This window comes from Ectothiorhodospira shaposhnikovii, from assembly GCF_022227765.1.
GTDB lineage: Bacteria > Pseudomonadota > Gammaproteobacteria > Ectothiorhodospirales > Ectothiorhodospiraceae > Ectothiorhodospira.
In genome coordinates, this window is record NZ_JAJMLZ010000004.1 from 170525 (window position 1) to 285867 (window position 115343).

General features: G+C 63.4%; 101 protein-coding genes (2 of these 101 running past the window's edge). 58 read left to right on the plus strand and 43 right to left on the minus strand.

Going from position 1 to position 115343, the window contains the following annotated elements:
* The 3 genes in view from LQD11_RS07205 to LQD11_RS07215 are tightly spaced (at most 60 nt apart) and all read left to right on the plus strand, a layout consistent with a single transcriptional unit that may run on beyond the window.
* Window positions 1–646: the end of an ABC transporter permease gene (locus LQD11_RS07205; protein ID WP_238616942.1), read on the plus strand. 1871 nt of this gene lie to the left of the window's left edge; 646 of the gene's 2517 nt are visible here — the last part of the coding sequence; the start codon falls outside the window, past its left edge; its stop codon occupies window positions 644–646.
* Between the two features lie 33 nt (window positions 647–679).
* Complete coding sequence (locus LQD11_RS07210) at window positions 680–1780, plus strand: lipocalin-like domain-containing protein (protein ID WP_420828258.1); 1101 nt, start codon at window positions 680–682, stop codon at window positions 1778–1780.
* Window positions 1781–1840: 60 nt separating this feature from the next.
* Window positions 1841–2527, plus strand: a complete 687-nt coding sequence (locus tag LQD11_RS07215) for a cytochrome b/b6 domain-containing protein (RefSeq protein ID WP_008931322.1) — start codon at window positions 1841–1843, stop codon at window positions 2525–2527.
* A gap of 55 nt (window positions 2528–2582) precedes the next feature.
* On the opposite strand, the gene LQD11_RS07220 is transcribed toward LQD11_RS07215, so the two are convergent.
* Window positions 2583–3041, minus strand: coding sequence for a c-type cytochrome (locus tag LQD11_RS07220; protein ID WP_238616943.1), 459 nt, complete (start codon window positions 3039–3041; stop codon window positions 2583–2585).
* A 200-nt stretch (window positions 3042–3241) separates the two neighbouring features.
* Between LQD11_RS07220 and LQD11_RS07225 the strand changes: the two genes are divergently transcribed.
* Window positions 3242–4867: a methyl-accepting chemotaxis protein gene (locus LQD11_RS07225; RefSeq protein ID WP_238616944.1), complete on the plus strand. Its 1626-nt coding sequence runs from the start codon at window positions 3242–3244 to the stop codon at window positions 4865–4867.
* 42 nt (window positions 4868–4909) lie between these two features.
* Window positions 4910–5596: an HAD family hydrolase gene (locus tag LQD11_RS07230; RefSeq protein ID WP_238616945.1), complete on the plus strand. Its 687-nt coding sequence runs from the start codon at window positions 4910–4912 to the stop codon at window positions 5594–5596.
* A gap of 9 nt (window positions 5597–5605) precedes the next feature.
* Here the strand turns inward: LQD11_RS07230 and LQD11_RS07235 are convergent, their stop codons facing one another.
* Window positions 5606–6217 (minus strand): arylesterase, encoded by a 612-nt coding sequence (locus LQD11_RS07235; protein ID WP_238616946.1) that lies wholly within the window; start codon window positions 6215–6217, stop codon window positions 5606–5608.
* Between LQD11_RS07235 and LQD11_RS07240 the strand changes: the two genes are divergently transcribed.
* From LQD11_RS07240 to truD, 6 genes are all read left to right on the plus strand, one after another.
* Complete coding sequence (locus tag LQD11_RS07240) at window positions 6216–6905, plus strand: ABC transporter ATP-binding protein (protein ID WP_238616947.1); 690 nt, start codon at window positions 6216–6218, stop codon at window positions 6903–6905. The two genes, LQD11_RS07235 and LQD11_RS07240, sit on opposite strands and share 2 nt — an antisense overlap.
* On the plus strand, window positions 6902–9394 hold the full coding sequence (locus tag LQD11_RS07245; protein ID WP_238616948.1) for an ABC transporter permease: 2493 nt from the start codon (window positions 6902–6904) through the stop codon (window positions 9392–9394). The genes LQD11_RS07240 and LQD11_RS07245 overlap by 4 nt, the downstream gene beginning before the upstream one ends.
* 75 nt (window positions 9395–9469) lie before the next feature.
* A complete protein-coding gene (gene relA / locus LQD11_RS07250) occupies window positions 9470–11641 on the plus strand; it encodes a GTP diphosphokinase (protein ID WP_238616949.1) in 2172 nt (723 codons plus the stop codon).
* Between the two features lie 24 nt (window positions 11642–11665).
* Window positions 11666–12283: a tetratricopeptide repeat protein gene (locus tag LQD11_RS07255; protein WP_238616950.1), complete on the plus strand. Its 618-nt coding sequence runs from the start codon at window positions 11666–11668 to the stop codon at window positions 12281–12283.
* Window positions 12280–14220, plus strand: a complete 1941-nt coding sequence (locus LQD11_RS07260) for a DNA repair helicase YoaA (protein WP_238616951.1) — start codon at window positions 12280–12282, stop codon at window positions 14218–14220. Before LQD11_RS07255 ends, LQD11_RS07260 begins: the two co-directional genes overlap by 4 nt.
* Window positions 14221–14244: 24 nt before the next feature.
* On the plus strand, window positions 14245–15276 hold the full coding sequence (truD, locus tag LQD11_RS07265; protein ID WP_238616952.1) for a tRNA pseudouridine(13) synthase TruD: 1032 nt from the start codon (window positions 14245–14247) through the stop codon (window positions 15274–15276).
* Window positions 15277–15294: 18 nt separating this feature from the next.
* Here the strand turns inward: truD and tsaB are convergent, their stop codons facing one another.
* From tsaB to LQD11_RS07290, 5 genes are all read right to left on the minus strand, one after another.
* On the minus strand, window positions 15295–15987 hold the full coding sequence (gene tsaB / locus LQD11_RS07270) for a tRNA (adenosine(37)-N6)-threonylcarbamoyltransferase complex dimerization subunit type 1 TsaB (protein ID WP_238616953.1): 693 nt from the start codon (window positions 15985–15987) through the stop codon (window positions 15295–15297).
* On the minus strand, window positions 15984–16463 hold the full coding sequence (locus LQD11_RS07275) for a PAS domain-containing protein (RefSeq protein WP_238616954.1): 480 nt from the start codon (window positions 16461–16463) through the stop codon (window positions 15984–15986). The genes tsaB and LQD11_RS07275 overlap by 4 nt, the downstream gene beginning before the upstream one ends.
* 1 nt (window position 16464) lies before the next feature.
* Window positions 16465–17259 (minus strand): Crp/Fnr family transcriptional regulator, encoded by a 795-nt coding sequence (locus LQD11_RS07280; protein ID WP_238616955.1) that lies wholly within the window; start codon window positions 17257–17259, stop codon window positions 16465–16467.
* On the minus strand, window positions 17243–17827 hold the full coding sequence (locus tag LQD11_RS07285) for a Tll0287-like domain-containing protein (protein WP_238616956.1): 585 nt from the start codon (window positions 17825–17827) through the stop codon (window positions 17243–17245). The genes LQD11_RS07280 and LQD11_RS07285 overlap by 17 nt, the downstream gene beginning before the upstream one ends.
* 128 nt (window positions 17828–17955) lie before the next feature.
* Complete coding sequence (locus LQD11_RS07290) at window positions 17956–18498, minus strand: Smr/MutS family protein (protein ID WP_238616957.1); 543 nt, start codon at window positions 18496–18498, stop codon at window positions 17956–17958.
* A 137-nt stretch (window positions 18499–18635) separates the two neighbouring features.
* Here LQD11_RS07290 and surE point away from each other — a divergent pair, with 137 nt between their 5' ends.
* The 5 genes from surE to rpoS are packed head-to-tail and all read left to right on the plus strand — an operon-like array spanning window position 18636 to window position 22634.
* Window positions 18636–19388, plus strand: a complete 753-nt coding sequence (gene surE / locus LQD11_RS07295) for a 5'/3'-nucleotidase SurE (protein WP_238616958.1) — start codon at window positions 18636–18638, stop codon at window positions 19386–19388.
* A gap of 23 nt (window positions 19389–19411) precedes the next feature.
* Window positions 19412–20050, plus strand: a complete 639-nt coding sequence (locus tag LQD11_RS07300; protein WP_412852760.1) for a protein-L-isoaspartate(D-aspartate) O-methyltransferase — start codon at window positions 19412–19414, stop codon at window positions 20048–20050.
* Window positions 20047–20631, plus strand: a complete 585-nt coding sequence (locus LQD11_RS07305) for a YqaA family protein (protein ID WP_238616960.1) — start codon at window positions 20047–20049, stop codon at window positions 20629–20631. Before LQD11_RS07300 ends, LQD11_RS07305 begins: the two co-directional genes overlap by 4 nt.
* A gap of 10 nt (window positions 20632–20641) precedes the next feature.
* On the plus strand, window positions 20642–21571 hold the full coding sequence (locus tag LQD11_RS07310; RefSeq protein WP_238616961.1) for a peptidoglycan DD-metalloendopeptidase family protein: 930 nt from the start codon (window positions 20642–20644) through the stop codon (window positions 21569–21571).
* Window positions 21572–21605: 34 nt separating this feature from the next.
* The gene (gene rpoS / locus LQD11_RS07315; RefSeq protein ID WP_238616962.1) at window positions 21606–22634 is read left to right on the plus strand and encodes an RNA polymerase sigma factor RpoS; all 1029 of its coding nucleotides are present in this window, start codon (window positions 21606–21608) and stop codon (window positions 22632–22634) included.
* Between the two features lie 18 nt (window positions 22635–22652).
* Here rpoS and LQD11_RS07320 read toward each other — a convergent pair whose 3' ends face one another.
* Window positions 22653–23033 carry an Mth938-like domain-containing protein gene (locus LQD11_RS07320; RefSeq protein WP_238616963.1) on the minus strand — a complete coding sequence of 127 codons (381 nt, stop codon included), beginning with the start codon at window positions 23031–23033 and terminating at the stop codon, window positions 22653–22655.
* A gap of 138 nt (window positions 23034–23171) precedes the next feature.
* Between LQD11_RS07320 and alaC the strand changes: the two genes are divergently transcribed.
* The 14 genes from alaC to thrC all read left to right on the plus strand — a co-directional run bounded on the left by alaC (window position 23172) and on the right by thrC (window position 39851).
* Entirely contained in the window at window positions 23172–24377 is a 1206-nt protein-coding gene (gene alaC, locus LQD11_RS07325; RefSeq protein WP_238616964.1) for an alanine transaminase, read from the plus strand.
* Between the two features lie 194 nt (window positions 24378–24571).
* Entirely contained in the window at window positions 24572–24937 is a 366-nt protein-coding gene (locus LQD11_RS07330; protein ID WP_008931299.1) for a response regulator, read from the plus strand.
* 37 nt (window positions 24938–24974) lie between these two features.
* Window positions 24975–27200, plus strand: coding sequence for a chemotaxis protein CheW (locus tag LQD11_RS07335; protein ID WP_238616965.1), 2226 nt, complete (start codon window positions 24975–24977; stop codon window positions 27198–27200).
* On the plus strand, window positions 27193–27696 hold the full coding sequence (locus LQD11_RS07340) for a chemotaxis protein CheW (RefSeq protein ID WP_238616966.1): 504 nt from the start codon (window positions 27193–27195) through the stop codon (window positions 27694–27696). The genes LQD11_RS07335 and LQD11_RS07340 overlap by 8 nt, the downstream gene beginning before the upstream one ends.
* A gap of 34 nt (window positions 27697–27730) precedes the next feature.
* Window positions 27731–30169 carry a methyl-accepting chemotaxis protein gene (locus LQD11_RS15575; protein WP_276315673.1) on the plus strand — a complete coding sequence of 813 codons (2439 nt, stop codon included), beginning with the start codon at window positions 27731–27733 and terminating at the stop codon, window positions 30167–30169.
* Window positions 30154–30990 (plus strand): CheR family methyltransferase, encoded by an 837-nt coding sequence (locus LQD11_RS07355; RefSeq protein WP_238616967.1) that lies wholly within the window; start codon window positions 30154–30156, stop codon window positions 30988–30990. The genes LQD11_RS15575 and LQD11_RS07355 overlap by 16 nt, the downstream gene beginning before the upstream one ends.
* Before the next feature lie 11 nt (window positions 30991–31001).
* Window positions 31002–31613, plus strand: a complete 612-nt coding sequence (gene cheD / locus LQD11_RS07360; RefSeq protein ID WP_238616968.1) for a chemoreceptor glutamine deamidase CheD — start codon at window positions 31002–31004, stop codon at window positions 31611–31613.
* A 68-nt stretch (window positions 31614–31681) separates the two neighbouring features.
* Window positions 31682–32911, plus strand: coding sequence for a methyl-accepting chemotaxis protein (locus LQD11_RS07365; RefSeq protein WP_238616969.1), 1230 nt, complete (start codon window positions 31682–31684; stop codon window positions 32909–32911).
* 64 nt (window positions 32912–32975) lie between these two features.
* Window positions 32976–34040: a protein-glutamate methylesterase/protein-glutamine glutaminase gene (locus LQD11_RS07370; protein ID WP_238616970.1), complete on the plus strand. Its 1065-nt coding sequence runs from the start codon at window positions 32976–32978 to the stop codon at window positions 34038–34040.
* A gap of 55 nt (window positions 34041–34095) precedes the next feature.
* The gene (locus tag LQD11_RS07375; RefSeq protein ID WP_238616971.1) at window positions 34096–34401 is read left to right on the plus strand and encodes an STAS domain-containing protein; all 306 of its coding nucleotides are present in this window, start codon (window positions 34096–34098) and stop codon (window positions 34399–34401) included.
* 10 nt (window positions 34402–34411) lie between these two features.
* Window positions 34412–36109 carry a fused response regulator/phosphatase gene (locus tag LQD11_RS07380; RefSeq protein ID WP_238616972.1) on the plus strand — a complete coding sequence of 566 codons (1698 nt, stop codon included), beginning with the start codon at window positions 34412–34414 and terminating at the stop codon, window positions 36107–36109.
* A gap of 37 nt (window positions 36110–36146) precedes the next feature.
* The gene (locus tag LQD11_RS07385) at window positions 36147–37289 is read left to right on the plus strand and encodes an HD-GYP domain-containing protein (RefSeq protein ID WP_238616973.1); all 1143 of its coding nucleotides are present in this window, start codon (window positions 36147–36149) and stop codon (window positions 37287–37289) included.
* 87 nt (window positions 37290–37376) lie between these two features.
* Window positions 37377–38687, plus strand: a complete 1311-nt coding sequence (locus tag LQD11_RS07390) for a homoserine dehydrogenase (RefSeq protein ID WP_238616974.1) — start codon at window positions 37377–37379, stop codon at window positions 38685–38687.
* A gap of 24 nt (window positions 38688–38711) precedes the next feature.
* A complete protein-coding gene (thrC, locus tag LQD11_RS07395) occupies window positions 38712–39851 on the plus strand; it encodes a threonine synthase (protein WP_008931283.1) in 1140 nt (379 codons plus the stop codon).
* Window positions 39852–40092: 241 nt separating this feature from the next.
* Here thrC and LQD11_RS07400 read toward each other — a convergent pair whose 3' ends face one another.
* Entirely contained in the window at window positions 40093–40950 is an 858-nt protein-coding gene (locus LQD11_RS07400) for an ATP-binding protein (RefSeq protein ID WP_238616975.1), read from the minus strand.
* Window positions 40951–41080: 130 nt separating this feature from the next.
* The gene (locus tag LQD11_RS07405) at window positions 41081–41530 is read right to left on the minus strand and encodes a DUF2721 domain-containing protein (protein WP_008931281.1); all 450 of its coding nucleotides are present in this window, start codon (window positions 41528–41530) and stop codon (window positions 41081–41083) included.
* Between the two features lie 337 nt (window positions 41531–41867).
* Here LQD11_RS07405 and LQD11_RS07410 point away from each other — a divergent pair, with 337 nt between their 5' ends.
* A complete protein-coding gene (locus LQD11_RS07410; RefSeq protein ID WP_238616976.1) occupies window positions 41868–42308 on the plus strand; it encodes a bacteriohemerythrin in 441 nt (146 codons plus the stop codon).
* A 38-nt stretch (window positions 42309–42346) separates the two neighbouring features.
* Here LQD11_RS07410 and ettA read toward each other — a convergent pair whose 3' ends face one another.
* Complete coding sequence (gene ettA / locus LQD11_RS07415) at window positions 42347–44014, minus strand: energy-dependent translational throttle protein EttA (protein WP_008931279.1); 1668 nt, start codon at window positions 44012–44014, stop codon at window positions 42347–42349.
* Between the two features lie 228 nt (window positions 44015–44242).
* Between ettA and LQD11_RS07420 the strand changes: the two genes are divergently transcribed.
* A complete protein-coding gene (locus tag LQD11_RS07420; RefSeq protein ID WP_238616977.1) occupies window positions 44243–46042 on the plus strand; it encodes a sensor domain-containing diguanylate cyclase in 1800 nt (599 codons plus the stop codon).
* On the opposite strand, the gene LQD11_RS07425 is transcribed toward LQD11_RS07420, so the two are convergent.
* Both LQD11_RS07425 and LQD11_RS07430 read right to left on the minus strand, forming a co-directional pair.
* The gene (locus LQD11_RS07425) at window positions 46032–46808 is read right to left on the minus strand and encodes an ABC transporter permease (protein ID WP_238616978.1); all 777 of its coding nucleotides are present in this window, start codon (window positions 46806–46808) and stop codon (window positions 46032–46034) included. The two genes, LQD11_RS07420 and LQD11_RS07425, sit on opposite strands and share 11 nt — an antisense overlap.
* A complete protein-coding gene (locus LQD11_RS07430) occupies window positions 46805–47728 on the minus strand; it encodes an ABC transporter ATP-binding protein (protein ID WP_008931276.1) in 924 nt (307 codons plus the stop codon). Before LQD11_RS07430 ends, LQD11_RS07425 begins: the two co-directional genes overlap by 4 nt.
* Before the next feature lie 129 nt (window positions 47729–47857).
* On the opposite strand from LQD11_RS07430, the gene LQD11_RS07435 reads away from it, so the two are divergent.
* Complete coding sequence (locus LQD11_RS07435) at window positions 47858–49246, plus strand: leucyl aminopeptidase family protein (RefSeq protein ID WP_238616979.1); 1389 nt, start codon at window positions 47858–47860, stop codon at window positions 49244–49246.
* A 24-nt stretch (window positions 49247–49270) separates the two neighbouring features.
* Here LQD11_RS07435 and LQD11_RS07440 read toward each other — a convergent pair whose 3' ends face one another.
* The 6 genes from LQD11_RS07440 to LQD11_RS07465 form a co-directional block, all read right to left on the minus strand.
* The gene (locus LQD11_RS07440; protein ID WP_238616980.1) at window positions 49271–50701 is read right to left on the minus strand and encodes a Glu/Leu/Phe/Val family dehydrogenase; all 1431 of its coding nucleotides are present in this window, start codon (window positions 50699–50701) and stop codon (window positions 49271–49273) included.
* A 91-nt stretch (window positions 50702–50792) separates the two neighbouring features.
* On the minus strand, window positions 50793–50981 hold the full coding sequence (locus LQD11_RS07445; RefSeq protein ID WP_050814200.1) for a hypothetical protein: 189 nt from the start codon (window positions 50979–50981) through the stop codon (window positions 50793–50795).
* A 143-nt stretch (window positions 50982–51124) separates the two neighbouring features.
* Complete coding sequence (gene cydC, locus LQD11_RS07450; protein WP_238616981.1) at window positions 51125–52801, minus strand: thiol reductant ABC exporter subunit CydC; 1677 nt, start codon at window positions 52799–52801, stop codon at window positions 51125–51127.
* Window positions 52798–54588 (minus strand): thiol reductant ABC exporter subunit CydD, encoded by a 1791-nt coding sequence (gene cydD / locus LQD11_RS07455; RefSeq protein WP_420828259.1) that lies wholly within the window; start codon window positions 54586–54588, stop codon window positions 52798–52800. Before cydD ends, cydC begins: the two co-directional genes overlap by 4 nt.
* Complete coding sequence (gene cydB, locus LQD11_RS07460) at window positions 54534–55538, minus strand: cytochrome d ubiquinol oxidase subunit II (RefSeq protein WP_238616983.1); 1005 nt, start codon at window positions 55536–55538, stop codon at window positions 54534–54536. Before cydB ends, cydD begins: the two co-directional genes overlap by 55 nt.
* A 19-nt stretch (window positions 55539–55557) precedes the next feature.
* Window positions 55558–56946, minus strand: a complete 1389-nt coding sequence (locus tag LQD11_RS07465) for a cytochrome ubiquinol oxidase subunit I (protein WP_238617035.1) — start codon at window positions 56944–56946, stop codon at window positions 55558–55560.
* A 147-nt stretch (window positions 56947–57093) separates the two neighbouring features.
* Here LQD11_RS07465 and LQD11_RS07470 point away from each other — a divergent pair, with 147 nt between their 5' ends.
* The 4 genes from LQD11_RS07470 (at window position 57094) to LQD11_RS07485 (ending at window position 62350) form a co-directional block, all read left to right on the plus strand.
* Window positions 57094–57663: a TetR/AcrR family transcriptional regulator gene (locus LQD11_RS07470; protein WP_238616984.1), complete on the plus strand. Its 570-nt coding sequence runs from the start codon at window positions 57094–57096 to the stop codon at window positions 57661–57663.
* Between the two features lie 3 nt (window positions 57664–57666).
* Complete coding sequence (locus LQD11_RS07475) at window positions 57667–58011, plus strand: DMT family transporter (RefSeq protein WP_238616985.1); 345 nt, start codon at window positions 57667–57669, stop codon at window positions 58009–58011.
* Between the two features lie 127 nt (window positions 58012–58138).
* Window positions 58139–59272: an efflux RND transporter periplasmic adaptor subunit gene (locus LQD11_RS07480; protein ID WP_238616986.1), complete on the plus strand. Its 1134-nt coding sequence runs from the start codon at window positions 58139–58141 to the stop codon at window positions 59270–59272.
* Window positions 59273–59290: 18 nt separating this feature from the next.
* Complete coding sequence (locus LQD11_RS07485) at window positions 59291–62350, plus strand: efflux RND transporter permease subunit (RefSeq protein ID WP_238616987.1); 3060 nt, start codon at window positions 59291–59293, stop codon at window positions 62348–62350.
* On the opposite strand, the gene LQD11_RS07490 is transcribed toward LQD11_RS07485, so the two are convergent.
* From LQD11_RS07490 to LQD11_RS07500, 3 genes are all read right to left on the minus strand, one after another.
* Window positions 62334–64199 carry an ATP-binding protein gene (locus LQD11_RS07490; RefSeq protein ID WP_238616988.1) on the minus strand — a complete coding sequence of 622 codons (1866 nt, stop codon included), beginning with the start codon at window positions 64197–64199 and terminating at the stop codon, window positions 62334–62336. The two genes, LQD11_RS07485 and LQD11_RS07490, sit on opposite strands and share 17 nt — an antisense overlap.
* Window positions 64200–64477: 278 nt before the next feature.
* Window positions 64478–65650, minus strand: a complete 1173-nt coding sequence (locus tag LQD11_RS07495; protein ID WP_238616989.1) for an FIST signal transduction protein — start codon at window positions 65648–65650, stop codon at window positions 64478–64480.
* A 10-nt stretch (window positions 65651–65660) separates the two neighbouring features.
* A complete protein-coding gene (locus tag LQD11_RS07500) occupies window positions 65661–67709 on the minus strand; it encodes a putative bifunctional diguanylate cyclase/phosphodiesterase (RefSeq protein WP_238616990.1) in 2049 nt (682 codons plus the stop codon).
* Window positions 67710–67834: 125 nt separating this feature from the next.
* Between LQD11_RS07500 and LQD11_RS07505 the strand changes: the two genes are divergently transcribed.
* Window positions 67835–68812, plus strand: a complete 978-nt coding sequence (locus tag LQD11_RS07505) for a quinone oxidoreductase family protein (protein ID WP_238616991.1) — start codon at window positions 67835–67837, stop codon at window positions 68810–68812.
* Between the two features lie 3 nt (window positions 68813–68815).
* Here LQD11_RS07505 and LQD11_RS07510 read toward each other — a convergent pair whose 3' ends face one another.
* Complete coding sequence (locus LQD11_RS07510; RefSeq protein ID WP_238616992.1) at window positions 68816–69559, minus strand: hypothetical protein; 744 nt, start codon at window positions 69557–69559, stop codon at window positions 68816–68818.
* 263 nt (window positions 69560–69822) lie between these two features.
* Between LQD11_RS07510 and fabI the strand changes: the two genes are divergently transcribed.
* From fabI to LQD11_RS07530, 4 genes are all read left to right on the plus strand, one after another.
* Entirely contained in the window at window positions 69823–70599 is a 777-nt protein-coding gene (fabI, locus tag LQD11_RS07515; protein ID WP_238616993.1) for an enoyl-ACP reductase FabI, read from the plus strand.
* 3 nt (window positions 70600–70602) lie between these two features.
* Window positions 70603–72012: a bifunctional enoyl-CoA hydratase/phosphate acetyltransferase gene (locus LQD11_RS07520; protein ID WP_238616994.1), complete on the plus strand. Its 1410-nt coding sequence runs from the start codon at window positions 70603–70605 to the stop codon at window positions 72010–72012.
* Window positions 72013–72016: 4 nt separating this feature from the next.
* Window positions 72017–73210, plus strand: coding sequence for an acetate/propionate family kinase (locus tag LQD11_RS07525; RefSeq protein ID WP_238616995.1), 1194 nt, complete (start codon window positions 72017–72019; stop codon window positions 73208–73210).
* A 141-nt stretch (window positions 73211–73351) separates the two neighbouring features.
* On the plus strand, window positions 73352–73558 hold the full coding sequence (locus LQD11_RS07530) for a dodecin family protein (RefSeq protein WP_008931258.1): 207 nt from the start codon (window positions 73352–73354) through the stop codon (window positions 73556–73558).
* Between the two features lie 142 nt (window positions 73559–73700).
* On the opposite strand, the gene LQD11_RS07535 is transcribed toward LQD11_RS07530, so the two are convergent.
* On the minus strand, window positions 73701–74861 hold the full coding sequence (locus LQD11_RS07535; protein ID WP_238616996.1) for a transposase: 1161 nt from the start codon (window positions 74859–74861) through the stop codon (window positions 73701–73703).
* Between the two features lie 181 nt (window positions 74862–75042).
* Here LQD11_RS07535 and LQD11_RS07540 point away from each other — a divergent pair, with 181 nt between their 5' ends.
* The gene (locus tag LQD11_RS07540; protein WP_238616997.1) at window positions 75043–75624 is read left to right on the plus strand and encodes a YceI family protein; all 582 of its coding nucleotides are present in this window, start codon (window positions 75043–75045) and stop codon (window positions 75622–75624) included.
* Between the two features lie 219 nt (window positions 75625–75843).
* Complete coding sequence (locus LQD11_RS07545) at window positions 75844–76335, plus strand: hypothetical protein (protein WP_141565249.1); 492 nt, start codon at window positions 75844–75846, stop codon at window positions 76333–76335.
* A gap of 130 nt (window positions 76336–76465) precedes the next feature.
* Here the strand turns inward: LQD11_RS07545 and LQD11_RS07550 are convergent, their stop codons facing one another.
* Complete coding sequence (locus LQD11_RS07550; protein ID WP_008931254.1) at window positions 76466–76840, minus strand: phasin family protein; 375 nt, start codon at window positions 76838–76840, stop codon at window positions 76466–76468.
* A 245-nt stretch (window positions 76841–77085) separates the two neighbouring features.
* Here LQD11_RS07550 and LQD11_RS07555 point away from each other — a divergent pair, with 245 nt between their 5' ends.
* Window positions 77086–77781 (plus strand): DJ-1/PfpI family protein, encoded by a 696-nt coding sequence (locus tag LQD11_RS07555; protein ID WP_238616998.1) that lies wholly within the window; start codon window positions 77086–77088, stop codon window positions 77779–77781.
* A gap of 80 nt (window positions 77782–77861) precedes the next feature.
* On the opposite strand, the gene LQD11_RS07560 is transcribed toward LQD11_RS07555, so the two are convergent.
* The 3 genes from LQD11_RS07560 to LQD11_RS07570 all read right to left on the minus strand — a co-directional run bounded on the left by LQD11_RS07560 (window position 77862) and on the right by LQD11_RS07570 (window position 83230).
* A complete protein-coding gene (locus LQD11_RS07560; RefSeq protein WP_238616999.1) occupies window positions 77862–80174 on the minus strand; it encodes an NADP-dependent malic enzyme in 2313 nt (770 codons plus the stop codon).
* A 204-nt stretch (window positions 80175–80378) separates the two neighbouring features.
* On the minus strand, window positions 80379–81728 hold the full coding sequence (locus LQD11_RS07565; protein ID WP_238617036.1) for an adenosylmethionine--8-amino-7-oxononanoate transaminase: 1350 nt from the start codon (window positions 81726–81728) through the stop codon (window positions 80379–80381).
* Window positions 81729–81859: 131 nt separating this feature from the next.
* Entirely contained in the window at window positions 81860–83230 is a 1371-nt protein-coding gene (locus LQD11_RS07570) for a KamA family radical SAM protein (RefSeq protein ID WP_238617000.1), read from the minus strand.
* Window positions 83231–83457: 227 nt separating this feature from the next.
* On the opposite strand from LQD11_RS07570, the gene LQD11_RS07575 reads away from it, so the two are divergent.
* The gene (locus LQD11_RS07575; RefSeq protein WP_238617001.1) at window positions 83458–84585 is read left to right on the plus strand and encodes an aminotransferase class V-fold PLP-dependent enzyme; all 1128 of its coding nucleotides are present in this window, start codon (window positions 83458–83460) and stop codon (window positions 84583–84585) included.
* Between the two features lie 16 nt (window positions 84586–84601).
* On the opposite strand, the gene LQD11_RS07580 is transcribed toward LQD11_RS07575, so the two are convergent.
* The 10 genes from LQD11_RS07580 to fabD all read right to left on the minus strand — a co-directional run bounded on the left by LQD11_RS07580 (window position 84602) and on the right by fabD (window position 93003).
* Complete coding sequence (locus tag LQD11_RS07580; protein WP_238617002.1) at window positions 84602–85378, minus strand: TatD family hydrolase; 777 nt, start codon at window positions 85376–85378, stop codon at window positions 84602–84604.
* A gap of 51 nt (window positions 85379–85429) precedes the next feature.
* Window positions 85430–85771: a PilZ domain-containing protein gene (locus LQD11_RS07585; protein ID WP_008931247.1), complete on the minus strand. Its 342-nt coding sequence runs from the start codon at window positions 85769–85771 to the stop codon at window positions 85430–85432.
* Between the two features lie 11 nt (window positions 85772–85782).
* On the minus strand, window positions 85783–86778 hold the full coding sequence (gene holB, locus LQD11_RS07590; protein ID WP_238617003.1) for a DNA polymerase III subunit delta': 996 nt from the start codon (window positions 86776–86778) through the stop codon (window positions 85783–85785).
* Window positions 86775–87443 (minus strand): dTMP kinase, encoded by a 669-nt coding sequence (gene tmk, locus LQD11_RS07595; protein WP_238617004.1) that lies wholly within the window; start codon window positions 87441–87443, stop codon window positions 86775–86777. The genes holB and tmk overlap by 4 nt, the downstream gene beginning before the upstream one ends.
* A gap of 20 nt (window positions 87444–87463) precedes the next feature.
* On the minus strand, window positions 87464–88474 hold the full coding sequence (gene mltG, locus LQD11_RS07600) for an endolytic transglycosylase MltG (RefSeq protein WP_238617037.1): 1011 nt from the start codon (window positions 88472–88474) through the stop codon (window positions 87464–87466).
* A gap of 95 nt (window positions 88475–88569) precedes the next feature.
* Window positions 88570–89379, minus strand: coding sequence for an aminodeoxychorismate lyase (gene pabC, locus LQD11_RS07605; protein WP_238617005.1), 810 nt, complete (start codon window positions 89377–89379; stop codon window positions 88570–88572).
* Window positions 89380–89482: 103 nt separating this feature from the next.
* Entirely contained in the window at window positions 89483–90721 is a 1239-nt protein-coding gene (gene fabF, locus LQD11_RS07610; RefSeq protein WP_238617006.1) for a beta-ketoacyl-ACP synthase II, read from the minus strand.
* A 133-nt stretch (window positions 90722–90854) separates the two neighbouring features.
* Window positions 90855–91097: an acyl carrier protein gene (gene acpP / locus LQD11_RS07615; RefSeq protein WP_008931241.1), complete on the minus strand. Its 243-nt coding sequence runs from the start codon at window positions 91095–91097 to the stop codon at window positions 90855–90857.
* A gap of 189 nt (window positions 91098–91286) precedes the next feature.
* Window positions 91287–92030, minus strand: coding sequence for a 3-oxoacyl-ACP reductase FabG (gene fabG / locus LQD11_RS07620; RefSeq protein WP_008931240.1), 744 nt, complete (start codon window positions 92028–92030; stop codon window positions 91287–91289).
* Window positions 92031–92067: 37 nt separating this feature from the next.
* A complete protein-coding gene (fabD, locus tag LQD11_RS07625) occupies window positions 92068–93003 on the minus strand; it encodes an ACP S-malonyltransferase (RefSeq protein WP_238617007.1) in 936 nt (311 codons plus the stop codon).
* A 170-nt stretch (window positions 93004–93173) separates the two neighbouring features.
* Here fabD and infA point away from each other — a divergent pair, with 170 nt between their 5' ends.
* Window positions 93174–93392 carry a translation initiation factor IF-1 gene (infA, locus tag LQD11_RS07630; RefSeq protein WP_008931238.1) on the plus strand — a complete coding sequence of 73 codons (219 nt, stop codon included), beginning with the start codon at window positions 93174–93176 and terminating at the stop codon, window positions 93390–93392.
* A 112-nt stretch (window positions 93393–93504) separates the two neighbouring features.
* Here the strand turns inward: infA and clpA are convergent, their stop codons facing one another.
* The 3 genes from clpA to icd are packed head-to-tail and all read right to left on the minus strand — an operon-like array spanning window position 93505 to window position 97400.
* On the minus strand, window positions 93505–95769 hold the full coding sequence (clpA, locus tag LQD11_RS07635) for an ATP-dependent Clp protease ATP-binding subunit ClpA (RefSeq protein ID WP_238617008.1): 2265 nt from the start codon (window positions 95767–95769) through the stop codon (window positions 93505–93507).
* A 13-nt stretch (window positions 95770–95782) separates the two neighbouring features.
* On the minus strand, window positions 95783–96103 hold the full coding sequence (clpS, locus tag LQD11_RS07640; RefSeq protein ID WP_008931236.1) for an ATP-dependent Clp protease adapter ClpS: 321 nt from the start codon (window positions 96101–96103) through the stop codon (window positions 95783–95785).
* 40 nt (window positions 96104–96143) lie between these two features.
* Window positions 96144–97400: an NADP-dependent isocitrate dehydrogenase gene (gene icd, locus LQD11_RS07645; RefSeq protein ID WP_008931235.1), complete on the minus strand. Its 1257-nt coding sequence runs from the start codon at window positions 97398–97400 to the stop codon at window positions 96144–96146.
* Window positions 97401–97620: 220 nt separating this feature from the next.
* On the opposite strand from icd, the gene LQD11_RS07650 reads away from it, so the two are divergent.
* Genes LQD11_RS07650 through hflD form a run of 3 tightly spaced genes read left to right on the plus strand, consistent with a single transcriptional unit; the run spans window position 97621 to window position 99880 of the window.
* Entirely contained in the window at window positions 97621–98070 is a 450-nt protein-coding gene (locus LQD11_RS07650; RefSeq protein WP_008931234.1) for an NUDIX hydrolase, read from the plus strand.
* Window positions 98067–99197 (plus strand): tRNA 2-thiouridine(34) synthase MnmA, encoded by a 1131-nt coding sequence (gene mnmA / locus LQD11_RS07655; RefSeq protein ID WP_238617009.1) that lies wholly within the window; start codon window positions 98067–98069, stop codon window positions 99195–99197. Before LQD11_RS07650 ends, mnmA begins: the two co-directional genes overlap by 4 nt.
* A 47-nt stretch (window positions 99198–99244) precedes the next feature.
* Window positions 99245–99880, plus strand: coding sequence for a high frequency lysogenization protein HflD (gene hflD, locus LQD11_RS07660; protein WP_238617010.1), 636 nt, complete (start codon window positions 99245–99247; stop codon window positions 99878–99880).
* A gap of 64 nt (window positions 99881–99944) precedes the next feature.
* Here hflD and acnB read toward each other — a convergent pair whose 3' ends face one another.
* Complete coding sequence (acnB, locus tag LQD11_RS07665) at window positions 99945–102521, minus strand: bifunctional aconitate hydratase 2/2-methylisocitrate dehydratase (protein WP_238617011.1); 2577 nt, start codon at window positions 102519–102521, stop codon at window positions 99945–99947.
* Between the two features lie 364 nt (window positions 102522–102885).
* On the opposite strand from acnB, the gene acnA reads away from it, so the two are divergent.
* The 4 genes from acnA (at window position 102886) to LQD11_RS07685 (ending at window position 109049) form a co-directional block, all read left to right on the plus strand.
* A complete protein-coding gene (acnA, locus tag LQD11_RS07670) occupies window positions 102886–105624 on the plus strand; it encodes an aconitate hydratase AcnA (RefSeq protein WP_238617012.1) in 2739 nt (912 codons plus the stop codon).
* 238 nt (window positions 105625–105862) lie between these two features.
* A complete protein-coding gene (locus tag LQD11_RS07675; RefSeq protein WP_238617013.1) occupies window positions 105863–106249 on the plus strand; it encodes a hypothetical protein in 387 nt (128 codons plus the stop codon).
* Window positions 106246–107094, plus strand: a complete 849-nt coding sequence (locus tag LQD11_RS07680) for an HDOD domain-containing protein (protein ID WP_008931228.1) — start codon at window positions 106246–106248, stop codon at window positions 107092–107094. The genes LQD11_RS07675 and LQD11_RS07680 overlap by 4 nt, the downstream gene beginning before the upstream one ends.
* Window positions 107095–107096: 2 nt before the next feature.
* Complete coding sequence (locus tag LQD11_RS07685; RefSeq protein WP_238617014.1) at window positions 107097–109049, plus strand: putative bifunctional diguanylate cyclase/phosphodiesterase; 1953 nt, start codon at window positions 107097–107099, stop codon at window positions 109047–109049.
* Window position 109050: 1 nt separating this feature from the next.
* Here the strand turns inward: LQD11_RS07685 and LQD11_RS07690 are convergent, their stop codons facing one another.
* Window positions 109051–110460 (minus strand): class II fumarate hydratase, encoded by a 1410-nt coding sequence (locus LQD11_RS07690; protein WP_238617015.1) that lies wholly within the window; start codon window positions 110458–110460, stop codon window positions 109051–109053.
* A 106-nt stretch (window positions 110461–110566) separates the two neighbouring features.
* Here LQD11_RS07690 and purB point away from each other — a divergent pair, with 106 nt between their 5' ends.
* The 4 genes from purB to LQD11_RS07710 all read left to right on the plus strand — a co-directional run.
* Window positions 110567–111934, plus strand: coding sequence for an adenylosuccinate lyase (purB, locus tag LQD11_RS07695; RefSeq protein WP_238617016.1), 1368 nt, complete (start codon window positions 110567–110569; stop codon window positions 111932–111934).
* Between the two features lie 20 nt (window positions 111935–111954).
* On the plus strand, window positions 111955–112992 hold the full coding sequence (gene dusA / locus LQD11_RS07700) for a tRNA dihydrouridine(20/20a) synthase DusA (protein ID WP_276315674.1): 1038 nt from the start codon (window positions 111955–111957) through the stop codon (window positions 112990–112992).
* A gap of 97 nt (window positions 112993–113089) precedes the next feature.
* A complete protein-coding gene (locus tag LQD11_RS07705) occupies window positions 113090–114172 on the plus strand; it encodes a DUF2235 domain-containing protein (RefSeq protein WP_238617018.1) in 1083 nt (360 codons plus the stop codon).
* Between the two features lie 12 nt (window positions 114173–114184).
* Window positions 114185–115343: the 5' portion of an NAD(P)H-binding protein gene (locus LQD11_RS07710; RefSeq protein WP_238617019.1), read on the plus strand. 356 nt of this gene lie beyond the right edge of the window; only the first 1159 of its 1515 coding nucleotides appear in the window; it begins with the start codon at window positions 114185–114187; its stop codon lies off the right edge, out of view.

Genomic DNA, 115343 nt, shown 5'->3' on the forward strand with positions numbered 1-115343 from the left:
GGTGGTAGGGGTCGTGCGGGACTATAGCGCGGCCCAGGGTATGGTCACGCTGCATCGGACACTCTATGACCGATACTGGGATGATCCCGGCGTGGCATCGCTGGGGCTGAACCTGGCCTCGGGGGTGAGCCTGGAGCGCGGGTTGTCCGAACTCCGAACGCTGGCCGCCACGCTGGATGAGCCGGTGCTGATCACCGCCGCCGGCGAGATTCACGCCCAGTCCATGGCCATTTTCGACCGCACCTTCGCCGTCACCCATGTTCTGCGGCTGCTTACCGTGGGGGTGGCCTTCATCGGCATCCTCAGTGCCCTCATGGCCCTGCAACTGGAGCGGTCCCGTGAGCACGCGGTATTGCGGGCCACCGGCATGACCCCCTTGCAGTTGGCGGGCATGGTGACCTTGCAGAGCCTGCTGCTGGGCCTGGCCGCCGGTCTGGCGGCGATCCCCCTGGGAATGCTCATGTCCGATGTCCTGATCGAGGTGATCAATCAGCGTTCCTTCGGCTGGAGCATGACCCGGACCCTGCCGCCGGCGGTACTGGTCGAGGGGCTGCTGCTGGCCCTGACGGCATCCCTGCTGGCCGGTGCATATCCCGGCTATCGCATGGCCCGGGTGCGTCCAGCCGAACATCTGCGGGAGGCGTAGCCCATGTGGATCCGGAAACCATTCCCTGGCGTACTGACCCTGGTCTTGTCGGTCGTGTGGCTGACGGCCTGCAGTCCCGGACCCGGTGTGCCCGAGGCGCAGCCCCTGGATGCCATGACCCTGCTGGGCGGCGACCTGGATGAGGGCTTTGAACGCGCCATCAAGCCCCGGACCTTCCTCTTTCCCGAGGATCACGGCCCCCATCCCGGGTTTCGCAACGAGTGGTGGTATATCACCGGCAACCTGGACGACGAGGCGGGGCGTCGGTTCGGCTATCAGATCACCTTCTTCCGGGTAAGCCTGACACCGACGGTCCCGGAATCCGCCTCGGCCTGGGCCACCAACCAGGTCTGGATGGCCCATCTAGCGGTCACGGACGTGGCGGGTATCGGGCATCGCGCCTTCGAGCGGTTTTCCCGGGGCGCCATGGGGCTGGCCGGGGCACGGTTGGACCCATTCCGGGTCTGGCTGGATGATTGGGTGCTGGCATCCGATGGGGGCAATGACTTTCCCTGGCGGCTGACGGCCTCATCCGGCGACATCGAGCTTGAGCTTCGGCTGATGCCGCAAAAGCCCCATGTCCTGCAGGGGGACCGGGGCCTGAGCCGCAAGTCCGCGGCACCGGGCAATGCCTCTTACTACTATTCCTTCACCCGTCTGCGGACCGAGGGGGTGATTCGTATCCAGGGACGCGAACATGGGGTGTCCGGCCTGTCCTGGATGGACCGGGAGTGGAGCACCAGCGCGCTGGAGGAGGGGCAGGTGGGGTGGGACTGGTTTTCCCTGCAGCTGGCGGACGGGCATGACGTGATGTACTACCGGTTCCGGCGGGAAGACGGTAGCGAGGATCCCTTCAGCAAGGGATTGTGGGTGACGCCGGAGGGAGAATCCGCGGTGATCGGAGTCGATCAGGCCCGTCTGGAAGTGCTGGAACGCTGGACCGGACCGACGGGGCATCGCTACCCGGTGGCCTGGCGCCTGCATCTGCCGGTGCAGGGGCGGGTAATGGAGATCCGGGCGGTGCGTCCGGATCAGGAGATGGATCTTTCGGTGCGTTACTGGGAAGGGGCGGTGGATGTGCTGGAGGCAGGCGAGGTGACCGGACGGGGCTATGTGGAGATGACGGGGTATTGAGGTATTTTCAGCCGCTGTTTTTGGTATGGTCGGCTGTGTCGACTGCCATCGGGAGGTTTCATGGATAAGGGGTATGCAAGACATTACGGCAAGATCATCCGGATCTGGGATCTGCCCACTCGGCTCTTTCACTGGTCCCTGGTGATCCTGCTGTTCGGGCTGTGGTACACCAGCCGGGACGTGATGACCCTGCATTGGCACATGTGGCTAGGGTATGCGCTGATCGCCCTGCTGCTGTTCCGGATCCTCTGGGGGGTGATGGGGACCCGGTCGGCCCGCTTCTCGGATTTTCTCGCCGGTCCGGTGACGGTGTTCCAGTATTTCAAGGGCCTGTTCACCGGCGATGGCCATCGGCATCCCGGTCACAATCCCATGGGGGGCTGGGCGGTGATGATCATGCTGGGCCTTTTGATGTTCCAGTCCTTCACCGGTCTGTTTGCCAATGATCAGATCTTCAACCGGGGACCCTTCGCCCGCATGGTGTCTTCGTCCACCAGTGACTGGCTGACCGGTCTGCACAAGCTCAACTTCGACCTGATCCTGATCATGGTGGGCATCCATGTCACGGCCGTGCTGCTGTACTGGCTGCTGAAGCGGGATAACCTGATCCTGCCCATGATCACCGGGCGCAAGCGGGTGACCTGGTACGGGGCCGAGGATGTGAAGTTTGCCAACGTATGGTGGGCGGTGCTGCTGCTGGCGGTCTGTTCCGCTCTGGTGTGGGCGGGGATCACCTACATCCCCTGATGCCGGAGGGTTTCCCCTCAGGCATGGGCAGGGGGGCGGCCCCCCTGCCTCCCGATCAGCGGCGGGAAATCCGGAAATCGTCGTGACAGGTCCGGCAGGCCTGACCCAGGCGACCGATCTCCATGCGGATCTCGCGCTCGCCGGCATCACTGTTCACCACCTCCAGCAGACGGGCGGCCTGAGCCTCGAAATTGCGGGCCAGCTCATCGAAGCGGGCGCGGTTGGTCCAGACTTCCGGCTTGGAGGCGGTGTCACCCAGATCGGAACCGTCCACATAACCCTGCCAGGGCAGATCGGCGGTGCGGGCCATCTGTTCGGCATGCTTGGCCAGGACCTCGCGGTCAAAGGGTCTGTCGCCCTGGGCCATGGCGCCCATGGGACCCATGTTCCACTTGAAGACCTGGAACACGGCCTTGCGATACTCGATGGCATCATCCGCTTCCACGGCCCATGCGGTGCCCGCGGCCAAAGTCAGGACCAGTCCGGCAATCAGTGCCCTTGCTGTGGTCTTCATGGTGTCGTCTCTCCATTGTTACTGAATCAGCGAGCGGCAAGTCTATCAATTCCTTCTAAGTATGTAACGCCCGATTCAGATCCATGACCGAACCACGTTCAAGTAATGCCCGCGTTGGCCGACATTGTCTATGATCGTCTTTGTGTCGTGGAGGGGCGATCTCTTCCAGATCAAAGGCAGCCACACTCAAGGAGCATGTCATGGGAATCCATCTGACCGTCCGCCAGCGCCTCATCTTCATGATCCTGACAGGGATTCTCCTGATGGCGGGTGTCGCGTTCGTGGGGCTGATGGGCATGACTCAGGTGGAACGACAGCTCAAGACCGTTTACGACGACAGGCTGGTGCCCATGGGACAGTTGGGATCCATCAGCGAAATGCTGATGAGTTCCCGCATGAGCCTGCGGATGGCACTGAGTGACCCCAGGCAGGAAGTGATCGACGCGGCCATCACCCGGGTCCGGGAGAATCAGCGGGCCATGGACGGGATCTGGGCGGAGTACATGCAGACTTATCTCACTCCCCGTGAAGCCCAGCTGGCGAGCAGTTTCGACGCCCGGCGCAGCGAGCTTCAGCGCCGGGGATTCGATCCGCTGGTGAGTGCCTTGCAATCCTGGAACTGGCAGGAAGGTGAGCGAATCGTGATGGGTGATCTGGCCGGCACCTATCAGCAGACCACGGACATTCTGCGGGAAATGATGAATCTTCAGCTGGAGGTGGGTCGGCAGGTTTACGATGAATCCCTGGTGTTTCACCAGCGCATTCAGAACGGGATGATACTGATCCTGTTGCTTGGTGTGTCCGTCACGGGGGCAACCGGATGGTTCCTCATGAAGCGGATCACTGCCTCCATGGACCAGCTGGTCACTGCCAGCGGTCGCATGGCCCAGGGGGATCTCCAGGTCAGGGTGCCGGTCGAAGGAAATGACGAACTGGCTCGGGTCGCTCGTGCCTTCAACGACATGGGGGACAGTTTCCGTAACATTCTGGGACAGGTGAGTGGTGCCGCCGCCCAGCTGGCGGCGGCATCGGAACAGCTCTCCACGGTGACCGAGCAGACCTTGCGTCGCGTGGGTGAGCAGCAGTCCCAGACGGAACTGGTGGCCACGGCCATGAACGAGATGACGGCCACCGTGGTCGAGGTCGCCCGTAGTGCCTCGGAGGCATCGGCGGCCGCGGCGAAGGCCAACGACGAATCCCGCGAATCCCAGGCCATCTCGACCCAGGCCATCCGGGCCATCCAGGAACTGGCGGATGAGATCAGCCGGGCCGCCGACGTGATCCAGAAGCTGGAGGCGGACAGCGAGAAGATCGGGGCGGTGCTGGACGTCATCCAGGGCATTGCCGAGCAGACCAACCTGCTGGCCCTGAACGCGGCCATCGAGGCCGCCCGGGCCGGGGAGCAGGGACGCGGGTTTGCGGTGGTGGCGGACGAGGTGCGCACCCTGGCCAGCCGGACCCAGACCTCCACCCGGGAGATCGAATCCATGATCAAGACGCTGCAGGATGGCGCCAGGGCCGCCGTGCAGGTGATGCAGTCGGGCCGCAAGCGGGCGGAGGACACCTCGGCCGGAGCCGGCGAGGCGGACAAGTCCCTGCGCACCATCGTCGCCGCGGTGGGCACCATCACCGACATGAGCAGCCAGATCGCCAGCGCGGCGGAGGAGCAGAGCGCCGTGGCCGAGGACATCAACCAGAATGTGGTGCGCATCAGCGAGAGCGGTCATGACGTCTCCTCCGGGGCCCAGGAAACCGCCCAGGCTGCCCATGATCTGGCCCGTCTGGCGGCCGAACTCAGGAGTTCGGTGGAGCGATTCAGGATTTAGCCGTGGCTGTATTCCGACCGCGCAACTGGGTATGCTTGCGGGATGAACATACGCTGCATCACCTTCGACCTGGATGACACCCTGTGGGACTGTGCCCCGGTGATCCAGAACGCGGAACGGGTCTTTCATGACTGGCTCGGGGTCCACTATCCACGCATTGCCGAGCGTCATGGCCTGGAGGACATGATCCGTCACCGTCAGGCCTGGTTTGCCGAGCGCCGGCACTTGCACTACGACATGACCCGGCTGCGCAAGCACTGGTTGCGCATCCTGGCGGCCCAGTCGGGCTATGGGGACGAACTGGTGGAACCGGCGTTCCGGGTGTTCTGGGAGGCCCGCAACCAGGTTTCCCTCTACGATGACGTGCTGGAGACCCTGGATCGTCTGCGGGGGCATTTCCGCATCGGCGCCATCACCAACGGCAATGCCTGCGTGCATCACATCGGCATCGGTGATCGGTTCGATTTCGTGATCACCTCCGCCGCCGCCGGGGCCGCCAAGCCATCGGCACGGATTTTCACCGCCGCCCTGGACGAGGCCGGCGTGGCTGCATCCGAGACCCTGCACGTGGGGGATGACGCGGAGCGGGATGTGCGTGGCGCGGCCCGGGTGGGGATGCGCACCGCCTGGGTCAATCCCCATTCCCTGGCCTGGGAGAGCGGCGGCTCGCCACCGGATCTGACCCTGCGGTCGGTGTCGGAACTGCCGGCCCGGCTGTTGCCTCGCTGAGGCGTCCGGCTATTCCAGCACCGCCTCCAGCACCGTCCATACCGTGTCCAGCATGATCGGCTGGGCCTCGGCGGTGGGGTGGATGCCGTCCGCCTGCATCAGGTCCGGCTCCAGGGCCACCCCCTCCAGCAGGAACGGCACCAGCGGAACCTGATATTCCTCGGCCAGTTCATGGTAGATCCGGTGGAACCTCTCGGTAAAATGTCTGCCCAAGTTGGGCGGCACCTGCATCCCCACCAGCAGTACCTCCGCGCCGCTGTCCCGGCTCAGTCGGATCATGCGGGACAGGTTCTCCCGGATTTCGCCCAGGGCGATGCCCCGCAATCCGTCATTGCCGCCAAGGCTGATGATCACCAGCTCGGGCTGGTGCCGTTCCAGGGCGCGGGGCAGGCGGGTCAGGCCGCCGCGGCTGGTCTCCCCGCTGATGCTGGCGTTGACCACGGTCCAGGCCTGACCGCTTTCCTCCAGGCGCCGTTCCAGCAGGGCCACCCAGCCCTGTTCCACGGGGATGCCCCAGGCAGCACTCAGGCTGTCACCCATGATCAGCAGGGCAGGACGTTCGGCCGCCGCCGCGGCGGGCAGGCACAACAAGCACAGAAAAAAAAGGAGTCGTGATCCCATGGTGTCTCAATCCTCTGCCGCCGTGGTGTCGGCAAGCGGTCTGGTCAAATCCGTTCATGGCCCGGGTGGTGAACTTGGCATTCTAAAGGGTGTGGACCTGACGGTGGCAAATGCCGAGGTGGTGGCCATCGTCGGTGCTTCCGGTTCGGGCAAGTCCACCCTGCTGGGCCTGCTGGCGGGGTTGGACCTGCCCACGGACGGCGAGGTTCAGTTGCTGGGTCGTTCCCTGGGCGGTCTTACCGAGGATCAGCGGGCCATGCTGCGGGCCGGTCAGGTGGGATTCGTGTTTCAGTCCTTCCAGCTGCTGCCGGCCCTGACCGCGCTGGAGAACGTGATGCTGACCCTGGAACTGTCCGGGCGGGCCGGGGATGCCCGAGCCGGAGCCATGGAGGCCCTGGAGCAGGTGGGCCTGGCCCGGCGAATGGCCCATTATCCCGGCCAGCTTTCCGGCGGCGAGCAGCAGCGGGTGGCCATCGCCCGGGCCTTTGCCGCCCATCCCCGGGTACTGTTTGCCGATGAACCCACCGGCAATCTGGACCAGCAGACCGGAGAACAGATCATCCGCCTGCTGTTCAATCTCAAGGCGGTCTACGGCACGGCCCTGGTGCTGGTGACCCATGACATGGCGCTGGCGGCCCGCTGCGAGCGTCGCTACCGGCTCAATGACGGCGTGCTGGAGGCGGCATGAACCAGGTGTTGCGGTATTCCTGGCTGTCCCTGGGACGGGAATGGCGCGCCGGTGAGCTGCGCATCCTGGCCATGGCCCTGGTCATCGCGGTGGCGGCCGTCACCTCGGTCAGCTTCTTCACCGACCGGGTGCAGCGGGGCATGTCCCAGCAGGCCACCCAGTTGTTGGGAGGGGATCTGAGCATCACCTCGTCCGCCCCCCTGGCACCGGCCGTGCCCCGGGAGGCCTCGCGCCTGGGACTGGAGACGGCCCGTCATGTGAGCTTCCCCAGCGTGGTCATGGCCGGCGATGACTCCCAGCTTACCGAGGTCAAGGCCGTCAGCGACGGCTGGCCGCTGCGGGGTTCGGTGCGGGTCAGTGATGTCCTCTTCGGGGACGAGCGGGAAAGCCGCGAGGTGCCCGGGCGGGGCGAGGCCTGGGCCGAACCCCGCCTTTTCCAGTTGCTGGGCCTGGCGGTGGGTGATCGACTGCAGGTGGGGGACCTGGAGATGACCCTGACCCGGGTTCTGACCTATGAGCCGGACCGGGGCGGTGACCTGTTTCAGCTGGGACCCCGGGTGCTGATCCCCCTGGAAGACCTGGAAGCCACCGGGCTGGTGGTGCCGGGCAGCCGGGTGAGTCACCGCCTGCTGGTGGCCGGCACCGAATCCCAGGTGGCGGCGTTTCGTGACTGGGCCGGTGCGAACCTGACGGAGCGGGAGCGTCTGGAAGGGGTCGGTGATGCCCGACCCGAACTGCAGGGTGCCATCGCCCGGGGCGAGCAGTTTCTGGGGCTGGCGGCTCTGGTGGCGGTGCTGCTGGCGGGAGGCGCGGTGGCGGTGGCGGCCCGGCACTACAGCGATCGTCAGTCCGATGTGAGCGCCGTCATGCGCTGCCTGGGGGCGTCCCGGGCCTTCGTGCTACAGGTCTTCATCCTGCGCATCCTCTGGCTGGCCCTGCTGGCCAGTGCCGTGGGGCTGACGCTCGGCTTCCTGGCCCAGGGGTTCCTGGCGGCCCTGCTGGCCCAGTGGTTCCCGGGCACGTTGCCGTTGCCATCCCTGTGGCCGGCATTCACGGGTCTTGGGGTGGGGGTGGTCACCGCCCTGGGTTTTGGCCTGCCGGCTCTGCTGCGGATCGGCCAGGTGCCGCCGCTGCGGGTGCTGCGGCGTGATCTGGGGGCGCCGCCCCCCGCCATGTGGCTGGCCCTGGTGCTGGCCCTGACCGCCCTGGGCGGACTGTTGCTGTGGCAGGCGGGGGATGTACGGCTGGCGGCCTGGGTCCTGGGCGGTGCCGGTCTGACGGTGGTGATGCTGTGGGGCGCGGCCTGGGCGCTGGTGCTGGGACTCAAGCCCCTGCGCACCCGGGGCGGGGTGGCGCTGCGATTCGGTCTGGCCAACCTGTCCCGGCGCGGGGCCTTGAGCGCGGTCCAGCTGGCGGCCTTTGGTCTGGGGATCATGGCCCTGCTGTTGCTGGCGCTGGTGCGGGTGGATCTGCTTTCCAGCTGGGAGGGCAGCCTGCCGCCGGAGGCCCCCAATCACTTCATGATCAATGTCCAGCCGGACCAAGTGGAGCCCCTGCGGGCGCTGTTCGAGCGCGAGGGTCTGCCGGCGCCGACCTATTACCCCATGATCCGCGGGCGTCTGACGGCGGTGAACGACGAGCCGGTGCGTCCGGAGACGTTCGCCAACCCTCGGGCGGAGAGGCTGGCCTCCCGGGAGTTCAACCTCTCCTTTGCCCGTGATCCGCGGCCGGACAACCGGGTGGTGGCGGGGCAGTGGTGGTCCGACGACACCGACGGCCGGGAGTTTTCCATCGAGGAGGGTCTGGCACAAACCCTGGGCCTTACGCTGGGCGACGTGCTGGAATTCAATGTGTCCGGCGAGATCGTGACCGGCCGGGTCACCAGTCTGCGCAGCGTGGACTGGGATTCCTTCAACGTGAACTTTTTCGTGCTGTCGCCGCCGGTCCTGCTGGACGATCAGCCCATGACCTATGTGACCAGCTTCCACCTGGCGGAGGGGCGTGCGGACCTGCTGACGGCGATGGTGAGGCAGTTCCCCAGCATCACCATCCTGGACGTGCGGGCCTTGATGCAGCAGGTGCGCGACATCATCGACCGGGCCAGCCTGGCGGTGGAATACGTGTTCCTGTTCACCCTGGCGGCGGGAGTGACCGTGCTCTACGCGGCCATTCACGCCACCCGCGATCTGCGCCGGCGCGAAAGTGCCATCCTGCGCACCCTGGGCGCCGGTCGGCGTCAGGTGCTGGTGGGCCTGCTGGCGGAATTCACCGTGATGGGCGCCCTGGCAGGCCTTTTGGCCAGCGCGGGCGCCAGCGGCATCGGCTGGGTGCTGGCCCGCCAGGTGTTCGACCTCTCCTATGCCTTCAACCCCTGGCTTTGGGTGCTGGGCATCGGTGGCGGTGCCCTGGGAGTGGGACTGGCCGGCTGGCTGGGCGCCCGTTCCGTGCTGCGTCAGCCGCCGCTGCTCACCCTGCGTCAGCTCACCTGATACCGATACCCATGGAACCTGCTGCCGGTGGGCGGAGATCGCCCCGGCAGCCACAGATGGATATACTTTGCGCCCATGCGTCATACCCGATACGACAAGTCATCCCTGGTTCACGAGTCCCGCGAAGCCCTGGTGGCGCGTTTCACGCCTCCCGGCGGGGGGACCGACGTGCGTCTTTCCATGGCCCTGACCCATGCCCTGGCCGAGCATGAGCGTCAGCCCCGGCAGCCCCATTGCCTGGATGTGGCCGAGAACCTGCGGGTACTGGGGGTGGACAAGGACACCCTGATCGCGGCCCTGTTGCTGGATGCCCATTTCGATGGCAGCCTTTCCGACGAGGATCTGTCCCGCCACTTCGGCGAGCCGGTGGCCCGGCTGGTGAAGAACGTGCATCTGCTCACCACCTTCCGCAGTGCTCCGGGTCAACTGGACGGCGCCCCTGAGCAGGCCGAGCGATTGCGCCGCATGTTGCTGGCGATGGTGGATGATGTGCGGGCGGTGCTCATCAAGCTGGCCTATCGCCTGCAGCATCTGCGACTGATGTCCCAGGAGCCGGATGCCCTGGCCCGGGCCTACGCCCGGGAGACCCAGGAAATCTTCACTCCCCTGGCCAACCGCCTGGGCGTGGCCCAGGTCAAGTGGGAGATGGAGGACCTGGCCTTCCGCATCCAGGACCCGGATCACTACCGCATGGTGGCCAAGCTGCTGGAAGAAAGCCGGCTGGAGCGGGAACAGTACATTCAGGACTTCACCGAGCGTCTGCGTCGGGCGCTGGCGGAGGAGCAGGTGGAAGGGGAGGTGCGGGGGCGGCCCAAGCACATCTACAGCATCTGGAAGAAGATGGACCGCAAGCAGCTGGAGTTCCAGGATCTGTACGACCTGCGGGCGGTGCGGGTGATCGTCGACAAGGTCGCCACCTGCTACGCGGTGCTGGGGGTGGTGCATAGCCGCTGGCCCCATATACCCAAGGAGTTTGACGACTACATCGCCAATCCCAAGGACAACGGCTATCAATCCCTGCACACGGCGGTGATCGGTCCCAATGGCAAGGTGGTGGAGGTACAGATCCGCACCCGCGACATGGATGCCTTCGCCGAGTTGGGGGTGGCCGCCCATTGGCGCTACAAGGAAGGCGGACGGGAGGACCAGGCCCTGATGCGCGCCATCGCCTCCCTCCGACGCCTGCTGGAGCACCAGGAGGATGACCGGGAACTGCTGGAGGACTTCCGCTCCGAGCTGTTCCAGGACCGGGTCTTCGTGCTGACCCCCAGGGGGGATGTGGTGGATCTGCCCAAGGGCTCCACCCCGCTGGATTTTGCCTATGCCATCCACACCGAGGTGGGCCATCGCTGCCGGGGCGCCAAGGTCAACGGACGCATCGTGCCACTGACCCACGAGCTGCGCTCCGGCGAACGGGTCGAGGTTCTCACCACCCGTCAGGGCGGCCCCAGCCGGGACTGGATGAATCCCAACATGGGGTATCTGCGCACCTCCCGGGCGCGGTCGAAGGCACGCAGCTGGTTCAAGCTCCAGGATCATGACAAGAACCTCCAGGAAGGACGCCAGATCCTGGAACGGGAGGCCCATCGCCAGGGCGTTGCCGAACCCGACATGGAGGAACTGATCCGGCGCTTCCACCAGCCCAGCCGGGAAGAGCTGCTGGTGGCCATCGGCGCCGGCGAGATCACGCCGGCCCAGCTTTCCAGTGCCCTTCAGGTGCCCATCACCCTGACCGCCGAGGAAACCCTCATGGGGCGGCGCAGCCGCCGTCCCGCGGACAAGGGCGGCAGCGGCGAAAAAGGGATCCAGATCCGGGGCGTGGGCAATCTGCTCACCCAGGTGGCCCGCTGCTGCCGCCCGGTGCCGGGAGATCCCATTGTCGGTTTCATCACCCGGGGCAAGGGTGTCACCATTCATCGGCGGGACTGTGTCAATATCCTGCGCATGCCCACCGAAAAGCGCTATCGCCTGGTGGAGGTGAGCTGGGGCGAGGAACGCCAGGCCTACCCGGTGGTGGTGCATGTGGAGGCCTTTGATCGTCAGGGGCTGTTGCGGGACATCACCCAGGTGCTGGCCAATGATCGGGTCAATGTCCTGGCCGCCTCCACCCGTACCGACCCGGCGGAGCGCACCGTGACCATGGATCTGACCCTGGAGATCACCGATACGGGGCAACTCAGCACGGTGATGGACAAGATCGGCGCCCTGCCGAACATCTTTGCGGTGAGACGGGTGGCCACCGGCTAGCCGATGCATCTGGAGGAGCCGTTTGTGAGATCCCTTGACCGATCCTGCCGATATCCGGCCGCCCTGGCGTTGCTGGTGTTGCTGTCGGGCTGTGCCGCCGTCCCCGACATGCGGCCGCCGCCCCGCACGCCCGTCCCGGCGCCCGCGCCTGTACCGCAGGCCCCGGCTCCGATCCCGGCCCCGGCCCCCCAGCCGGAGGTGCGTGCTCCCCAGGCCCCGGTGATTGCCGGCGACACCCGGACCCAGCGTCCGTCCGCCGCCGAACCCGCGCGCCCGGTGCCGCCGGTCACCGCCCGGCCCCAGCAGCCTCCCGCCGTGGTGGCCCTGGCCGGGGATGCGGACCGTCACATGGCCGCCGGCCAGCCCGAACGTGCCGCCGCCGCCCTGGAGCGGGCTCTGCGCATTGCCCCGGACGATGCCCGGCTTTGGCACCAGCTGGCCATGGTGCGGCTGCACCAGGGGCAGGCGGATGAGGCGGAGAGCCTGGCCGCCAAGTCCAACGGTCTGGCCAGAAGTGATCGTGCCCTGCAGTCGGACAACTGGCGCATCATTGCCCAGGCCCGGCGTCTGCGGGGGGATGAACGGGGGGCCATGGAGGCCCTTGAGCGTGCCCGGGCGCTGCAACCGGGACGCACCGGATGACCGGTCCGGGCGAGGCGGCCGAATGGCTCGGGGATGACGGCCCCCTGGCGAATGCCATCGAGGGCTTTCGTGCCCGTCTGCCCCAGCAGCAGATGGCCGCCGCCGTGGCCCAGGCCCTGGAGGACCAGGATACCCTCGTGGTGGAAGCGGGGACCGGCGTGGGCAAGACCTTTGCCTATCTGGTGCCGGCCCTGCTCAGTGGTCGCAAGGTCATCGTCTCCACCGGCACCCGCAATCTGCAGGATCAGCTGTTTCACAAGGACCTGCCGCTGATCTGCCGGACGCTGGGGCTGTCGGTGCGCTGTGCCCTGCTCAAGGGGCGTTCGAACTATTTGTGCCCCCATCGCCTCCGCCTGACCGCGGCAGAAGGTCCGCAGCTGGAGGCCCGCCTGCACGCCCCCCTGCGCCTGGTGGAACGCTGGGCGGCGGGAACCCGGACCGGAGATACCGCCGAACTGTCCCAACTGGCGGAGGATGCGGAGATCTGGCCCCGGGTGACCTCCACGGCGGACAACTGCCTGGGGACGGAGTGTCCCGAGTATGCGGGGTGTTACGTGTTGCGAGCCCGGCGTCGCGCCCAGGAGGCGGATCTGGTGGTGATCAATCACCACCTGCTGTTCGCGGACCTGGCACTCAAGGACGAGGGGTTTGGCGAGCTGCTGCCGGCGGCCGAGGCCTTCATCCTGGACGAGGCCCATCAGTTGCCGGAAGTGGCCGGCAGTTTCTTCGGTGTCAGTCTCAGCGCCAGGCAGTTGCTGGAACTGGCCCGGGATACGGTTTCCGAGCAGGTGAACGAGGCCCCGGACATGCCCCAGTTACGGGAGCGTGCGAATGGGCTGGGCAAGGCGGTGAAGGATTTCCGGCTGGCCATGGGGGAGGGCATGCGCCGTGCTCCCTGGCCGGTGCTGGCGGCCACCCCCGGCATGGACGAGGCCCTGCAGGGCCTGCGCGCGGCCCTGGAGTCCCTGGCCGAGGCCCTGGCGGTGGCGGCGGAGCGGGGCAAGGGCCTGGAGGGGTGCGCCCGGCGAGCGCTGGATCAGATGCAGCGTCTGGCCCTGTTCGACGGCCCCCAGGAAGACGCGGTGCAGTGGTACGAAACCTGGACCCGGACCTTCAGCCTGCATCTGACCCCGCTGGATGTGGCGGGATTGTTCCGCCAGCATCGCGGGGCCTGTGACAGCGCCTGGGTGTTCACATCGGCCACCCTGTCGGTGGATGGCTGTTTTGATCACTTCAACCGGCGCCTGGGCCTCGGGGTGCCCCGTGGCCTGCAGTTGGACAGCCCGTTTGATTATGCCGCCAATGCCCGGCTCTACATTCCCTCGGGACTGCCCGAACCCAATGACCCCGGTTATACGACAGCAATGGCGCAGGCGGTTCTGCCGGTGATCGAGGCCAACCCGGGTGGCACCTTCATGCTGTTCACCAGCCACAAGGCTCTGCAGGCCGCCGCCGCCTGGCTGTCCCGACGCCTGGATCGACCGGTTCTGGTACAGGGTACCGCGCCCCGGCAGGAGCTGGTGGCGCGCTTTCGCGAGGCGGGCAACGGTGTCCTGCTGGGGGCGCAGAGTTTCTGGGAAGGGGTGGATGTGCGGGGGCGGGCGCTCAGTTGCGTGATCATCGACCGTCTGCCCTTTGCCTCGCCCGGTGATCCGGTGCTGGAAGCCCGCATGGAGGCCATCCGTCGCGAGGGCGGCAGCCCCTTCACGTCGTTGCAGATTCCCCAAGCGGTGATCGCCCTCAAGCAGGGGGTGGGCCGCCTGATCCGTGACCCGGATGACAAGGGGTTGCTGGTGCTGTGTGATCCCCGTCTGCAGACCAAATCCTATGGCCGCATCTTCATGAAAAGTCTGCCACCGGTGGGCCGGGTCCGGGATCTTGACCAGGCCCGGACCTTCTTGCAGGGTCTGGGCGAGCCGTCCTGCCCGCAAGCCTGAACCTTAAACCCGATCGAGTGCCTGATGACCCCCTTTCACGCCCCCCTTGCCCGTCCCCTGACGGCCATCCTGCGTCACCGGCCCGAAGACTTCCTGGTGGAGGAGATCCCCGCGACCCTGCCCGAGGGGGAGGGTGAGCATGTCTGGCTGAGCATCCGCAAGCGGGGCATGAATACCGATACCGTCGCCGCCCTGTTGGGACGCATCGCCGGTGTGCCGCGCCGTGCCGTCGGGTATGCGGGCCGCAAGGACCGCCATGCGGTGACCACCCAGTGGTTCAGCGTCCACCTGCCGGGTCGGGAGGCGCCGGTCTGGTCCGAACACCTGCCGCCGGAAGTGGAAGTCCTGGAGGCACGGCGACACCGCCGAAAGCTCCAGACCGGTCATCTGCAGGGCAACCGGTTCGTGCTGGTGCTACGTCGGTGCGAGGGGGATCGGGACGCGGCACAGGCCAGACTGGCGATGATGCGACAGCGTGGAGTGCCCAACTTTTTCGGTGCCCAACGCTTTGGTCGTGACGGCGGCAATATCGCCAGGGCCGAGGCCCTGTTCCAGGGTACCCTGCAGGTACGCGACCAGAAGCTGCGGGGGATCTACCTGTCCGCGGCCCGTTCGGAGATCTTCAACCGCGTCCTGGCGGCCCGGCTTGAGGATGGGACCTGGGATCAGGCCCTGCCCGGTGATGCCCTGCAGCTGGATGGACGGGGCAGCTTCTTTATTTATCAGGAGGACGATCCCACGGTACCCGAGCGGCTGGCGGCCCAGGCCCTGCATGTGACCGGTCCCTTGTGGGGCCGGGGCGATCCGGCGACGATGGGGGCGGTGGCGGCGCTGGAGGCCGGTGTCGCGGCGACCGTGCCGGTTCTGGCCCGAGGGCTGGAGGCGGCGGGTCTGACCCAGGAACGGCGTGCCCTGCGCATCCGCCCACAGGCGCTGACCTGGGAGTGGGAGGAGGAACAGACCCTGCGGCTGGGTTTCACGCTGCCCGCCGGCGCCTTTGCCACCACCCTGGTCGAGGTCTTCGCCGACACCGGGGCCGACGGCGGGGAGGGTTGACGTAAAAGAACCCTCCCGTCAGAGGGCTTGATGCCGGGGTTTTTCCGCCACCCGGTTGCGCAGGTACACCGGCAGGGCCGATTCCGCCGGGACCGCCCGGCCCCGGGTGAAATCCCGGGCGGCAAGCCGGGCCACCTCGGCGGCACTGGGCAGGGCGTCCGGCATCGGCCTTCCGCTCAGGCAGTCCCCGAAGCGGCTGGTCAGCACCGTCCCGTGGGCTGACCAGCCATGGCCCACCCCCAGCCAGCCCCGCCATTCCGGCAGGGGGGCATCCTCGGGGGGGCAGACCCGTTCCTCGCCTGCTGCGACGGCCAGGCCGTCCTCGTCTCCCCGGAAGGCGCCCCAGTAGACTTCTCCCATGCGCGCATCCAGGGCGGCCAGTACCTGGTCCGCCCCTTCATCCAGACCCTGCTGGGCCAGTGCCGCCAGGGTGGAGACGGGCACTACCGGCAGATCGGCGGCAAAGGCGGCACCCTGGATCACCCCGACGGCGATCCGGACCCCGGTAAAGGCCCCCGGCCCCCGGCCGAAGGCCAGGGCATCCAGCTGCCCCAGGGACAGGCCCGCCTCCGCCAGCAGCCCCTCCATCATGGGCAGGATCAGGCGGGCATGAGCGCGGGGTTCCACCTCGAAACGGACCCAGACATCCCGGTCCAGGAGCAGGGCGGCGGAACAGGCCTCGGTGGCGGTTTCAATGGCCAGCAGTTTCATTCGGGGTCTTCACCGGGGTGGTTGTGGGTCCGGGGCAGGGCACCGAGTCGGCTCAGTTCCCGGCGGGCGGCTTCCAGGGCCTGCTCGGCCTCCACCTGGTCGGTGATGTCCTTCTGGATGCCGATGTAGTAGGTCAGCCGGTCCTCGTCATTGAATACCGGCGTGATGCTCAGTTCGTTCCAGAACAGGCTGCCGTCCTTGCGGTAGTTGCGCAACCGCACCCGGCAGGGGATGCCGCGTTCCATGGCGTCGCGGATTTGCGCCAGGGCGGCCTGATCCCGATCATCGTTCTGCAGGAAACGACAGTCCTGGTACAGAATCTCATCGGCGCGATAACCGGTCAGCCGTTCAAAGCCTTCGTTCACGTAGATCAGGATGGTGTCCTCGCCCTCCCGCTCGGCAATGGTCACGCCGTCATTGCAGGCGTCCACCGCCAGGGCGAGCAGGGCGGGATCAATCAGACGTTCGCGTGCCATGTCAGATCCGGGAGAGGGATTCCGAGCCGCTCAGGGTCTCCAGGGCTTCCAGGTTGTGGAGATGGATGATGCCCGCCTTTTCGGACAGATAACCCCGTCGTTTCCAGTCGGCGAAGAACCGGCTGACAGTCTCCACCGTGAGGCCCAGCAGTTCACCGGTCTCGGTGCGGGACAGCGGCAGGGGCATGCTGGGGTAGTGGCCGTTCTTGGCCCGCCAGTAAAGCAGGAAGGTGGCGAGTCGTTCGCTGGCCTTTTTGGTGCCCAGTTCCAGGGCCAGGTTTTCCACCTGCTGCAGGGCCACTGCCCAGCGGGCCAGCAGGGCATGATTCAGGGTGGGATGTTCCGCCTGCAACTGCTTGAGCACCGGCAGCGGCAGGCGGCAGATCTGGACCGGGGTCAGGGTGGTGGCCGTGTGGTTGTAGGCAAGGCCCATCAAGCCTTCCGCCCCCATCACGTCTCCCCGGGTCAGCAGGCGCAGGATCTGGTCACGACCATTCACGGCGGTGCGGGTCAGCTTGATCACGCCGTCCTTGAGGGTGAACGCGGCGTTGGCCGCGGCACCTTCCCGGTAAAGAACATGACCCGCGGGCAGGTCCAGATGTTCCGCCGGGTTGTTGAGGCTGAACACCACCTCGTCCGGCAGGTCGCCGAACAGGCTGACACCCCTGACCGGACAGCGACGGCAGTCGTTGTCCATTTGGGGCGCCACGGGACGACCCGGCAGGGCATGCTTGCGCCGCCGATGGGGAATCGCCGGGTCTTCAGCGCCCAGCATCGGATCACATGGGTTGGACAACGGTGAACGCTCCCCTTATCTGACCTTCTTCATAGCCGCGGGCCTGGTCGTCGGGATACATGCGCAGCAGGGCATGTTCCACGTCATAGCGGATTTCCTGACCGTGGCAGGTCAGGCAGGCTTCGCCGACGGGGATGGCACGCATGTACCGGAACTCACGCACTTCCCCGCGCTGATAGATTTCGTAGAATTCCATGGTCTGAGGGGATTCCCCGGCCGCCAGCCTGGCCTCGAAGGATTCCAGGACCAGCCGCTCCCAGGCGTCCGGGGCATTCTCGGGATTGCGGATCCTGAGACTGGTACGGCCGATCTCCAGCCGCCGGTCGGTGGATACATCCCGCGAAATCTCTCCGGCCCGCTGACTGCAGACCTCGATTGCGTGCAGGGGGCCGCCGCTCTCGAGTGCCTGTTTGAGTTCCCCTTGCAGACTGCCGCCGAAATGCTGCACGGCGGCGCGGCTGGCATCGACCCGGGATTGGGTCTCCGGGGGCAGTTCCTGGGCAGACAGGCCCAGGCTGCCGGTAGCGAGCAGCAGGATCGCCAGCGTGGTCAATGGATATCGTTTCATGTCATGCCCTCCGGGCAACACGGCGGATACGGCCTAACCATGGGTCTTTCTCATGCTTTTCATACTAGCATGGTATGGAACTTACCTGGCTATCGAAAGATGCCTTTTCCGGGGGGCTTTTGCGTTCCTCAGTCACTGAGTCGGAGCAGCACCAGCACGGCACCGGTGCCACCGTCCGCGGGTCGGGCGGAGCAGAAGGCCAGAACCTCCGCGCGCTGTTGCAGCCAGTGGGCCACCCGGCTCTTGAGTACCGGACCCCGGTTGCTGGAGCGCAGGCCCTTGCCGTGGATGATGCGGACACAGCGCAGGCGTCGCTCCCTGGCGGCGGCCAGGAACAGCACCATCTCTTCATGGGCTTCGCGGGCCGTCATGCCGTGCAGGTCCAGTTCCGCTCCGATCCGGTAATGGCCCCGCCGCAGCTTCTTGAATACCTGGCGCTGCAGACCTTCGCGCATGTAGATGAGTTCGTCGCCGGGCTGGATGTCGGTGACCTGAAAGGGATCATCGATCATGTCCTCCAGGGCACGGCGATGTTCGGCCTCGGTCTGACGGGGGCGAGGCGGCGGCCGCCGTGGCTGCAGCATGGCCCGGTCGGTGTGCACGGGCGCCACCGGGCCGACGGCCTGGCGGAAGAGGTCAAAGTCATCATCCTGCGAATCGGAAGGCGGCATGTCAGGAATCCGTTGCCGGTGGCTTGAGTCTGGACGGGTGTCGGCTGCCTGGGTTTGTCGGTCGGAAAGATGCGCCGGACATGCGCCGGGGACAGGCTTTCCAGTATATTAACCGCTTGACTTCAAAGTGACTCGATATGCGCATACTGCTCAGTAACGATGATGGTGTCCACGCGCCGGGCCTGCAACTGCTGGCCAAGGCCCTCAGAACCTGTGCCGACGTCCATGTGGTGGCACCGGACCGTGATCGCAGTGGTGCCAGTAATTCCCTCACCCTGTCCCGTCCGTTGCGGCCTGAAATCCTCGACAACGGCGACGTGCGGGTGGACGGCACGCCGACGGATTGTGTCCATCTGGCCATCACCGGCCTGTTGGCGGAAGAGCCGGACATGGTGATCTCGGGCATCAACGCGGGCGCCAACCTGGGGGATGACGTGCTCTATTCAGGCACCGTGGCCGCCGCCATGGAAGGTCGTTTTCTCGGTTTGCCGGCCATCGCCGTCTCCCTGGCCGGGTATCCCTGTCAACACTTCGATTCCGCCGCCCGGGCCGTGCTGGAACTGCTGGAACGGTTGCGCAACATGCCCCTGCCGTCCGACACCATCCTCAATGTGAATGTTCCGAACCTGCCCTGGGATGAGATCCGCGGTTTTCAGGCCACTCGTCTGGGCCACCGTCACAAGGCGGAGCCGGTGACCCGTTCCACCGATCCCCGGGGCCGTCCCATTTACTGGGTGGGTCCCGCAGGGCCGGAACAGGATGCCGGACCCGGCACGGATTTTCATGCCATCCGTTCCGGGTATGTCTCCGTCACGCCGATCCAGGTGGACCTGACTCGTTACGATGCCATGGATGTGGTGAGTCGCTGGCTGACGGGAGAGCGGGCTTGAACCACGATCTTGCGGGAATCGGCATGACCTCCCAGCGTGCCCGGGATCGGCTGGCCCGCCGGCTGCAGGAGCTGGGCATCCGCGACCCACGGGTGCTGGAAGTGATGCGCTCCACCCCGCGACACCTGTTCGTGGATGAAGCACTGGCCCATCGTGCCTACGAGAACACGGCCTTGCCCATTGGTTTCGGCCAGACCATTTCCCAGCCCTATATCGTGGCCCGGATGACCGAGGCCCTGCTGGAAGACGGGGTGCCGGAGCTGGTGCTGGAGGTGGGCACCGGGTCCGGGTATCAGGCGGCCGTCCTGGCCCAGCTGGTGGGGCGCGTGGTCAGCCTGGAACGGGTCCGGCCCCTGCAGCGTCGTGCCCGGGAGGTGCTCAGCAGCATGCGTCTGCACAATGTCAGCCTGCGCCACACCGACGGCACCCAAGGCTGGCCGGAGCATGCGCCCTATGACGGCATCCTGCTCACCGCGGCGCCCCGGCAATTGCCCGAGGCTCTGTTGTTGCAGCTCAAGGTGGGCGGGAGACTGCTGGCCCCGGTGGGGGGAGAGAACGAGACCCAGTCTCTGGTGCGCATCACCCGTACCAGCAAGGCGTTCGTGAAGGATGAACTGGGGCCGGTGAGTTTCGTGCCCCTGCTGCCGGGAGAGGTGCCATGAGGCTGTTCGGTCCACTCTATGATCGGGTCATGGGCTGGTCTCGCCACCGCCATGCCCCCCGCTATCTGGCGGCCCTGTCCTTTGCCGAGTCATCCTTTTTCCCGGTGCCGCCGGATGTGATGCTGGCCCCGATGGCGGCGGCCAGACCCCATCAGGGCCTGTATCTGGCCTTCATCACCACCCTGTTCTCGGTATTGGGCGGGGTGCTGGGCTATGTGCTCGGCTATCTGGCCTTCGGCATGCTCGAGCCGGTGATCGTCAATGCCGGGTATGGGGAAGAGCTGTCGCTGGCCCAGGAATGGTTTACCGTCTGGGGGGTGTGGGTGGTGCTGGTGGCCGGGTTCTCGCCCATTCCCTACAAGCTGTTCACCATCACCGCCGGTGCCCTGTCCATGGCCCTGCTGCCCTTCATCATTGCTTCGTTCCTGGGGCGGGGGGCGCGGTTCTTTGCCGTGGCCTTGCTGATCAGCTGGCTGGGACCTCGGGTGGAACCAAAATTGCGGCCCTATATCGAATGGCTGGGATGGCTGACGGTGGTCTGCCTGCTGCTGGCGGTTGCCCTCTATCAATGGCTGGGATGAACAAGACACGGTGAAGGGACTGGCACTTATTCTGCTGCTGTTACTGCTGGTATCGGGCTGTGCCGCCATCAAGCCCGAAGAGCCGGCGTTCCGTTCCGGCACCTATACCGTGCGCCAGCATGAAACCCTCTATTCCATCGCCTGGCGCTATGGCCTGGAATGGCAGGAACTGGCCCGCTGGAACGGGATCAGGGAGCCCTACACCATCTATCCCGGTCAGCGCCTGCGGATGAATCCGCCGCCGGGGCAGTCCAGGACGGCATCGGCATCGGCACCGACACCGGCCACCACGCCGGCGCCGCGGACCACGGCGGCGACGCCCCGGGAAACCCGGACCGAGCCGCCGCCGCGGGCGGCCACGCCGACGCCGACGGCTTCCGCTTCCGCGCCTCCCGCCACGCGTCCCGCTCCCACCGCATCGGCCCCGCCCCCGACTTCATCCTCTCCGGCCCCGACGCCGCGGCCGTCTTCACCGGCCAGTTCCACGCCGCCCCGGCCGGCCCCCGTGGCCCAGCCGGTGCGTGAGCCGACCACCCCCACCGCCACCCCCGCCCAGGCGGCCACCGGTCCCCTGGTGTGGCAGTGGCCCACCGAAGGGCAGGTCATTCGTCGATTCGATGCCCAGGGAACCGGGAAGAAAGGTATTGCCATCGCCGGTCAGCGGGGCCAGCCGGTGCGTGCCGCGGCCCCGGGTCGGGTGGTCTACAGCGGCAGTGGACTTGTCGGATATGGAAAGCTTATCATCATCAAGCATAACGACAGTTACTTAAGTGCTTACGGCCATAATGAAAAAATCCTTGTAAATGAAGGTGCCATGGTATCCGCAGGGCAGCAGATCGCCTTGCTGGGGGATACCGGTACGGATCGTCCCATGCTGCATTTCGAAATCCGCGAGGACGGCAAGCCGGTGGATCCCCTGCGCTACATGCCGGGCCGATAATCAAGGGGCGTGGCAGCCCCGCACAGGAGGTCACATGCCCAAAAGGCGAGACGAGAACCCCGTGTACGAGGATGTGGAGGAGAGACTGGAGGACGATGTCAGGGATGGGCCGCTGGACCCGGAGGCACAGGAATCGGCGGCATCCCTGCCGGATGAGGCAGAGGCGGTCGATGAGTCGGAAGACGACGGGGAGCCCATGGTCTTCGCCGCGGGCGAAGTTCCCAAGAGCGACATGGATGCCACTCGGATCTATCTGAGCGAGATCGAGTTCTCGCCCCTCCTGACACCGGAGGAGGAGGTCCATTACTCGCGCCTGGCCCAGCAGGGGGACGAGTACGGCCGTCGCAAGATGATCGAGTGCAATCTGCGCCTGGTGGTCAAGATTGCCCGCCGTTACATGAATCGCGGCCTGGCCCTGCTGGATCTCATCGAAGAGGGCAACCTGGGTCTGATCCGCGCCGTGGAAAAGTTTGACCCGGAACGGGGGTTCCGCTTTTCCACCTATGCCACCTGGTGGATCCGCCAGACCATCGAGCGTGCGATCATGAATCAGACTCGCACCATTCGCCTGCCCATCCACGTCATCAAGGAACTGAACGTCTACCTGCGGGCCTCCCGCCAACTGGCTCAGGAACTGGATCACGAGCCGACGGCGGAAGAGGTGGCCAGACACCTGGACAAACCGGTGCAGGATGTGAAGAAGATGCTGGCACTGTCGGAGCGGGTGACGTCAGTGGACCTGCCCATCGGCAAGGAGAGCGACCGTCCCCTGCTGGATGTGATTCCCGACGAGCAGACCCCGGAGCCCTCGGAACTGATCCAGGACGAGGACGTGATCCACTATGTGGACGAGTGGCTGATGGAGCTGGATGAAAAACAGCGGGAAGTGATCGTGCGCCGCTTCGGGCTGCATGGCTTCGAGCGCAGCACCCTGGAGCAGGTGGGGCTTGAACTGGGCGTCACCCGGGAACGGGTCCGGCAGATCCAGATGGATGCCTTGAAGCGTCTGCGCAAGATCCTGGAAAGCCGGGGGTTTTCCGAAGAGACGCTGCTGCAGAACTGAAGCGCCCCGCGGCGGGCGTCATCCATGCCCCGGCAGCATCAGGGCGGCGGCCACCCGCCGCCCTTCGTTCATGATGACGTTGTAGGTACGGCAGGCGGCGGGGGTGTCCATGACTTCCAGGCCGATGCCCCGATCCCGGAACAGACGCAGGATATCCCGGGGCGGGAACTTCAGCACCGGACCGGTTCCCAGCAGGATGATCTCCGGTGTGTGTGTCAGAATGGGTTCCAGGGCGGCCGCCGTCAGTGTATCCGGTTGTTCGATCCCCCAGTCCGGGATGAGGGCATGGGGCAGGACCACCAGGCTGCCCTCATAGCGGGTCTGGTTGACCTGCACCCAGGTGGCGTCATGGGCCGTGATCACGTGCCGGCCGTCACCGTATTCGCGTGTCATCTTCATGGGGTCGAAGCTAACGCCGCGATGCCGTCAAGGCAAGTGCGGCCCGCCCCTGATTGACAGCCTTTCGGGTGCCCAGTATCGTTTCCGGTTCATCTGCAGTCTTCTCTTTCATTCCCTTCTGCAACGCGGATTACCCCTGTGATCGAAGAGTTTCCGAGAATCAAGCGCCTTCCCCCCTACGTCTTCAGCATCGTCAACGACCTGAAGGCCAAGGCCCGTGCCAGAGGCGAGGATGTGATTGATTTCGGCATGGGGAATCCGGATCAGCCCACCCCGGATCACATCGTCGACAAGCTGGTCGAGGCATCCCGGCGCGGTGATACCCATCGCTACTCCATGTCCAAGGGCATCCCACGCCTGCGTCGGGCCATCTGCCGCTGGTACAAGGAGACTTATGATGTGGATCTGGACCCGGAAACCGAGTCCATCGTCACCATCGGTTCCAAGGAAGGTCTGGCCCACCTGGCGCTGGCGACCCTGGGACCGGGTGACGCGGTGCTGGTGCCCAATCCGGCCTATCCCATTCACCCCTACGGCTGCGTCATTGCCGGCGCCGATATCCGCCATGTCCCGCTGACTCCGGATGTGGACTTCTTTGCGGAACTGGAGCGGGCCATCCAGGATTCCTGGCCGCGTCCGAAGATGCTGATCCTGAATTTTCCCGCCAACCCGACCACCCAGTGTGTGGAACTGGAGTTCTTCGAGAAGGTGGTGGCCATTGCCCGGGAACACAAGATCTGGGTGGTTCACGACCTGGCCTACGCCGAGATCGTGTTCGACGGCTACAAGGCGCCCTCCATCCTGCAGGTGCCCGGCGCCAAGGACCTGGCGGTGGAGTTCTACACCCTGTCCAAGACCTACAACATGCCCGGCTGGCGGGTGGGTTTCATGTGCGGCAATCCCACCCTGGTGTCCGCCCTGGGACGGATCAAGTCCTACCTGGACTACGGTACCTTCACCCCGATCCAGGTGGCGGCCATCACCGCCCTGGAAGGTCCCCAGGAGTGCGTCGAGGAAATCCGGCAGCTCTATCGGGTGCGCCGGGATGTGCTTTGCGACGGCCTCAATGCCCTGGGTTGGCCGGTGGAAAAGCCCAAGGCCACCATGTTCGTGTGGGCGCCCATCCCCGAACAGTATCGGCACATGGGATCTCTGGAGTTCTGCAAGAAGCTGTTGCGGGATGCCAAGGTGGCGGTCTCCCCGGGGATCGGTTTCGGCACCTACGGCGATACCCATGTTCGCTTCGGCCTGATCGAAAACGAGCACCGGACTCGCCAGGCCTTGCGTGGGATCAAGGCCATGTTCCGGGCCGATGCCAGGGCCGAGGCCCGGCGCGACGACTGAAAGACGGCCCGTCAGCCTGTACTTCGACACGGGGTGACCTTCGGGTCGCCCTTTTTTTTTGCGCAGTTCGTCACGTTCCGACTACCGATCCTTTTGGATTGAATTTAGGATGTGTCCGGAATGGGGCCTTCAAGGCTCAAGAATGTTCAATCCGGGCCGATGATGACGGGTAAGAGATAAGGAGAAGTATGCCAATGCCCAAAACGATCCTCACGGTGGATGATTCCGCCTCGATTCGTCAGATGGTGACCTTCACGCTCAAGGGGGCGGGTTATGCCGTCACCGAGGCCGTGGATGGTCAGGACGGACTCGACAAGGCCCGTGCGGGTCGGTTCGATCTGGTCTTCACCGATCAGAACATGCCGCGCATGGACGGCATCAGCCTGATCAAGGCCCTGCGAGGACTGCCTCAGTACAAGACGACTCCCATCCTCATGCTGACCACCGAGTCAGGGGACGCCATGAAGGCCCAGGGACGTGCCGCCGGCGCGACGGGGTGGCTGGTCAAGCCTTTTGATCCCCAGAAGTTGCTGGAGGTCGTTCGCAAGGTCATCGGCTGAATCAGGAGGCTCCACAACCCGTGCGGGGACAAGCGGCATGACCATCGACATGAGCCAGTTTTATCAGGTGTTTTTCGACGAGGCCGCCGAGCACCTGAGCGAAATGGAAAGCCTGCTCCTGGAGCTGGACGTGACGTCGGCCGACAAGGAGATGCTCAACGCCATCTTTCGTGCCGCCCACTCCATCAAGGGCGGGGCCGGTACTTTTGGTTTTACCGACATGGCTCAGGTGACCCATGTGCTGGAGACGCTGCTGGACCGCCTGCGCAAGCAGGAGCTGCAGCCGACCACCGCCATGGTGGATGCCTTTCTGGATGCCGGTGACGTGCTCAAGGCTCAGCTGGTAGCCCATCAGGAAGGGGGGATTTATGAAGATCCCCGCATCGCCGAGGTCTGTGGCAGACTGGAAAGACTCTCCGTGGTCGGGGCGGATCAGGCAATCCCCGCGACAGCCGCCGCCCCGTCCCGGCAGGTCACCCGTGACGGGACGCCTCGGGACGGGGCCGACCTCGCTCCGGCCGACGCTGAACCGTCCTGTCCGGTCTGGTTGATCCGGATTCATCGAGCGCAGGCGGGACTCACGCCGGACACGTCACTGGATGGACTGGTGTCGGCTCTGGGCGAGTTGGGACGCCTTGAATCCCAGGCGGCGGATGCGAATACCCTGTGCTGGCAACTGACCGCCCCGGTCTCCCATGACCAGATCGTGGAATTGCTGGACTTTGTGTGTGATGCCGCCGGCGTACAGGTGGAAGTCCTGGATCATTCCCCGGCGGCGGATGAAGATCCCGGTTACGGTTTTTTTGAACCATTGCCCGACATTTCCGCCGACGCGGCGTCGGTCGCGGATGAGGAGCCGGGATTCGGCCTGTTCGAAGATGCGCCGGGAGCGGTGCAGGCGCTGGATCAGGAGCATCCCGGGTATGGTCTGTTCGGCGGTAGTCCGGGGATGGTCCAGATTGCGGAACTGGCGGCCTCCACCCCGCCTCCCAGCGGCACCGGTTCTCCACCGGAAGAGGGACGTCAGCCTCCAGCGCGGCGGATGCCCGCCGGTGATGCCTCCATCCGGGTCAGCGTGGAAAAGGTGGACCAGCTCATTAATCTGGTGGGAGAGCTGGTGATCTCCCATGCCATGCTGGCGGAGTCGGTGTCGGGCCTGGACCCGGTCAGCCATCAGTCCATCTTCAACGGCCTGTCCAACCTTGAGCGCAATTCGCGGGATCTGCAGCAGGCTGTCATGTCCATCCGCATGATGCCCATCAGCTTCGTGTTCAATCGGTTTCCCCGGGTGGTGCGCGATACGGCCGCTTCCCTGCAAAAGAAGGTCAACCTCAAGCTGGTGGGAGAGGATACCGAGCTGGACAAGGGCCTGATCGAGCGTCTGGCCGATCCATTGAATCATCTGGTGCGAAACAGCATCGACCACGGTATCGAACCCCCGGCCCAGCGTCTGGCCGCCGGCAAGTCCGACACCGGACAGATTGTACTGCGTGCCAGCCACCAAGGCGGCAACATCGTGGTGGAGGTGAGCGACGACGGTGCCGGACTCAACCGGGACAAGTTGCTGGCCAAGGCCGCGGAGAAGGGCATTCCCCTGCCCGATCACCCGTCCCCCAAGGAGGTCTGGCAGCTCATCTTTGCCCCGGGCTTCTCCACCGCGGAGAAGGTGACCGACATCTCCGGCCGTGGCGTGGGCATGGATGTGGTGCGTCGGAACATCGAACAGATGAATGGTCGGGTGGAGATCGACTCCGAACCCGGCAAGGGCACTCGCATCGTGATCCGGCTGCCCCTGACCCTGGCGATTCTGGACGGCATGTCGGTGCGAATGGGAGACGAGATCTTCATCCTGCCGCTGACCGCCATCCGCGAGTCGGTCCAGCCCCGGCGCGAGCAGGCGAAGACCATATCGGGCAAGGGCCGCGTCTTCCAGGTGGGCGGGGATTACCTGCCCCTGGTGGAGCTGGACCGACTCTTTTCCCGTGGCAGGCGCAGGACCGCCCTGGAAGAGGGCATCGTGGTGATCGTGGACACCAACGAGGGTCGGGCAGCGCTGCTGGTGGATGAGCTGATGGCCCAGCATCAGGTTGTGATCAAGAGTCTGGAAACCAATTATCGCAAGGTGGAAGGGGTGTCCGGGGCCACCATCATGGGCGATGGAAGGGTCGCCCTGATCCTGGATGTGGACGAACTGATGCGGCTCAATCGCAAGTTCGGGTTTTCAACGGCAATCCCCGAGGCACGGGAGCAGGCACATGACTGAGACACCGAAGGACAGGGCGGGCATCAGCGGCGATGACCGTCGAGAATATTTGACCTTCACTCTGGGGGATGAGGAGTACGGCATCGATATCCTCAATGTCCAGGAGATTCGCGGCTACGATGCCGTCACGAAGATCGCCAATTCCCCCGACTTCATCAAGGGCGTGATCAACATGCGCGGGGTGATCGTGCCGATCATCGACATGCGCCTGAAGTTCCATCTGGGGGTGGCCGAGTACAACCAGTTCACGGTGGTGATCATCCTCAACATCAGCGGCCGGGTGGTGGGCATGGTGGTGGACGGTGTTTCCGATGTCATCGCCCTCAAGTCCGAGCAGATCCGTCCCGCGCCTGAATTCGGCGCCATTCTGGACACCGCCTATATCGACGGGCTGGCCACGCTGGATGACCGCATGGTCATCGTGGTGGATATCGAAAAACTCATGAGCAGTGGCGAGATGGGGTTGGTGGATCAGGTTCAGTCCGGCTCGATCTAGTCATTTTGCTCAGAAACCGGTAGAGGATACGCACATGCGCTGGTTCGACAATCTTTCAGCAGGGATCAAGATCGGTTTTCTCGGTGGGGTGCTGATCCTTGCCCTGGGCTACGCCGCCTACGAGGCCTACCTGGGCTTCAGCAGCTGGGCCAATTATTCACAGCAGATCCGCGACAATCGATTGCCCTCCATCCGGGCCCTGGGCAATCTCAATACCGAGCGCATGGTGATCCGGGCCCAGACGGTGGAGGTCCTGGTCCAGGATGAAGCCTATACGGACAAGACGGCCCTGCGCAGCATCGCCAGCCAGCGGGCGCGCTCCTGGGAGATCATCGATCGCAACTGGAACGAGATCAGCAGTATTCCCCGAATGACGGAGGAAGGGCAGCGGGTCTTCACCCGGCTCAGTGGGGAATACCTGGCCTGGAGAACCATTTATGTCGAACTCGATCGTTTGATTGAGGCCATGATCAACACCACGGACCCGGTGCGCTACGACCAGTTGATGGAAGAATACCGGGCCACCATGAACCGGATGGTGCCCATGTCCAACACCATGGGAGCCACCTTCGATGAACTGGTGGCCGGCAACATGGCCCGCGCAAGCGCCCAGGCCACCGAGGCGGTCGAGGCTTCCGAGTCCGAGATTCGTCAGTTGGTCTGGCTGGCCGCCATCGCCCTGTTGCTGGCCGTTGCCCTGGCCATCCTCACCGTTATCAGCATGGTACGGCCCCTCAAGGCGCTGGTGACCCATTTCCATGCCATCGGCGAGGGTGACTACGATCAGAAGATCCAGTCCGACCGCAAGGACGAGATCGGCCTGGCCCTCAAGGGCCTCTCGGAAATGCAGGCCAAGCTCAAGGCGGACATTGCCGAGACCCGGCGCGTGGCGGCGGAAAATCTGCGTATTCGGTATGCCCTGGACAGTGTCTCTTCCAGTGTGATGGTGTCCGAACCCGGCGGTCAGATCATCTACGTCAACGAAGCAGTGGTGGGCATGTTCCGCCGGGCCGCCAACGAAATCCGCAAGGATCTGCCCAGCTTCAATCCGGATCAGGTGCTGGGTGCCAGCGTGGATATCTTCCACAAGAATCCGGCCCATCAGCGTCAGATGATGGACACCATGCGTTCCACCCATGACACCCAGATCAAGATTGGCGGGCGCACCTTCCGCCTGGTGGCCAATCCCATTATGAACACCGGCGGTGAACGGGTGGGCGTGGTGATCGAGTGGACGGACCGTACCGAGGAGCTGCGCGTGGAGGAGCAGGTCAGCGCCCTGGTGGAAGGTGCCGTGAAAGGGGACTTCACCAAGCGCATCCCCACGGAAGACCTGAGCGGTTTCTTCAAGCGTCTGGGCGAGGGCGTCAATACCCTGATGGAAAAGACCGCCACGGGACTGGCGGAAGTGGCCCGGGTGCTGGACGCGGTCTCCCACGGGGATCTGACCCAACAGGTGAACGGCGACTACGAAGGCACTTTCGGCCAGCTCAAGAACGATACCAACAGCACGGTGAATCGCCTCAAGGAACTCATCGGCCAGATCAAGGAATCCGTGGACGCCATCAATACCGCGGCCCGGGAGATTTCGGTGGGCAACGCCGATCTGTCCCAGCGGACCGAGGAACAGGCCTCCAGCCTGGAGGAAACCGCCTCCAGCATGGAACAGCTCACCTCCACGGTGAAACAGACCGCCGACAATGCCCGTCAGGCCAATCAGTTGTCCAATACCGCCCGTGAAACCGCGACCCAGGGGGGCGACAAGGTCAGGGAAGCCGTGACCTCGATGAAGGCCATCACCGAAAGCTCCGAAAAGATCAGCGAGATCATCACGGTCATCGATGGTATTGCCTTCCAGACCAATATCCTGGCCCTGAACGCCGCGGTGGAGGCGGCCCGTGCCGGTGAGCAGGGGCGGGGCTTTGCCGTGGTGGCGGGGGAGGTGCGCAATCTGGCCCAACGTTCGGCCTCCGCCGCCAAGGAGATCAAGGCCCTGATCGCCGAGGATGCCGCCACCATCAGCCAAGGCAGTAAACTGGTGCTCGAAGCCGGCGAGGCCATGGAAGAGATGGTGAATCAGGTCAAGCGCGTGGCTGACCTGATTTCCGAGATCTCCGCCGCCGCCGACGAGCAGAGCTCGGGGATCGAGCAGGTGAACACCGCCGTGACCCAGATGGATGACGTGACTCAGCAGAATGCCTCGTTGGTGGAAGAGGCGGCGGCCGCTGCCGAATCCCTGGAAGAACAGGCCCAGGGTCTGGCCCGTGCGGTCAGTGTCTTTCGGGTGGATGACCTGAGCATCGGGACCGGGGCCGTACTGACCCCGCCCCAGCGCAAGGCCCTGCCGGCGGCGGGTGCCACCAGACCCAAGACGCAGTCGACCACCAAGGCGATGCCCAGACCTGCCGCCGGCAGCGTGAAAAAGACACCGCCGCCGAGCAAGCCCTCGGATGACGAGTGGGAGGAGTTCTGAGTCGGGAATTTCACTTTACCGATCAGGATTTCGAGCGCGTCCGCGGCCTGATCCATGCCCACGCCGGTATCTCTCTCAACCCGGGCAAGCGCGACATGGTCTATAGTCGCCTTGCCCGGCGGTTGCGGGCCTGCCGGCTGCAGTCCTTTGAGCAGTATCTGAATGGACTGGAAGTGGACACCCCGGAATGGGAGCAGTTTGTCAATGCCCTGACCACCAATCTGACCGCCTTCTTCAGGGAGTCCCATCACTTTCCGGTTCTGGCCGCGCACCTGGTCAATGCCCATGCGGTGCACCGGCGCCCGTTGCGGATCTGGTCCGCCGGCTGCTCGACCGGTGAGGAACCCTATACGATCGCGATGACGGCCATCAATGCCTTCGGCTCCTGGACGCCCCCGGTGAAGATTCTGGCCACCGATCTGGACACCCAGGTGGTGGAGCATGCTTCGGAGGGCATCTATGCCATGGAACGGGTGAGCAAGGTGCCGGCGGAGGAGATGCGGCGTTTTTTCCTGCGTGGCCGCGGTCGTCAGGAGGGGATGGCCCGATTGCGTCCCCAGGTCAGGTCACTGGTCACCTTTCGTACCCTGAACCTGCTGGGCGGCGCCTGGCCGTTGAAAGGCCCTTTTGATGCCATATTCTGCCGTAACGTGTTGATCTATTTTGACAAGCCGACACAATACCGGCTGATGAGCCGCTTTCATCCTCTCATGCCCCCAGGTTCATTGCTGTTCGTGGGGCACTCGGAGAGCCTGGCCCATGCCGCGGATCTGTTCCGGCTCAAGGGAAAGACCATTTACGAGCCTGTCATTCGGGCTTGAGACCTGACTGCATGACCAAGAGCTTTGAAGAAGTCCTGGCCACCACCCATTACTTTGACAGACATTTCGAGACGAATGCAGTCAAGGTGCTGCCCGGGGAATACTATGTGTCAGAGCCCGGCCTGCTCATGGTGACGGTGCTGGGATCCTGTGTGGGCGCCTGCATTCGGGATCGTGTCAGCGGGATCGGCGGGATGAATCATTTCATGCTGCCCGATGACCGTCGCGAAGAAGATTCCAGGGTGGGGAGTGCCATGCGCTATGGTGATTACGCCATGGAAATCCTCATCAACGAGTTGCTCAAGAAAGGCGCTCGGCGCGCCAATCTGGAGGCCAAGCTGTTTGGGGGCGGGAATGTGATTGCCGGCTTCACGCAGAACGTGGTCGGAGAGCGCAATGCACGTTTTGCCGTGAATTATCTCAAGACCGAGGGGATTCCCGTGGTGGCCAGGGATCTGATGGGGAATCTTCCACGCAAGGTGTATTTTTTTCCGGCGGATGGACGGGTGCTGGTACGCAAGTTGAAGACGTTGCGAAACGACACGCTCCTGGAGCGGGAAATTAAATACAGTCAGCGACTGCGACAGGCCCCCGTGGCCGGGGACGTGGAGTTGTTTTCCTGAGCGGTGGCCTTGCCGCTCATGGGACATGCCTCGGCCCGGTGACTGTGTGGATGATGAGGAAACAAGACATGCAGGGCTTGAGTGTGAAGGACGTGATGGATGATCTGAGGCGACACTGGCCCGCGGCACTGGTCAGTGTGGTGATATTGCTGGTGCTGGTGTTGTTGCCGGCCTGGTTGCCGGCCTGGCTTGCCGTGCTGCTGGTGGCGCTGACCTGGCCTGTCTCCATGATCATGACCGGGCGACCGGGGGCTTCCCCAGCGGTGGATGAATCCCACGCAGGGGACAGGGGCGAGGCCTCTGCCGACCATGATCAGGCGCTGTGGAGCCTGGTGCTGGAAATCGACCAGTTGATGGTCAGTGAAATCGATGAGCTCCGGGAGTTGGTGCGGCAGGCGGGCAACCTGGTGTCGCACGCGGCCGGTGATCTGCGGCAGAGTTTTGAGAATCTTTCCGTGACCTCCCAGGAGCAGCAGGCATTGATCCTGCGTCTGGTGGGCGGTTTTTCGGGCAAGGTCGATGCCGACGGGGACATGATCGATCTCAACAACTTCATGCACGAGAACTCGAGGGTCATGAACGACCATGTGCAGATGTTGATCGACGTGAGCAAGCACAGCGTGGAAGTGGCCCATCAGGTGGATGATCTTTCCTCGCAGATGGAACAGATCTTTTCCCTGCTGGACAGTGCCAAGCATATCGCCGGGCAGACCAATCTGTTGGCGCTCAATGCGGCCATTGAAGCGGCCCGGGCGGGGGAGGCCGGCCGAGGCTTTGCCGTGGTGGCCCAGGAGGTGCGCAAGCTGTCGCGGGATTCGGACAAGTTCAACGAAGAGATCCGCAGTCTGGTGGAGCAGGCCAGCCGTGTATTCGCCTACACCCGCGAGATCGTCGGTCGCATGGCCTCCCAGGACATGAACGCCTCGATCGATGCCAAGGGGTCGGTGGACGAGATGATGGCACAGGTACGGAAGATGAACCGGGTGATGGAGGAGGGGCTGCAGCGGGTTTCGTCAGGGGTGACGTCGGTACATCAGAATGTGGGCGACGCGGTGCGTCTGCTCCAGTTCGAGGACATCACCGCGCAGGTGCTGGAGCGGGCCGTTCGCCGCATCGACTTCATGGAGCGGTTCGTTGCCGAATTGCGTCAGTTGCCCTTGGCCGAACCGGGGCACTCAAGGAGCCAGTTGCAGGATTCACGGACTCGACTGGAGGCGCTGCGCTCCCAGTTGAGGGATGCCGCCCATCGGCCCGTGCATCAGAAGTCCATGGAAGAAGGCGAGATCGAGCTTTTCTGATGTCCCCTCGCGGCGGTATCGCCGCCCGTCCCAAGATTTGGAGGAACCGCAGGGTGTGCATGACTTGAACCGGAAGATTCGCGTATTGATCGTCGATGATTCGGCGCTGATCAGAAAGGTCCTGACCGAGATCCTCAACACCGCGCCGGATATCGAGGTGGTCGGTACTGCCCAGGATCCCTATGTGGCACGGGAGCGGATCAAGGGTCTGAATCCGGATGTGCTGACGCTGGACGTGGAAATGCCCCGCATGGACGGCCTGACCTTCCTGCGTAATTTGATGCGGTTGCGACCCATGCCGGTGGTCATGGTCTCCTCCCTGACGGCCCGGGGGGCCGATGTCACCCTGCAGGCCCTTGAACTGGGGGCGGTGGACTTCGTCACCAAGCCGACCCTGGATGTATCCCGTGCCCTGACTGAATACGCGGATCAACTGATCGACAAGGTGCGCATGGCGGCGGGTGCCCGGGTGCGTAGTCAGGTACAATTGGCCGCGCCGCCGCCCAAGCATTCGGTGGATCAGGTGATCCCGGCCCGTCCGGCGCCGGTACGGCTCCATACCACGGATCGGCTGCTGGCCATCGGTGCATCGACGGGCGGGACCGAGGCGGTCAAGGATGTGCTCATGGGGCTGCCCACCGACTGTCCGGCGGTGGTGGTCGCCCAGCATATTCCGCCCGGTTTCAGCCGGGCCTGGGCGGAGCGCATGAATCGGCAGACCTCGCTGGTGGTGAGGGAGGCGGAGGAAGGGGATCGCCTGGTGAGCGGTCACGTCTATATCGCGCCCGGCGATCATCATCTGCTGGTGGCCAGGGATGGGGCGCGTTACGTCTGCCGACTCAGCCGGGGGGAGCCGGTGAACCGTCACCGCCCCAGCGTGGATGTGCTGTTCCGTTCCGTGGTTCAGGCCGCCGGCACCAATGCCTGTGCCGCGCTGTTGACCGGGATGGGCGCGGATGGGGCGCAGGGACTCAAGGAACTCCATGACGCGGGCGTGTTCACCATTGCACAGGATGAGGCCACCAGCGTGGTCTGGGGCATGCCGGGAGAGGCCGTGAAGCGGGGCGCCGCCGCGAAGGTACTGCCATTGCAGGAGATCGCCGCCGCCTTGCTCAGGGCCTCTTCGTGATGTCGGGCTTGGGGTGTGTGGGCTGCCTTATCAGATTTAGAGCGGAGTATGTGCCATGAGTATCAGTCGCAAGGTCGACAGCGATAAAGGTGTTGTCATCATCAGTATCGAGGGGCGTTTCGACTTTTCCGAACACCGCCCGTTCCGTGATACCTACCGGGACATAGCCCCGGGTTCCATGCGTTTCATGGTGGATCTGTCCCGAGCCGACTATCTGGACAGCTCGGCCCTGGGGATGTTGCTGCTGCTGCGCGAGCATGCGGGCACGGATGCCGGCCGCGTCACCATCCGGGGATGTACCGAGGATGTCAGGAGAATCCTTCGAATCGCCAACTTCGATCGTCTGTTCACGCTCGAATAGGAGGGCGCCGATGAATGACGGCCTGACCGCTGCCCCCGGCAACCGTGGCCTGGCGCTGGTGGTGGATGACGAGTCCGCCAACCGCCTGGTGCTGGCCACCATGCTCAGGCGCGAAGGCTTCCAGGTGATGGAAGCCGCGAACGGCGAGCAGGCCCTGGAGCGTTTCGGAGAAACACGGCCGGACATCATCTTCATGGATGTGATGATGCCCGGCATGGGCGGTCTGGAAGCGACACGACAGCTCAAGATCCTGTCCGATACGGACTTTGTTCCGATCATCTTTCTGACCGCCCTGCACGACGACCAGTCCCTGGTCCGTTGCATCGAGTCCGGTGGCGACGATTTTCTCTCCAAGCCCTTCAGTTTCAATGTCCTCAAGTCCCGCATCGTGGCCATGGAGCGGGTCCGTGACCTGCATCGCCACATTGCGGCCAAGAGCCGCATGCTGGCGGGGTTGCTGGAGATCGATCGTCAGGAGCAGATGCTGGCCGAGCGGATCTTCAGTCATGCGGTCAACGATCGCAATGTGGCTGCCGACCATCTGGGGATCCTGATGCGCCCCGCATCCACCTTCAATGGGGATGTGTTGCTCAGTCAGCACCTGCCCGACGGCAGCCTGCGTGTCCTACTGGGCGATTTCACCGGCCACGGCCTGTCGGCGGCCATCGGCGCCCTGCCGGTGGCCGATGCCTTTCATACCATGACCCGCAAGGGCGTGATCGATGAAGTGGTGCTGGAGGAGATCAATCGCAAGCTGTATCGGTTGTTGCCCGCGGATCGCTTCATGTGCGCCTTCATGGCGACGTTTTCGGTGACCGGCGATGAATTGCGCTGGTGGAACGGCGGGATGCCGGATGGCTGGCTGTGTCAGGCCGACGGTGTCCACCCCATGACGTCCCATGCCCTGCCGCTGGGTATCCTGCCCGAGCTGTCCCATGGCGATGCGCCGCGCCGGCGCGTCCTGCGGAAGGGTGATCGGGTCTTGCTCGTCACCGACGGGCTGATGGATGCACAGGATGTCGCCGGTCGTATTTTCGGACAGGCCGGATGGCCGGCGCTGATCGCAGGCTGGCGCCGTGAGCACAGCCTGCTGGGTCCCTTGCTTGCGTCCCTGGACGCCCATTGCGCGGATACGGATCAGCAGGATGATATCGGCGCGGTGGAGATTCCTCTGACCGGGGAGATCTTCGGGGGGGCCGATCTTGGCTTCAATCGATCCACCCCTACCGGCGGTGCCTGTTCGGTATTGTTGCGGGATGGGCGTCTGGCACAACCCCCTTCGATGGCGCAGCTACTGGACATGCTGGGACTGGCGCAGGCCCTGGCCGACCACCTGAATATCCTGGAGACCATTTTCCACGAGCTCTACACCAATGCGCTGGACCACGGTATCCTTCGCCTGCCGTCCTGGATGAAGGCGACAGCAGACGGTTTTTCGGCTTATTATATGGAGCGCGAGTGCAGGCTGGCGGCAGGCCCCGTCGGCAGCATACGGGTGGACATCTGTCATGAGCCCGGACCGCCCGGCACGATCAGGATCAGCATTACCGACAGTGGCCTGGGGTTTGATCATGACAAACCGTGTGAGCCGCTGGGCGCCTCGGTCAAGCCCTGGGGGCGCGGTATCGCCCTGGTGCGGGAACTGTGCGAATCCGTGAACTACTACAATCAAGGCACCCAAGTGGAGGCAGTCTATCGGTGTGTCTGAATGATCGGTATGTCTGAATTTAAAGGGTCAGTCTCCCATGTCCAGTAGTCCTCATCATCAGGAGCAGGAATACCCTCTGAGCCGTAATGGTGCCCGCATCATGGTGGTGGATGACGAGCGCGCCAACCTGGTGCTCATGGAGCGGCTGCTGCGCACCGACGGCTATGCCAATCTGGTGCTGGTCCAGGATCCTCGACAGGTCATGAGTGCCTATCGGGAAGCACGAACGGATCTGATCCTGCTGGATATCCAGATGCCCCATATGGATGGTTTTCAGGTCATCGAACAGTTTGCCGCGCTCGAAGACCCGCTGGTACCGCCGATCCTGGTGCTGACCGCGCAGGCAAGCCGTGAATACATGCTGCGTGCCCTGAACGTGGGGGCGAGGGATTTCATCGGCAAGCCGTTTGATCGGGCCGAGGTGCTGGCACGGGTCCGCAATATGCTGGATGTGCAGCTGGCGCACCGCATGACTCATGACCAGAAGGACGTGCTGGAACAGATGGTCCGCGAGCGGACCCAGGAGATCCGCAACACCCGCCTGCAGGTGGTTCAGCGGCTGGGCCGGGCCGCCGAGTACCGGGACAACGAGACCGGCTTTCATATCCTGCGCATGAGCCATACCTGTGAATTGCTGGCCCGGCATGTGGGTTGGAGTCAGGCGGACTGCGATCGCATGCTTCATGCCAGTCCCATGCATGATGTGGGCAAGATCGGTATCCCCGACCATATCCTGCTCAAACCCGGCAAGCTCACGCCGGAAGAGTGGCGCATCATGCAGACCCATACCACCATCGGCGGGGATATCCTCAGTGGAGATGATCCCGATCTGCTGGACCTGGCCCGGGAAATCGCCCTGTCTCATCACGAAAAATGGGATGGCAGCGGTTATCCGCTGGGGCTGAGCGGGGAAGAGATTCCCATCAGCGGACGCATCGCCGCCCTGGCGGATGTGTTCGATGCCCTGACCTCGGAGCGGACCTATAAGAAGGCCTGGTCGGTTCAGGACGCCCTGGAACTCATTCGGGAGTTGAGCGGCTCCCATTTCGACCCTCGGTTGACCGAGCTGTTTTTCAGTCTGGTTCCCGAGATCCTGGCTATTCGGGACCGTTTTGCCGAGCCCCCGGGCATGGATGCCGACCGGCACCTTTCCCAGGGGGGCGCCGACGGCGACGGTTGACCGTGGCCGTGTCCCCGGCATCATGCCCATTGGCTTACCTGATTCCGCTATAATCTCGCGATTTCCCGCGCCGAAGGAGTGTTCCTGTTGAAACCCGTCAAGCTTGGCCTGCTGGGCCTGGGTACCGTGGGCAGCGGTACCGCCAACGTGCTCAAACGCAACAGTGATGAGATCACCCGCCGGGCCGGTCGGGGCATCGAGATCGTGGCCGCCGCCGGCAAGAACCTGGAGAGTCACAATTGCCGTGACGTCACCGGCATGCGTCTGACCGAAGACGCCTTCTCGGTGGTCAACGATCCCGAGGTAGAGGTGGTGGTGGAGCTGATCGGCGGCACCACCCTGGCCCGCGAGCTGGTGCTTTGCGCCGTCGACCAGGGTAAGCACGTGGTCACCGCCAACAAGGCCCTGATCGCCCTGCACGGTAACGAAATCTTCGCCCGCGCCCAGGAAAAGGGCGTCATTGTCGCCTTCGAGGCGGCGGTGGCCGGCGGCATTCCCATCATCAAGGCGATCCGCGAGGGGCTGGCGGGAAACCGCATCAACTGGGTGGCCGGCATCATCAACGGCACCGGCAACTTCATCCTCACCGAGATGCGCGACAAGGGCCGCGATTTTCAGGATGTGCTGGCCGAGGCGCAGCGACTGGGTTATGCGGAGGCCGACCCCACCTTCGACGTGGAAGGTATCGACGCCGCCCACAAGCTGACCATCCTGGCCTCCATTGCCTTCGGCATCCCGCTGCAGTTCGATCGGGTCTATACCGAAGGGATCACCGGCATCACCCGGGAAGATGTGGCCTATGCCAATGAGCTGGGTTATCGCATCAAGCACCTGGGGATTGCCCGCCGCACCGAGCAGGGCATCGAACTGCGGGTGCATCCCACTCTCATTCCGGAGCGACGCCTGATCGCCAACGTGGACGGGGTCATGAATGCGGTCCTGGTATCCGCCGACGCCGTGGGTCCGACCCTCTATTACGGTGCCGGTGCCGGTTCCGAGCCCACCGGTTCCGCCGTGGTGGCGGATATCGTGGACGTGGTGCGGGCCATGACCACGGACCCGGAGAATCGCGTGCCCCATCTGGCCTTCCAGGCGGATACCTTGTCGGATACCACCATCCTCCCCATGGAAGACGTGAAGACCTCCTTCTACCTGCGGTTGCGGGTGCTGGATCGTCCCGGCGTAATGGCCGACATCACCCGCATCCTGGCCAGCCTGGACATCAGCATTGAAGCCATCCTGCAGAAGGAACAGGATGACGACACCACGGAAGCGGACGTGATCCTGCTCACCCACGAGGTGCGCGAAGGCAACATGATCCAGGCCATTCGGGAGATCGAGGCCCTGGAAACCGTGAAGACGCCGGTGATCCGCATTCGCCTTGAGAATCTGAAGTAAGCCATCCGTACCCGAGAGACCATCATGCCTTTTCGACCCCGCTACACCGGTATCATCGAGCGTTATCGCGACCGTCTGCCGATCCACGATGACACCCGCATCATCGGTCTGGGGGAGGGCAACACGCCCCTCATCCGCCTGAACAACATTCCCCGCCTGATCGGCAAGGAAGTGGACATCTACGTCAAGTACGAAGGTCTGAATCCCACCGGCTCCTTCAAGGACCGGGGCATGACCATGGCTGTGACCAAGGCGGTGGAGGATGGCTCCAGGGCCATCATCTGCGCCTCCACCGGCAACACCTCCGCGGCTGCGGCGGCCTATGCGGCCCGGGCCGGCATCACCGCTTTCGTGCTGATCCCCGACGGCAAGATCGCCCAGGGCAAGCTGGCCCAGGCCATGATGCACGGCTCGGTGGTGATCCAGATCAAGGGCAATTTCGATGACGGCATGCGCCTGGTGAAGGAGGTGGCCGACAGTGCGCCCGTGACCATCGTCAATTCCGTCAATCCCTATCGTCTGCAGGGTCAGAAGACGGCGGCCTTCGAGATCGTGGAGGAACTGGGTCGGGCGCCGGATTACCACTGCCTGCCGGTGGGCAATGCGGGCAACATCACCGCCCACTGGATCGGTTACTGCGAGTATTCCTCCGCTTCCGGCGATCATGTCACCGAATCCTGCGGCTTCTGCAAGGGGCGCTGCATGTATGCCGGTGGCGCGGTGGTGGGCAACCGGCCCAGGATGGTGGGTTATCAGGCCGCGGGCAGCGCACCCTTCATGCGCGGTCACATGGTGGATAACCCGGAAACCGTGGCCACCGCCATCCGCATCGGCCATCCTCAGTCCTGGGACTATGCCTGGAAGGTCAAGGAAGAGTCCGGCGGCTGGTTTGACGAGTGCAGCGACGAGGAGATCCTGGCGGCGCAGAAGCTTTTGGCGGAGAAGGAAGGCGTGTTCTGTGAGCCGGCTTCGGCCACCTCCCTGGCGGGGGCGTTGCGGGACGTGCAGCAGGGCAAGATCCCCGAGGGCTCCAGCATCGTCTGTACCCTGACCGGGCATGGCCTGAAGGACCCCGATACCGCCATCCGCCAGTCCACCCGGGCGCCTCTGACGGTGGATGCCACCCTTGACTCGGTGAAGCGGGCGATCCTGGAGAACATGTAAGGTCTCCTGTCCCCTTACCCCGGCCCTCTCTCCCCGCATCCGTCACTCCCGCGAAGGCGGGAGTCCGGTATTTTCAGTCCACCACTGGATTCCCGCTTACGCGGGAATGACGATGACAAGCTGCAAAGGCGTAGGTTTTATCGTCACTCCGACGGGGCTTTTCGTCACTCCCGCGAAAGCGGGAGTCCAGGCCAGGAACAGGGGGTAGGCAGCATTTCCTTTCCTTTCCCCGGCGTCCCCCTCACTTCACATGCAACCCCCCCACCCAGTCACGGGCAAACTGCCACGCCACCCGGCCGCTGCGCGATCCCCGCAGCAGGGCGAACCGCAGTGCCTGGGTCCGGCAGTGATCATCCATGGTCACGCCGCCCAGTCGTCCCAGCCAATGTTCCACCACCGCCAGATACTGTCCCTGGTTGAAGGGATGAAACGATACCCAGAGTCCGAACCGCTCGGACAGGGACACCTTCTCCTCCACCGCTTCTCCCGGGTGGATCTCGTCCCCCTCCCGTCGGACTTCCAGGTTGTCCGTCAGTCGCTCGGGCATCAGGTGGCGCCGGTTGGATGTGGCATAGATCAGCACATTCTCCGGCGTGCCTTCCAGGGCGCCGTCCAGGGCCGCCTTGAGTGCCTTGTAGGCAGGTTCGTCCGCCTCGAAGGAAAGGTCATCGGCAAACAGGATGAACCGCTCGGGGCGCTCCCGCAGGGGGGCGACGATCTCCGGTAGATTGACCAGGGCCTGGGCGTCCACCTGCACCATGCGCAGCCCCCGATCCGCGTAACGGGTCAACAGGGCGCGCATCAGGGATGACTTGCCCGTGCCCCGGGCGCCCCAGAGCAGGGCGTTGTTGGCGGGCAGTCCCTGCACGAACTGGCGGGTATTGCGATCCAGGAGCGACTTGGGACGGTCGATGTGCAGCAGGTCATCCAGATCCAGGGGCGGTACACTGGGAATCCCCTGCAGATGGTGATCTCGCCAGCGAAAGGCGGGGGCCTTCCAGTCGGGCGCCGGGGCGGCCCCGGGCAGCAGGGCGTCCAGGCGGTTCAGCAGGGATTCGGCCTGGTCCAGCAGGTGATTCAGCGGATGGGTGTCTTGCATGCGACGTCAACGGGTTTGAGGGGAAGGCTTGCCTGATTGTGTATCTTACCGCAGGCCGCGCAGCCTGGATCAGTGAGTCCGGGCCGAAAGTCCCCGGCCCTTGCCGGGAAGTGAAGTGACCGTTTTTCGCTCATGATTTGCCGATCTGGCTGAGGTTGAGGCTGCGGATGGCCAGGAAGACCTCCCTCAGGAAGGCCAGCAGGGCACCGATGAGGGAGAACATGGCCAGTACGAACAGGGCGCCGATGAGCAGGGGATTATCGATGCCGAGAAAGTATTCGATGAAGGCGGAGACGATGGTCAGGCAGATCAGCAGGGCGGTGGTGATGCCCAGGGTGATGCCCAGGTGCACCATTCGCACCCTGGCCTCCAGTAGCTCCAGTTCCCGGATGGCGGTCTTGTGGAACTCGTGGTCTTCGTGACGGATGCGTGCCTGCAGGTAACGCCGCCGATCCACCACCCGGGACAGTCTGGAGACGAAGGCGTTGATGAAGCCCGCGATGCCCACCAGCAGGAACACGGGGGCAACCGAAAGCTGGATCACGGTGGAGATATCGTAAAGGGTCTGTGTCGACGACATGGTTTTTCCCGATGGGGTTTCCCGTGGTGTTGTAATGGCCCGCGCGGACCCGCTTCATTCCCTCATAAACGAGTGTCCAGTGGAAGTAGGGATCGTCCGTCACAGGTGACTACCGTCATTCCCGCGGAAGCGGGAATCCAGTGGCGGACCGAGGTGACTGGACTCCCGCCTTCGCGGGAGTGACGAAAAAACAGAGTGACGAAAAGAGCCGAGGCAGTGACGAAAAGCCCCGAGGAGTGGCGGCATGGGGCTTTTTTCAGGGCTGCCTTCGCAATTTATCCGGCTCCGCTGTGCTATGGTCATAGGCGAGATGAACAGACTGATCCAGAGGTGCCGCATGATGACCGAGCACACCGAGTCTGCAGATATACCCCAGGTGGCGGCAAATTTTATGGACAAGGACCATGACGAGGCCTTGGCTTTGCTGGCGCGGGTGGTCCGGTGTCTTGAGGAGATGCCGACATCAAAGGCGGAGAGCGGTCGGCTGCGTGATGATCTGCGCGATTTCATCGAGCACAGTCGCGCTCACTTCCGGCGTGAGGAGGCGCTGATGAAGGCAGTGGAATTCCCGCCGTTCCAGCTCCACAAGCAGGAGCATGATGCCCGCCTGGAGGCGCTGGTGGCCTATGTGGATGATCTGGATGCCGGTGTCATGGAGCCGGCGGACCTGAAGCCGTTGCTGGTGGAGGATTTCGTGCCTTGGTATCGGCGGCATTGCGCCACCATGGACAAGGCCACCGCCCGGTTCGTGGCTCGAAAGGAGGGCGGCGAACCGTAGAGGCACGGCATGCCGTACCTCTACGGTCCATCCTCGGGTCAGCCCTCCAGGCGCCGGTACTTCACCCGGTGGGGCTGGTCCGCCTGGGCACCCAGGCGCTTCTTGCGGTCTTCCTCGTACTCCTGGTAGTTCCCCTCGAAGAACACCACGTTGCCGTCCTCCTCGAATGCCAGGATGTGGGTGGCGATGCGGTCCAGGAACCAGCGGTCGTGGGAGATCACCACTGCGCTGCCGGGGAAGGCCAGCAGGCCTTCTTCCAGCGCCCGCAGGGTTTCCACGTCCAGGTCGTTGGTGGGTTCGTCCAGCAGCAGCAGGTTGCCGCCGCTCTTGAGCAGCTTGGCCAGATGCACCCGGTTGCGTTCCCCCCCGGAGAGCTGCTTCATCTGCTTTTGCTGATCGCCGCCCTTGAAGTTGAAGCGGCCCACGTAGGCCCGCGAGGGCATCTGGTACTGCCCCACCTGGATGATGTCCTGGCCGTTGGAGATCTCTTCCCAGACGGTCTTTTCATCCGCCAGGGCGTCACGGCTCTGATCCACATAGGCCACCTGGACCGTCTCGCCGATGCGGATGGTGCCGCTGTCGGGCTGTTCCTGGCCCACGATCATGCGGAACAGGGTGGACTTGCCCACGCCGTTGGGTCCGATGACGCCGACAATACCCCCGCGCGGCAGGCTGAAGCTCAGGTTCTCGTACAGGATCCGGTCGCCATAGGCCTTGCCGACCCCGTCCAGTTCCACCACCACGTCACCCAGGCGGGGGCCCGGCGGGATGTAGATTTCCTGGGTCTCGCTGCGTTTCTGGAATTCCTGGGAGGAGAGTTCCTCGAAGCGCTTGAGGCGGGCCTTGCTCTTGGAAGTACGGCCCTTGGGGTTGCTGCGCACCCATTCCAGCTCCGCTTCCATGTTCTTGCGGCGGGCGCTTTCCTGCTTTTCCTCGATGGCCAGGCGCTTTTCCTTCTGTTCCAGCCAGGAGGAGTAGTTGCCTTCCCAGGGGATACCGTGGCCCCGGTCCAGTTCCAGGATCCAGCCCGCCACGTTGTCCAGGAAGTAGCGGTCATGGGTGACGGCCACCACGGTGCCGGGAAATTCCTGCAGGAAGCGCTCCAGCCAGGCCACGGATTCGGCATCCAGGTGGTTGGTGGGTTCGTCCAGGATGAGCATGTCCGGGGAGGAGAGCAGCAGACGGCACAGGGCCACGCGGCGGCGCTCGCCGCCGGAGAGCTTGGTGACATCGGCGTCCCAGGGGGGCAGGCGCAGGGCGTCGGCGGCCACTTCCAGCTTGCGATCCAGATCCCAGGCGCCGGCGGCGTCGATCTTGTCCTGCAGTTCCGCCTGTTCCGCCAGCAATGTGTCGAAGTCGGCGTCCGGATCGGCAAATGCTTCTGCAATGGCGTTGAACCTGTCCACCAGGCCCTTGATCTCGCCGACACCGTCCTCCACGTTGCCGCGCACGTCCTTGGCTGGGTCCAACTGGGGTTCCTGGGGCAGGTAGCCGATCTTGATGCCCGGCTGGGGACGGGCCTCGCCGACAATATCCTTGTCCACGCCGGCCATGATGCGAAGCAGGGTGGATTTGCCGGCCCCGTTGTACCCCAGCACGCCGATCTTGGCGCCGGGGAAGAAGTTCAGATAGATGTCCTTGAGGATTTCCTTCTTGGGCGGGACAACCTTGCCCACACCATTCATGGTGTAGATGTACTGGGCCATGGATTCAACCTGTGAGTGAAACGTAACCCCTTATTATGTGGAATCGGTCGTGGACTTTCCAGTGACATAAGGCCTTGCCGCTGATGCCCCGGCATGGTTCGCTGATCGGAAAACGGCTTGCGCGGCGACGGAGGGTCTGCAATGCTGAAGCCCCCTCAGCCTGGCATGCAACGTCCCGGACCTGACTGTCATGATCTCATCCATCCTGCCGGATCAAGGAACGCTTTGATGGGGCGGCCCGATGAGAGATGGCCCTTGCTGCACGGGATGATGGCGGGAGGATTGGCCCTGTTGCTGTTCCTGGCGGCCGACACGGCCTGGGAGCGTCAGCTGACGGATCGGGCTCGGGCCGAGGTCACCAGCCAGCTGTCGACCCTTAGGGCGCGGCTGGAAGGAGAGCTCAATACCACCATCTTTCTCACCCGGACACTGGCGACCTACACTGCCCTGAATCCGTCCCTGAGCGAGGGTGATTTCAGCCGCGTGGCCGGCCAATTGATGGATGAAGCCCGGCAGGTCATTCGCAATATCACGTTGGCACCGGATAATGTCGTCCGTTTTGTTCATCCCCTGGAGAGTAATCAAGCGGTACTGGGGCTCGATCTGCTCCATCACCCCCTGCAGGGAGAGTCGGTCCGACGCATGATCGCGTCGGGTGAACCGGTACTGGCCGGTCCCTGGCCGTTGGTGCAGGGCGGCGAGGCCCTGATCATCCGTGTGCCGATTCATGTGCAGGAGGCGGGTGCGCCCGAACGTTACTGGGGACTGACCAGCGTGCCCGTCGACATGGAGGCGATCTACGCGCTGACGGGGCTGCGTGAGTTTCAGCAAGCACTGGACATTGCCATCCGCGGTCGTGACGGCATGGGGGCGCGGGGGGAAGTCTTTTTCGGCAATCCCGCGCTGTTCGATGACAGTGCCGTGCAGCAGGAAGTGACGATGCGGGGCGGTAGCTGGGAATTGGCGGCCGTGCCCCGGGAAGGCTGGCGGGCGGCGGCGGGAAGGCCTCCGGCCTGGTACCTTGCGGGTGTTTTGCTGGTGCTTGTCTGTGCCTTGACGGTCAGGAAGCTCTCCGATCAGGCCCTTCGGGTCAGGACTTCCGAGTTGCGATATCGCGCCCTGAGCGAGCGCCTGGAGGCCATCATTACCGCCATGCCCGATATCTGCTTCGTGCTGGATCACGAGGGGCGTTATCTGGATATCTTCGGCGGTCAGGATGCGCGTTATTACCACCGCGGCCATCAGGCCTTGCTGGGCAGGCGCCTGCACGAGGTATTGCCCGCGGACAAGGCGGATGCCTTCCTACGGATGATCCGGGCGGCGCTGGACAGCGGGCATTTGCAGTTCATGGAATATGACTTGAAGGCGTCCGAGGTCGACGGTCTGGATCCAGGGTCGGGGCCGGGGGAACATCTGTGGTTCGAGGCCAGGATCATGCCCCTGGGGGCCCATGTCATGGAGTGCCCGGCGGTGATCTGCATAGCGGTGAACATCACCCAGCGCAAGCAGGCCCAGGATCGTATCCGATACATGGCCTTGCATGACCCGCTGACCGGCCTGGCCAACCGCGCTCTGCTGCAGGATCGCGTCCTGCACGCCCTGGAGCAGTCACGGCGCCATGGCACCTATAGCGCGGTACTGCTTCTGGATCTGGATGAGTTCAAGCCGGTCAATGACCGTTTTGGTCACGAGGCGGGCGACAGGCTGTTGTGCGAGGTGGCCAGACGCCTGGAAGGTTCGGTGCGGGCCATGGACATGGTGGCCCGGCTCGGGGGGGATGAGTTCGTGATTCTGTTGGAGGATTTTCCCGGGGTCGAGTTGCCCTGCGTGGTGGCCGAGAAACTGCTTGCGGTGCTGAACGCGCCCATCCCGGTGCAGGACAGCGAGTGCACCATCAGCGGCAGCATCGGCATCAGCATCTTCCCCCTCCATGGGGAGGATCATGACGCCTTGATGCGCCATGCGGACCAGGCTCTGTATCAGGCCAAGGCGCGGGGCAAGAACCGCTATCAGGTTTTCACTGCCTGATCCCGATGCCCTTGTTGAGCAGGTAGAGGGCGATACCGTAGAGCGCCAGGATGAAGCCGATGATGATGCCGTAGGACAGCCACAGGCTGAAATCCGTTACCCCCAGAAAGCCGTAGCGGAAGGCATTCACCATGTACAGGATCGGGTTGAACATGGAGACGCCCTGCCAGAACTCCGGCAGCAGGCTGATGGAATAGAACACCCCGCCCAGGTAGGTGAGGGGGGTGAGAATGAAGGTGGGGATGATGGAGATGTCATCGAAGCTGCGGGCAAACACCCCGTTGATCAGCCCGGCCAGGGAGAACAGGGCCGCGGTGAGGACCACCACGGACAGGGCCACTGCCGGGTTGTGGATGCTCAGGGGGCTGAAGAACAGGGACACCAGGGTGACCGCCACTCCCACCGCCAGGCCCCGGCAGATGCCGCCGCCCATGAAGCCCAGGATGATCAGATAATTGGGGACGGGGGAGACCAGCATCTCCTCCAGATGGCGCTGGAACTTGGAGCTGTAGAACGAGGACACCACGTTGGCATAGGCGTTGGTGATCACCGCCATCATGATCAGACCCGGGATGATGAAGTCCATGTAACGGATGCCGTCCATCTCCCCGATCCGGGCGCCGATCAGGCCACCGAAGATGACGAAGTACAGCCCCATGGTGATCACCGGGGGCAGGATGGTCTGGATCCAGATGCGCGAGAAGCGCAGGACTTCCTTGATGATGATGGTCTTGAAGGCGATCCAGTTGCTGTGGGCATTCGTCATTTTGCGCGCCCCCTGTCCACCATGTGCATGAAGAGTTGTTCCAGTCGATTGGTCTTGTTGCGCATGCTGCGCACCTGGATACCTTCCCGGTTCAGGTCCACGAACAGGCGGTTGAGGCTCACGTCCCGATCCACGTCCGCCTCCAGGGTGAGTTCATCCACCCAGCGCAGGCGATGGCCGGTCAGATCGGGCAGATGCACCAGGGGGCGGGTCAGATCCAGGACGAAGGTCTCCGTGTTGAGCTGACTCAGCAGGCCCTTCATGGTGGTGTTTTCGATGATCCGGCCGTGATCGATGATGGCGATGTTGCGGCAGAGGGTCTCGGCCTCTTCCAGATAGTGGGTGGTGAGGATGATGGTGCACCCCTGTTGGTTGATGTCCTTGAGGAACTGCCACATGGAGCGCCGTATCTCGATGTCCACTCCGGCGGTGGGTTCGTCCAGGATCAGCAGTCGGGGCTCGTGGACCAGGGCACGGGCAATCATCAGACGCCGTTTCATGCCGCCGGAAAGCATGCGGGCCATGTCCTTGCGCTTCTCCCAGAGACCCAGTTCCACCAGGTATTTTTCCGCCCGTTTCCAGGCCTCCTTGCGGGGGATGCCGTAGTAGCCTGCCTGGTTGACCAGGATTTCCTGTACCGGTTCGAAGGTGTTGAAGTTGAATTCCTGGGGCACCAGCCCCAGGCAGCGCTTGGCGGCATACAGATCCCGGTCAAGGTCATGACCGAAGATGGACACGCTGCCGCCGCTCTTGTTCACCAGGGAGGCGATGATGCTGATGGTGGTGGACTTGCCGGCCCCGTTGGGGCCGAGCAGGGCAAAGAAGTCCCCGGGCTCCACGTCCAGGTCGATGCCTTTGAGGGCCTCAAGGCCGTTCTTGTAGGTCTTGGTGAGCTGACGGATGCAGAGGGCTTTGGGCATGGTCTGTCTGTGGCATTCCCGCAGGAGAGGGCGAGTAAAACAGCAAATTCTAACATAACTTCGAAGCCGGGCTTCTGCGCACCGTAAAACCGCGTAAAATGGTCACTCACGCCTTCTCAGGACACACCCATGCTCGACTGCTTCGATACCCGTTCCGACGCCGATCTCATCGCCCTCGTCCCGGTGGAAGGGGATACCCTTGAGCCGTGGCTGGCGGATCAGCCGGCACGTATCGGCAACTGGGTGCGGGCCTCCCGTTTCGAGGGGCGTACCGGCAGTGTCCTGCCCCTGCCGGACGAGGACGGCAAGGTGCGGCGGGTGCTGGTGGGCGTGGACAGCCAATCCTCCACCTGGGCCATCGGCAATGTCTCCAGTCGCCTGGGAGAGGGGACCTATCACCTGGCGTGCGACTGGCCGCTGGAACGGCTGACCCGGGCGGCCATCGGCTGGGGTCTGGGGTCGTATCGCTTCGAGCGTTACAAGACCTCCGAGCGGCCACGGCCGAGGCTGAGCCTGGCGCAATTGCCGGCCGCCGATGCCGATGCGGTGATGCGGATGGTGACCGCCATCGGACGGGTCCGGGATCTGATCAATACCCCCGCCCAGGACATGATGCCCCAGCACCTGGCCGAGGCGGCCCGGGAACTGGCCCATCGGCATGGGGCCGTCTTCAGCGAGATCGTCGGCGAGGACCTGCTGACGCAGAACTACCCCTGCATCCATGCCGTGGGCCGTGCCAGCACCCACCCGCCGCGCCTGATCGAACTGCGCTGGGGAGATCCGGCCCATCCCCGGGTCACCCTGGTGGGCAAGGGGGTCTGCTTCGACAGCGGCGGCCTGGACATCAAGCCCGCCAGCGGCATGCGCCTGATGAAGAAGGACATGGGCGGTGCCGCCCATGTGCTGGGGCTGGCCGACCTCATCATGGGGGCCGGGTTGCCCGTGTGCCTGCGGGTGATGGTGGGCGCGGTGGAGAATGCCATCTCCGGCGACGCCTTTCGCCCCGGCGACGTGCTGCGTTCCCGCAAGGGACTGACCATCGAGATCGACAATACGGACGCGGAAGGCCGGCTGGTGCTCTGCGACATGCTGGCCGACGCCGCCGAGGAATCCCCCGAGGTGCTGCTGGATTTCGCCACCCTGACGGGGGCGGCCCGGGTGGCGGTGGGCACCGAGATCGGTGCCTTCTTCACCAATGACGAGACCCTGGCCGAGGGCATCGGCCGGTATGGGGAGGCGGAGGAGGATCCCTGTTGGCGCCTGCCGCTGCATGCCCCCTATCGTTCCCAACTGGACAGCCGGATCGCGGACCTGACCAATACCGGCAGCGGACCCTACGCCGGTGCCATCACCGCCGCCCTGTTCCTGCAGGCCTTCGTGCCCGACGGGCAGGTCTGGGGACATTTCGACATCATGGCCTGGAACAACCGTAACCGTCCCGGCCGCCCCAAGGGCGGCGAGGCACTGGGGGTACGTGCCGCCTTTGCCTGGCTGGAGGATCGCTACGGCAAACGCTGACCTTGGCCTTGGGTGTATTGCCTCTCAGTAGGCCCCCAGGTCCAGGCTGGCCCCGCTGATGCGGCTGATGGCCACCGCATAGGCCGCCGTCCGGTAGTCCATGACCCGGTCATGGGCCCGGCGCATGCGGTCGATCTCCTGGAAAGCCACCCGCATGGCGTCATCCAGTCCGGAGCGCACCAGGTCCAGTTCGTCGGCACCGCGCAGCAGGGATTCTCGCAGCCAGTCCGGGGACTGCTCGCCGCTCATGAGTTCCAGGGCGGAGACGATGTGCTGTCCCCGCACTTCGTCCAGGCGGCGTTCCAGGCGGCCGAAGCGCATGTGGGAAAGGTTGCGGATCCATTCGAAGTAGGACACCACCACGCCGCCGGCGTTGGCGTAGATATCCGGCAGGATCACCGTACCCCTTGCGCGAAGGATCTCGTCCGCCTCGAAGGTGATCGGGCCGTTGGCCGCCTCAATGACCAGGGGGGCACGGATGCGCTCGGCGTTGCCGGCGTGGATGACCCCTTCCAGGGCGGCGGGAATCAGGATGTCGCAGTCCCGTTCCAGCGCCGCAGCACCCGGTTCCACCCATTCCACCCCGGGAAACCCCTGTACGCCGCCGGTCCGGTTCATGTACTGGCGGACTTCCTCCACGTTCAGGCCCGCTTCGTGGACCAGGGCGCCGTCCCGTTCGATGATGGCGATGATGTGGGCGCCGTCCTCTTCCTGGAGCAGCTTGGCGGCATGGTAGCCCACGTTGCCCAGGCCCTGGATGATGATGCGCTTGTCCTTGAGACCGCCTTCTAGTCCGGCTTCGGCTATGGCTTCCGGGTGGCGGAAGAACTCCCGCAGGGCATAGTGGATGCCCCGGCCGGTGGCATCCAGCCGGCCCGGCATGCCGCCCAATTCCACCGGCTTGCCGGTAACGCAGCCCACGTAGTTGATGTCTTCCGGGTACAGGTTCTTGTAGGTGTCCAGGATCCAGGCCATCTCCCGCTGGCCCGTGCCCACGTCCGGGGCGGGGACGTTGGTGGCCGGGCTGAGAAATCCCCGGCGGGCCAGTTCCCGGGCAAAGCGTCGGGTGATGAGTTCCATCTCGTCGCGGGAATACTGTTCCGGATCGATGCACAGGCCGCCCTTGGAGCCGCCGAAGGGAATGTCGACGATGGCGCATTTGTAGGTCATCAGGGCCGCCAGGGCCTCGGTGGTGTCCTGGTCGATGCTGGGGGAGAAGCGCAGGCCGCCCTTGGCGGGCAGGCGGTGGGTGCTGTGTACCGCCCGCCAGCCGGTGAAGGTACGCACCTCACCGCGAATCTTGAGGGGAAAGGTGACCTGCAGGATGGCGCTGCAGGTCTTGATGGCCCGGTCGGCGCCCGGTTCCAGTTTGACGAAGGCCAGGGCGCGATCCACCATCCGGGCCACGCTCTGCTGGAAACTCACGGGCGGCGGGGACTGTGTATCGTCCGGCATGGCTGACTCCTGGCGTATGGGCTGTCTGAGTTCAGCCTACACCCGATCCCGCGGGAGATGCCAATCCCGGGCCGGGGATCGCTGATCCGGGTCAGGTGGCGGGTTTTTGCTGTCGTCGGCCGAGTTTGTCCCTCAGTACCCGCCGGGTGTTCTTGTCGGCGTCGCTGAAGACGAAGCGGCCGGCCAGCACGCAGCCCTTCATGCCCGGCTCACAGGGGCGGTTTTCCACCTTGTGGCAGAGCCCCTTGCTTTCATGGGGACAACCCCAACCTCCCATCATGGTCTCCTGTCTTTTGTCGTTTTCGGCATCTTCCCCGTCATCACTCCCGCTGTCTTCCGCCACTCCCGCGAAAGCGGGAGTCCAGGACTCCGGTCAGTGATTGGATTCCCGCCTGCGCGGGAATGACGCGATTCCTGCAAAATCTACGATGACGCCATTTCCTGCAAGCGACCCTCCTGCAGCCTGTAGTGGGCGGTGCAGGGCGGAGCCATGGCCGGCTCATGGGCGATCACCAGGGTTGCCCGTCGGGACAGCCAGGGCGTCAGACGCTGCCTGAGCCGCTCGATGGTGGCCGGATCCAGCCCCCGGAAAGGCTCATCCAGGATTACCACGGGGGCATCTTTGAGGATCAGTCTGGCCAGGGCCAGACGTCGGGCCTGACCACCGGAGACCAGGGCACCGCCTTCGCCCACCGCGGTGTCCAGACCCTGGGGCAGGGCGGCGATGAAGTCGTCCAGACCGGCCAGGAACAGGGCCTCGCGCAGGGCCTCTTCGTCGGCCTCCGGTCGTGCCAGGCGCAGGTTGGCGGCGACGGTGTCGGCAAACAGCACTGTCTCCTGCCCGAGTACCCCCACGGTGTCGTACAGGTCGGTGTAGCCCATGGACTGGACCGGGATGCCGCACACCCGGGCCTCGCCCGCCTGGGGCGCCACCAGACGCAGGGCCACGGCGGTGAGACTGGTCTTGCCCGCGCCGCTGGCGCCGGTAACGAGCACGCTCCGACCCGGTTGGAGATTCAGATCCACCCCGTCCAGAATCCAGGGGGCATCGTTGCCGTAGCGCAACCGGATGCCCTCCAGGGTGAGGCTGCCATCACCGTCGGGCCGTTGGGGGTGGGCCGGTTCCGGCAGGCTGGGACGGGTATGGGCCACCTCCAGCAATCGGGCGGCGGCGGCACGGATCTGCCCCAGACGCTGATAGGCCCCCGGCAGCATGGCCACGGCCTCGGACAGGCCCAGGGTGGCCAGAACCAGCAGTACCACGATGGGGGCCGTCACCAAGTCTTGCGACAGCCAGCCCACGCCCAGCCACAGGGCCAGCCAGATCGCCCCCAGACCCGCCAGCATGGCGGCCGTGTCCCCCAGGGCGCCCCAGCGCACCAGCCGGATCTCGGCCTCGGCCCGGTCCCGTTCGGCGGCGGCCAGGGCGGCCCGTTGCCGGGGCAGGGCGCCGAATACCCGCAGCTCCGCCAGTCCCTGCACGCCTTCCACCGTCCGTTCCCGCACTTGGGCGGCGGCCTGGATGCGCGCCTCGCCGCTGCGCCCGCCCAGGGCCACGGCGATGGCGGGCAGGATCAAGCCGGCCAGGGCCAGCACCGCCACCACCCACAGCACTGCGAGGGGCGCCAGCAGGCCGAAGAACAGGGCGCCCCCGAGCAGGGTGAGGACGGCGGTAAGGGTGGGCGTGATGACCCGCAGGAACAGACCGTCCAGGGTGTCGATGTCACCCACCAGCCGCTGCAGCAGGTCGGCGGCGCGAAAGCGGGCCAGGGTGCCAGGATCCAGGGGCGACAGGGCACGGAACAGCCAGCTGCGCAGATCCGCCAGATGGCGCAGCACCGCTTCATGGTTGACGATGCGCTCGGCATAGCGGGCCACGGTACGTCCCACGGCCAGGGCGCGGATGCCGCCGGCGGGTCGGTAGACATCCAGGGCGATGATCAACCCGGCACCCGCCAGGGCCGAGGCGGTGATGAACCAGCCGGACAGGGCCAGCAGGCCGGTGGCGGCCACTACGGTGAGGACCGCCAGCAGCAGTCCGCCCAGGAACCAGGGCAGGCGCGGCAGGGAGAGGCGAAGGAAGGGGATCAGATCTTTCATGCAGATTCGCCGATATCGCCGGCATCATGGACCACGCGACCGTCCTGGATGGTGATGACTCGATCCGCCCAGGCCAGTACCCGAGGGTGGTGGCTGGCGATGAGCACGGTGGCGCCGGCGGTGGCGGAGCGTTCCAGGGCTTCGAGCACCAGGGCTTCGGCCTCCGGGTCCAGCCCGGCGGTGGGTTCGTCCAGCAACCACAGGGGTGCCTGTTTGAGGGCGGCCCGGGCCAGGGCAACCCGCTGGGCCTGCCCACCGGAGAGACCGCGGCCCCGTTCTCCCAGCACGGTCTCCAGTCCCTGGGGCAGCCGGTCGGCAAAGGCCATCACCCCGGCGTCGGTGGCGGCCCGGATCACCGTGGCCTGATCCGCGTCGGGGCGGCTCAGACGGATGTTGTCGGCCAGGGTGCCGGTGAAGAGATGGGGGCGCTGTCCCACCCAGGCAGCTTGGCGCAGGGGATCGGGGGCGGCGCCGTCCACGCTTACCTGCCCCTGGTCGGGCTCGATGAAACCGGCCAGCAGGTGTAGAAGCGTGGACTTGCCCGCGCCGCTGGGTCCGGCCAGGGCCACCCGTTCACCGGGGCGGATATCCAGGTTGATCCCGCTAAGGGCGGTGCGCCGACCTTCATCGAAGCCGACATGCACGTCCCTGAATCGGATCGACACCCCGCCGGGACGAGACGGCGTGGGCGTCGGCGGGGTGGATGTCGGTGGGGCTTGTTGCCGCAACAGGGGCAGGAGGGTCTGGGCCGCGCCCAGGGCCGCCGCCCGGTCATGGTAGTGCAGGGCCAGCTGCCGCAGGGGCTGGAAGAAATCCGGTGCCATCAGCAGGATGAACAGCCCCGAGAACAGGGTGAGCTGGGTGGCCGGCCCCCATTGCAGATAGCCGATCAGGGCGAAACCCACGTACATGGCTACCAGGGCGATGGCGACGGCACTGAAGAATTCGAGCACGGCGGAGGAGAGAAAGGCCACCCGCAGGACCTTCATGGTGGTGACCCGATAGCCGTCGGCGGCCTCGGCCACTTCCCGTGCCGCCCGTTCCTGAGCGTTGAACAGGCGTAGCGTGGTCAGGCCCTGGAGCCGGTCGAGAAAGTGCCCGCCCAGGCGGGACACGGTTTCCTGCTGACGCCGACTGACCTGTTCGGCGCCCATGCCCAACAGGGCCATGAAGAAGGGAATCAGCGGGGCGGTGAACAGCAGGATCAGGGCGGCGAGCCAGTCCTGGGTGAGGGCGGCGATGAAGATCCCCAGGGGCGCCAGCAGGCTCACCGCCATCTGCGGCAGGTAGCGGGCGTAATAGCCGTTCATGCCCTCCACCTGCTCGACGATGGCCGAGGAAAGACTGCCGCTGTGGCGATTTGCCAGGCGGACCGGGCCCAGGGCGGCCATGTGGGCAAAGAGTTCGTCCCGCAGCCGGCTCTGGATGCTCAGGGCCGCCGCCTGGCCCAGGGTTTCCCGGGACCAGTTCAGGGCCGCCCGCAGCCCCATGACCAGGGCCAGCCAGGCAAAGGCCCCCGTCAGTGCCGACAGGCCGTCGCCATGGGTGATGGCGCGATCCAGGATGAAGGCCAGCAGGCCCGCCTGGGCGATCACCAGCAGTCCGGACAGGACGCCGGCACCGCTGGCCAGGCTGAGCAGACCCCGGGCCGGGGCGACACGGGCGTTGAGCCAGCGTTTCGCCTCGGCATTGGGGATGGCGGGGGTGTCGTGGGTGGGGGTGCTTGCGTCGTTCAGTGGTAACCCTCTCCGATCCGGACCTTGCCGCGGAACACCCAGTAGGTCCAGGCGGTGTAGGCAAGGATGATGGGGATGACGAACAGAAGCCCGATCAGGGTGAACAGCTGCGAGTCGGGCGATGAGGCCGCATCCCAGAAGGTGTGGTGGGGCGGGACCGCATAGGGCCACATGCTGATCAGAAGGCCCAGGTAGGCCAGCAGGAACAGGGCCAGGGTGGCGATGAAGGGCGTGCCCTCGGCTCGCCGACCCAGGCCGCGCCAGAGCCACACACCGGCCAGCAGGGACAGGGTGGGGAAGATCCACAGCACGGCGGCGTGCTCCAGCCAGCGTTCGAGGATATGCGGGTGGGCCACGGCGGTCCACAGGCTGACCAGCAGGAAGACGAACAGCACCGCCACCACCATGCGCCCGGCGATGCGGTAGGCCAGGGTCTGCAGGTCGCCTTCTGTCTTCATGATCAGCCAGGTGGCACCCAGCAGGGTGTAGCCGGCCACCAGGCCCAGCCCGGTCATGACCGTGAACGGGGTGAGCCAGTCGAAGGCGCCGCCCACATAGGAGAAGCCCTCCACCTCGAAGCCCTGGATGTAGGCGCCCACCACGGCCCCCTGGGCAAACGCGGCCACCAGGGACCCGCCGAAGAAGGCAATGTCCCAGCGCCGTCGCTTGTGGGGTTCGGCCTTGAAGCGGAACTCGAAGGCCACGCCGCGAAAGATGAGTCCCGCCAGCATCAGGAACACACCGATGTAAAGGGCGGGCAGGAACACGGCATAGATGAGCGGAAACGCCGCCAGCAGGCCGGCGCCGCCCAGGATCAGCCAGGTTTCGTTGCCATCCCATACCGGGGCTACGGAGTTCATCATGACATCGCGGTGTTCGTCACTGCCGGCAAAGGGGAAGAGTATACCCACTCCCAGGTCGAAACCGTCCATGAACACGTACATGAACACACCAAAGCCGATGATGACGATCCAGATCAGGGTCAGGTCGATCAGTTCCATGTCTGCGCGCTCCCGGCCGTCAGGCCATGGTCTTGTCGTCGGCGGCGGAAAACGGCCGCTTGGCGTGGGCACCCGGATGGTCTTCCGACAGGTCCGTCTGATCCGGTCCCTGGCGGATGATGCGGACCAGGAAACGGATGCCGGCGATGAATACCACCGCGTAGACGGTGACGTAGCCCACCAGGGTGAACAGGGCCATGGCGCCGGTCAGGGAGGGGGTGAGCCCTTCCGCGGTACGGATCAAGCCGTAGGCCAGCCAGGGCTGACGCCCCACCTCAGTGACGAACCATCCGGCCAGAACGGCCACAAAGGGTAGCGGAATCATCAGGCTGGTCAACCTCAGGAAGCGTTTTGATTCCACCAGACGATCCCGCCAGGTGAGCCAGGCGCCCCACAGGGCGATGATGATCATGAGCAGGCCGATGCCCACCATGACCCGGAAGGACCAGAACACGATGGGCATGTGGGGGCGGTCTTCGGGCGCCCATTCCTTCAGGCCGGGGACCGTGCCGTTCCACTCATGGGTCAGGATCAGGCTGGCCATGTTGGGGATGCCGATCTCCAGGAAATTGCGTTCCTGGGATTGACTGGGAATGGCGAACAGGAGCAGGGGGGCGCCGTCGGTGGTCTCCCAGACCCCTTCCATGGCCGCCACCTTGGCGGGCTGGTGTTTGAACGTGTTGAGACCGTGCACGTCCCCCACCAGCAGCTGGGCCGGGGCAGCGAAGGCGAGCATGATCAGGCACATCTGCAGGGCCTTCTTGGACGCCTCCGGTGCCTTGCCCTTGAGCAGATACCAGGCCGACACGCCGGCAACCACGAAGCCGCCGGTGAGAAATGAGGCCAGAGCCACATGGAAGAAACGGGGGACGAAGGAAGGATTGAAGATGGCCTCGCTCCAGGAAGTCAGGTGGACGATGCCGTCCCGCAGTTCGGCGCCCGCGGGGGTCTGCATCCAGCTGTTGGCGGAGAGGATCCAGAACGAGGATATGAAGGTGCCCAGGGCCACCATGCAGGCGGCGAACAGGTGGGTACCCCTGGGGACCTTGTCACGACCGAACAGCAGCACCCCCAGGAACACCGCCTCCAGGAAGAAGGCGGTGACCACTTCATAGGCCAGGATCGGGCCGAGGAAGTTGGCGCTGGCATAGGAGAATACGCTCCAGTTGGTGCCGAACTGGAACGACATGACGATCCCTGACACCACCCCCATGCCGAACACCACGGCAAAGACCTTGGTCCAGAAGCGGGACAGTTGCTCGTAGGCGGGGTTGCCGGTCCGGTAGAGCAGGCCCTCCAGCAGGGCGATGTAGGAGGCCAGGCCGATGGTGAAGACAGGAAAGATGGCGTGGAACGAGACCACGAAGGCAAACTGGATTCGGGATAGAAGTAGGGGGTCAAGCTCCATCATGGGTCGGTCCTCGGGCCCGGGTTCGAAGGTTTGCATTCTGTCCAGTGTGTTCGCTATTTCCCATGATTTTGGTCAATCTTTGTCGGCTCGATACCCGGTGTGCCGGGTATTGAAAGGATACCGACCGGATGGTATGTTCCTGCCATGAATCCCCAAGACGGCTTGCGCAAGAAACAACCGGCCCGGGTTCGGCGGGCACTGCTGGATCAGGGGGCGCGCCTGTGCTCCGAGCAGGGTGTGCCTGGACTGACCCTGCAGGCGGTCGCGGATGCCGCCGGCGTGACCAAGGGGGGGCTGTTGCACCATTTCCCCTCGAAGCAGGCGCTGGTGGAGGCCATCTTCGACGACCTGTTGCAGCGTTTCGAACACAGTATCGATCGTCTGATGGCCCGGGATGTCGAGCCCCACGGGCGTTTCACCCGGGCCTATGTGACTGCGACGATGGAACTGATCGGCATGGACGAGTTCATCAAGTGGCAGAGCCTCATGATGACCATGCTGACCGATCCGGGCATCAGGCAGGGCTGGAAGTGCTGGATGGAAGCGCAGCAGGCACGATACAGGGAAACCGATGAGGATGGCCGGCTGGTGCTGGCCCGGTATGCCGCCGATGGAATCTGGCTGGCCGCGGTGCAGGGGCATTCCAATCTGGAGTCAGACAGGCAAAGAGGTGAGTTGCTGGCACACTTGATCGACATGACGAGGACCCCTTAATCCATGAATCCATCTCTGGCCGTTTATGGCGTGCTGGGAATGGCTATCCTGCTGGAAGTGATCGGCACCCTGTTCCTGCAAAAATCGGATCAGTTCACACGCCCCGTGCCAACCCTGGTCATGGGGCTTTGCTATCTTGGGGCGTTTTATTTTCTCTCCCATGTCCTGAAGAGCATCCCGGTGGGCGTGGCGTACGCCCTCTGGAGTGGCCTGGGTATCCTGCTCATTTCTCTGGTGGGTTATCTGGTCTTTCGGCAGTCTCTGGATCTGGCGGCCTGGATCGGTATCAGCTTCATCATTCTGGGGGTCATTATCCTGAATGTTTTTTCCAGTTCAGTGCCCCATTGACGCGCGGGGTATCCGATTCCGTGGTGGGAGAGTGTAATCTGCCTTTTTTCAGTTCCCGCGCCGTGGCTTGGGCGACGGTCGTTCCCATCAACTTTTCTGCTGGTCTGCCAAAGGCTGTGTCCCGGACATGAACAGAAGACTCATCAATCGGCGCATGATCCTCATGCTGCTGGTCGTATCCCTGCTGCTGGGCGGTGTATTCGGTTACAAGGCCTTCATCAATGCCCTGATCACCGACATCTTCGACAACATGCCCGAACCGGTGGCCACCATCACCGCCACCGAGGCCAGGGAACAGATCTGGCGACCGCAACTGGAGGCGGTGGGCAGCTTTGCCGCCGTGCAGGGGGCCGACCTGACCACCGAGGTGAGCGGCATCGTGCAGGAGATCCTGTTCGATAACGGCGCCCGGGTCCGGGCGGGGGATGTGCTGCTGCGCCTTGACAGCCGCACCGATGTGGCTCAGCTCCGCCGCCTGGAGGCGGCGGCCCGGCTGGCGGATCTGGAACTGGAGCGGGCCCGTCGGTTGGTGCGTCAGAACAATATCTCTGAAGCGGAGTTGCAGCGCCGGGAGAGCGAGGCCGAACAGGCCGCGGCGGCGGTGCAGGAACAGGCGGCCCGCATCCAGCAGAAGACCCTGACGGCACCCTTTTCCGGGCAGCTTGGCATCCGCCGGGTGAATGTGGGCCAGTTTCTCTCCGCCGGCGATCCCGTGGTGTCCCTGCAGGCCCTGAATCCGATTTATCTCAATTTCTCCCTGGCGGAGCGACGCCTGGGCGAGGTGACGCCGGGACAGCCGTTGCGGGTGAGGGTGGATGCCTTTGAGGATACCTTCGAAGGTCGCGTCCGCGCCATCGAGCCGGCCGTGCGGGCCTCCACCCGTACCTTCGAGGTACAGGCCATCATCCCCAATCCGGAACAGCGGTTGCGCCCCGGCATGTTCGGTCGCGTGACCCTGGATGTGGGGGAGGAGGCGACGGTGGTGGTGGTGCCCCAGTCGGCGGTGAGTTTCAATCCCTACGGCGACTCGGTCTATGTGATCCAGTCGGGCGACGAGGATGAGTTGCGGGTGCGCCAGCGTTTCGTGCGTACCGGCACCCGGCGTGGGGATCTGGTGGTGATTCTGGAAGGGCTGGCGCCAGGTGAGCAGGTGGCCACCAGTGGTCTGCTCAAGCTGCGCAACAACGCCGTGGTGAAGATCAATGATGATCCCGATCTGCAACCCGGCGAAGAGTCGGCACCCACACCGCCCAACGCCTGATGCGGCCGGAGAGCCTCGATGCGATTCACTGATGTCTTCATCCGCAAGCCGGTGCTGGCCACGGTGGTCAGCCTGTTCATCCTGCTGCTGGGTATCCGGGCCGGCTTCGACCTGAACGTGCGCCAGTTTCCGGAGATCCAGAATGCGGTGGTTACCGTCACCACGACTTACATCGGTGCCGATGCCAACCTGATCCAGGGCTTCATCACCACCCCCCTGGAACGGGAGATTGCCGCCGCCGAGGGGATCGATTACCTGGTCTCCACCAGTCTCTCCGGCGTCAGCACGGTGCAGGCCTATCTGCGCATGGACTATGATCCCAACGAGGCCCTGACCCAGATCGCCGCCCAGGTCAACAAGGTCCGTTCGGATCTGCCCCAGGAGGCGGAAGAGCCGGTGATCCAATTGTCGGTGGGCGAGACCATCGCCGCCATGTACATGAGCTTCTATTCCGAGGTGCTCAGCGACAACCAGATCACCGACTATCTGGTCCGGGTGGTGGAACCTCAACTGGCCACCCTGCCGGGGGTGCAGCGGGCCGAGATCCTGGGGGCACGGACCTTCGCCATGCGCATCTGGCTCGATCCGGAGCGGATGGCGGCCCTTGACGTGACCGGTGCCGATGTGCGCCGTGCCCTGCAGGCCAATAACGTGCTCTCGGCGGTGGGGAGCACCAAGGGCCGCCTCATCTCGGTGGAGCTGACGGCGGAAACTGACCTGTCCAGCGCCGAGGGTTTCGAGCAACTGGTGGTTCGATCGGAGCAGGGCGCCATCGTCCGGTTGCAGGACATTGCCGAGGTGGAGTTGGGTTCCGAGAGCTATGACAGTTCCGTGAGCTTCAATGGCCAGTCCGCCACTTTCATCGGCATCGAGATCTCCCCGGATGCCAATGCTCTGGATGTGATCGCCGATGTTCGACGGGTCTGGGAGCGGGAGATCGAGCCCCAGTTCCCCGAAGGCCTCAAGGGGGATATCGTCTATGACTCCACCCTCTATATCGAGAGCGCCATCCAGGAGGTGCTGATCACCATCGTGCTGGCGCTGGTAATCGTGGTGGGGGTGATCTATGCCTTCCTCGGTTCCATGCGCAGCGTGATCATCCCGGCCCTGGCGGTGCCCCTGTCCTTGATCGGCACCCTGTTCCTGATGTTGCTGATGGGGTTTTCCATCAACTTGCTCACCCTGCTGGCCATGGTGCTGGCCATCGGCATCGTGGTGGATGACGCCATCATCATGGTGGAGAATGTCCATCGTCATATCGAGGAGGGCATGAAGCCGGTGGAGGCGGCCTTGCAGGGTGCCAGGGAACTGGCCTGGCCCATCGTTGCCATGTCCACCAGTCTGGTGGCGGTCTTCATTCCCATCGGCTTCGTCGGCGGCATCACCGGCACCCTGTTCGTGGAATTCGCCTTCACCCTGGCGGCCTCGGTGATCCTCTCCGGCGTGATCGCCCTGACCCTCTCTCCCATGCTCTGCTCCCGCCTGCTCAAGCCCCATGGCGAGGGCGGCAAGGGGCGTTTCGAGGCCTGGCTCGATGCCCGCTTCGAGGGGCTTCATCGGCGTTACGAACGTCGTCTCCATGGTGCCCTGGATGATCGCCATGTGGTGCTGGTGTTCGGCTTCATCGTGCTGGTGTCCTGCTATTTCCTGTTCATCACCAGCAGCAGCGAGCTTGAGCCCCCGGAGGACCAGGGCTTCGTCTTCTCCATTGCCCAGGGGGATGCCCCCATGACCCTGGATCAGCTGGAGCGCAACACGGCGGTGATGAACCGGTATCTGGACGAGATTCCGGAACTCTCCAACATCTTCATCATCAACGGTTTCGGCGGCGGTACCCATTCTGCGGTGGCGGGGTTCGTGCTGGCGCCCTGGGACGAGCGTGACCGCAGCACCCAGGCGGTACTGGATAACGACCTGCAACCCCGGCTGGAAGAGATCCCGGGTCTGAGCATCTTCGCGTTGGCGCCGCCATCCCTGCCCAGTGCCGGAGGTGGGGCTCCGGTGGAGTTCGTCATCCGCTCCACCGATCCTTCGGAGAACCTGCTGGAAGTTTCCCGGGAAGTGATCGGCCGGGCCATGGCCAGTGGCCGCTTCATCTACATCGACGGTGATCTCAGGATCGACCGTCCCCGAACCGAGATCCATATCGACCGGGAAAAGGCCGCCCTGATGGGGGTGGATATGCAGACCCTGTCGGCGGATCTTTCCTCCCTGTTCTCCGGCGCGTTCGTGGGACGCTTTGCCCTGGATGACCGGTCTTACCGGGTCATTCCCCAGCTGCAGCGGGTGGATCGGCTGACGCCGGATCAGATCGAGGATCTCTATACCCGCAACCGGGACGGCGAGCTGGTGCCCCTGGATACCTTGATCACCCTGAAGGACTCGGTGCATCCCCAGCAGCTCAAGCGCTTCCAGCAGCTCAACGCGGTCACCCTGTCCGGGGTTCCCCGGCCGGGCGTGACCCTGGGCGAGGCCCTGGAGGTGCTGCAGGAAATCGCCGCCGATGTCCTGCCGCCGGGTTACAGCGTGGATTATGCGGGGCAGTCACGTCAGTTCATGACCGAGGGCCGCCAGCTGGTGGTGACCTTCTTCTTTGCCCTGCTAGTGATCTATCTGGTGCTGGCGGCCCAGTTCGAGTCATTCAGGGATTCGCTGATCATGCTGGTGACCGTGCCCATGTCCATTGCCGGCGCGCTGCTGTTCGTCAGCCTGGGCCTGACCACCCTGAATATCTATACCCAGGTGGGGCTGCTGACCCTGATCGGACTGATCGCCAAGCACGGTATCCTGATCGTGGAGTTCGCCAACAAGCTGCAGGAACAGGGGTTATCCCGCCGGGAGGCAGTGGAAAAGGCGGCCGGAATCCGGCTCAGGCCCATCCTCATGACCACGGCGGCCACGGTGCTGGCCATGATCCCGCTCCTGATTGCCAGCGGCCCGGGCGCCGGTTCCCGGTTTGCCATGGGCTTGGTGATCGCCGCCGGCATGACCATCGGCACCCTGTTCACCCTGTTCGTGGTGCCGGCGGTGTATACCTATCTGGCACGGGATCGTGCCGGGGTCACCGGGGCGGCGTGACCGGATTGTTCCCAGGGCCGGCATCCAGTCTTTGCCGCAATGCCGGCAGCAACCTGTCCATCTGCTCCAGCAGGCTATGAAGCGCCTGCCGGATCCGCGGGAATTCGGCCTGTTGGCGGCAGAGATCCTCCAGTTGTTGGGCGGCATCCCTGGCGGGCAGGGCGCACAGGGTTCCGCATTGTCCCTTCAGGGTATGCGCCTGGATGCCCAGATCGCCGAGATGGGACGACGCCAGATTGTGCCGCATGTCATGAAGTTGGTTATCGATGCTTTCCAGGAAAAGCGCCAGCACTTGCAGCAGCAGAGGTTCGTCATCACCGATCTGCCTGAGTGCGTTCTGCCAGTTGAAAATGGGAGATTGATCGGTGGGCGCCGGGTCGGGGATGGGGGCGCCGAGGGTCATGGCCTCCATGAACCAGGTCGGTTCGTTTTCAGCATGGATATTGCTGATTTCCAGGGTGCTCGGCGACACTGAATCGGTGTCGGGATGATGATCATGGCCGATGACATTAAGGACCTCTTGAATCAGCAGGGCGTACTGGATGGGTTTTGCCACATACCCCTGAATCCCGCCGGCGAGAAAGCGTTCACGATCACCGGCCATGGCATGGGCCGTCAGGGCAATGATGGGGCAGGGTGACCAGTGATTTTCGGCCTCCTGCTGGCGAATGTGTTGGGTGGCCTCCATGCCGTCCATGAGCGGCATCATCATGTCCATAAGGATGAGGTCAAAGCGTCGATGGGCAGCCAGCTCCACCGTTTCGATGCCGTTTTCCGCCACGGTACAGACTGCATCAATGCGCCCGAGCAGCTTTCTGATCACCAGTTGATTGATGGAGTTGTCCTCGGCAATCAATACTTTCAGACGCATTTGCTTGAGCTGATCGGCAAGCAGGACATGAGGCGTCCGGGTATCGCTGGGCTCTGGTCGCGTGCCGTGGGGCAATCGAAGCCTGACCGTGAATTCAGAACCCTTGCCTACCTCGCTGATGACGGTGATCTCGCCGCCCAGCAATTCCACCAGTTTGCGGGTGATGGTCAGGCCCAGGCCCGTGCCTTCGTAGCGCCTGCTGTAGGTGTTGTCTCCCTGCTCGAAGGCTTCGAAGATCCTGCTGATCACATGGGTGGGAATGCCGATGCCGGTGTCCCTGACCGACAGTTGCACCTCGGAAGCCGCCTCGTCCCGGGCAAGCAGCCGCCCCTGGAGAGTGACCTCTCCCTGTTCGGTGAACTTGATGGCGTTGCCGAGCAGGTTGATCAGGATCTGGCGCAGGCGGGTGGCATCCACGCGGACGTAGTCGGGCAGATCCGGGTCCAGGTGATGGGTGACCCTGAGTTGCTTCGCCGCCGCCGTGGGCATTTGGCTTCCCAGGGTTTGCAACAGCAGTTCCTTCAGGTCCAGATCCCGGGTTTCCAGGATCATCTTGCCGGCATCGATCCTGGACAGGTCCAGGACGATATTGATGATGCTCAGCAGGTGTTCCGCCGACAGTCTGGCCAGATTCAACTGTTCCCTCACTTCCTCCGGCAACGGGGTATCCAGTACCACGTCCAGCAATCCGAGCACACCATTCATCGGTGTTCTGATTTCATGGCTGATGTTGGCCATGAACAGACTCTTGGCCCGCTCGGCGCTGCGGGCGGCTTCCATCTGTTGCTTGAGCTCCTGCTCGTAGATGCAGGCGCGAATGGCCTGTGCCAGTTTCTCCATCAGTTTGGGCAGGGAGTTGAAGAGATCCTCACTGATCGGTGTGCCGGTCTTACGCATGACCAGGATGCCGAAACCGGTCAGATGGAACACGTACCAGTGATGCGCGTCGCCGTCTTCCCGGTGCAAGGGGAGACGCATCAGCCAAGCGCGGAGTGTGTCCGGATGGTCCGGTATCCCGGACCGTTCCATGAATGCCTGATAATAAGGTCTTTGGACCACATTCCGGGGGATGGCCGCCACGACTGTTCTTGAAACCTCCGGCGAGGCTTCGTCAATGAGACGTATGACGACGGCAAGGTTGAAATTGCACAGTCGCATCATTGTCCCCAGGCTGTGCCTGAGCATTGGATTCAGATCCAGGCTCTGGCCGACCGAGAATGCGATTTCGTAGAGGATCTGTGTCGCTTCAAGTCGTCTCAAGGGACCCCTCCCTGTGCCATGTCAAGCAGGCAAAGCACGGAAGACTTGTTCATGAACTCCATGTAATCGTTTCCGGTATTGGCGATTTCGCCCAGTGTGAAGGCACCGAACAAGGGCATGCCGGCGCCGGCGCCCTCCAGTTCCCGGTGGATCCCTTCACCGAGAAATAACACCCGTGAAATACAGTCGATGAACAGGGCCGGGGCGGCGGTGCCGTCGGTGCACTGTGATTCGGCGATGGCCCGGGCCTGGGTGGCGGCCTGGATCAGGGAGTCCGGGGTGCCGTTGAGCAGTCTGACGAAACAACCTTCCCGGACTTCTCCCACACACATCAGGGATTGATCGCCCACTACCATCAGCGGGTCGCGTACCACCATTTCGCTGTCCAGTTTGGAGATGCCGAAGGGATAGGCCTTGGCGATGTCGAAAAAATTCTCTCTGGTGATGTCCTGGCCGCCATGCTCCCGGATCATCCGGCGATACACCTCGAAGGCCGGCTGCCAGTCAAGGGTATGGATGATGTTCCTTTCCGACGAGGTGACTTTGAGGGTGTCGCTGATGGGCTCCCAGCCATGGGTGACGCCGATGCGGCTGACCAGAGGGATGCGGGCCAGGACTGCGGTATCCCGGCAAATTCCGTTCGGTGTGATGATGCAGGGTTTCTTTTCAAAGCTCAGTGACCCGGCACCGCCGCCGACGAAATTGACATCCAGTCCGAAATGCAGGAACAGCGACTCGATGAGGGCGCTGATGCGGCTGGAGAAACCATCCAAAAACACGATAACGGTATTGTTCTCCAGTGCTTCTGGCCATGCGGCATGGGCCTGTGCAAGGTCCCGGTCAAGATCGGCATGGGCATCGCTGAGTCCATGCACCACGGCGATTTGTGCCGTGACGGGCAGCCCGACCAGCAGGGTGCCGTTGGAGTAGGGTTTGCGCTCATGGATGATCTGCGGGAAAACGCCACCGAATACCGGTAACGGACACTCCCGGAACAACCGGGTGGCACCCTCATGCGGCCAGTTGTCCTGATCGCAGCCCAGTACCATGATGCTCTCGACCCCGGGTTCCCGCGCCATGCGTTGCAGGCAAGGGACAAGCGCATCGAGATGCCCGGTCGGTTCCATGTGAAAGTGGATGGTGTTCGTGATCATGGGATTGGTTTTCATGGAGTGGTATTCACGGAATGTCGGCGTCGGCGACGCTTTTCATGGTCAGACAGTGCTGCAGTTCATCGGCCCTGACGGGCTTGGAAATCAGGTAACCCTGTATCTCATTGATACCCAGTGCATCCAGATAGTCCCGCTGACGCTGGTTTTCCACGCCTTCGGCAATGGTCCTGAGGCCAAGGCCCTGGCTCAGGGCCGTCAGGGAACGGATGATGGCCCGGCTGTTTCTGTATTCGGTGATGTTCTCGATGAAGCTCTTGTCGATCTTGAGGGTGTTAAGCGGGAATTTCAGCAGGTATCCGAATGATGAGTAACCGGTACCGAAGTCGTCGATGGCAATATTGAATCCCATTTCCCTGAGACGCTTGAGGGTTACGATGGTGTCTTCAGGGCTGTGCATGGCGATGTTTTCGGTGATTTCCAGTTCCAGGCAACGGGCCGGGATGCCGTGCCGCTCCGTGCAGGCCAGGATTCGGTCGGCCAGATCCTCCTGTTCGAACTGGCGGGCGGACAGGTTGATCCCCATGCGCAGATTGACGCCCTGGCGTCGCCAGGCAGCCGCCTGACGGCAGGCCTGCTCAATGATCCAGTCCCCCACATGCCGTATTCTGCCGGTCTCTTCCAGCAGGGGGATGAACTCGACGGGGGAGATGACGCCTCTCTGGCTGTGCTGCCAGCGGATGAGAGCCTCGACGCCGACGATCCTGCCGCTGGACAATTCCTGTTGGGGCTGGAAGACCATGAAAAACTCGTCCTTGTCCTGGGCAAGGCGCAGGTCGGTTTCCAACAGGATGCCCATGGCCTTGTTTTCCACCTGGCCTTGCTGATGAAACACCAGCTTGGTGCCGCTTCCCAGACGGGCCTTGCGCTGGGCTTGCCGGGCCAGGAGCAGCAGGTCCTCGGCATTGGATCCATCCCGTGGGTAGATGCCGGCACCGGCGGAGCACTCCACGAAGACGGCCTTGCCATTGATGAAATGCGCCTTGTCCAGGTGGGAGAGGTAAGCCTCGTGGGAATCCTCCATGGCCATGGCCACGCCGAAGGTGTCGGCTTCCAGTCGGCAGAGCAGGGTGCCTGGGGCGGCATGTTGCCGCAGACGCTGGGCGAACACCCGCAGGACATTGTCGCCGGCGGCATGGCCGAAGGCATCGTTGATGCGGTGCAGCCGATCGATGTCCAGAACCATGACCATCCATGGATCTTCTCCCGACCCCATGTCCAGCTGTTCCTGCAACAGGCGCAGGAACAGCCGTTCCTTGGGTAGGTTCGTCAGTTCATCATGCTCCACCAGATAGAGCACCTGATTTTCCAGTGCACGCAGCCCGGTCACATCCTGAAACGCGCCGACCATGGTGTCCTGGTCCGCGGATGGCTTGCCCTGCATCCGCAGGATGCGATGTCTGGCCCCATCTCCCAGCCGGACTTCCAGGTCAAGCCCTTCGTGATGATTCATGCTCAGTTCAAGCTGATTTTTCACCTCGCTCTGCTGCCCGGCATCCACCAGTGCGATGAAGTGATCGACACGGTCAGGGAGCGGCTCGCGCCACCCCAGCACGGCAGGAGCGTCTTCCGACCAGCGCATTGCCCCGGATTGCCGATGCAGTTGCCAGAATCCAAGCCTGGCCAATCGGCAGGCACTTTCCTGTTCGGCTCGGGCCTGCCTTAGCACCGCTTCCCGCTCCGCACCGCCGAGTACATAGCGGACACGTCGGGATAGCAGGGTCGGGTTGATGGGTTTGGTCATGAAGTCCGTGGCTCCGGCATCGAAGGCCTCATCGATCGACTGGACATCCTCGGCGCTGGTCAACATGAGGATGGGAACCCAAGTCCCTTCATTATGGGCGCGGATGGCACGCACCACGTCGAAGCCGTTCATCTCCGGCATGGTCACGTCCAGCAGGATCAGATCTGGGCGGTGCCGTACAAAGGCCTCGACACCGCGCTTGCCGTTGTCTGCCTCAATGACCCCATAACCCTGACGAGAGAGACCGACCCGGATTACGAGCCGAATGGTGGGGTCATCATCGACGATGAGGATGTTAGAGATGGCAGCGGTCATTGATGACTCGATTCTGGTATCAGGCATGCCCGTGGCGAGTGGGTGCGGTGGTGGCAAAGATTGACTGAATATGCTTCGCTCAGGTTTTGCTGCGACGATTCACATGATGATCCGGAGACAGACCCATGTCCTTTGTCATGCAGATTCAGAAAATCGGTGGTCCCGAGGTGCTGGAATGGGTCAGGTCACCCCCGGGGGAGCCGGGGCCGGGGGAGGTTCGTCTGCGTCAGACGGCGATTGGTCTCAATTTCATTGACATCTATTTTCGTCGTGGGCTGTATCCGTTGCCGAAGCTGCCGTGCGGTCTTGGCATGGAGGCGGCCGGCGTGGTGGAAGCCCTGGGTGAGAACGTGACCGGGTTGCAGGTCGGCGATCGCGTGGCCTATGCCGCGCCTCCTCCGGGTGCCTACGCTCAGAGGCGGGTCATGCCTGCCGACAGGCTGGTGCGTCTGCCCGAGGATATCCCGGACGACACCGCCGCCGCCATGATGCTCAGGGGCATGACTGTCCATTATCTGTTGCGGCGCACCTGGCCGGTGGCGGCGGGTCAGCATGTCCTGGTCCATGCCGCCGCCGGCGGTGTCGGTATCATGCTCTGTCAATGGGCAAGGCATCTGGGGGCCGAGGTGATCGGCATCGTGGGCAGTCCCGAAAAGGCCGATCTTGCTATGGAACATGGCGCGAATCACGTCATAGTGGGCGCCGGGGAGGGATTTGCCGACAGGGTGAGGGAAATCACCGACGGGCGCGGCGTGGACGTGGTCTACGATTCGGTCGGGCGGGATACGTTCATGGGTTCGCTGGATTGCCTGCGACCGTTGGGCATGATGGTCAGCTTCGGCAATGCCTCCGGCCCCGTGCCCCCTGTGGATCCGGCCGTGCTGGCAGGGAAAGGTTCGCTCTTTTTCACTCGACCCAGCCTGTTTCATTACATTGCCGCCCGGGAAGACCTGGAATGGGCCGCCTCGGAACTGTTCGAGATGGTCAGGACCGGTGTGGTGGCAGTGCCCATTCATCAACGATACCCTTTGCGAGAAACTGCCCGGGCTCATGAGGACATGGAGGCCAGGCGCACCACCGGCAGCAGCATCCTGCTGCCCTGAGGGTTACCAGTTGCCGCCCAGCCCCATCCGACTGTTGCGAAGACAGCCCTGAAAGGCCAGCACCGAGCCGCCGGCATGGTGATCCCAGCAGGATACGATGGCGTCAAAGCAGGTTTCCAGCCGGCTTCTTTCTCCCCGGGCCCGCTGATGGCATTCGAAGGCCGCCCTGTCGGAGAGAGTATCCACGGTATGGTGGGTCACGGTCAGCGGTCCCTGGGCCAGTATCCACTGCATGGCTTGGCGGGCTCCGTCCAGGGAAAACTTCAGGGTGCGGACATCTCCCTGATCATCTTCCACCTTGAGGCGGATTTCACGTCCCTCCATCAAGGATTCCAGAAGGGGTGGCAGCGAGTGTCCGCGGGAAGGTTCCCAGACCGGCCATTCCAGGCTTTGAGTCCATGAACCCGAGGATGGATCGGGATCGATGGGGGCATCGGGATCCTGCTGGAGGGCATGCTTCCGACAGGTCGTGTCCACATCGATTTCCGCTTCCAGCAAGCCATCCCTGATGTGAATGGGAGGCCCGCCATTGACCAGCAGGGCAATCTTGACCGGCCCATTCTGCGTCTGGCCCACCGCAAGTGCGTGGCCCTCGTCAGTGCGTGTATAGGCCAGCAGGGTCAGCGCCTGTTCTCCGGACGGCTGGCTGTAACTGATCCACCAGTCCTGGAATCGCTCTGCGGCGAAGGCCGGTAGGCCCGTCGCCATCAACAGACAGGCAATCAGCATCTTCGTCGGCAACGGCATGGGATCGGCTCCTGATTGAATCCGGGGCAATGGTGAAGGGTTTTATATGAGCCGGCGAACTATCCATATGTCAACCATGAGTGCGGCGTGGATTTAGGTCGGGAAAGGCATCTTGAAAACAAGTAAAAAAGACCGAAGAACCTTGCAAAAATCGCAAATTGACATGCAGGCATCATGCGCTTCTGCTAATCTTCGCTGCAATGCAACATAAATCAGGTTCATCTGTCTGAACCAGTGAACCCAGCGACGATTGGAGGTTGCCCATGACGACTCAACCCTTCTCCATGCAAGGGAAAACCGGCATCGTCACCGGTCTCGCCAATGCCGACAGCATTGCCTACGGCTGTGCCCGTGCACTGCACCAGGCTGGTGCCGAAATGATCGTGACTTATGGCCATCCCAAGGCCGAATCCCACGTCCGCCCTCTGGTCGGTGAAATGGGAGATCCGGAACTGATGCTGTGCGATGTGCTTGATCAGTCCCAGGTGGACGCCCTGTTCCAGCGCGCCGACGAACGTTGGGGAAAGCTGGATTTTCTGATCCATTCCATGGCCTTTGCCCCCCGGGATGATCTCCATGGTCGGGTGGTGGACTGCTCCTGGGACGGCTTTGCCCAGGCCATGAACATATCCTGCCACTCCTTCATTCGTCTGGCCCGTCAGGCCGAGCCGCTGATGAAGGAGGGGGGCACCTTGATCACCCTGTCCTATTACGGGGCCGAAAAGGTGGTGGACAACTACAACCTCATGGGGCCGGTCAAGGCCGCGCTGGAATCCAGCGTGCGCTACATGGCGGCGGAATTGGGTCCGCGGGGCATCCGGGTGCATGCCATCTCGCCGGGCCCCATCCGTACCCGGGCGGCCTCGGGTATCCAGGATTTCGAAACCCTGGCCCGGGATGCCGAAACCCGATCTCCTCTGCGTCGTCTGGCTACCGTCAATGACGTAGGACAGTGCGCCGTTTTCCTGGCCTCCGGGGCTGGACAGTCACTGACCGGCAGCACCCTTTACGTGGATGCCGGCCACAACATAAGGGCCTGAGTCATGGACAAGAAAACCGATCTGGGTTACATCGAGAACCGTACCTTCGATGAGATTCGGGTGGGCGACGAGGCTGCCATCGAGCGCCGGCTCACCATGGATGACATCAAGCTCTTCGCCATCATGTCCGGGGACGTGAATCCGGCGCATGTGGACGAGGATTTTGCCAAGAGTTCCCGTTTTCAGGAGATCATCGCCCACGGCATGTGGGGCGGGGCGCTCATTTCCACCGTGCTGGGCACCGAACTGCCCGGACCCGGGACCATCTATCTGGGACAGACCCTGCGGTTCCGGGCTCCGGTGGGCCTGGGAGACATCCTGCAGGTGAAGGTCAAGGTCCTGGAAAAGGATCCGGACAAGAACCGCATCAAGTTCGATTGCCGGTGTACCAACCAGGAAGGTCGGGATGTCATCGAAGGGGTGGCCGACGTGCTGGCACCCACGGAAAAGATCCGTCGCCCCCGTACCGTGATGCCTCGGGTGCGCATGTCCGAGCGTGCCCGTCTGCATGAACTTCTGCATGCCGCCACCCATCCGGAGGCGGTGGACATGGCCATCGTGCATCCAGTGGATGCGCCTTCCATCCTGGGAGCCTATGAGTCTGCCAGGGCGGGCCTGATCCATCCCATCCTCATCGGTCCCGAGGATCGCATCCGCGCGGCAGCGGATGAGGCGGAGATCGACATCAGCGATTTTCGCATTGTCCATGTCCCTCACAGCCATGCCGCGGCTGAGCAGGCGGTGGCCATGACCCGTGCGGGCAGTGTGGGAGCGATCATGAAGGGATCGCTGCATACCGATGAGTTGCTGCGGGAAGTGGTGCGCAAGGATGCAGGCCTGCGCACCGAGCGGCGTATCAGTCATGTGATGGCCTTCGATGTCCCGACCTATCCTCGTCCGCTGTTCATCACCGATGCGGCCATCAACATCTACCCCTCCCTGGCCGATAAGGTGGATATCGTCCAGAACGCCATTGATCTGGCACACGCGGTAGGTAATGAGATGCCCAAGGTGGCCATTCTGTCGGCGGTGGAGACGGTGAATCCCAAGATCCAGTCCACCCTGGAGGCGGCAGCCCTGTGCAAGATGGCTGACCGGGGGCAGATCACCGGCGCCCTGATCGACGGTCCCCTGGCCTTCGACAACGCCGTGTCCGAGGCCGCGGCAGCGACCAAGAACATCACGTCACCCGTGGCGGGTCGGGCGGATATCCTGGTGGCTCCGGATCTGGAAGCGGCCAACATGCTCATGAAGCAGTTGACCTACCTGGCGGATGCAACCGGAGCCGGTCTGGTGGTGGGTGCCCGTGTACCCATCGTGCTCACCAGCCGGGCCGATGATGCCATCACCCGTATGGCCTCCTGTGCCCTGGCGTTGCTACTGGCGGATTATCTGAAGAAAAAGGTTCGGTAACGGCATGCGAGATATCCTGGTCATCAACAGCGGCTCTTCCAGTCTCAAGTTTGCGCTGCTGGGGTGGGGAGGGGATCTGTCACTGGACGGTTTTTCCGTCCATTACCAGGGGCACTTCTCCGGATTGGGCGGGCGGCAGGCACGGCTGTCGATTCGGGATGGCCAGGGAGCGGTCATCCGTGATGATCACCTGATCGCGGATGTCGATCAGTATGACCATGCCGCTGCGCTTTCAGAACTGCTGAACTGGATGGATGCGTTGCCCGATGCCGGCCGGATCAGTGCCATTGGCCACCGCATCGTCCATGGAGGACGGCATTATCGCGAGCCGGTCCGCCTGGACGAAGGGGTGCTGAAGGATCTGGAAACGTTGATTCCGCTGGCGCCATTGCATCAGCCTCATGGTCTGGCACCGGTGCGTAGCCTGTTCACGCTACGACCGGACGTGCCCCAGGTAGCCTGCTTCGACACCAGTTTTCACACCACTCAGGCACCGGTTGCCCAGGCTTTTGCCTTGCCCCGGCATCTGACCGAAGCGGGATTGATCCGGTATGGTTTTCACGGTCTTTCCTATGATTACATCAGCCGGCGTCTGCCCGATCATCTGGGCACGTTGGAGACGGGCCGGGTCGTAGCCGCTCATCTGGGCAATGGCGCGAGCCTGTGTGCCATCCGGGACGGTGCCAGCGTGGCTTCCACCATGGGATTTACCGCGCTGGACGGGCTGCCGATGGGAACCCGCTGCGGAACCATCGATCCCGGTGTGGTACTCCATCTGCTGACCCACGAGAACATGTCACCCGCGCAAGTGAGTGATCTGTTGTACAGACAATCAGGATTGCTGGGGGTATCGGGTGTCAGTGCCGACATGCGTGACCTGATTCAAAGTCCGGTACCCGCGGCCAGGGAAGCGGTGGAACTGTTCTCCTATCGCATCATCCGGGAAATCGGCAGTCTCGCGGCCGCGTTGGAGGGGCTGGACCATCTGGTCTTCACGGCGGGTATCGGTGAACATGCCGCGCCGGTTCGGGCTATGGTGTGTCAGGGATGTGAGTGGCTGGGGGTTCGCATTGATGAGGCACGCAACGAGTGTGGCGAGATACGCATCAGCATGGATGACAGCCCTGTCGGGGTATGGGTCATTCCCACCGATGAGGAGCGCATGATTGCCTGGCATGCCGCCCGCTGTTGTCTCTGATGTTCAAGGAAAAACAGCGCAGTCTTGACTAGACTTGGGTGACCGGCTTGAACGGTGTGGACCGTGGCGGCCGGTCACATTGGATATCAGAACCAATAAATCAGCCGCCGACCTCGTGGTCGGGGGGCGAGGAGTCTAGTCATGAGCGTTTACAAGGTCATTGAACTGATTGGAACCAGTGAAAAGTCCTGGGAAGATGCCGCCGCCCAGGCCGTGGCCAAGGCCCGATCCAGCTTGCGTGAACTGCGCATCGTGGAAGTCAACAAATTGGACATGAGACTGGATGAAGCCGGCAATATCGTGTGCTATCGAGCCCGCTTGAACGTCTCCTTCAAGTACGAAGAATAAGTACCGCCCCGCGGATTGCCTGTTTTTCCCATCACATGGCAGCGCGGACCGCTCTTGGTCCGTCTGCGCCTCGGACCCGGCGAGCACCGCTTGCCGGGTATTATCCTCTCATCCGGTCACCTGACAGAAATCAGACTTCTGTTCAGGCTGCCTTTGCCTGAAACACCTGCCTTGCCATGGCAATTCCCCGCATCCGCCGCCGTCTCCGGCGCTGAGCCAGTGCCGACAAGGTATCCGCGGTACCGATGACAGGGCCGAAGGTTTTCAACAGATGGTCGGCATGGCGGAGGAACTGCTGCGGTTCCATGCCGAGTTTGACCAGCAATCCGGGCGTCTTGTCCGCGATGAAGCCCCGTTTCATCGGATGTACGCATCGTCCCAGAGTTTCAGTCAACTCGAAATAATCCTCCAGTGAAAAAGGAATGCCGTGTTGCAATCCAGCCTCCGATGCCTCAAAGGGCATCAGTGATGCCTGGGTGATGTTCTGCAATGATTTTTCTGGCTGTAAGGGACCGCTTTCACTCGCGTGGTCCCGGCGTGAACCGATCCTGAATGGGGTAGGGGAGGGGGGCATCTCAGGCTTTGATGAGGCTGGACCAAGCTTGGAGGTGTTGTCAGCGCCTCCGGTTCCGACATTGCGGTCCTTATCCGGGGTGATGGTGGCATTTCTGATTCTTCTGGCAATGGATGTGTATTCACTACGCTCCAGAGTGTCCGCAATCCCCGCCCGGATCGGGTTGAGATCCACATAGGCCATGGCGGCCAGCAAGGCTTGTTCATCCAGCAATGCCTGGCTCTTGAAACGTCCTTCCCAGAATCGCCCTTTGACACCGTCCTCCTGATTGGCCTGTCGGGCAATGGACTCGTTCAGTACCCGCATGAACCAGGAAATGTCATGGAGACGTGCCCGATAAATTTCGGCAAGTTCCTCCACCTGGGCCATTTCAGCGGCACTCATCCGAACTCTGTCATCGGACAGATAGCGCTGGACCGGGGCAGGGCCGGTAAATAGCTGCGTCCAGCGGGTCAGAATCTGCTCCATGGTCCATCCATAGGTACGGGAGGCATCGACTCTCAGAACCACGTGATAGTGGTTGGACATTACGGCATAAGCAGCAATATCGATGGCGAAGACCGAAGATAAGGCAAGAATTCGGCCTTCAATCCAGGCTCTGCGATGCTCGTAGCTGGTGCCGGTCAGCGGATCCTTGCCGCACAGGAACGCACGGCGTACGCAGCGACTGACCAAGTGGTACCAAGGGGTCTCGTCGAGGCTGATGAGGGATGCGCGAGGTTGAGTCATGACTTAAGAATAGACCCTTTTTTAGTAACATGCAAATAAAGTGGGTGTCCTTTTAAAAAGACTAATGACATCTACACATCAAACTGTCCATAAAAAATGCGTTTCTTCAGCAAAAGAATAAGGGTAATTTTTTAAACCAGACATGATTGGTCAGTTTCTTAAACAACAGGAGGATCGCCGCATGAAACCTTTGTTCGCCCTTTCGGCTACCGTGGTATTGGTGTCAGGCATGGCGACATCTGCCCTGGCGGAGCCGGTGACCTACGAAATCGACCCCACCCATACCTTCCCTCGTTTCTCCTACAGCCACTTCGGGCTGTCCACCCAGACCAGTCAGTTCAATCAGACTCATGGCACGGTGACCCTGGATAAGGAGGGCGGTACAGGGCAGGTGGATATCGTGATCGACATGACCTCGGTGGAAACCGGGTACACCACTTTCAACGAGCATATCCAGGGAGAAGATTTCTTCGATACCGCCAGCCATCCCGAAGCCAGATTTCAGTCCAGCCAGATCAATTTCCAGGACGGTCGCCCGGTATCCATAGACGGTCATCTGACCATGAAGGGGATCACACAGCCGGTGACCCTGGAGGTGAGTCATTTCGCCGCCATGGTCCATCCCATGCTGGAAAGACCGGCCATCGGTGCCCATGCCCATACCGTGGTAAAACGCAGCGATTTCAATGCAGACAAGTTCGTGCCCTATGTGGGAGATGAAATCACCATCAGCATCTCCATGGAGGCTGTGGTGCCCGAATAAGCAGGGCAGGTGGGATGTATCAAATCTTTCCACGGCCGGGCTTTGCCTGGCCGTTTTCACATGGGATGCCCCCCGACATGCATGCACAATGGCAAAGTACCTGATGTGCCAGGGTGCCGACTGTCATCAATAACCTGAAGGCCACAATCTGATACCCTTTGCAGGCTCAGGTTTTTAACCTCATTTCAGGCTTGACAAGACAACGTGGAGGCGCAGGGCGTGCAGCAGAATGAACGCAGTGACATCATCGTCCGAGCAGGGGGCGGGGCTGCCATGGTGATGGCGGCATTGCTCATGGCCGGTTGCGGCCAGAAGGTCTCGGAGGAAGGGTTTTTCGGGGTCTGGACAGTGACCGGATTCACCGCCACGGATGAGGCCACGCTGACCGACGAGCAGGCACAGGCTCTGGTAGGTCGCAAGGGCGTCTACTCGAAGCACATTGCCCACTTCGAGGAGAGTCAGTGTCTCAAGCCCGGGTATGTGGTTCACGCCCTGGGTCCGGACGCCTTTATCGAACGCTTCGGCATCACGCCGGAGGCGTTGGACTTTCCCGATGGGGACGTGACCACGGTGGAAATCACCTGTTTTGATACGCCGCTGGAAGAGCCCCTGAGCCTCCTGCCCAGAAGCGAGGAGGCGCTGGTCATCGCATGGAACGGCGTCTTCTTCGAGACTCACCGCAAGACAGGAGCCCCCCTGTCGGCCCGCTGATGCGGGCTGGGGTGCAGGATAAAAAAACGCCCATCCGATGAAAATCGGATGGGCGCAGGGATCAAGCGGATAGGAGAAGACAACTTCAACGGGCGGCCCTGCCCATGACACAATCCTGGTCTGAAGCGAATCAGGCGCTCTTGCGGGCCTTGGCGGGCTCGATGCTGGTGACGGTGGCCAGACCTTCTTCGCTGAGCTTCTGCACTTCTTCGGCATAACCGCGCTGCAGTTCCACCAGTTCATTGGTGTCCTTGGCCACCTTCTCGCTCAGAGACTTGGTGGCTTCGGCCTGGGCACTCACGTAGGCCTGCAGGCTCTTGGGGTCGGTCACGGTCTGCAGGGCACGCATCTGCTCGATGGTGATCTCGGAATAGCTGCGGAACATGCTGATCTGGTATTCAACCAGCTTGGCCACGTGATCCAGGGTCGCATTGTTGAACTTGCGCACAGGACCGGCCATCTTTTCGAACTGTTCCTGATTCATATTGAAGAATTCGTTGTACATGGCAAATCTCCTTGAGATGGGTTTGCCAAGGATGGGCGGATTCCCACCCTTGTTGCGTCGCAGCATAGCGCACTTTTTTGTGCGGTGCAACATTTTCAATCAAACACCAGCGCCACGCGGAAACATAAATACCGTAAGAATTGGATGCATAATAGGCAGAGTCGAAGTATTTTTGTGATCAGTCAATGTCCGGCGGATCGGCCACCCGCAAACCGGCGGCCGACCGGTTATCAGGAAAACCGATGATGAATAACAGCATCACAGTCCGACGCACCCTGGTGGGTATTCTGATCTTCGATCAGGTGGAAGTCCTCGACTTTGCAGGTCCGTTCGAGGTGTTTGCCACCACCCGGCTGGATGAGTCCAGACGCGCCGAAACGGAATCCCCCTTCGACATACGGCTGATTGCCGAACACAAGCGTCCCATCACCACCACGGGCGGCATGATGGTACTGCCGCACCATGACTTCACCGATTGCCCGGAACTGGACATTCTGGTGGTACCGGGAGGGAAGGGGGCCCGTCGCGAGATCAACAATTCCGTCCTGATGAACTGGATCAGGGAGCGCTCTGATGGCTTATCCCTGCTGGCGGGTGTCTGTACCGGTGCCATGCTGCTGGGCAAGGCCGGCCTGCTGGACGGTCTGCGGGCCACCACCCACTGGCGCTCCCTCGACTGGATGCGGGATTCATTTCCGGAGGTGATGGTGGTGGAAGACGAATTTGTTGTGGATGCCGGCTCCGTCATTACCTCGGCAGGGATCTCCGCCGGCATCGACATGGCCCTGCAACTGGTCCTGCGTTATCACGGCCAGGACGTGGCTCGCGCCGCCGCCCGCTACATGGAGTATCCATTTCCGGAAAACAGCCGTAGGAGAGTGCTCGAAGGCCTGAAACCGCCCACCCAGCACGCTTCCAACGGCGAACGACGCGTCAACTAGATTCCGGTAACGGCGGCATTTCCCGTTCCAGCGCCCGTAAAATCAGGGTGCTGGAACGGAAAGAGCAGGGTAGGGCGGGGTCAGCGCTGCATGGGATCCCGCTGCTGTGCCTGGCGGCTATCCGCCTGATTGGCATCCACCACCGCCAGCGCCGTCATGTTGACCAAGCGCCGCACGGACGCGGTTTCATTGAGGATGTGCACGGGCCTGGCGGAGCCCAGCAGGATCGGCCCCACGCTGATGCCTTCACCGCTGGCCGCCTTGAGCAGGTTGAACGAGATGTTGGCGGCATCGATGTTGGGCATCACCAGCAGATTGGCCTCGCCCTTGAGGCGGCACCCCTGGATGAGCTGATCACGGATCTCTTCCTTGAGGGCGGCATCGGCGTGCATTTCCCCGTCCACTTCCAGATTCGGGTCCATTTGTTCCAGCAGGGCCCGGGCGCGACTCATCTTGCGCGCCCCTTCGGAGGGCACACTGCCGAAATTGGAATGGGAAACCAGGGCTACCTTGGGAGCCAGACCGAAGTTGCGCACTTCCTCCGCCGCCATCAAAGTGATCTCGGCAATGGTTTCCGCGTCCGGATTTTCATTGACATAGGTGTCGCACAGGAAGAGGGTGCGATGGGGCAGCATCAGCAGGTTCATGGTGGCGAAGGTCCGAACCCCGGGGGCCAGGCCGATCACGTCTTCGATGAATTTCAGGTGATAGGCGTGCTGGCCCACCATGCCGCAGACCATGGCGTCCGCATCTCCCGTGCGCAGCAGCATGGCGCTGATCAGGGTGTTGTTGCTGCGGATGCGGTACTTGGCGATGTCCGGCGTGATGCCCTTGCGGCCCATGATCTGGTGATATTCACTCCACAGGGTACGGAAGCGGGCGTCGGAAGCCGGATTCACCAGCTCAAAATCCTCGCCTGGGCGCAGGTTCAGGCCGATGCGCTCGATGCGGGACTCTATCACTTCGGGCCGACCCACCACGATGGGCTGGGCCAGCCCTTCTTCCAGCACCGTCTGCACGGCACGCAGCACCCGCTCGTCTTCGCCTTCGGCATAGATGACCCGCCGTGGGGCCGCCTTGGCGGCGGCAAATACCGGTTTCATCACAAACCCGGACTGGTAGACAAAGTTGTTCAGATGATCCCGATAGGTCCACAGCTCCTCGATGGGGGCAGTGGCCACCCCAGAATCCATCGCGGCCTTGGCCACCATGGGGGCGATCTTGACGATCAGTCGTGGATCAAAGGGTTTGGGGATCAGATAGGAAGGCCCAAACCGCAGCCCTTCATCCCCATAGGCCTTGGCCACCACGTCGGAAGGCTCCGCCCGGGCCAGTTCCGCCAGGGCCCTGACCGCGGCAATCTGCATTTCCTTGGTGATGGTGGTCGCGCCCACATCCAGGGCACCCCGGAAGATGAAGGGGAAGCACAAGACGTTATTGACCTGGTTCGGATAGTCGGATCGTCCGGTGGCCATCATGGCGTCATCCCGTACCTCCATGACTTCCTCGGGCAGGATCTCCGGGTCCGGATTCGCCAGCGCCAGGATCAGCGGATTGGGGGCCATGCGGGCCACCATGTCCTGTTTGAGCACGCCACCGGCGGAAAGCCCCAGAAAGACGTCGGCACCGTCGATGATCTCGCCCAGAGTCCTGGCCTCGGTGTCCTTGGCATAGCGTTCCTTGAAACTGTCCATCTCTTCGGGGCGTCCCTTGTAGACGACGCCGTGAATGTCCGTCACCCAGATGTTGTCCTCCGGCATACCCATAGTGACCAGCAGATCCAGGCAGGCGAGGGCGGCGGCACCTGCACCAGAGGTGACCAGCTTGATGCTGCTCAGTTCCTTGCGGGTGAGCTGCATGGCATTAAGCACAGTGGCAGCCACCACGATGGCAGTACCATGCTGGTCATCGTGAAAGACGGGGATCTTCATCCGCTCCCGTAGTTTGCGCTCGATGTAGAAGCATTCCGGAGCCTTGATGTCTTCCAGATTGATGCCGCCGAAGGTGGGCTCCATGGCGGCGATGATGTCCACCAGCTTGTCCGGGTCAAGTTCGTCCAATTCGATGTCGAAGACGTCGATATTGGCGAATTTTTTGAACAACACACCTTTACCTTCCATTACCGGCTTGGCTGCCAGGGGACCGACGGCGCCCAGCCCCAGCACGGCCGTGCCGTTGGTCACCACGCCCACCAGATTGGCCCGTGCGGTCAGGCGTCCCACCTGACCCGGATCTTTGGCGATCAGCCGTGAGGCGGCCGCCACACCGGGAGAATAGGCCAGAGCGAGATCGCGCTGGTTGGTCAGACCCTTGGTGGGCACGACCGAGATCTTTCCGGGGGTGGGGAAATAGTGGTAGTCCAGTGCGGCCTGGTCCAGCGAGCTTTTATCCATGGGGGCGATGGATCTCCGGTACGGGTCTTGAAATCGGGAAGCGGACTATTATCCGACTTTTAAAGTGTCTGTGGGAGCCGATACAGCAGCTTTGCAACTGATCGATGTGGTCAGCCAGCCATCCAGGCTAGAACCCGTTCTTGTTTGGGAGCCGATGTACTCCTTGGTTGAGAACATTATTTAACATAATATACATTATGCGAATCAATCCCGGCACGCCAGGTCGATGCCTTCCATCATCACCTGCGCCAGGAACCGGATCTGCTCCTCGGTGATCACGTACGGCGGCATCAGGTAACTCACGTTGCCCAGCGGTCTGAGCAGCGCGCCGCGCTTGAGGCCGTGCCGGTAGATCGCCAGACCACGGCGCTCCTGCCAGGGATACGGTTCGCGGGTGGTCTTGTTTCTCACCATCTCCACCGCCGCGATCATCCCGTGCTGACGCACATCCGCCACGTGGGGATGATCCTTCAACGGCGCCAGGGATTCGGCCATCACCGCGGCCAGCCGTCGATTTCGCCCGATGACGTCATCCCGTTCGAACAGGTCCAGGGTGGCCAAAGCCGCCGTGCAGGCCAGCGGATTGGCGGTATAGGAATGGGAATGCAGAAATGCGGTCAGGCGCGTGTACTCATCATAAAAGGCGTCATAGACCTGATCATGGGTCAGCACCACGGACAGCGGCAGATAGCCCCCAGTCAGCCCCTTGGACAGACACATGAAATCCGGCGAGATACCCGCCTGTTCACAGGCAAACAGGGTCCCGGTCCGGCCGAACCCCACCGCGATCTCGTCGGCGATCAGATGCACACCGTAACGGTCACAGGCCTCGCGCAACCATTGCAGATACCGGGGGTGATACATGCGCATGCCGCCGGCGCATTGCACCAGGGGCTCGACGATCACCGCGCAGGTTTCGTGGGCGTGCCTTGCCAGCGTCGCCTCCATGGCCTCGAACATGCGCTCGGCCACCTGTTCACAATCTTCGCCCGGTTCACGCTCGAAACAGTCCGGACCGGGCACGGTCATGACCTCCATCAGCAACGGCCCATAGGTGGACTTGTACAGAGGCACGTCACCCACCGCCAGCGCCCCCAGGGTTTCTCCGTGATAGCTGTTGGAAAGACAGATGAACCGGGTCTTGTCCTTTTGGCCCCGGTTGAGCCAGTAATGAAAGCTCATCTTCAGGGCGACTTCGACGGCGGCGGACCCGTTGTCGGCGTAGAAGCACCGGCTCAGGCCCGGCGGCGTGATCGCCACCAGACGCTCGGACAAGCGGACCACCGGTTCATGGGTGAAACCGGCCAGGATCACGTGTTCCAGGTCATCCAGCTGCCGGCGGATGGCGGCATTAATATAGGGGTTGGCGTGACCGAACAGGTTCACCCACCAGGAGCTGATGGCATCCAGATAGCGGTTGCCGTCGAAATCCTCCAGCCACACCCCCTCCCCTCGCCGGATTGGCGTCATGGGCAGATGTTCGTGATCCTTCATCTGGGTACAGGGATGCCAGACAACGGCCAGGTCCCTGCGGGTCAGGTCGTGATTGTTCATCATTTTGCTCTCCCTTCAAGATACAAGGAACCTTGCAAAAAAAAGGCTGATCCGGGAAATACCCGAACCAGCCTGAAAGACATGGGAACCGGCCCGCCGATTCTCGTGACTCGACAACCTGAAATTCCGAACTACCGGGTCACCGCCCTCGCCTTCATGGCATTGTACTCATCCTCGAAGAAGAACTTCTCCTCCCCGAAGGCCGGCTTCAGGTGGTTCAGCCAGGTGGCCTTTTCATCATACCGGGCAAAGAACGGACGCTGCACCCAGTCCGGATTACGACCCTGGATGAAGCGCAGCACGAACACCTTCTCCCCCTGGATCTCGGTCACGCCCTGGATCTCCACCTTGCCGGGACCGGCACTCATGGAAGGACCGCGGGCGGTGCGGGCCAGGCCGGATACCTGGGACATGGCATCGCGGTAGATCTCCCAGGCCCGGGCCAGCGGGACCTCGAAATAACAGCGGGCGCCGGTATCCCGTTCACCGAACATGTAGTAAGGCACGATTCCCAGGCGTACCTGGTTGCGCCACATGCGAGCCCAGACTTCGGCATCATCATTGATATGGGCCAGCAGCGGCCCTTGACTGCGGATCTCGGCACCGGTGGCACGCAGTCGGCGGATGGCCTCCCGGGCCACGGGGGTTTCCATCTCCCGCCAGTGGTTGTAATGGGCCATCAGGGCCACGTGCTTGCCCGCCTTCACCAATCGTTCCAGCAACATCAACAATTCATCGGCATCGGCATCGCTCACGAAACGATGGGGCCAGAAGGTCAGTGCCTTGGTACCGATGCGGATGGTCTGGACATGATCGAATTCCGGCGCCATCAGGGGCTCAAGATACTGGGCCAGATACTTGGTCTTCATGACCATGGGATCACCGCCGGTGACCAGCAGGTCCGTCACTTCCGGATGGGCACGCAGGTAGCCCAGCAGGTCATCACTCTGACTGGAGGCGATACGCAGTTCCTTATCACCCACGAACTGCGCCCAGCGGAAGCAGAAGGTACAGTACGCATGGCAGGTCTGACCCTGGGTGGGGAAGAACAGCACCGTTTCCTTGTACTTGTGCTGCAACCCTTCCAGGGGACGGCCATCCAGCATGGGGCGGTTCATCTCCATCTGCCCTGCCGGGTGGGGATTGAGGTCCTGACGCAACGTCTGCGCCAAGGCAGCAATCTCCGCCCGCTCTGCGCCGCGACGGTGCAATTCGGCCATGCGTTCATAGACCGCCGGCTCCAACATCTCGCGCTGAGGGAAGGTCAGCTGATAGATCGGGTCATCGGGGACCTGATCCCAGTCGATCAATTCATCTATGATGTATTCATTGACCCGGAACGGCAGCACGCTGGCCACCACCTTCATCTCGAAACGCTGGGCTTCGGATAGCCGGGCTACCGCGGGGATCTGCTCCAGGGTCCGCTCGGTATAGACCTTGAACGGACGGGCCTTGATCTCTTGCAGTGCTTCGTGTCGGTAAAAATTAAGGACAGAACTCATGACGCCTCCGATACTCTGTGATCAGATCAGACGGAAAATTAATCTGGATCCAGTGGGAAGAACGGGCGCCGCAGGCGTGCCAGCCCTGATCTCCGAAAACGACCGCGCACTATTATTCGGCGGTCACAAGATGGTTGTGGCCAAGATGGCCAAGGGACAAAGAAGAACAACCCTAACAAATCAGGCACGCTCATTGCAAACCCATCCCTGACCCGGCAAGGAGAATCATGCATCCTGAATTCCCCCTCTCTCCCGACCTGATTCACCTCAATCACGCCGCCGTCGGCCCGTGGCCGGTCCGCACGGCCCAGGCGGTGGCCGCCTTCGCCCAGGAAAACACCCTGCATGGGTCCCTGCACTACCCACGCTGGCTGGCGGTGGAAAAACGGCTGCGCGAACGGCTACAGCGGCTGATCAACGCCTCGGAGACAGAAGACATCGCCCTGCTCAAGAACACCTCGGAAGGGCTCTCCGTGGTGGCTTTCGGGCTGCCCTGGCGTCGCGGGGATAACGTGGTCTGTCCCTTGCAGGAGTTTCCGTCCAACCGGATCGTCTGGCAGGCTTTGGAGTCCCGCTTCGGCGTGGAGGTTCGTCTGGTGGATGTGTCGGTGGCGGATCCGGAGGCGGCGCTGCTGGGCGCCACGAACCGGCGCACCCGTCTGCTGAGCGTGAGCGCCGTGCAATATGCCCGGGGCCTGAGACTGGATCTGGAGCGCCTGGGCGCGGCCTGTCGGCATCGGGGGATCTGGTTCTGCGTGGACGCCATCCAGCAACTGGGCGCCCTGCCCCTGGACGTGCAGGCCGCCCAGGTGGACTTTCTTGCCGCCGATGCCCACAAATGGCTGCTCGGACCCGAGGGGATTGCGGTGTTCTATGCCGGCCCCGAGGCCCGCGATGCCTTGAGCCTGAACCAGTACGGCTGGCACATGGTGGAGCACTGCGGTGATTATGACCGGATGGACTGGCATCCCGCCGATTCGGCCCGCCGTTTCGAATGCGGCAGCCCCAACATGCTGGGGATCCATGCCCTGGACGCCAGTCTCTCCCTGTTCGAGGAACTGGGCATGGCCTTCATTGCCGATGCCTTGTCCAGAAACGTCGAATACCTGGTGGATCTGCTCAGATCCGCCAAGTTCGAAATCCATTCACCCCAGGCGCCGGAGCGGCGTTCGGGCATCGTCACCTTCGGGCGCCGGGACATGGACGTGGCGCTCAGTCATCGTCGGTTGATGGATGCCGGGGTTCTGTGTGCCCCGCGGGGCGGCGGTATCCGGTTCTCGCCCCATTTCCATACCCGGACCGGTGACCTGGAACGGGCGGTGGAGATGGCCGCGGCCTTCGCCGAGGCGGGATGACGGCCCGCGGTGACGGCTACGTGCAGGGATTGAACAGGCGCCGATAGTTCTGCGCGGTCACGGCGGCCAGGGTTTCCAGACTCTCGCCCCGGACCCCGGCCACGCATTCGGCCACATGCCGAACCAGTGCCGGATGGTTCATCTTGCCCCGGAACGGGGCCGGAGCCAGATAGGGGGCATCCGTCTCTATCAACAGCCGGTCCGCCGGCACCCGCCGTGCCACCTCTCTGAGGGCATCCGCATTGCGGAAGGTGACGATCCCGGAAAAGGAGACGTGAAACCCCAGATCGAGACCGGCTCTGGCCGTGTCCCAGTCCTCGGTGAAACAGTGTAGGACCCCGCCCACATCCCGGGCGCCCTCCTCTCTCAGGATTGCCAGGGTATCCGCACGGGCGTCCCGGGTATGAATGATCAGCGGCTTGCCCACCGCCCTGGCGGCCCGCACATGGACCCGGAACCGCTCCCGCTGCCAGGTCAGGTCGCCTTCGTTGTAGTGGTAATCCAGCCCGGTTTCACCGATGGCCACCACCTCCGGATCGGCGGCCATGGCCGCCAGTGCCTCCTCGTCGGGTTCGAGGCCTTCCCGTGCACTGGGATGCACCCCCACGGAACAGGAGACCTGAGCATAGCGTCCGGCCAGATCCCTGACGGCCTGAAAATTGTTCATGTCGATGCACACGCACAGCATGTGTTCGACACCGGCTTCCGTGGCCGCGACCATGAGTCGGTCCATGTCGCCGTCGAACCGGCTCAGGTCGATGCGATCCAGGTGGCAATGGGAGTCAATCAGCATAAAGAGTCGATGGTTGCAAATCGGAAAGAAAAAGGACTTGCCTAAAAAGGCTTACATGGTGTTGGTCAGTCGGTCGGACTGCAGGGCCCCACCCAGCAGACCTTCGATCTTGTTGCGGGCGGCACCCTTGTCCTGGGCGTTGAACTGCACGCCGATTCCCGGTGTGCGGTTGCCCTGGGCCCTGGGGGGAGTCACCCAGATGACCCGCCCCGCCACCGGAATACGCTCCCGCTCTTCCATCAGGGTCAGGAGCATGAAGACTTCGTCGCCCAGCTTGTAGAGTTTCTGGGTGGGAATGAACAGGCCGCCATTCTTCACATACGGCATATAGGCGGCGTAAAGGGAATGCTTGTCCTTGATCGCCAGGGAAAGTATGCCCTGTCCCGGTGCCATGGTCCCCTCCTTCAGGTCTGTGCCAGATCACGCAGGGTCACCAGTATATCCTCCAGCAACACCTGCGGGTTGATGGGTGTGTCGGCGAGACGGCGCCATTCGCACAATCGCCCCTGGAAATGGAAACAGGCCGCCGGATCCAGTCGTTCCGTCAGGATCTCCAGGGCTTTCGGGGTCGCCACGCCGGATGAACGGCCACCGTCAGCGCCGGTCATGTGCCGGCAAATCCCGTCGGCCATGAGGATCTGCAATCGATCCACCAGCACGTCCAGGGGCGCCTTGTGCCATTGCTCGGACAGTTCCACCACCCCCTTGCGCCCCTGCAGCAGGCCCAGCAGGGCATCCAGTTGGGCACGCCACTGGGGCAGTGCCTCCTGCTCCGCCAATGCTCGGGCGCGCAGCGGCGATCCGTGCCCCAGTGCCAGCAGGGCATCCAGATCCCCCTCGGGTATGTCGGGCACGGCCCCGGCCAGCCAGCGTCGAGCCTCGGGGCGTGAAGGCAGGGCCAGCTTGATCTGCTGACAGCGGCTGCGCACCGTGGCCGGAAGATGGAACGGATGGGCACTGACCAGGATCAGGATGGCGTCACCCGGCGGCTCTTCCAGGGTCTTGAGCAGGCTGTTGGCGGCGTTCTCGGTCATGGCGTCGGCGGGCCACAGGATGGCCATGCGACAGGGGCCATGACTGCGGCTCAGGGACATGAAATCTCCCAGTGCCCGGATCTGGTCCACCAGGATGCGGGTCTTGTCCTCCGGGATGGTCACTTCCGTCAGATCGGGATGCGCACCGGCCTGCCACATGCGGCAGCCATGACAATGGCCGCAGGCCGCCCCACGGGCCAGGGGCGACTCACACTGGATGGCCTGGCAGAAGGCCCGGGCCAGGGCCAGCTTGCCGGTCCCCGCGGGCCCCGTGAACAGCCAACCGTGGGGCAGGCGTCCCGAACGCCGCCGTTCCAGCAGCGCACACCACGCCTCCTCCAACCAGGGAAACGGGGCGCCGCTCATGGGGTCCCGGATACCGGGTGGGCCAGCAGGTCATCGATCCGGGCCAGCAGATCGGCCCGTACCCGGTCCAGATCTCCCCCGGCATCCACCACGGCATAGCGCGTCGGTGACCGATTGACGCGCTCGTGATAGACCGCTCTCACCCGCTCGAAAAAATCGACGGCTTCCTGTTCGAACCGGTCCGCTTCCCCCCGCTTGCCGGCCCGCGCCAGGCCGGTGGCGACATCCGCATCCAGCAGGATGGTCAGATCCGGCCGGACGGCCCCCTGTACCCAATCCTCCAGGGCGGCAATGCGCTCCACCGGGATCCCCCGCCCACCACCCTGATAAGCATAGGTGGCGTCGGTGAAACGGTCACTGACCACCCAGGTGCCCGCATCCAGCGCCGGCAGAATAAAGTGACGCAGATGCTCGGCTCGGGCGGCAAACATGAGCAGCAGTTCCGTATCCCCGTGCATGGGCGGAAAGTCGCGGGAAAGCAGCAGGCCGCGGATGGCCTCTCCCAGTGGGGTGCCGCCGGGTTCTCGAGTGCTCACGGCGGTAATCCCCCGCGCCTGCAGATGGGCCACCACGGCACTCAGGTGGGTGGATTTGCCCACCCCCTCGATCCCTTCAAGGCAGATGAAGCGCCCTCGCCTTTCGGCAGCGGCAGATGGACTGGTCAAAACGTGGGTATTCCTGTTCGTCAGCGCCCGTAACGGCTGGCATCGCCGCCGAGCTGGTACTGGATCACGGCCCGCCGGTGCTCCTGGTAGGTCGTGGAGAAATGATGACTGCCATCCCCCCGGGACACGAAGAACAGGGCCCGGGATTCCGCCGGATTCACCGCCGCATGCAGGGCGGCGGCGCCAGGCAGTGCGATGGGTGTGGGTGGCAGGCCGTCGCGGGTGTACGTATTGTAAGGGTTGTCGGCCCGCAGATCCCGTCGCCGGATGCGGCCATCGAAGTTTTCGATGCCGTAGATCACGGTGGGGTCGGTCTGCAGACGCATGCCGCGGCGCAGGCGCTCGTTGAACACGGCGGAGACCAGGGTACGCTCATCGGCCCGCCCGGTCTCCTTCTCCACGATCGAGGCCATGATCAGTGCCTCGTACTCGTCCTTCAGGGGCAGATCTTCGGCGCGGTTTTCCCAGGCCCGGGCCAGTTCCTGGCGCATGCGCTGATGGGCAATGCGCAGGATGTCCATGTCCGTGGTGTACCGAGGAAAGAGATAGGTATCCGGAAAGAACCAGCCCTCCGGATGCTCACCCGGACGGCCCAGATGAGCCATCACATTCATGTACTCATCCTCTGCCAGGGTGTTCCTGATTTTCTCGTGGGCGGAGATGGCCCGCATCATCTGCAGGAAGGTCCAGCCTTCCGGGATGGTGAGGCTGTACTGGATGGTGCGGCCACGGATAAACAGGGCCAGCAGGTCCTCCGGTGTCAGTCCGGGGTGAATCAGGTATTCCCCGGCCCGGATGCCCTGATCCTGTTCCGACAATCGCCCATGGATCTCCCAGTAATGGGGCTTGCTGATGATCCCGGCCGACGCCAGTTCCTGCCCCACCCGGCGCAGGGATGCCCCGGCGGGCACCTGAAACTCGGTGGCCTCGGCAAGATTGACCGGCGTGTGCAGGAAACGATGATAGTCCCATGCCAGCCAGCCGGCGATGATCAGCGGGAGCAGAAGGACAACAAGCAAAAGACGTCGCATCACGGGAATCGGCAGTGGCTCATGTGTGTTCCAGGGTCAGAACAGGATTGTCGTTCCCCGGCATCGCATGGGCAAGCCCTGATTGTCTGCCCGCGTCATGGATCCTGTGTATCCAACTGCTGCTGGAGTCGTCTCACCAGATCCGGCACCGGCAGCGTTTGCCCTTCCAGGCAGCGCACCGGCCAGATTCCGATCAGGGTGTTGCATAGGAACAGGCCCTCCGCCCGGAACAGGTCATCCAGGCGGAGCCCGGTCTGGCCGCAGACAATGCCCATCCCGGCGGCGATGTCCATGATCCGTGCCCGGGTGATGCCGGCCACACCGCACTGATCCAGCGACGGCGTCAGCAACATGCCGTCGCGGACCAGGAACAGATTGCTCATGGTGCCCTCGACCACCCGCCCTTCCCCGTCCAGCATCAGGCCTTCCTGATACTCATCTTCCCATTCCGAGCGGGCCAGCACCTGTTCCAGACGATTGAGATGCTTGATCCCGGCCAGGGCAGGATTGGAGGACAGGCGCATCCGGCAGATCCTGGCCCGCACGCCGTCCCGCCGCCAGACGGAAAGGCTGTCCGGGAGCGGACTTCCCACCAGGATGCGGGTCGGGGAAGGAGACGCGGGGGGACGGTATCCCCGAGGACCGGGACCGCGGGTGATCATCAGCTTGAGCACTCCATCGGGGTGGGCGGCCGCGATACGCCCCGCCTCCGTTTCCAGCACGGCGGCATCCGGAGCGGCAAACCCCAGCCGACGGCACCCCTCCCGCAGGCGCTCAAGATGGCGCTGCCAGTGGGACGGATGGCCCTGCCGGATGCGCAGGGTCTCGAACAGACCGTCACCGTACTGCAGGCCCCGGTCATTGAGCGGCAACACGGAGGCCGGTCGGCCATTGACAAGCATCATCTCGGATCCCCGATTCCGACGGCGCCACTGGCGCCGGAAACGCAGAAGGCCGCCGGGCAATCACGCACCCGGCGGCCTTCCGGCAGTCCTGGGACTGAAGGGCTCAGATCTTGCTGAACACCAGGGTCCCGTTGGTCCCACCAAACCCGAAGGAGTTGGAGAGGGCCACGCTGCCCTTGAACTCGCGGGCCGTATTCGGCACGTAGTCCAGGTCGCACTCGGGTTCCGGGTTGTCCAGGTTGATGGTGGGCGGCAGCACCCCTTCGGCCAGGGCCAGGGCGGAAAACACCGCTTCAATGCCACCGGCGGCACCCAGCAGATGACCGGTCATGGACTTGGTGGAACTCACCGCCACCTTGTAGGCATGATCCCCCAGGGCGCGCTTGACGGCCATGGTCTCGGCCTTGTCGCCGGCCGGAGTGGAGGTGCCGTGGGCATTGATATAGTCCACCTGATCCGGATTGAGGCCCGCGTCCTTGAGCGCCTGCAGCATGCAGGCGGCCGCGCCTTCACCGCCGGTGGAAGGCTGTGTCATGTGGAAGGCATCGGAGTTCCAGCCGAAGCCGGACAGCTCGCAATAGATACGGGCGCCGCGCGCCTTGGCGTGCTCGTACTCTTCCAGTACCAGGACGCCGGCACCGTCGCCCAGGACGAAGCCGTCGCGATCCTTGTCCCAGGGGCGGCTGGCCCGTTCCGGATCATCATTGCGGGTGGACAGGGCGCGGGCTGCCGCAAAGCCGCCGATGCCCAGGGGGGTGGTGGCCATTTCGGCGCCACCGGCGACCATGACGTCCACTTCGCCGTACTTGATCATGCGTGCCGCGTCACCGATGTTGTGGGTACCGGTGGCACAGGCGGACACGATGGAGATGTTGGGGCCCTTGAGGCCGTACATGATGGAGAGATTGCCGGCCACCATGTTGATGATGGCGCTGGGCACGAAAAAGGGAGAGATCTTGCGGGCACCGCCCTTGAGGAAGGCATCGTAGCTCTTCTCGATGTAGGGCAGACCGCCGATGCCGGAACCGATGGCCACGCCGATGCGCTCGGCATTGTCCTCGGTGACTTCCAGGCCGGCGTCACGGATGGCCTGAATGCCGGCGGCCATGCCGTAGTGGACGAAGGTGTCCATCTTGCGCTGTTCCTTGGGCGAGATGTAATCGTCCGCGTTGAAGTCCCGGACGGCACCGGAGATGCGCACGGGCATCTGGGAAGCGTCAAAGACATCAATGGGAGTGATGCCGCTACGACCCGCAGTGACATTGTCCCATGCGGTTTTGATGGTGGACCCGACCGGCGAGACGATGCCAAGACCGGTGATGACTACGCGCCGTTTAGACAATGCTACTGCCCCTTTTCCACGCTCGGGCGTGAAACCTTAAAGTTCGACTCTAACCTGTGTGAGGCACCCGCGACCGTGATCAGGGGACTGGTCGCGGTCGCGGGTGTTGAGCATGATCCTCTTGAACGAGGGATCAGGCGTTCGGCAGGTGCTCGTTGATGTAGTCGATGGCCTGCTGAACGGTGGTGATCTTCTCGGCTTCCTCGTCGGGAATTTCGGTTTCGAATTCCTCTTCGAGGGCCATCACCAGCTCGACGGTGTCCAGAGAATCCGCGCCGAGGTCGTCGACGAAGGAAGCGGCATTGGTCACCTCTTCTTCCTTCACTCCGAGTTGTTCGACGACGATTTTCTTGACGCGTTCTTCAATGTTGCTCATGGTTAGCCTATCCCCTTGATTTGAAAAGCAGCCGAAGCTGGGCCGCTATTGTAGTGAAATCCCTTCGGTCGATCCACTGTGCTGATGCACACGGGACGGAAAAACCCGCCCGGCATCGACCCTTCTCTTCCATCCACCTTACAGAACAAGGCTCCCCTCCCCGCCATTCGGGAGAAGGAAGCCGTGTCTTCAGCCCATGAACATCCCGCCGTTCACGTGCAACGTCTCCCCGGTGACGTAGGCTGCACCAGGAGAGGCCAGGAAGGCAACCGCCTGGGCGATTTCTTCCGGCGCCCCCAGGCGACCCAGCGGGATCTGGGTCAACAGGGCCTCGCGCTGGGCCTCGGGCAGGTCCTTGGTCATGTCGGTGTCGATGAACCCCGGAGCCACGGTATTGACCGTGATACCGCGGGAACCGACCTCGCGGGCCAGGGAGCGGGTGAAACCCAGCAGCCCGGCCTTGGCCGCGGCGTAATTGGTCTGGCCGGCGTTACCGGAAGAACCCACCACCGAGCCGACGTTGATGATGCGCCCCTTGCGGGCCTTCATCATGCCGCGCAGCACGGCCTTGCTCACCCGGTACACCGCCGTGAGATTGGTCTGGATGATGGCATCCCACTCCTCGTCCTTCATGCGCATGAGGAGATTGTCACGGGTAATGCCGGCATTGTTCACCAGAATGGTGACCCCGCCGAACTCGTCACCGACGGCCTTGATCACCGCATCCACGTCGTCGGGCCGGGTCACGTCCAGCATCATGCCCCGTCCCCGGGCGCCGGCCTCGGCCAGGTAGGTGGAGATGGCCTGGGCACCGCCCTCGCTGGTGGCGGTACCCACCACGGTGGCGCCCTGGCGGGCCAGGGTCAGGGCGATGGCCTTGCCGATACCGCGGCTGGCACCGGTGACGAGCGCGATTTCACCTTCAAGAGTCATGCGGGGTCCTCGTTATGATGGGGGGACTGGCGGCGGATCAGGATGTACCCAGGGCCAGTGCCTGAGCCAGGCTGTCCGGGTCCTGCACGCAGGCCACGGTCAGTGACTTGTCAATACGCTTGTTCAGGCCGGTGAGCACCTTGCCGGGGCCCAACTCCAGCACGGTGGTGACACCGTCCGCGGCCATGGCCTGCACGGTCTCCACCCAGCGCACCGGTCGATGGATCTGGGCCGCCAGGGCCGCCCGGATCACGTCCGGCTCGGCATGGGAGGTCACATCCACATTATGGATCACACGGATGGCGGGGGTGCCCACGCGCACGGATTCCAGACGCACATGCATGTTGCTGGCCGCGCTCTTGAGCAGGGAGCAGTGGGAAGGCACGCTCACCGGCAGTTTCACGCTGCGCTTGGCGCCGGCTTCTCCGGCCAGGGCGATGGCCCGCTCCACGGCCGCCGTCTCACCGGCGATGACCACCTGCCCCGGGGCGTTGTAGTTGACGGCCTCCACCACCCCGGCGGCGGCCGCCTCGCGACAGACGGTCCTGACCTGTTCGTCGTCCAGCCCGAGGATCGCCGCCATGGCGCCCTCGCCCGCCGGTACCGCGTTTTGCATCAGACGCCCGCGCTCGGCCACCAGACGCACGGCGGCGTCGAAGTCCAGGGCATCGGCACAGACCAGGGCGGTGTATTCACCCAGACTGTGCCCCGCCATGACCACCGGCTCGCTGCCGCCCTGGGCCGTCCATGCCCGCCACACGGCCACACCGGCCGCCAGCATGGCCGGCTGGGTATTCTCGGTCCGGTTCAGATCGTCGGCCGGGCCTTCCTGGGTCAGGGCCCACAGGTCCAGTCCGAGGACGTCCGAAGCCTCCTGAAAGGTCTCGCGGACCTGGGGGAAGGCCTCCGCCAGGGCGGCGAGCATGCCCAGCGACTGGGAGCCTTGGCCTGGAAACACACATGCGAGTTTCATTGGCGCAAATTCCTTGAAAGCGTCAGGGTTAGGGCGGCTAGTTTAGGCAAAGCCGATACCTTGGGGCAATCATCTGCAAATTTCGGCAAAGAATCCCCCTTCCGGTGCTTGTTTTATGCGCCCGGTTGTTGATAATTACGCCTTCGCTGCTCAAACCCCGATACAGGCGTATGCCGAAAGAAGATCACATTGAGATGGAAGGCACGGTGCTGGACAACCTGCCCAACACCATGTTTCGCGTCGAACTGGACAATGGCCACGTGGTCACCGCTCACATATCCGGTCGGATGCGCAAGCACTACATCCGCATCCTGCGCGGCGACCGGGTCACGGTACAGATGACCCCCTACGATCTGACCAAGGGCCGGATCGTCTACCGCAACAAGTAAGACCGGACCGGTTCCCGACCTCAAAAGCAGGAAAGGCCGCACTCCCTTGGGGAATGCGGCCTTTTTCCCGTTGCCGCCCTCGCGCGGGACACAACGGGATCATCGGTGCGAGTCAGTGCACGGCTTCCTCGACAAAATCCAGGTGCAGTTCTGCGTCCCTGACGCACACATGGACCTCGCCGCCACCGGCCAGACGGCCGAACAGGATCTCCTCCGCCAGGGGTTTCTTGATCCGGTCCTGGATCACCCGACCCATGGGCCGGGCACCCATCTTCGGATCGTAACCGTGTTCGGCCAGCCAGGCACGGGCCTCGTCGTCCACCGCCAGGGCCACCTTCTTCTCGTCCAGCTGGGCCTGAAGCTGGGTCAGGAACTTGTCCACCACGCTGGCAATGGTCACCGGGTCAAGCGGCTTGAACTGGATGATGGCATCCAGACGGTTGCGGAACTCCGGCGTGAAGGTACGCTTGAGCACCTCCATGGCATCGCTGGAATGGTCCTGCTGGGTGAAGCCCATGGACGGCCGACTGGACACCTCGGCACCCACGTTGCTGGTCATCACCAGGATCACGTTGCGGAAATCCACCTTGCGGCCGTTGGTATCCGTCAGGGTGCCATGGTCCATCACCTGCAGCAGCAGGTTGAACACGTCCGGATGGGCCTTCTCCACCTCATCCAGCAGCAGCACCGCATGGGGTTGCTTGAGGATAGCCCCGGTCAGTAGGCCGCCTTCGTCGTAGCCCACATAGCCGGGCGGCGCTCCGATCAGACGGGACACCGTATGCCGCTCCATATACTCGGACATGTCAAAGCGGACCAGCTCGATCCCCAGGATCTGGGACAACTGGCGGGTGACTTCCGTCTTGCCCACCCCGGTGGGGCCGGCGAACAGGAAGGAACCGATGGGCTTGTCCCGATCCCCCAGGCCCGAGCGGGCCATCTTGATGGCGGCCGCCAGGGTCTCGATGGGCTCGTCCTGGCCGAACACCACCATCTTGAGGTTACGTTCCAGGTTCTTGAGGGTCTCCATGTCGGAAGCGGACACGCTCTTGGGCGGGATGCGGGCGATCTTGGCGACGATGTTCTCCACATCCTGCACCGAGATGGTCTTCTTGCGCTGACTGGCCGGCAGCAGGCGCCGGTTGGCGCCCGCCTCGTCAATCACGTCGATGGCCTTGTCCGGCAGATGACGGTCGGTGATGTAGCGGCTGGAGAGTTCCGCCGCCGCCCGCAGGGCCTTGGTGGTATAGCGCACGTCGTGGTGAGACTCGAAGCGGGACTTGAGCCCCTTGAGAATTTCGTAGGTCTCGTCCACCGTGGGTTCGTTGACATCGATCTTCTGGAATCGACGGGCCAGGGCCCGGTCCTTCTCGAAAATGCCCCGGTATTCCTGATAGGTGGTGGAGCCGATGCACTTGAGCTCCCCGGAGGCCAGCATGGGCTTGATCAGGTTGGAAGCATCCATGACCCCGCCGGAAGCGGCGCCGGCGCCGATGATGGTATGGATCTCGTCGATGAAGAGCACCGCCCCCTTCTGCCGTCGCAACTGGGACAACACCCCCTTGAGACGCTTTTCGAAGTCCCCCCGATACTTGGTGCCGGCCACCAGGGCCCCAAGATCCAGGGAATAGATCACCGCATCCTGCAGCACCTCGGGGACCTCGCCATCCACGATCTTCTTGGCCAGGCCCTCGGCGATGGCGGTCTTGCCCACCCCCGCCTCCCCCACGTACAGGGGATTGTTCTTGCGGCGACGGCACAGGATCTGCACCGTGCGCTCCAGTTCATGGGCGCGCCCGATCAAGGGATCGATCTTGCCCTTGCGCGCCTGTTCGTTGAGATTGGTGGCGAAACTCTCCAGGGGATTCTTGCGGGCGGCCTCGTCCGCGTCCTGGGCCTCGCCGGCGACACCGGAGGCACTTTCGTCCTCCTGCTGCTCGTCCGAGACCTTGGAAATCCCGTGGGAGATATAGTTCACCACGTCCAGCCGGGCCAGATCATGCTGGCCGAGCAGGTAGACCGCGTGGGACTCCTGCTCGCCGAAAATAGCCACCAGCACATTGGCGCCGGTGACCTCCTTGCGGCCGGATGATTGCACATGGAACACCGCCCGCTGCAGCACCCGCTGAAAGCCCAATGTGGGCTGGGTATCCCGCGGATCCTTCATGGGCAGCCTGGGGGTATTGGCATCCACGAATTCCTCGAGCTCCTTGCGCAGGGATTCGATGTTGACCCCACAGGCCCTCAGCACCGTGGCGGCCGTCGGGTTGTCCGTGAGGGCGAGCAACAGATGCTCCACCGTCATGAACTCGTGACGTTTCTCGCGCGCGGCCTTGAAGGCCATATTCAGTGAAAACTCGAGTTCTTTGTTCAGCATGGTCGCGTACCCGCTAGGCCTCTTCCATCGCGCAGAGCAATGGATGCTGGTGTTCCCGTGAATAGTCGTTGACCTGAGCCACCTTGGTTTCGGCGATATCCCGAGTATAGATGCCGCACACTCCTTTGCCGCGAGTGTGCACGTGGAGCATGACCCGGGTGGCCTTCTCGCGATCCATCGCGAAGAAGACCTCCAGGACCTGCACCACGAACTCCATTGGAGTGTAGTCGTCGTTGAGCAGTACCACCTTGTACTGAGGCGGCTGCTTGAGCCGGGGTTTCGCCGGCTCGACGACCAGCCCGTGGTCGGATTGATGCTTGTGTTCGTCTCCCATAATGTCGGATCAATCAATGGTCGATTCAGTTCCCGGCGAATTACATGTGCGCCACGATGTTCTCGCCAAACTCCGAGCAGGAAAGCTCGGTGGCGCTGTCGATGGCACGGGCGAAGTCGTAGGTCACACGGCCGGAGCTGATGGCGCCGGAGAGGCCCTTGACGATGAGGTCCGCGGCTTCCACCCAGCCCAGATGACGCAGCATCATCTCGGCGGACAGGACCAGGGAGCCGGGGTTCACCTTATCCAGACCCGCATACTTGGGCGCGGTTCCGTGGGTGGCCTCGAACATGGCCACGGTGTCGGACAGATTGGCCCCCGGGGCAATGCCGATGCCGCCCACCTGGGCCGCCAGGGCGTCGGAGATGTAGTCGCCGTTGAGGTTCATGGTGGCGATCACGCTGTAGTCTTCCGGTCGCAGCAGGATCTGCTGCAGGAAGTTGTCGGCGATGACGTCCTTGATGATGATTTCCTTGCCGTTCCTGGGATTGGTCAGACGGCACCAGGGGCCGCCGTCGATCTCGGTGGCACCGAATTCCTGCATCGCCAGCTCATAGCCCCAGTTCTTGAAGGCCCCTTCGGTGAACTTCATGATGTTGCCCTTGTGCACCAGGGTCACGGAGCTACGGTCGTTCTCGATGGCATACTGGATGGCCTTGCGGACCAGACGCTTGGTGCCGTCCTCGGACACGGGCTTGACGCCGATACCGCTGGTTTCCGGGAAGCGGATCTTGGTGACACCCATGGTGTTGACCAGAAAATCCACCATCTTTTTCGCCTCGGGGCTGCCCGCGGCCCATTCGATACCGGCATAGATGTCTTCGGAGTTTTCCCGGAAGATCACCATGTCGGTCTTCTCCGGGTTCTTCAGGGGGCTGGGGGTGCCGTTGTAGTAGCGTACCGGACGCTGACAGACGTACAGGTCCATCTCCTGACGCAGGGCCACGTTCAGGGAACGGATGCCACCGCCGACGGGAGTGGTGAGGGGACCCTTGATGGACACCACGAAGTCGCGCACGGCCTCCATGGTCTCCCGGGGCAGCCAGTTGTCGCCGCCGTAGACCCGGGTGGCCTTCTCGCCCGCAAAGACCTCCATCCAGGCAATCTTGCGTTCACCGCCGTAGGCCTTTTCCACCGCCGCGTCCACCACCCGTTGCATGACCGGGGTGATGTCCACGCCGATGCCGTCGCCCTCGATGAAGGGGATGATCGGATGGTTGGGGACATTCAGGGAGAAGTCTTCATTGGCGGTGATCTTGACGCCTTCTGCGGGGACTTTGATATGTTGGTATGCCATGGGCACTCCCTTGTGGTATTGAAGTTGTTGTAAAGGATTTTGGTGGGATTATACACGGCCTCGGGATGTGCCACAGAGCGGGAGTCGGACCGGCGGATGGCTGCCCCGTCCACCCTGCTCCATCATGTACACTGTTGCGGTCAGAGTCCCCCTGCCTGGATTCCCGCATTCGCGGGAATGACGGAGTTTGGCATTATCATCACCGAGGAACCCTTTGAACATGGTATGGACCCCACGCGTCACCGTCGCCGCCGTCGTCGAACGGGACGGCCGATTCCTGCTGGTGGAAGAACGGGAACAGGGCCGCAGCGTCTACAACCAGCCCGCCGGACACCTGGAGGAAGACGAGGACCTGATCGCCGCCGCTGTCCGGGAGACCCTGGAGGAAACCGGCTGCCGCCTTACCCCCCAGGCCCTGGTGGGCGTCTACCGCTGGAAACATGCACCCACGGGGCTGACGTTCATCCGCGTGGCCGTCACCGGTGACGTCTCGGAACCGGTGCCCGGCCAGGTTCGGGATCCGGACATCCTGGACACCCACTGGATCGACCGCGAACACCTGGCGGCCCATCCAGACAGCCTGCGCACCCCGCTGGTGCTGCGCTGCATCGATGATTATCTGGCCGGTCGACGTTATCCCCTCGACCTGCTGGTGGACATGCCGTCATGAATCTCCCCCGCGCCAAACGCGTCATCGTCGGCATGTCCGGCGGTGTGGACTCCTCCGTTTCCGCCCTCCTGCTGATGGAACAGGGCTACCGGGTGGAAGGCCTGTTCATGAAGAACTGGGAAGACGACGACGAACCCGGCTACTGTTCCGCCGCCACCGACCTGGCGGATGCCAAATCCGTGTGCGCCGAACTGGAAATCCCCCTGCACAAGGTCAACTTCGCCAAGGAATACTGGGACCGGGTGTTCGCCCACTTCCTGCAGGAATACCGCCTGGGCCGCACCCCCAACCCGGACATCCTGTGCAACCGGGAAATCAAGTTCCGCGCCTTCCTGGACTATGCCATGGACAAGGGAGCCGACCTCATCGCCACGGGTCATTACGCCCGGGTGGATGCACTGGACGGGCGCTTCCGGCTGCTGCAGGGGCTGGATGCCGGCAAGGACCAGTCCTACTTCCTCCATGCCCTGGGTCAGCCGGCCCTGTCCCGCACCCTCTTCCCCCTGGGCGAACTGGAAAAGACCAGGGTCCGGGAGATTGCCGCCCGGGCAGGATTCGAGAACCACGCCAAGAAGGACAGCACCGGCATCTGTTTCATCGGAGAACGGCGTTTCCGGGACTTTCTCATGCGCTACCTCCCGGCCCAACCCGGCCCCATCGTCAGCACCGACGGACAGGCACTGGGCGAACATCAGGGACTGATGTACTACACCCCCGGCCAACGCCAGGGCCTGGGCATCGGCGGAGTCCATGGCGCGGCGGAAAACCCCTGGTATGTGGTGGACAAGGACATGGCCCGCAACCGCCTGATCGTGGCCCAGGGCCATGACCACCCTGCCCTGCATGCCGGCGGCCTGGTGGCCACCGAGGTGAACTGGATCGCGGGCAAGGCCCCGGAAATGCCCCTGCACTGCCAGGCCAAGATCCGCTACCGGCAGGCCCATCAGGATTGCCGGGTGGAACCGATGCCGGATGAACCCGGCGCCCTTCACGTGCGCTTCCAACACCGGCAGCGGGCGGTGGCACCGGGGCAGTCGGTGGTGTTCTACCACGGGGCGGAGTGCCTGGGAGGCGGCATCATCGCCCGCAAGGACACGGACGCCCGGATACCGCCAATCGGGTTATAGTTAGCCCCCGACTCCACCACCCAAGCCCTATAGACGGAAAACGACCCGTGGAAGCTTCACACCGCAACCGAGCCCTGGCCCTGGCCGCCATGTTCCAATCCGCCGGACTGGTCAAGGACGTGGCCTGGCGTGGCCAGTGCGATGCCGCGCAACTGGAAACCATGATCCGCAGCCTGTTTGCCTTCGAGGCAGGGACCCTTGATGAGGTCTACGGTGGCGCGGTCAATCTGCGCCGGGGGCTGCGCACGTTGGTGGAACAGGTTCAGGCCAATTCCCCCCAGGTGGACGGCGAGATCTCCCGCTATGTGATCAACATGCTCTATCTGGAGCGCAAGCTGATGAAGCAGCCGGACATGATCCGGACCCTGCGGGACGGGATCGAGGTGGCGGCTCACCAGAGCGAGTCCTTCGGCATCCTGCACGAGAACATCATGTCCCGTCTGGGCCAGACCTATCAGAACACCATCAGCGAACTGGGCCCACGCATCATCGTGCAGGGAGAACAGAACCACCTGGGCAATCCGCACAATGCGGCGCGCATCCGCGCCCTGCTCCTGGCGGGCATCCGCGGGGCGGTCCTGTGGCGTCAGGCGGGGGGATCGAGATGGAAGTTGATTTTCGGGCGCAACGCCATGCTGGCGGAAGCGCGTTTCATGCTTGAGGAGACCGCGGAGGCCTCCTGATCTGATCGTTCCTAAAAAGCCCCTCTCCCCTTGCGGGAGAGGGGTTGGGGTGAGGGGTTGAGGGTTACGCCGCCACCACCGGAATCACCTTCCGGGCCGCTTCCTCATACTCCGGCAACTGATCGAAGTTGAGGTAACGGTAGACCTCGGCGGCCATGGTGTTCAGGCCGGCGGCCTGCTCCATGTACTCCTCCACCGTGGGCAGGCGTCCCAGCACGGCGGCCACCGCCGCCAGTTCCGCGGAGGCCAGGTAGACATCGGCCCCATCCCCCAGACGGTTGGGGAAGTTGCGGGTGGAGGTGGACACCACCTTGGCACCGGGGGCCACCCGGGCCTGATTGCCCATGCACAGGGAGCAACCGGGCATCTCGGTACGGGCGCCGGCCCGACCATAGATGCCGTAGTAGCCCTCTTCCGTCAGCTGACGCTGATCCATGCGGGTGGGCGGAGACAGCCACAGACGGGTGGGCATCTGGCCCTGGAATTTCTCCAGCAGCTTGCCGGCGGCGCGGAAGTGACCGATGTTGGTCATGCAGGAACCGATGAACACCTCGTCGATCTTGCCACCGGCCACTTCCGACAGCAGACGGGCGTCGTCAGGATCATTCGGGGCACAGAGGATGGGCTCCTTGATCTGGTTCAGATCGATCTCGATCACCGCCGCATACTCGGCGTCCGCGTCGGCCCGCATCAGGCTGGGGTTGGCCAGCCACTCTTCCATGGCCTTGGCGCGACGCTCCAGGGTCCGGGCATCGCCGTAACCGTTGGCGATCATCCAGCGCAGCATGGTGATGTTGGAGCGCAGGTATTCGGCCACCCGCGCTTCGGACAGGGCGATGGTGCAGCCGCCGGCGGAACGCTCGGCGGAGGCGTCGGACAGTTCGAACGCCTGCTCCACCGTCAGGTCGTCCAGCCCCTCGATCTCCAGAATGCGGCCGGAGAAGATGTTCTTCTTGCCCTTCTTCTCCACCGTCAGCAGACCCTGCTGGATGGCCGCATGGGGAATGGCGTGGACCAGGTCGCGCAGGGTGATACCGGGCTGACGCTCACCCTTGAAACGCACCAGGACCGACTCGGGCATATCCAGGGGCATCACACCGGTGGCGGCGGCAAAGGCCACCAGACCGGAGCCGGCCGGGAAGGAGATGCCGATGGGGAAACGGGTGTGGGAGTCACCGCCGGTACCCACGGTATCGGGCAGCAGCATGCGGTTCAGCCAGGAGTGGATGATGCCGTCGCCCGGACGCAGGGAGACACCGCCCCGGTTCATGATGAAGTCCGGCAGGGTGTGATGGGTCTGCACGTCCACCGGCTTGGGATAGGCGGCGGTGTGGCAGAAGGACTGCATCACCAGATCGGCCTGGAAGCCCAGGCAGGCCAAATCCTTGAGCTCGTCCCGGGTCATGGGGCCGGTGGTGTCCTGGGAACCCACGGTGGTCATGCGGGGCTCGCAGTAGGTGCCGGGGCGAATGCCGGCCACGCCGCAGGCCTTGCCCACCATCTTCTGGGCCAGGGTGAACCCCTTGCCGCTGTCCACCGGGGCTTGGGGCCGCTTGAACACATCGGAGGCCGGCAGGTTCAAGGCCTGGCGAGCACGGTCGGTCAGGCCGCGACCGATGATCAGGGGAATGCGGCCACCGGCGCGGACCTCGTCCAGCATCACCGGGGAGCGCAGTTCGAAGGTGGTGATCACCTCGTCGCTGCCGTGGCGGCAGACCTTGCCGTCGTGGGGATAGATGTCCACCACGTCCCCCATGTTCAGATGGGTCACATCCAGTTCGATAGGCAGGGCGCCGGCATCTTCCATGGTGTTGAAGAAGATGGGGGCGATCTTGCCGCCCAGACAGACGCCACCGAAGCGCTTGTTGGGTACGTAGGGGATGTCATCGCCGATGTACCACAGCACCGAATTGGTGGCGGACTTGCGAGAAGAGCCGGTGCCCATCACGTCACCCACCAGGGCGACCGGGTGACCCTTCTGCTTGAGTGCCTCGATCTGGGCCTGGGCGTTGGTGATGCCTTCACGGGGCATCTTGTACATGGCCTTGGCGTGAAGGGGGATGTCCGGACGGCTCCAGGCATCCGGGGCCGGGGACAGGTCGTCGGTGTTGGTCTCGCCCGGGACCTTAAAGAGGGTCACGGTCATCTTCTGGGGCACAGCGGGGCGGCTCAGGAACCACTCGGCATCGGCCCAGGACTGCATCACGGCCTGAGCGTGGCTGTTACCGGCCTTGGCACGCTCTTCCACGTCGTGGAAGGCATCGAACATGAGCAGGGTGTGCTTGAGTTCCTTGGCGGCGACAGGGGCCAGTTCGGCGTCATCCAGCAGTTCCACCAGGGTGGAGATGTTGTAACCGCCCTGCATGGTGCCCAGCAGTTCCACGGCGCGGGTGCGATCGATCAGGGGGGAGCTGGCCTCGCCCTTGGCCACGGCGGACAGGAAGCCGGCCTTCACATAGGCCGCCTCGTCCACGCCCGGGGGCACGCGATGGGTGATGAGGTCCAGCAGGAAGGCTTCCTCGCCGGCGGGCGGGTTCTTCAGCAGTTCCACCAGCTGGGCGGTCATCTCCGCATCCAGGGGTTTGGGCACCACCCCTTCCGCGGCACGTTCCTGGACATGTTGGCGATAGGCTTCAAGCACGTGTGTGATCCTCTTTAACGCCCCGGTTGCCCGGGGAGGGATGAAATATCCCTTATGATCAATCTGTTATTTTGACAGACAGGGTTATTGCGCGGCAGCATTCTAAACCACCTGAAGGGTGACAGACCAGAAATGCCTGATGCGAGGGTGTGCCATACTCACCTGGTGACTTTCGCAGAACTGACGACTCTCAACAATGCCAAGCCCCGTCATTCCCGCAGACATGCCAAACTCCGTCATTCCCGCGCAAGCGGGAATCCATTCGGGAGAACTCGGAAACCCTGGACTCCCGATTTTTCGGGAGTGACGGCTTTACCGCCATCTTTCCCCGGTGCTGAATCCGGGGTCTTTCGCGGAGACACTGATGAGCAACAGTTTCAACACCGAGGACACCCTGGACGTTCAGGGCCGGACCTATCACATCCACAGCCTCGCCCCGCTCCGGAAAACCCACGATCTGGACCGCCTGCCCTTCTCCCTCAAGATCCTGCTGGAAAACCTCCTGCGCTGCGAGGACGGGCACAACATCACCCGGGCACACATCCAGGCCCTGCTGGACTGGGACCCCAAGGCCGAACCCAGCGCGGAAATCGGTTTCACCCCGGCCAGGGTGGTACTGCAGGACTTCACCGGCGTCCCCGCCGTGGTCGACCTGGCCGCCATGCGTGATGCCATGCACGCCCTGGGCAAGGATCCGAAACGGATCAATCCCCTGGCCCCGGTGGACCTGGTGATCGACCACTCGGTGATGGTGGATCACTTCGGCCAAAAAAACGCCCTGGACCTGAACATCAAACTGGAATACCACCGCAACAAGGAACGCTACCAGTTCCTGCGCTGGGGCCAGCAGGCCTTTGAAAACTTCCGCGTGGTGCCCCCGGGCACCGGCATCGTCCATCAGGTGAACCTGGAATACCTGGCCCAGACCGTCTTCGTGCGTGACGACAACGGCAGCCTCCACGCCTATCCCGATACCCTGGTGGGCACTGACTCCCACACCACCATGGTCAATGGCCTGGGCGTGCTGGGCTGGGGCGTGGGCGGCATCGAGGCCGAGGCCGCCATGCTCGGCCAACCCATCTCCATGCTCATTCCCCAGGTGGTCGGCTTCAGACTCAGCGGCCGGCTACCGGAAGGCGCTACCGCCACCGACCTGGTACTCACCGTCACCCAGATGCTCAGACAGCACGGCGTGGTGGGCAAGTTCGTGGAATTTTTCGGCGACGGCCTGGACCACCTGCCCCTGGCGGATCGGGCCACCATCGCCAACATGGCCCCGGAATACGGCGCCACCTGCGGCATCTTCCCCATCGACCGGGAAACCCTGGAATACCTGCGCCTCTCGGGCCGGGATGAATCTCGCATCGCCCTGGTGGAGGCCTATGCCCGTCATCAGGGTCTGTGGCGCGACACCGGCGCCCGGCAGGCCGACTATTCCGACATCCTGACACTGGATCTGGCCGGTGTGGTGCCCAGCCTGGCGGGACCGCGTCGGCCCCAGGACCGGATTCCCCTGGATCAGGCCCGCCGCAACTTCAGCGACACCCTCGACCGATTCCTCAAGGAACATCACGCCACCCCGACGGACCGGGAAGAGGCCCGCTTTGCCGATGAAGGCGGCCATGCCGCCCCCGGGGTGGACGACAGCCATGAAAAGGGCGCGGTGGAATACGAGATGGACGGCGAGCGACACCTGCTCAAGCACGGCGCCGTGGTGATCGCCGCCATCACCTCCTGTACCAACACCTCCAACCCGGCAGTGCTGCTGGCCGCCGGCCTGCTGGCGAAGAAGGCCCTGGAAAAGGGCCTCAAGCCCAAACCCTGGGTCAAGACCTCCCTGGCACCCGGTTCCCAGGTGGTCCCGGCCTATCTGCAACAGGCCGGACTCCTGCAACCTCTGGAAGCCCTGGGCTTCTCGGTGGTGGGCTTTGGCTGCACCACCTGTATCGGCAACGCCGGCCCGCTGCCCGAACCCATCGGCAATGCCATCCGCGAGGGTGACCTGATGGTGGCGGCGGTGCTCTCAGGCAACCGCAACTTTGAAGGCCGCATCCATGCCGATGTGCGCACCAACTACCTGGCCTCTCCGCCCCTGGTGGTGGCCTACGCCCTGGCGGGGACCATGGCCGTGGATCTGTACCAGGACCCGCTGGGGACGGACAACCAGGGCCAACCGATCCATCTCAAGGACATCTGGCCCAGTCAGGCCGAGATCCACCGACTCATGGGGACCAGCATCCACTCGACCATGTTCCGGGAGAAGTACGCCGACGTCTTCGAAGGCGATGCCAACTGGCGGCAGATCCTTGTCACCGAGTCGGAACGCTACGACTGGGCCGAGTCCACCTACGTAAAGAACCCGCCCTACTTCGAGGGCATGACACTGGACCCCGAGCCGCCCGAAGCCATCCGGGATGCCCGCTGCCTGGTCATGGTGGGCGATTCCATCACCACCGATCACATCTCTCCCGCCGGCGGCATTCACCCGGAGAGCCCGGCTGGGCAATACCTGCAGGCCCTGGGTATCGAACCCAGGGAATTCAACTCCTATGGCTCCCGGCGCGGCAATCATGAAGTGATGATGCGAGGCACCTTCGCCAACGTGCGCCTGCGCAACCGTCTGGCGCCGGGTACCGAGGGGGGCTGGACCCGCCACCTGCCCGATGGCGAGTCAATGAGCATCTACGACGCCGCCATGGCCTACCGTGAGAAAGGCACACCGCTGGTGGTCCTGGCCGGCAAGGAATACGGTACCGGCTCCTCCCGGGACTGGGCGGCCAAGGGGACACGGCTACTGGGCATTCGCGCAGTGATCGCCGAAAGTTTCGAGCGCATCCACCGTTCCAACCTGGTCGGATTCGGGGTGCTGCCCCTGCAGTTCCTTCCCGGCGAGAACGCCGAGACCCTGTCGCTGTCGGGGCATGAGCGCTACAGCATCGGCTCGCTGGACGACGACCCGAACGAGGTCACCGTGACCGTAGAGGCGGATGACGGTGTCCGGAGAGAGTTCAAGGCTCGGGTACGCATCGATACCCCGAAGGAATGGGAGTACTATCGACATGGTGGGATCCTGCATTACGTCATCCGGCAACTGGCATCCTGAGGGAAACGTCCGACGAAGATTCCAAAGCGGAAATCCCGTTGCGGCAAGTGATCCGCCGATCATCCATCAATGCCATTCCCGCGCAAGCGGGAATCCAATCGGCTATATCACATGCGTTGATGAGCTCGCCATTCCGTCATTCCCGCGAACGCGGGAATCCAGTAGCATGCTGACAATAACGGACTCCCGCCCGTGTGGGAGTGACGGCAAGACGCTGGAAAAACCAGGGGGCTGACGGATGGACGGCAAGATCAACATCCCGGCGGACAGGGCCACGCCAGGCGCGGTACTGGCGGAAGATGTGCGGGATCGCAGCGGCAGGCTCCTGCTGTCCGCCGGTCTGCCCCTGAGAGACAAGCATATTCGCGTCCTCAAGACCTGGGGTGTCAATGAGATTACCGTCTGGACAGACAAGGAGGTTCCGGTCATGCACCCGGATTCATCGGCCAACGGCGACGCCCAGGGAGCCCCCCGCGAAGTCAGCGAAGCATCACTGACCCAGGCCAGAAGCATCATGGCCACAGCCTTCATGCACGTGGATCTTGCCAATCCCGTCATGGATGTCTTGTTCAAGGTATCGACGGCGCGCCTTGCAAGGAAACTTGACGCCAAAGGCAATCCATGACGACATCGATCATTCAGGACATCCTCGCCGACAACCCGGAACTAGGCACCCTGCCGAGCGTCTTTCATCGCGTCGAGGCCGCGGTCAACGACCCCACCAGTTCCTTCGAGGCCATGAGCCGGGCCATCGAGACCGACAGCGCCCTGACAGCCAAATTGCTCCGCATCGCCAACAGCAGCCTCTACAACTTTCCCGGCCAGATCAGCAGTATCGACCGCGCCATCAGCATCATCGGCACCCAGCAACTGCGCGACCTGGTTCTTGCCGCCACCATCATCCGCTATTTCAACCGGCTTCCCGTGGCGGGGGTCGACATGGAAAGCTTCTGGCGACACAGCATCGTCACCGCGCTCCTGGCCCGCAGTCTGGCCGGTGCCCGGCGCGAAGCCAACGTGGAACGCTTCTATGTGGCCGGCCTGCTTCACGACATCGGCCGCCTGCTCATGTTCATGCACATGACCGAGACATCGGCCCGGGTCCTGGCGCACCGGGATGCACACCAATGCCTGTTGTTCCAGGCGGAACAGGCGATTCTGGGAATGGACCATGCCGAGTTGGGCGGGGATCTGCTGCAGGCCTGGAACCTGCCACAAGCCTTCGAGGAGCCGGTCCGTTATCATCACACGCCGGGCCTGGCCGCCCAGTACCCCATCGAAACGGCCGTCGTCCATGTGGCGGACAGCATTGCCAATGCCCTGAGACTGGGTACCAGCGGAGAGCGCTATGTCCCCCCGATTGATGATGAGGCCTGGATTCGCATTGCCCTGTCCGAAACCATGCTGGAACAGGTGATCACCCATACCGACATGCACTACCAGCAGGTCGTCGATGTATTCACGGCATGAAAATGACTAAAAAAGACTCACCTCACCGGGCAGAAATCGACTATCTGCGTGAGCGTGTGGCTTATCTCGAGGCAGCCAATCACTGGCATCACTATGCCATGGATGTACTGGCTTCCATGACCTCGATTTTCGGTGACCACCGTCACAACCGAGATACCCAAACCATCCTCAAATGCGCGCACGACTGCGTGATCCGCGTTCTGACCCTTGAGGATGCGGGTTATTACATTGTTGATGACGACTCCAACTTCAATCTCGCATACCGTCAGCCCGGCTGCACGGATGAGGAGCTGGAGGCCGCCGTCGAATGCCTGATCGACGAAGGCAAGTTCGCCTGGGCCATCAACCAGAATCACCCGGTATGCATCCACGCGGGAGGCCGGTATCCGGCCGACACCCATCTGGTGATGCACGTCGTCTCCACCCGTACACGCATCCGCGGTATGTTCGTCGGCCGTATCCGCGGCACCGCCCTGCGCGCCGCCGAGTCAGGCCTCAAGGTGCTGTCCATCATCCTTTTCAATACGGCCTATGCACTCGAGAGTGCCGCCCTCTACGCCCTCAGGGAGCAACAGCATCAGACCCTGCGCAAGATCACCCAGCGCCAGTCGAAGGAGCTGCTTCACCAGCACAGTCACGACACCCTCACCGGCCTGCCCAACCGGGTTCTGTTCAGTGATCGCCTCAGCCAGCTGATGCAGCGCCGGGGCGTACCCGACGGGCATATCGCCGTGATCCTGATGGATCTGGACCACTTCAAGCGAGTGAATGATTCCCTGGGGCATCGCGCGGGAGATATCCTGATCCGCCGTCTCGCCGGCGAGATGCGCAACACCTTTCTCTCGGCCGAGGTGACCCGACGCTACCATCTGGACGTCGCCAACGTGACCCTCTCCCGACTGGGCGGCGATGAATTCGGCATCATCCTGGACAACGTGGCCTCGCTGGATCTGGTGGCTCGTTTCGTCCAGCAACTGATCGAAAGCATCAGCCGTGAACATGAGGTCATGGATCATCAGGTGTTCATCACCTGCAGTGCCGGCATCAGCATCCACCCCTTCGACGGCAATGACGCGGACACCCTGATCAAGAACGCCGACGCGGCCATGTACGAAGCCAAGCAGCGCGGCCGCAACCTCTACCAGTTCTATACCAAAGACCTCAATTCCCAGACCTACCGCCACCTGGTGCTGGAAAACCAGCTGGTCAAGGCCCTGGCCCGGGACGAGTTCGACATCCACTACCAGCCCCAGGTCTCCCTGCGAACCGGCAAGGTGGAAGCCCTGGAGGCGCTGGTGCGCTGGCATCACCCGGAGAAGGGGCTACTGAGCCCGGCCCATTTCATTCCCATTGCCGAAGACACCGGCATCATCGAAGGCCTGGGGCTATGGGTGCTCAAGCGGGTATGCGAGGACATGCACCGGCTGCGGGAAGCGGACATCGAGCCTCCCCGCATGGCCATCAACCTGTCGGCACGCCAGTTCCGGCAGGCCAAGCTGGTGGAAAGATATGCCGCCATCCTCAAGGAGCACGATATCTCGCCCCACCGTATCGAACTGGAGCTGACGGAAAGCACCATCATGCAGGACATCCACGTGGCCGTGGACATGTTCCGGCAATTGCATCAGCTGGGTTTCCGGCTGGCAGTGGATGATTTCGGCACCGGTTACTCGTCCCTCAACAACTTGAAGCATTTTCCCATCCATACTCTCAAGATCGATCGCTCCTTTGTGAGTGACACCCCCCATGACCGCGACGATACGGCCATCGTCACGGCCATCGTCGCCATGGCCAAGGGGCTGGGCCTGGAAGTGGTGGCGGAAGGCGTGGAAAACGAGGAACAACTGGCCTTCCTCAAACAGCTCGATTGTGAATTCATTCAGGGTTATTACTTCAGTAAACCGCTTACATTCAATAATTTATGCAAATATCTTAAAGATTTTTCCTACTCCTGATTCATGCCTCACCCTCGCGCCCCCCACTGCCGGCTGAAGGCCCGGTCAGTGCCATCGGATCCAGCAAGCGACGCAGCTCGGCCTCATCCAGATCCGTCATCTCCAGCGCCACCTCCAGCACGGGCCTGCCCTCCGCATAGGCCCGCTTGGCAATTGCCGCCCCTTGCTCATACCCGATTACCGGATTGAGCGCCGTCACCAGGATGGGATTGCGTTCCAGCATGGCCTTGAGCCGTGACTCATCCACCGTCAGGCCTGCCACGGCCTTTTCCCGCAGCAGCACAATACCTCGGGCCAACAGTTCGATACTTTCAAGCAGATCGTGAGCCATCAGCGGTAACATTACGTTAAGCTGAAAGTTTCCGGACTGACCGGCGATGCCGATCGTGACATCGTTTCCCATCACCCGGGCACAGATCATCGCCACCGCCTCCGGAAGCACCGGATTCACCTTGCCGGGCATGATGCTGCTTCCGGGCTGCAGGGCCGGCAGCCGGATCTCGCCCAGCCCGGCCAGCGGCCCCGAGTTCATCCAGCGCAGATCGTTGCAGATCTTCATCAGGCTCACGGCCAGGGTCTTGAGCTGCCCGCTCATCTCCACCGCCGCATCCTGAGCCGCCATCCCTTCGAACCGGCTCGGCTTGATGACGAACATCACCCCGGTGCGACGGGAGAGTATCCGGGCGACGCGATCTCCCAGCTCGGGATGGGCGTTCACCCCCGTCCCCACGGCGGTTCCGCCGACGGCCAACTCCACCAAACGGGGAAATCCGTCTTCCAGGCGCTCCGCCCCGTAACGCAGCTGCTGGGCCCAGGCCCCCAGTTCCTGGTCCAGTCGCACGGGCATGGCGTCCATCAGATGGGTACGCCCGGTCTTCACCAGACCGGCAAGGGACAGGGCGCGCTCGTCGATGCAGTCCGCCAGCTCCAGCACCGCCGGGATCAGCTGCCGGCGCAACGCCACGGCGGCAGCCACATGCAACGTGGTCGGGATCACATCGTTGGAACTCTGCCCGAGATTGACGTGATCATTGGGGTGCACGGTCGCCCCCAGGTGCCGGGATGCCAGCGTGGCGATCACCTCATTGGCATTCATGTTCGAGCTGGTGCCGCTGCCGGTCTGGAACACATCCACCGGAAAGTGCTCCACGTGCTCTCCCCGTGAGACGGCATCCGCCGCCGCGATGATGGCCTCGGCCATTTTTTCGGGCAGCAGGCCCAGATCCCGGTTGGCCTGGGCACAGGCCGCCTTCACATGGCCCAGGGCGCGGATGAAGGCCACCGGCATGGGCTTGCCGCTGATCCGGAAATGATTCACGGCACGCTGGGTCTGGGCACCGTACAAAGCGGTGTCAGGGACCTCCACCGGGCCCATGCTGTCATGCTCGATGCGTGTCCTGGCAGGGTCCATGTCTCTGTCTCCTCTGCGTGAGCGGCGCGACGGCGCCCCAACGGGGCGAATCCTCTATCCTGTAGTATAATCCCGCTTTTTTCAGTCAGCCCGGAGACCCCGCCCCATGGAGCTATCCTCCCTCACCGCCATCTCCCCCGTGGACGGCCGCTACGGCAGCAAGACCGAGATGCTGCGCCCGATCTTCAGCGAATTCGGCCTGATTCGTCACCGGGTACAGGTCGAAGTGGAATGGCTCAAGGCGCTGGCCGCCCATCCGGGCATCCCGGAAGTGCCGCCCCTGGGTGAGCACGCCCGTTACATCCTGGACGGCATCGTGGAAAACTTCTCCGAGGAAGACGCCCGCCGGGTCAAGAACATCGAACGGACCACCAACCACGACGTCAAGGCGGTGGAGTACTTCCTCAAGGAAAAGGTCATCGGCAACGCGGAACTGGCCGCCATCAGTGAGTTTTTCCACTTCGCCTGCACCTCCGAGGACATCAACAACCTGGCCTATGCCCTCATGCTCAAGGAGGCCCGGGGCCAGGCCATGCTGCCGCTGATGGACGAGGTCATTCACGCCATTCGTGATCTGGCCCACAAGCACGCCGATCAGCCCATGCTCTCCCGCACCCACGGCCAGCCCGCCTCCCCCACCACCCTGGGCAAGGAAATGGCCAACGTGGTGCATCGCCTCAAGACCACCCGCAACCAGGTGGCCAACGTGATCATGCTGGGCAAGATCAATGGTGCCGTGGGCAACTACAACGCCCACCTGAGCGCCTACCCGGACGTGGACTGGGAAACCCTGGCGCGGGAATTCATCGACAGCCTGGGCCTGGAGATGAACCCCTACACCATCCAGATCGAACCCCATGACTACATGGCCGAACTGTTCCACGGCCTGTGCCGCTTCAACACCATCCTCACCGACTTCTCCCGCGACGTCTGGGGCTACATCTCCCTGGGCTACTTCCGGCAGAAGGTGATCGCCGGCGAAGTGGGCTCCTCCACCATGCCCCACAAGGTCAATCCCATTGATTTTGAAAACGCCGAGGGCAACCTGGGTCTGGCCAATGCGGTCTTTGAACACCTGGCCGGCAAGCTGCCCGTCTCCCGCTGGCAGCGGGACCTGACCGATTCCACCGTGCTGCGCAACATCGGCATGGGCTTCGCCTGGTCCGTGATTGCCTATCAGGCCGTCGGCAAGGGCATCGGCAAGCTGGAAGTGGACACCGCCCGCCTGGATGCCGACCTGGAGGCCAACTGGGAAGTCCTGGCCGAGCCCATCCAGACCGTCATGCGCCGCTACGGGGTGGAAAAGCCCTACGAGAAGCTCAAGGAACTCACCCGCGGTCAACGGGTGGATGGCCCCCGCCTGCGCGCCTTCATCGACACCCTGGAGATTCCCCAGGTGGCCAGGGACCAGCTCAAGGCCCTCACCCCGGGCGGCTACACCGGCAACGCCGCCCAGCAGGCGCGAAGGATCTAAAGGATTTTCGTGAGGCCAACATGCAGCAGGAAAGGATCGTAGAAAAGTCAGCGGAATCAGCGGTAAGCCATCGACCAGAAAGGAAAAACGGGCTTCACCGCTTCTGCGTGGCGCCGATGATGGACTGGACTGACCGGCATTGCCGCTACTTCCTGCGTCTTATCTCCCGCCGTGCCTTCCTCTACACAGAGATGGTCACCACCGGCGCCCTGCTCCACGGCGATCGGGACTACCTGCTGGGCTTTGATCCGGCGGAGCACCCGATCGCCCTGCAACTGGGGGGCTCGGACCCCCAGGCCCTGGCCTCCTGCGCCCGCATGGGGGCCGAGGCGGGCTATGACGAGATCAACCTCAACGTGGGCTGCCCCTCGGACCGGGTGAGTTCCGGGCGATTCGGTGCCTGCCTCATGGCCGAACCGGCGCTCGTGGCCGACTGCGTGGCCGCCATGCAGGCCGCGGTGGACATCCCCGTCACCGTCAAGCACCGCATCGGTATCGACCACCTGGACAGCGAAGCCCATCTTCACCGGTTTGTGGAAACCGTTGCGGGTGCCGGCTGTACCCGCTTCATCGTCCACGCCCGCAAGGCCTGGCTGCAGGGTCTGAGCCCCAAACAGAACCGGGAAATCCCGCCCCTGTGTTACGACCGGGTTCACCGCCTCAAACAGGCCTTTCCCCATCTGGAGATCATCATCAACGGCGGCCTCGCCCGTCTGGAAGACTGCCGGACGCAACTGGCGCATGTGGACGGGGTCATGCTGGGCCGCGAGGCCTACCACAACCCCTGGCTCCTGGCCGGCGTGGACCCGGAACTGTACGGTGAACCGGCCCCGGCGCAATCCCCCCATGAAGTCATCGAACAGTTTTTGCCCTATGTGGAGGCCCGTCTGTCGGAAGGTGTCCCCCTGCAGGCCATGACCCGTCACATTCTCGGCCTGTTCCAGGCCCGCCCCGGTGCCCGCGCCTGGCGCCGTCACCTGAGCGAAAACGCCCACCGCCCCGATGCCGGCCCGGACATCATCCGGCAGGCGGCGGCCAAGGTTCCCGCCCAGGGCTGATCCCCTGCCGGGCCTTTCCCCTCACCCCCGTTGAGCAAACTCCCCCACCATCACCTATCCTCCCCAAAGGGCCTGCAGCCGCCACCCGGGAGGCGACATGAAAAACATCATCATCTGCTTCGACGGCACCTGGAACACCCCCAACGACAGCGGCGACATCGAACAGGGCGCCAACACCAACGTCTACAAGCTTTACGAAGCCATCCCCGCCACCCACCAGGGCATCCCTCAGCGCAAACACTACGTCCCCGGCGTCGGCACCCGCTGGTACAACCGCATCAGCGGCGGCGCCTTCGGCGTGGGTTTGGACCGACTCATCAAGCAAGGCTATCGAGCGCTGGTGGACCACTACGAAGACGGCGATCAGATCTTCGTCATCGGCTTCAGCCGGGGCGCCTACTCCGCCCGCAGCCTGGTTGGTATGATCCGCAACGCCGGCCTTGTCCACCGCAATCGCCGCCGGGAAATCAATGCCGCCTATGAGCTCTACCGCACCCGCGACGAAGGCCCGGACACCCCCGGCGCCATCGCCTTTCGCGAACGATTTTCATGGGAACCGGACATCCACGCCCTGGGCGTCTGGGACACCGTCGGCGCCCTGGGCGTCCCCCTGCGTTCATTCGACTGGTTCAACGCCCGCCGCTACCAGTTTCATGACACCGAACTGAGCGGCATCGTCCGCAACGCCTTCCACGCCATCGCCGTGGACGAGCACCGGAGCAACTACGAGGCCACCCTCTGGGACCCCAAACACAAACCCAGTCAGCGCATCGAACAGGCCTGGTTCAGCGGCGCCCACGCCGACATCGGCGGCGGCTACCAGGATGCCCGTCTTGCCGACGTGGCCCTGCACTGGATGGCCGAGCGCATGATGGAATGCGGCCTGGGCATCGACAAGAACCAACTCGCCCCCGTCACCGACGACAACCTGCTGGCCCCCGCCCACGACTCCTTCGCCCTGTTCATGAAAGGCATGTACCAGCGCGTCTCGTCCCGTTACTACCGGCCGCTGGGGACCACCCTGCACGGCCACGAAGCCCTGCAGGAAATGGTTCTCAAGCGCCTCAAGGAAAAGGATGATTACCGCCCCAGGAACCCCCTGCGCCCCCACCTTCAGACCCCCGGCATCCCCCTCGGCGACGCCCAGCGTCTGCGGGACCTGGAGGTGTCGCAAATGTAGTAATCTTGGCGCATGCGTCTGACCCCGGACCAACAAACCGCCATCCGGCTTCCCATTCACGACATTGCCCGCCGCGAAGGGATCATGTTGCCGGACACGGAACACGCCCCCCGCATCACCATCGCCGGTGCCAGCGGCTTCATCGGTACCGCCCTGTGCCGTGAACTGGCCCGGGACTACCCGGTCACCGCCCTCACCCGATCCCAGGCCCGCGCCCAACCCCCCGATCCCGACACCCGGATCACCTGGCGGCACTGCGATCTCTACGACCTGGCCGAACTCACCCACGCCCTCAAGGACTGCGACTACGCCATCTACCTGGTCCACTCCCTGGCCCCCTCGTCACGCCTCACCCAGGCCGCCCCCAGGGACATGGACCTCATCCTGGCCGACAACTTCGCCCGCGCCGCCGCCGCCAACGGCATCAGACAGATCCTCTTCGTCAGCGGCCTCATGCCCGACACCTTCCGCATCTCCACCCTGCTCTGGAGCCGCCGGGAAGTGGAAATGGCCCTCACCGCCCACGGCGTCCCCGTCACCATCCTGCGCGCCGGACTGGTGGTCGGCCCCGGCGGCTCCGCCTGCCGGCTCATGGTGGAGCTGGTGCGCCGGATCGGCATCATCACCCTGCCCCCCAACGCCCGCACCCGCACCCGGCCCATCGCCCTGGCGGACCTCATCCGCGCCATCCGTCACACCCTGGGCAAACCGGAACAGTTCCGGGGCCACTACGACCTCGGCGGCCCCGACTGCATCAGCTACGAGGACATGCTCCGGACCACGGCACGACTGCTGGGCCTCAAACGCCGCTTCCTCACCCTGCCCTGGCTGCCCAGCGCCATCGTTGCCCAGGGCGCCCGCTGGATCACCGGCACCCCCACCGACCTGGTGGCCCCCGTCATGGAAAGCCTGCCCCGGGACACCCGGCTCAGGGACAATCCAGTCCAGCGGTTCATCGACCCGGGCGCCATCCCCTTCGAACAGGCCCTGAACGACGCCCTGGACCACCGCCGCAAACGCCTGCTGCCCAATCCCAGGCAACCCATCCACCAAAAGACCCGGGCCGCGCTCAGACAGGCCAGCCGGGTACGCTCCATCCAGCGCATCATCCAGCCCCCCGGCCAGGACGCCGCCTGGGTGGCCGGCAACTACTTCCGCTGGCTGGGAGACT

Coding starts and splice junctions, on each gene's coding strand:
- LQD11_RS07240 (WP_238616947.1), top strand. CDS start 6,216: ATGGTGTCTCAATCCTCTGCCGCCGTGGTGTCGGCAAGCGGTCTGGTC.
- dusA (WP_276315674.1), top strand. CDS start 111,955: ATGCAGCAGGAAAGGATCGTAGAAAAGTCAGCGGAATCAGCGGTAAGC.
- LQD11_RS07565 (WP_238617036.1), bottom strand. CDS start 81,728: ATGAACAATCACGACCTGACCCGCAGGGACCTGGCCGTTGTCTGGCAT.
- LQD11_RS07220 (WP_238616943.1), bottom strand. CDS start 3,041: ATGAAGACCACAGCAAGGGCACTGATTGCCGGACTGGTCCTGACTTTG.
- LQD11_RS07425 (WP_238616978.1), bottom strand. CDS start 46,808: ATGACGAATGCCCACAGCAACTGGATCGCCTTCAAGACCATCATCATC.
- LQD11_RS07340 (WP_238616966.1), top strand. CDS start 27,193: ATGACTGAGACACCGAAGGACAGGGCGGGCATCAGCGGCGATGACCGT.
- infA (WP_008931238.1), top strand. CDS start 93,174: ATGCCGAAAGAAGATCACATTGAGATGGAAGGCACGGTGCTGGACAAC.
- fabI (WP_238616993.1), top strand. CDS start 69,823: ATGACGACTCAACCCTTCTCCATGCAAGGGAAAACCGGCATCGTCACC.
- acpP (WP_008931241.1), bottom strand. CDS start 91,097: ATGAGCAACATTGAAGAACGCGTCAAGAAAATCGTCGTCGAACAACTC.
- LQD11_RS07380 (WP_238616972.1), top strand. CDS start 34,412: ATGAATGACGGCCTGACCGCTGCCCCCGGCAACCGTGGCCTGGCGCTG.
- LQD11_RS07335 (WP_238616965.1), top strand. CDS start 24,975: ATGACCATCGACATGAGCCAGTTTTATCAGGTGTTTTTCGACGAGGCC.
- cydC (WP_238616981.1), bottom strand. CDS start 52,801: ATGAAAGATCTGATCCCCTTCCTTCGCCTCTCCCTGCCGCGCCTGCCC.
- LQD11_RS07245 (WP_238616948.1), top strand. CDS start 6,902: ATGAACCAGGTGTTGCGGTATTCCTGGCTGTCCCTGGGACGGGAATGG.
- LQD11_RS07480 (WP_238616986.1), top strand. CDS start 58,139: ATGAACAGAAGACTCATCAATCGGCGCATGATCCTCATGCTGCTGGTC.
- relA (WP_238616949.1), top strand. CDS start 9,470: ATGCGTCATACCCGATACGACAAGTCATCCCTGGTTCACGAGTCCCGC.
- LQD11_RS07465 (WP_238617035.1), bottom strand. CDS start 56,946: ATGGAGCTTGACCCCCTACTTCTATCCCGAATCCAGTTTGCCTTCGTG.
- LQD11_RS07560 (WP_238616999.1), bottom strand. CDS start 80,174: ATGGATAAAAGCTCGCTGGACCAGGCCGCACTGGACTACCACTATTTC.
- cheD (WP_238616968.1), top strand. CDS start 31,002: ATGACCAAGAGCTTTGAAGAAGTCCTGGCCACCACCCATTACTTTGAC.
- LQD11_RS07225 (WP_238616944.1), top strand. CDS start 3,242: ATGGGAATCCATCTGACCGTCCGCCAGCGCCTCATCTTCATGATCCTG.
- LQD11_RS07540 (WP_238616997.1), top strand. CDS start 75,043: ATGAAACCTTTGTTCGCCCTTTCGGCTACCGTGGTATTGGTGTCAGGC.
- mnmA (WP_238617009.1), top strand. CDS start 98,067: ATGAATCTCCCCCGCGCCAAACGCGTCATCGTCGGCATGTCCGGCGGT.
- LQD11_RS07285 (WP_238616956.1), bottom strand. CDS start 17,827: ATGAAACGATATCCATTGACCACGCTGGCGATCCTGCTGCTCGCTACC.
- LQD11_RS07375 (WP_238616971.1), top strand. CDS start 34,096: ATGAGTATCAGTCGCAAGGTCGACAGCGATAAAGGTGTTGTCATCATC.
- LQD11_RS07580 (WP_238617002.1), bottom strand. CDS start 85,378: ATGCTGATTGACTCCCATTGCCACCTGGATCGCATCGACCTGAGCCGG.
- LQD11_RS07550 (WP_008931254.1), bottom strand. CDS start 76,840: ATGTACAACGAATTCTTCAATATGAATCAGGAACAGTTCGAAAAGATG.
- LQD11_RS07320 (WP_238616963.1), bottom strand. CDS start 23,033: ATGAAGATGACACGCGAATACGGTGACGGCCGGCACGTGATCACGGCC.
- LQD11_RS07690 (WP_238617015.1), bottom strand. CDS start 110,460: ATGGACCCTGCCAGGACACGCATCGAGCATGACAGCATGGGCCCGGTG.
- LQD11_RS07475 (WP_238616985.1), top strand. CDS start 57,667: ATGAATCCATCTCTGGCCGTTTATGGCGTGCTGGGAATGGCTATCCTG.
- LQD11_RS07525 (WP_238616995.1), top strand. CDS start 72,017: ATGCGAGATATCCTGGTCATCAACAGCGGCTCTTCCAGTCTCAAGTTT.
- thrC (WP_008931283.1), top strand. CDS start 38,712: ATGCCTTTTCGACCCCGCTACACCGGTATCATCGAGCGTTATCGCGAC.
- LQD11_RS07215 (WP_008931322.1), top strand. CDS start 1,841: ATGGATAAGGGGTATGCAAGACATTACGGCAAGATCATCCGGATCTGG.
- purB (WP_238617016.1), top strand. CDS start 110,567: ATGGAGCTATCCTCCCTCACCGCCATCTCCCCCGTGGACGGCCGCTAC.
- clpA (WP_238617008.1), bottom strand. CDS start 95,769: ATGCTGAACAAAGAACTCGAGTTTTCACTGAATATGGCCTTCAAGGCC.
- LQD11_RS07585 (WP_008931247.1), bottom strand. CDS start 85,771: ATGGCACCGGGACAGGGCATACTTTCCCTGGCGATCAAGGACAAGCAT.
- LQD11_RS07500 (WP_238616990.1), bottom strand. CDS start 67,709: ATGACCGCTGCCATCTCTAACATCCTCATCGTCGATGATGACCCCACC.
- LQD11_RS07680 (WP_008931228.1), top strand. CDS start 106,246: ATGACGACATCGATCATTCAGGACATCCTCGCCGACAACCCGGAACTA.
- fabG (WP_008931240.1), bottom strand. CDS start 92,030: ATGACTCTTGAAGGTGAAATCGCGCTCGTCACCGGTGCCAGCCGCGGT.
- LQD11_RS07260 (WP_238616951.1), top strand. CDS start 12,280: ATGACCGGTCCGGGCGAGGCGGCCGAATGGCTCGGGGATGACGGCCCC.
- clpS (WP_008931236.1), bottom strand. CDS start 96,103: ATGGGAGACGAACACAAGCATCAATCCGACCACGGGCTGGTCGTCGAG.
- mltG (WP_238617037.1), bottom strand. CDS start 88,474: ATGCGACGTCTTTTGCTTGTTGTCCTTCTGCTCCCGCTGATCATCGCC.
- LQD11_RS07305 (WP_238616960.1), top strand. CDS start 20,047: ATGAGGCTGTTCGGTCCACTCTATGATCGGGTCATGGGCTGGTCTCGC.
- LQD11_RS07495 (WP_238616989.1), bottom strand. CDS start 65,650: ATGAAAACCAATCCCATGATCACGAACACCATCCACTTTCACATGGAA.
- LQD11_RS07365 (WP_238616969.1), top strand. CDS start 31,682: ATGCAGGGCTTGAGTGTGAAGGACGTGATGGATGATCTGAGGCGACAC.
- LQD11_RS07330 (WP_008931299.1), top strand. CDS start 24,572: ATGCCCAAAACGATCCTCACGGTGGATGATTCCGCCTCGATTCGTCAG.
- pabC (WP_238617005.1), bottom strand. CDS start 89,379: ATGATGCTTGTCAATGGCCGACCGGCCTCCGTGTTGCCGCTCAATGAC.
- LQD11_RS07410 (WP_238616976.1), top strand. CDS start 41,868: ATGATGACCGAGCACACCGAGTCTGCAGATATACCCCAGGTGGCGGCA.
- holB (WP_238617003.1), bottom strand. CDS start 86,778: ATGAGCGGCGCCCCGTTTCCCTGGTTGGAGGAGGCGTGGTGTGCGCTG.
- LQD11_RS07420 (WP_238616977.1), top strand. CDS start 44,243: ATGGGGCGGCCCGATGAGAGATGGCCCTTGCTGCACGGGATGATGGCG.
- fabD (WP_238617007.1), bottom strand. CDS start 93,003: ATGAAACTCGCATGTGTGTTTCCAGGCCAAGGCTCCCAGTCGCTGGGC.
- LQD11_RS07530 (WP_008931258.1), top strand. CDS start 73,352: ATGAGCGTTTACAAGGTCATTGAACTGATTGGAACCAGTGAAAAGTCC.
- LQD11_RS07440 (WP_238616980.1), bottom strand. CDS start 50,701: ATGCCGGACGATACACAGTCCCCGCCGCCCGTGAGTTTCCAGCAGAGC.
- LQD11_RS07435 (WP_238616979.1), top strand. CDS start 47,858: ATGCTCGACTGCTTCGATACCCGTTCCGACGCCGATCTCATCGCCCTC.
- truD (WP_238616952.1), top strand. CDS start 14,245: ATGACCCCCTTTCACGCCCCCCTTGCCCGTCCCCTGACGGCCATCCTG.
- LQD11_RS07485 (WP_238616987.1), top strand. CDS start 59,291: ATGCGATTCACTGATGTCTTCATCCGCAAGCCGGTGCTGGCCACGGTG.
- LQD11_RS07300 (WP_412852760.1), top strand. CDS start 19,412: ATGACCTCCCAGCGTGCCCGGGATCGGCTGGCCCGCCGGCTGCAGGAG.
- LQD11_RS07470 (WP_238616984.1), top strand. CDS start 57,094: ATGAATCCCCAAGACGGCTTGCGCAAGAAACAACCGGCCCGGGTTCGG.
- LQD11_RS07445 (WP_050814200.1), bottom strand. CDS start 50,981: ATGATGGGAGGTTGGGGTTGTCCCCATGAAAGCAAGGGGCTCTGCCAC.
- LQD11_RS07230 (WP_238616945.1), top strand. CDS start 4,910: ATGAACATACGCTGCATCACCTTCGACCTGGATGACACCCTGTGGGAC.
- ettA (WP_008931279.1), bottom strand. CDS start 44,014: ATGGCCCAGTACATCTACACCATGAATGGTGTGGGCAAGGTTGTCCCG.
- LQD11_RS07575 (WP_238617001.1), top strand. CDS start 83,458: ATGCATCCTGAATTCCCCCTCTCTCCCGACCTGATTCACCTCAATCAC.
- LQD11_RS07290 (WP_238616957.1), bottom strand. CDS start 18,498: ATGCCGCCTTCCGATTCGCAGGATGATGACTTTGACCTCTTCCGCCAG.
- LQD11_RS07405 (WP_008931281.1), bottom strand. CDS start 41,530: ATGTCGTCGACACAGACCCTTTACGATATCTCCACCGTGATCCAGCTT.
- LQD11_RS07385 (WP_238616973.1), top strand. CDS start 36,147: ATGTCCAGTAGTCCTCATCATCAGGAGCAGGAATACCCTCTGAGCCGT.
- rpoS (WP_238616962.1), top strand. CDS start 21,606: ATGCCCAAAAGGCGAGACGAGAACCCCGTGTACGAGGATGTGGAGGAG.
- LQD11_RS07555 (WP_238616998.1), top strand. CDS start 77,086: ATGAATAACAGCATCACAGTCCGACGCACCCTGGTGGGTATTCTGATC.
- LQD11_RS07490 (WP_238616988.1), bottom strand. CDS start 64,199: ATGCGTCTCCCCTTGCACCGGGAAGACGGCGACGCGCATCACTGGTAC.
- LQD11_RS07400 (WP_238616975.1), bottom strand. CDS start 40,950: ATGCAAGACACCCATCCGCTGAATCACCTGCTGGACCAGGCCGAATCC.
- cydB (WP_238616983.1), bottom strand. CDS start 55,538: ATGGAACTGATCGACCTGACCCTGATCTGGATCGTCATCATCGGCTTT.
- LQD11_RS07520 (WP_238616994.1), top strand. CDS start 70,603: ATGGACAAGAAAACCGATCTGGGTTACATCGAGAACCGTACCTTCGAT.
- acnA (WP_238617012.1), top strand. CDS start 102,886: ATGAGCAACAGTTTCAACACCGAGGACACCCTGGACGTTCAGGGCCGG.
- LQD11_RS07685 (WP_238617014.1), top strand. CDS start 107,097: ATGACTAAAAAAGACTCACCTCACCGGGCAGAAATCGACTATCTGCGT.
- surE (WP_238616958.1), top strand. CDS start 18,636: ATGCGCATACTGCTCAGTAACGATGATGGTGTCCACGCGCCGGGCCTG.
- tsaB (WP_238616953.1), bottom strand. CDS start 15,987: ATGAAACTGCTGGCCATTGAAACCGCCACCGAGGCCTGTTCCGCCGCC.
- LQD11_RS07235 (WP_238616946.1), bottom strand. CDS start 6,217: ATGGGATCACGACTCCTTTTTTTTCTGTGCTTGTTGTGCCTGCCCGCC.
- LQD11_RS07570 (WP_238617000.1), bottom strand. CDS start 83,230: ATGAGTTCTGTCCTTAATTTTTACCGACACGAAGCACTGCAAGAGATC.
- icd (WP_008931235.1), bottom strand. CDS start 97,400: ATGGCATACCAACATATCAAAGTCCCCGCAGAAGGCGTCAAGATCACC.
- LQD11_RS07675 (WP_238617013.1), top strand. CDS start 105,863: ATGGACGGCAAGATCAACATCCCGGCGGACAGGGCCACGCCAGGCGCG.
- LQD11_RS15575 (WP_276315673.1), top strand. CDS start 27,731: ATGCGCTGGTTCGACAATCTTTCAGCAGGGATCAAGATCGGTTTTCTC.
- LQD11_RS07505 (WP_238616991.1), top strand. CDS start 67,835: ATGTCCTTTGTCATGCAGATTCAGAAAATCGGTGGTCCCGAGGTGCTG.
- LQD11_RS07650 (WP_008931234.1), top strand. CDS start 97,621: ATGGTATGGACCCCACGCGTCACCGTCGCCGCCGTCGTCGAACGGGAC.
- LQD11_RS07535 (WP_238616996.1), bottom strand. CDS start 74,861: ATGACTCAACCTCGCGCATCCCTCATCAGCCTCGACGAGACCCCTTGG.
- LQD11_RS07510 (WP_238616992.1), bottom strand. CDS start 69,559: ATGCCGTTGCCGACGAAGATGCTGATTGCCTGTCTGTTGATGGCGACG.
- LQD11_RS07430 (WP_008931276.1), bottom strand. CDS start 47,728: ATGCCCAAAGCCCTCTGCATCCGTCAGCTCACCAAGACCTACAAGAAC.
- LQD11_RS07705 (WP_238617018.1), top strand. CDS start 113,090: ATGAAAAACATCATCATCTGCTTCGACGGCACCTGGAACACCCCCAAC.
- LQD11_RS07275 (WP_238616954.1), bottom strand. CDS start 16,463: ATGGCACGCGAACGTCTGATTGATCCCGCCCTGCTCGCCCTGGCGGTG.